Raw genomic sequence first — 114850 nt, 5'->3', positions numbered from 1 at the left:
CGCTACCTATCAGTTCCTGCTGAACGGGCAGCCCATCAGCGGTGCTACTTCGGAAACGTACACTACTACGGTATCTGCCAGTGGCTCTTACTCGGTGGTGGTTACCACGGGTAGCTGCTCGGCCACTTCCACGGCTGTGCAGGTGACGGTAAATCCGGCTACGTCGGCTACTTTCTCGTACGCCAACACCACCTTCTGCCAGAGCGGCAGCAACCCAACGCCTACCATTACCGGTACAGCCGGCGGTACGTTCAGCAGCACGGCGGGCCTGAGCCTGGATGCCGCTACCGGTGCTATTAACCTGGCCGCCAGCACGGCCGGTACTTACACTGTAACGTACAGCGTAAGCGGTACCTGCCCTTCATCGGCTACGGCCACGGTAACTATCAGCAGTGCCGTTACGGCGGGCTTCAGCTATGCTAATGCCAGCTACTGCACTTCAGCCACGGGTACGGCAACGCCGACCCTGGCTGCCGGTGCCGCCAGCGGCACGTTCAGCAGCACGACTGGCCTGACCATCAATGCTACCACCGGCGCCATTACGCCCGGCACTTCTACGCCCGGCACCTATACTGTGACCAACACGGTAGCGGCCTCGGGTGGCTGCGCAGCGGCCACGGCCACGACCACCGTAACCATTACGGCTCCGGCCACGGCGGGCTTCAGCTACGCCACTGCCTCGTACTGCACTTCGGCCACGGGTACGGTTGCCGCCACGCTGACCACCGGCGCTACGGCGGGCACGTTCAGCTCCACTTCGGGCCTGACGCTTAACGCAACGACGGGTGCTATTACGCCTAGCACTTCCACGCCCGGCACGTACACCGTAACGAATACCGTAGCGGCTTCAGGCGCCTGCTCGGCCGTAACGGCTACCACTACGGTGACGATTACAGCTCCGGCTACCGCCGGCTTCAGCTATGCCAACGCCAGCTACTGCACCTCAGCAACGGGCTCGGCAACGCCGACCCTGAGCAACGGCGCTACCGCCGGCACGTTCAGCAGCACGACGGGCCTGACCATCAATGCTACCACCGGCGCCATTACGCCCGGCACCTCTACGCCCGGCACCTACACCGTAACCAATACGGTAGCTGCCTCGGGTGGCTGCGCAGCTGTTTCGGCTACGTTCAGCGTGACCATTAACGCTACGCCTGCACAGCCTACGGTTGCGGTGCAATACAATGGCCCCGTGACCACGCTCACCAGCAGCGCGGCTACCGGCAACCAGTGGTACCTCAATAATGTGCTGATTCCCGGCGCGACGGGTCAGACCTACGTGGTGAACTCGGCCGCGCAATACGGTACCTACACGGTGGTGGTAACCAGCGCAGCTGGTTGCGCCTCGCTGCCTTCCGCTTCGCAGGTAATTACCTCGGCCATCAAGCCGCTGGCGGGCTCCTCGCTCACCCTCTACCCCAACCCCACCACCGATGGGCTGCTGACGGTGAAACTGGCCGGCTACAACAAAGCCGTGGAGCTGACGGTGTACAACGCCATTGGACAGCAGGTACGCACGGTAACCGTGCCCGCCGGCCGCCTCGAGCAGCCGCTGGACCTCACCCAGCTGCCTTCCGGTGTGTACATGCTGCGCGCCCGCACTGAGGGTGGCACGGATGTACGTCGTATTGTGAAGGAATAACGCCCATCGGGTTTTCTTCCCGAAAACTCCCTGTCGGCTGAGCCGGCAGGGAGTTTTTTTTATGCGCCAGGGTGGGCCGTTGCAGCGCCGGACTTGGTGCTGAATGATGAGAAATATGCCAGGATGCTGATATTTGAGGACTTGCCCCTTCCCATCAGCCACCTGCATGTCCGTTTTCAGCACCTACCTTCAGCTCGGATTTCACCACATCTTCAACCTGCGCGCCTATGATCATCTGGTGTTTCTGCTGGCGTTGTGCGCGCCCTACGTGTTGCAGGATTGGCGGCGGGTAGTGGCGCTGGTAACCAGCTTCACGGTGGGGCACTCCATTACCCTGGCGTTGGCTACCCTGAACGTGGTGCAGTACTCACCCAAGCTCATTGAAACCCTTATTCCGGTCACCATCATCCTGACCTGCCTGCTGAACCTGGCCCGGTCCGGCAACCCGGCGGGCCGCCTGGCTGACCGCCAGAATCCTCAGCCCATTGTGCTGGCCCTGCCCAACCTGCTGGCGGCCGTGTTCGGGCTGATTCATGGGCTGGGCTTTTCCAGCTACCTGCGCGAGCTGCTGGGCCGCCAGACTATCCCGGTGGTGGAGCTGCTGAGCTTTAATCTGGGCGTGGAGCTAGGCCAGCTGCTGATTGTGGGGCTGATTCTGCTGCTGGGTTTTGTGCTGCTGCGCGGCCTACGCGTGCACCGCCGCGACTGGCTGCTGGTGACCAGCGGAGCCGCGCTGGGTATTGCCATTATCCTGCTCCTGGGGCAGTTTATGGGCTGAGCCGGATACCGTATCTTTCAGCTCGGCAGGCCTGCAACCTGCATCGGTGGCGCGTGTCTTTCGCCGCATGCGGCGCTACTGGTCCGTGTCCTCAGTCTTTTACCTCGCTATAACGCCTTTTTCTCCCCTTCTTCCTGTATGTTGAAACAACCACTGCTGGCCGCCGGGCTGGTGGCGCTGCTGGCCCTACCGGCCGCGGCCCAGAACACCAACTCCGGCACCGACAAATTTGCGCAGCTCGAAACCCTGCTGCCCACCCCCAACTCCTACCGCACCGCCTCCGGGGCCCCCGGCACCGACTACTGGCAGCAACGCGCCGACTACAACATCCGGGTGAAGCTGGATGATGCCAAGCAGGCCATCAGTGGCGACGAGGACATTACCTACACCAACCTCTCGCCCGATGTGCTGACCTACCTGTGGGTGCAGCTCGACCAGAACATTCTGGACAAGAACTCCATTACCACGGCCACTGAGGTAGGCCAGATTCAGCAGCGTATGCCGTTTCAGGCCCTCGACTACCTGCAGAAAAGCGAGTTTGACGGCGGCTTCAAGATTGCAGAGGTGAAAATGAAGGGTGGCAAGGCGCTGCCCTACGTGATTAACCACACCATGATGCGCATTGACCTGCCCACGCCCCTGCGCCCCAAGCAGGCCGTGACGTTCAGCATCAAGTGGAGCTACAACATCAACGACCAGACCAAAATCAACCAACGCTCGGGCTACGAGTACTTCCCGGAGGATAAGAATTACCTCTACGAAATTGCGCAGTTCTACCCCCGCATGGCGGTGTACTCCGACAACCAGGGCTGGCAGCACAAGCAGTTTCTGGGCAACGGCGAGTTTGCCCTGCCCTTCGGCGACTACCGCGTGAGCATCACCGCCCCTGCCGACCACGTGGTGGGCGCTACCGGCACGCTGCAGAACGCCTCGGAAGTGCTGTCCTCGGCCCAGCGCCAGCGCCTGGAGCAGGCCAAATCGTCCAACAAGCCGGTGCTCATCGTGTCGCCGCTGGAAGCGGAGCGCGCCGAGCAGAACCGCGCCAAAGGCACCAAAACCTGGACTTTTGCCGCCAAAAACGTGCGCGACTTTGCCTGGGCTTCGTCGCGGAAGTTTATCTGGGATGCCATGGGCGTGAAGCAGAACGGCGTGCCGGTGATGTGCATGAGCTTCTACCCCAAGGAGGGCAACCCGCTGTGGGGTAAGTACTCGACGGAGGTTATTGCGCACACCATCAAAACCTACTCGAAGTTCACTATTCCCTACGCCTACCCGGTGGCCATTTCGGTGCACGGGCCGGTGGGCGGCATGGAGTACCCGATGCTGAGCTTCAACGGCGGCCGCCCCGAGAAGGACGGCACCTACTCGGCCGACCGGAAGTACGGTATGATTTCGGTGATTATTCACGAGGTGGGCCACAACTTCTTCCCGATGATTGTGAACTCCGACGAGCGGCAATGGACGTGGATGGACGAAGGACTGAACACCTTCGTGCAGTACCTCACCGAGCAGGAGTGGGAGCGTAACTACCCCTCGCGCCGCGGTGAGCCGGCCAACATTGTGGACTACATGCGCACCGATAAGAGCCTGCAGACCCCGATTATGACCAACTCGGAGTCGGTGCTGCAGTTCGGCAACAACGCCTACGGCAAGCCCGCCACCGGCCTGAACATTCTGCGCGAGACCATTATGGGCCGCCAGCTGTTCGACTACGCTTTCAAGGAGTACGCCACCCGCTGGGCTTACAAGCACCCTACCCCCGCCGACTTCTTCCGCACCATGGAAGACGCCTCGGGCGTGGACCTCGACTGGTTCTGGCGCGGCTGGTTTTACTCGGTGGATAAAACCGACCTCGCCATCGATGGCGTGAAGTGGTACACAGTGGACTCCAAGAACCCCGAAATTGAGAATGCCCGCAAGCGGGAGATGATCAACAAGGCCCCCCAGAGCATCTCGCAGCAACGCAACCTGCAGGACATCCAGAAAACCCTTGTGGATGAAAAGCCTGAGTTGAAGGATTTCTACAACCAGTACGACCCATTGGCTACCACTGACGCCGATAAGCAGCGCTATCAGCAGATGGTGAAGGCCATGAGCCCCGAGCAGCAGCAGCGCCTCAACAACGGTCTGAACTTCTATGAGGTGAGCCTGAAAAACAAGGGCGGCCTGACCATGCCGGTGATTGTGCAGATGACTTACGAAGACGGCAAGCAGGAAATCATGAACATTCCGGCCGAAATCTGGCGCAAGAACAACGCCGAGGTAACCAAGGTGTTCATCACCGAGAAACCCGTGGTGAGCTTTGTGCTGGACCCCTACCTGCAAACCGCCGATACCGACCTCTCGAACAACAGCTGGCCCCAGAAAGCCGCGCCCTCGCGCTTCGAGCTGTTCGAGTACCAGCAGCGGGCCCAGCCCAACCCCATGCAGCAGCAATCCGCGTTGCAGCAGAAGGAGCAGAAGCCGGTTAATTCTACGGGCGGCGGTACCAACTAGGCACTGCTATTTTTGGAGAACATTTCAGCAGCCGGCCCCGTTGGGGTCGGCTGTTTTTTTGTGTACCGCCCGGCGCAACCTTCTGTCCCAACCGAGTATCTTCTCAGCAACTTAACCAGCGGATGCTATGCTAATTCCTGTTACTTCCTGGCGCCGGGCCGGTCTGGTGGGGGCCCTACTCGCGCTGGGCGCGCTGCTGGTATTTGGCAACTGCACCCTGGAGCGCCCCGACCCGACGCCGCAGGCCTGCTACTCCGGTCAGGTGCTGGGCCACACCTGCAACACCACGCTGATTCAACTGGTCCCCGGCTCGGCGGCGCGCGGCATTGCCCTCACCTACCCCGCCACCCCCACTAGCCAGCGCTACGACAACGTGGTAGCCGTATTCCGCCTCGATACTGTGCAGTACGCGCGGGGCAGTACCGTATACATTTCGGCTTTCGTTACCGACGACGCGCAACCCGCCCCGGCCTGTCCGGCCCCGGCGCCAAGCTACCCCGCGCCGCTGCTGTCCGTGCTCAATGTAGCGCCAGGCAGCTGTCCGCAGTAGTCTCGCAATCCGGTATCTTGGCGGAGCACCACGGCGGGCCGGGCTACATTGGTAGACTGGCTACGGGCCCGTAAGTACTTGCTATCCGTTATGCCGCATTTTCGCTTCGGGCCGGGCTTCAATTTCTGGCCACTCTACACCACCATTCAACAGTATTATCCCCTGGGCCTGACATTGCCGGAGTACGACGATGAGTTTCGTCACCGCTACCCAGGCCACGAGCAGCTGTGGGACATCTGTACCGACTGTATCGAAAACTACCCGGCGTTCCGGCAGCGTTGGAAACCGTTTCAGGACCACTTGAAGGCCGCGTTTAAACGCACGGTGCACCATTCGCAGGGGCCCATACCATCCTATGCCGGCCACATTGTCGTACAGAAGCCCAAGGACCCCATTTGGGGGCACTGGAAGGAGCTGCATTTTGCCATCAGCCTGCTGGGGCCTTACTACACCATTTACGGCCTCGACACTTTCAAAATAGAGCTTCCTGAAACCCGGCATGCAATGGGTCACCAAGAGCCCATCACCAAGCCAATGGGACGCTCGGCCATTTATGCTCTTACGGTTTCGCCCTATGAGGAGTACGCCGACTTATTTGAGTGCTTGGAAGCAGCCATCCGGGAGTGGTTTCCGGAACATCGGCTGGTGCCTTTTGCGGTCGGCTGTCAGACGCTGGCGGGTCTGGTAGTGGATGGGTGCGCCGCGCAGCCCGCTTGCCTGCACGCGGCCCTATTTCACACCGACATACCTTGGCAAAGCCTGGAGTTCCACCACCACCGCGGCGACGAGCATTACGGCTACGATGCCTGGCGCACCACGCCTTCCGTATAAACTACGCGGAAGTAGTGTAGCTTCCACCACCTTTCTACCCCTAACCTCCTCTACTACGATGGGACTACTTGATGGCCTGCTGGGCAATGCCTCCGAAACCGATGCGCAGGAAGTACAGCTGGAGCTGCAGCAGGTGCTGGCCCCCGGCGAAACCGTGCGCGGCGCCTACGCCGTATTCCGCGACTTGCTTGTGTTCACCACCAAACGCCTGATCCTGGTGGATAAGCAGGGCGTAACGGGCAAAAAGCGTGAGTACCTGAGCTTACCCTACCGCAGCATTGAGCGATTCAGCATGGAAACCACCGGCCATTTCGACCTTGAGTCGGAGCTAAAAATCTGGGTACGCGGGCTGGCCGAGCCCATCAGCAAAACCTTCCGTAACAACAGCAGCATTCACGAAGTGGCCCGCGTCCTGGCCGAATACGCTCTGTAATTGTCAGTTGCTCGTGGTTCGTGGTCAGTTGTTCGGTGCGGATATTAAATCGTTTTTGCCGGTAAATCGTACGAACACCTGATAACTGACCACGAACAACGAGCAACAACTCCATGCCCCGCTTCACTGCCGCCCACGCCCTCGATCAGGCCCGCCAGCACCCGCTGATTCCGGTTTTCTACCACGCCGAGGAAGAATACGCCCGCCGGGTGCTGGCGGCATCCTACGAGGCCGGGGTACGCTTGTTTGAGTTTACGAACCGGGGCCCGCAGGCCCTGGAAATTTTCGAGCGGCTGCAGCGCTTCGTGGAGGCCGACTACCCCGATTTGCTGCTGGGCGCGGGCACTATTTTCACAGCCGAAGAAGCGGGCCGCTTCATTGAGGCCGGGGCCGATTTCGTGATTCAGCCCATTACCAGCCCCGACGTGGCGGCCGTGTGCCGGAGTTATAACCTGGCTTGGCTGCCCGGGGCTCAAACTCTGAACGAGGTGTACGAGGCCCACCGCTTGGGCGCTACCCTGGTGAAGCTGTTTCCCTCGGCCTACCTCTCGCCCGAATATCTGCGCATTTTGCGCGGGCCGCTGCCCCAGGTGCCCATTATGGTAACGGGCGGCATCAAGCCCACCACGGCCTGCATGCACGAGTGGCGGAGTGCCGGAGCCACCTGCGTGGGTATTGATGCCCGCCTGCTCGATACCACCGACGAAACTCTGCTCACAGCTCAGGTGCGGGAGCTGCTCAGTATGTTGCAGCCCGAACTGGCCCTGGCGCGGTAGCCACAATAGTAGCGGAGCATATCTAGAGCATAGTGGGACGTTATGGGAGCTTTTCCATGACGTCCCATTTGCATTTTTACAGCATTAAAGTAATTACCTCAGTAGTTTTAGGAGCTACTTACTTCTTCCCCCCTTTTCCTGCTATGTCCTGGGTTGCCCGCCTGAAAGCGTTGTTCCGCAAGCCGGATACGTCCCCCGCTGCCGCTTCCCGCAGCATCTACCTTAGCAACCCTGCTGAATTCAGGGAAGAGCACGCCCGGTATCTGGCACAGCATGCTGCAGAGCTGGCCAAACAGACTTCCGCCACCAAACAGGCACCACTTCAATTGGCAGAGCAGTATGGTGACTATTACCCATTCTTCTATCAGTTTGATTTAGCGACAATACTGCGCCACGAGGTGCTGCCGCAGTTGGCATCAACTGGTATATACCCTAACTGTATCCGCGGGAACTACTGGTCCGAGAAGCACCCGTTTAACTTTCCTGGGCCCTTTTACACGGACCATTCCGACACCTGCGGCACCGGCATTATTGAAGCACCGAATAACGTGGCCAATGATGCAGACGGTCGCGAGTTCGTGTTCCGGCAGCCGCACTCGTATCAGGACTTAGTGGATGTGCTGAGCGCCGCGGCGGTAGAAGTGCTTGACAGCTACGCGGCCAACGGCAACGAGTGCTGGACGTATGCCGCCTGCCGCGACTGGTGGCGAAACCGCTCTGAGCTACTGGCAGCCCTATCCGACCCGGCCACCATCCGCAGCAACAATGGTCAGGCCGAGGCTTACGCGGCTTACCTGGCCGGCGACGCCGAAACCGATTTGCGCCGGTATTGCTATTTTCTGGAAAACGGGCAGTATCCTGCAACCGCAAATACGGCCCTGCCTCCGCTGTAAGCCCCAGAACACCCCGAAGCAAGCCGTTTGCCAGCTATGTATGCCTGAAGAAACCACCTGGAGCGAAGTGGAAGTAACCGCCGTGCGCGGTCTGTCAGTTCTCACGCGTAGCCATAGCGTGCAGCCGCTAAAGCTGCTGAACCCGCGCACCCACGGAGCCGGCTGCCACGTGGTACTGTCCAGCTACGGGGGCGGTTTTCTGGCCGGCGACGTGGTGCGGCTGCGCCTGCACGTGCAGGCCGAGGCCCGGCTGCTGCTGAGCACCCAGGCCAACACCCGCGTGTACCGCGCCGACCACGAAGTCAGCGCCGAGCAATACCTGGAGGCGCACTTAGCCGCCGGCAGCCTCACGGCAGTACTCCCCGACCCGCTGGTGCTCCAGGCCCGGGCCCGTTTCCGCCAATACCAGCACTGGCACCTGCAGCCTGGCGCCGTGCTCTTGCTGGCTGACTGGCTCCACTCGGGCCGCATGGATAGTGGGGAGCAGTTCGAATTCAGCAGCTACGCGTCGGAAATCCGGCTCACGTACGGGGGCCGGCTGCTGGCTCTCGACCGGTTCGGGTTCCGCCCCCAGGAGCACATTGCCGCCTCGCCCGCCCACTTCGGCCCACACCAGACCACGCTGTCCATCTACCTGGCTGGGGAGCCCACCGATGCGCGGTTCCGCCAGCTTTCCGCCGTGCTGGCTGCCCAACAACCCTACACCCGTCACGAACTCCCGCCCGCCCTTTCCCGGCAGCCCGCCGTGGTAGCTTTCACCGAAGCCCGCCCCGGCCTACACCTGCTCCGCGCCGTGGGCCACGGCCGCGCCGCCCTGCAACCCATCTACGACGCGCTGTATGCCGCCCTGGCCGCCCCAGAGCTGCTGAGCTTCCACGTCGGCCAACGGAAGTATTAGATTGTCTGATTAACCATTAGAAGGTGGCTGAACGATGTAGAGACGCAATATTTTGCGTCTCGTCGTTGAACGATGCGGCAAGGCACAGCTCAAGCAACCTCAGCAACGATGAGACGCAAAATATTGCGTCTCTACATCGTTCAGCCATGCTGCTCCACTACCGCCGCTCCGGCCCGACGGCTTCAAACGCCCGGGCTTTGGCCTCGTGGATGTGCTGGATAATCTCCTCCAGCCCCAGGCCGTGCAGGGCGCGGGCGAACAGGAACGGGCCTTCCCCGCGCATGCGGCGGGCGTCCCGGTCCATCACGTCCAGGTCGGCGCGCACCAGCTCGGCCAGGTCGGTTTTGTTGATGACCAGCAGGTCCGACTGGGTGATGCCGGGGCCGCCTTTGCGGGGTACCTTGTCGCCGCCCGACACGTCGATGACGTAGATGGAGTAGTCCACCAGCTCGCGGCTGAAGTGAGCCGCCAGATTGTCGCCACCGCTTTCCACGAACAGGTAGTCGAGGCGGTTGTCGAAGCGCTTCATCAGGCCTTCCAGCGCGTCCATGTTAAGGGAAATATCCTCCCGGATGGCGGCGTGGGGGCAGCCGCCGGTTTCCACGCCCACAATCCGGTCCTCGCTCAGGGCGCTGTGGCGGATGAGGAACTCAGCGTCTTCGCTGGTGAAAATATCATTGGTGACCACGCCCAGCTCAAACTCGTGGCGCAGCCGCTCACACAAGGCCTTCAGCAGCGCCGTTTTGCCCGTGCCCACCGGCCCGCCGATGCCCACCGTGAAGGCCCGCTGCCGGAAGTTGCGGTGCGACGGCAGTCGCCGCGTTTCCCGCTGGGCAAAGTCGCCGGGCGACTCATAGTATTCGTGCGTATGGCCGTGGAGTAGCAGGGCAAGTTTATCAATGAAGGGCATGTTGGACAGTTGTTAGTTGCTGGTTGTCAGTTGTCAGAAGCACAGCCTACCTAGAACGTCATTCCGAGCTTGCCGAGGAATCTCGCGTGCTGACTTTGTTGGATAAAGAACGTCATGCTGAGCGAAGCCGAAGCATGACGCTCTGTTTGCTTATCGTTCTTTCTTCCGCTCATCGTTCTGCCTGCCAGCGTCAGTTCTGAAACAGGCGGGAATAGACCTGTTCGTGCAGCATCTGGGCGGCATCGAGCAGGACGGCGGAGCGGGTGGCGTGGCGGTGATCGAGGGCGTCGGCCCCGAGCAGCAGGTCGTCGAAGATGGCGTAGAACTCGTGCTGCAGGCGGTGGCCTTCCATGGGGCCCAGGCAGCCCAGCCGGATGGCCGCGCTAACCTGGTCGCGCAAAGTCAGGTGCAAGTAGAGCGTGTGGATTTCGGGCAGGGTGTATTCGAGGCGGCGCAGGCTCAGGGCCAGCAACGGCACGAAATGCAGCGGCAGCTCCTCGGCGGCCAGCCACGCGCCCAGCGCGGGCAGGCCAGCAGCCGGATAAAACGAGTGCAGCAGCCGCAGCCAGGTTTTGCCCTGCGTGAGGCTGCCGCGGTGCAAGGCCGACACCAGCAGCTGGGCATCGTACTCCTGCACAATGGTGCGCAGGGCTCCAGCCCCGGCGGGTAAAGCGGCCCGGTAGCAGGCGTTCAGGAACGGTACCTCCAGCCCCACCGCCTGCTGCAGAAACGAATACAGGTAATTCCGCAACCCGCTTTCCGACTGCACCAGTCCAAACGTGCGGCTACTCTCCAACCCATACGAGTACGCAAACCCACCTGTCGGCAGGGCCGAATCGGCCAAGTGAAGCAAACGGGCAAGACGCATCGTTAGTGCTTGGTTGTTAGTGCTTGGTGCCTTGGGATGTTCAACGCGAAGAACGGGAGAGGCACCAAAGAGAGAACGTAGAAATGAAAGTCTGCCAGGAGCTAGGCACTAAGCACTAGGCACTAATACCTAAAACAGATTATACAGCTGCGTCAGGGGCAATGTGTCCACCGGTTCGCAGGTGATGTGCACGCCGTCGAAGGTGACGCGGTAGGTTTCGGGGTCTACTTCGATGTTGGGCAAGTAGTCGTTGAGGGCCATGTCCTTTTTCTGCACCGTGCGGCAGCCCTGCACAGCTACTACCTGCTTTTTCAGGCCGTAGGAGGCGCGCACGTGTTCCACCGACGCGCCCGACACGAAGGCCAGCGCAATCGGGCCCACCGCCCCGCCGAAAGCCCCGAACATGGGCCGCGAAAACGAGGGCTGGGGCGTGGGAATGGAGGCGTTGGCGTCGCCCATCTGGCTGCGCACGATAACGCCGCCTTTTAGCACCATTTCGGGCCGGGAGCCGAAGAAAGCGGGTTTCCAGAGCACCAGGTCGGCCAGCTTACCGATTTCGACGGAGCCGATGTGCTGCGCGAAGCCGTGGGCGCGGGCGGGGTTGATGGTGTACTTGGCCACGTAGCGCCGGGCCCGGAAGTTGTCGCAGCCGCGGGCGGCATCCTCGGGCAGTAGGCCGCGCTGTTGACGCATCTTGTGAGCCGTTTGCCAGGTGCGCGTCACCACCTCGCCCACCCTGCCCATGGCCTGCGAGTCGGAGCTGATGATGCTGAGCGCGCCCAGATCGTGCAGCACGTCCTCGGCGGCAATGGTTTCGCCCCGGATGCGACTTTCGGCAAAGGCCACGTCCTCGGGGATGTTGCGGTCGAGGTGGTGGCAGACCATGAGCATGTCGAGGTGCTCGTCGATGGTGTTTTTGGTGAAGGGCCGGGTGGGGTTCGTGGACGAGGGAATGACGTTCGGCTCGCCGCAGATTTTGATTATGTCGGGGGCGTGGCCGCCGCCCGCGCCCTCGGTGTGGTAGCTGTGGATAGTGCGGCCCTTGAACGCGCCCACCGAGTTTTCCACGAAGCCACTCTCGTTGAGCGTATCGGTGTGGATGCACACCTGTACATCGTACTCCTCAGCCACCTGCAGGCAGGTATCGATGGTGGCGGGGGTGGTGCCCCAGTCCTCGTGCAGCTTGAAGCCCAGAGCCCCGGCCTCCAGCTGCTCGCGCAGGCCCTCGGGGCGGGAGGTGTTGCCCTTGCCCAGAAAGCCGAAGTTGAGCGGAAACGCATCGGTGGCCTTCAGCATCATCTCGATGTAGAACGCGCCCGGCGTGCAGGTAGTGGCGCTGGTGCCCGCTGATGGCCCCGTGCCGCCGCCCAGCATGGTGGTGAGCCCGGCGGCCAGGGCCTCGTCAATCTGCTGGGGGCAGATGAAGTGGATGTGGCAGTCGATGCCGCCGGCCGTGAGGATGAGCCCCTCCCCGGCCACCACTTCGGTGGTCACGCCCACCGTCATGCCCGGCGTCACGCCCGGCATAATGTGCGGGTTGCCGGCCTTCCCGATGCCCGCAATGCGCCCGTTCTTCACCCCGATATCGGCCTTGTATATGCCGGTGTAGTCGAGCACGAGGGCGTTGGTGATGAGCAGGTCCAGGGCCTCCGACTGGGAAACGCCGGCGGCCTGGCCCATGCCGTCGCGCAGCACCTTGCCGCCCCCGAACTTGCACTCCTCGCCGTACACGCAGAAGTCGTGCTCCACCTCAATCACGAGGTCGGTATCACCCAGCCGCACCCGGTCGCCGGTGGTAGGGCCGTACATATCGGCGTACGCGCGCCGTGAGATGGAAAGGGACATGGGAAAAGATAATTGGTAAAAGCAACAAAAATCACTATCAGCTTGATTTGACGTGGATTAATTTCCAGCGTTATTCCCGATTGAAGAAAATTGTCTCATTAATATCTACAGCTTCAGGTTCAACTTCTAGAGGAAATGTCAAGTAATGAAATGTCGTAGATGTGAGCATGTGGATAAAATAGCGTTTTCCCTTACTCGGATACAAAGACCCTCCACTGAAAATCACAATATGCGGTGATATTATTTGATAGTTAAATGAAATATTTCTGCCTTTATTAATTACCCGAGCAGTATGATTTGAATAGAATATTAAACTGACTTTTATTTTGTTATTACTTTCGTCTTTGTAGTATCCACCCCAGTTACCAGCTAGTAATCGATATGCTTCCATTACCAACTTCGTGGAATCTTTTTTATATACACTCTTACTCAAATCATGTTTATTCAACCTATTCTGATTCATTCTGTTTTTTTGACTATGAACCTTTGTAGTGCCCAATAGAAAAAACAGAATTATAGCAATACACTCACGAATAGGCATGACATGAATTATCTAGTAATTATCTATTGATTATCACCCCCTTTTGTTTCATGCAATCCACCTTCCCATTAATCCGCGCGTTGCCGCCGTACACGATTCTTTCCCCGGCCAACGCCACCAACGTTACGGTTTTCCGTTCGCCGGGCTCAAAGCGGACGGCGGTGCCGGCGGGAATGTTGAGGCGGAAGCCCCGGGCAGCGGCGCGGTCAAAGTCGAGGGCGGCGTTGGTTTCGAAGAACGGGTAGTGCGAGCCGACCTGGATGGGCCGGTCGCCGCGGTTGAGCACGTCGAGGGTCAGCGTTTCGCGGCCTTCGTTGAGCTGCACATCTTCGGTGGCCAGTTGGTACTCGCCGGGCGCGGGCGGAGTGGTTTCGGGCGGGGCGGCGGCCGGGCGCGGGGCGCGTACGAGGCCGGAGCCGTAGAGGGCCAGCTCGGCGGAGCCGGTTTCGCGGCAGATGGGGTGATGCACCGTCACGAGCTTGGTACCGTCGGGGAAAGTGCCTTCCACCTGCACCTCAGCCACCAGCGCGGCCACGCCCGGCAGCACGTCCTGCAGCCCCAGAATCTGCTTGCCCTTGTCCATCAGCGCCGCCACCGACTCCCCGTCGCGGATAAACTCCAGCAGTTGGGTAGCCAGCAGCGCCACCGCCTCGGGGTAGTTCAGGGCCAGACCACGGGCGTAGCGTTTCTGGGCCACCACGCCAGCCTGGTGCAGCACCAGCTTATCGAGGTCTTTGGGAGAGAGGTGCATCTGGGAAGGGATTGGTTAATTGATGTCGTCATTGCGAGCGGAGCGAAGCAATCCTTCCTTCACCTTGGCAGAAACTCAGGATGCTTCCCAACCAAAACTGCTATGGGCTCAGCGCAGACCAAGGTTTGGCGCTTCGAAAAGGAAGGATTGCTTCGCTCCGCTCGCAATGACTGGTGCTTACTTTTCACTATTTCCGCACTTCTAAACAGATTCCCATAAATCATCCACCCGCCGTACCCGATGCTGAGCAGGGCCGAGACGACGACCAGGCCGGCGCGTAGGTTGCGGCTGAAGCGCATGCGCTGGGTGAAGGGCACGCTCATCAGGCCGGTGGCGCCCAGCATGCCCACCACCGAGCCCAGTCCGAACAGTACTAAGTAGGCCACGCCCAGCCAGGCGGAGCGCAGGCTCCCCATCAGCAGCAGCACCAGGGCCCCGCTGCCGGCCAGCCCGTGCACGAGGCCCACGGCGTAGGCCGTGCCCCGGTGGTAGCGCGGCGGGGCAGTCTGGTAGTAGCTTTTATCGGTGAGGCGGCTCAGACCCAGCACCAGCAGCAGCGCGCCCACGGCGGCCTCGAAGTAGTTAGTGTGGGTGATGAGGGAGCGGCTCAGCAGCAGCGCGCCCCCAAATACCACCAGTGTAGTAGTGTGGCCCAGGCCCCAGAATAGCCCTTCCCGCACAGCGTCGCGGCGGTGGTCGTGGCGGGCTACCAGGGTGCTCACGGCAATGAGGTGGTCGGCCTCGAAGGCGTGTCCGGTGCCGGCCAGCAGAGCGAAGGAAAGTGGCAGGGCCTCTTGCATTAAGACGGGCGCATCAGGAATTTGAGTGTGGTAATCTAAGCGGAACGCCGGATACTCAACATACTTTTCTCGAATTACCCCTAAAAAAATAGCCCTGCTACCAGAGCAGGGCTATCTATTTTCCTAAAACTACCTTACAAATACTACCCGCCCACTACCGGGGCGTTGGGAGCCGGTACGGAAGGATTGTACTGAGGCGTGGCGGCGTTGTGGATGGCGGTGGCCAAGCCCTTGTCCGATTTGAAGTCGTTGCGCTTGTAGGGGCGGATGATGAGGCGCAGGGCCTTGTCGGAGCTAAAGTAGCTGATGGCCCAGCCCACCAGCGTGACCACCTTGTTACGGAAGCCCACCAGCGTCATCAGGTGCACAAACAGCCAGGTGAGCCACCCGAAGAAACCGCCGAAGTGCTTGTTGCCGGGCAAATCCACCACGGCGCGGTTGCGGCCCACAATGGCCATGCTGCCCTTGTTGGTGTACTTGAACGGCCGGAGGGTTTCGCCGCGCAGCAGCCGCTTGAAGTTTTCGGCTAGCTGCTCGGCTTGCTGAATGGCCACGGGGGCCAGCATGGGGTAGCCCCGCGGCATCTCGTCGGTGACCATGTTGGCAACGTCGCCGATGGCGTACACGTTCTGGAAGCCCACCACCCGGTTCACCGTGTCCACGTTCACGCGCTTGTTGCGGGCCACGGCGGCTTCGGGGAGCCCTTCCAGCGCCGCGCCGTTCACGCCGGCCGCCCAGATCAGGTTTTCGGTCCGGATAAACTCGGTGTCGGAGTAGTACAGCTTGCCGTCGTCGAAGTGTTTGGCCTGGGTGTTGAGGCGCACGTGGATGCCCATTTCCTCTAGGTAGCGCTTAGCCTGCACCTGCGAGTCCTTGCTCATGGGCCCCAGCACCTCCCCGCCCGATTCGACGAGGTAGATTTCCATCTGCTTGAGGTCGAGCTCGGGGTAGTCCTTGGGCAACACATCCTTGCGCATCTCGGCCAGGGAACCGCAGATTTCCACGCCGGTGGGGCCGCCGCCCACCACCACCACGTTCATCAGGGCCTGCCGACGGGCGGGGTCTTCGGTGAGAATGGCCTTCTCGAAGTTCTGGAACAGGTAGCTGCGCAGGTTCAGGGCGTTGGGCACGCTCTTGATCTGCATGGCATTCTGCTCGATGCTGGTGAGGCCGAAGAAGTTGGTGAGCGAGCCGGTAGCAATAACCAGGTGGTCGTAGCGGATGTCACCGATGTTGGTGGTGAGCGTGTTGGTAGCCGGATCTACCCGCTGCACATCGGCCATGCGGTAGAAGAAGTTGTGCTGGCCGGCAAAAATCTTGCGAATGGGGTAAGCAATGCTGTCGGCCTCCAAAGCCCCGGTGGCTACCTGGTACAGCAGGGGCTGAAAGTTGTGGTAGTTGTTGCGGTCAATCACCACCACCTGCACGGGGGCATCAGCCAGGTCTTTGGCCAGCCGCAGCCCGGCAAAGCCACAGCCGATAATTACGATACGAGGTTGGGAGGTGCGAGGCAGATTGGTATCCATAGCAAAGTCAGAGGTCAAACAGTAGCTGTACTGAATATAGGGCGGAATGGTTGAATGGCTGAATAGGCTGACGGTCATTGCGCGGCATGTGGCGCATCAAGCCAGTGTCCGAAGCAATCCATCCTTCATGCAGTCCAGAGCCTGAATAAACACGAAGCCCCTGACGTGCGGGCGCCAGGGGCTTTTAAAGTAGGTCGAAGAGGAAAGATGGGAAAAGACGGATTACTTCTGAAACTGGCTTGATGCGCCACACGCCGCGCAATGACCGTCCAGCCATCCAACAATTAAACTCAATAATCCACGCCTTCCTTCTTCTTGAATTCGCCGCTTTTGACCTGGTTGATGAGCTGCAGCCAGCTGAAGGGGTTGAGCAGCGGGTTGTTAGTAGCCGGGGTAGCCCCGAAACCCATGCGGCGCATCTGGTCGTTCTGCTGAGCCTGCATGGTTTGGCGGTAGTTACCCATGCTGGTAACGGGCAGCGTGTTGAACATGCGGCGCATGATCTGCTCGTTCAGCTTATCGGCCGGCGTACGGTCGTTTTCGGTTGGAGGCTTCATGGCCAGAAAGGCTTCCTTGAAGGCCTTTTCGGTAGCATATGGGAAGATGCGCACCTCTGGCAGTACCGTGGCATCTTCTTTCAGATTCACGATAACCGAATAGCTTTGGCGCGGATAATTTTCCGGGATAATTACGTACTGATTGCGGTAGCCCAGGCTCCGGATTACGATACTATCCCCGGCCAGCACGGGCAGCGAAAAATAGCCGTAGGGGTTGCTGGTGGTACCGCGCCCGGCTTTGGGCACGAAGATGGCCGCCCCGGGTACCCCCAGCAGGGAGTCGCCGGAGGCAACAATACCGGTGAACTGCACTACCTGGCGCTGCCCCTGGGCCCGCGCCCGCCCGGGGGCCAGCAGCAACACGGCCAGCAGCACGCCCACTACGGCAGGAAACAACAGGAAACGAAATCGGGCCACAACAGACATACAAGGTGTTACGAGTTACCAAAGATACGGCACTTTCGGGGGCCGCTGCTGGGTTTGTGTATAAATTCGGGCCCGGCTCCAGCACTGCCGGCCCTCTGCATTTCCCTAAAGATGCGTCTGAAACACTTTACCGTTGCATTCGGCCAGCAACTCTTCAAAGCTCTCGGCGACGATTCGCGGGTGCGTATCCTGCATTTGCTCTGGCGCAACCAGGAAATGTGCATTTCCGACCTGGAACAGGTACTGGACTTCAGCCAGACCAAAACTTCCCGCCAATTATCGTACCTGAAAAATGCAGGTTTGGTGAATTTCCGGCGCCTCGATAACTGGGTTTTCTATTTCATTAAGGACGAGGCCCAGGACTTTCTGCACCAGTTACTAAGCTACATGGAGCGGGACCCGCAGTTGCAGCACGACCAGAAGATTTACCAAACGCTCTGGTCGAACCGGGAGCTGGCCGCGTATAAGCTCCAGAACCGCCGCTGGACCGGCCACCCCTGAACCCTGTTTTTCTCGTTGTGAAGCCCGCTGATTCCGTCACCCGCCTGTTTGTATGCACCGCCCAGAAAGATGAGATAGGCAAGGAAGTAGCCCGGGCTCTGAAGATTGAACTGAAAAAGCAGGGCCTGAAAAAGCTGCTGCTGGGCGGCGAAAAGCGCAAAGTGCGGGTGCAGACCTGCAATTGCCTCGACCTGTGTAAACAGTGCAAAAAAGGTCCCGGTGCTGCCCTCATCGTGTACCCCGAAGGCACCACCTATGGCAATGTAAAGCCCAAGGACACCGCCGAAATTGTAGAATGCCTAGGCGAAGGCCGGGTTATTAAACGGCTGCTGATTGAATGAAGTCAGGCCAGCAGCAGACCGTCATGCTGAGCTTGCCGAAGCATCTCTACCGCTTCGTTGTAGTAATAAGTAGTCAGAGGTAGAGATGCTTCGGCAAGCTCAGCATGACGGTCTATCATCATTTCCCATTTACCTCATCACCCTCATCACGCGTACCCAAGTGAAATACCGCCATATTTTCTTTGACCTCGACCATACGCTGTGGGATTTTGAAGCCAACGCCGATGAAACGCTGCGCCACTTGTTCGCGGAGCACAACATCGGCCGGCACGGGGTGTCCGTTGATAAGTTCATTGCTGTGTACTCGGAGGTGAATCACGGGTTGTGGCGCTTGTACCAGAGCAATAAAATCAACCAGCAGCAGCTGCGCACGGTGCGGTTTCCGCGCACGTTTATGCAGCTGGGCCTGCGCGAGGAAGACTCGCCGGCGGGCATTTCGGAGCAATTCACCGACATCCTGCCCCGGAAGTCGGCCGTATTTCCCTATACCTACGAAGTGCTGGACTACCTGCGCGACAAAGGCTACCAGCTACACCTGATTACCAACGGTTTCCGCGACATTCAGCACGTCAAGCTGGCCTCGTCGCGGCTGACGGACTACTTCCAGGAGATGGTGACTTCTGAGTGCTGCGGCCACCTCAAGCCCGATACCCGCATTTTCCAGCACGCGTTGGAGCGCACCGGAGCCACCGCCCCGGAAAGCCTCATGATTGGCGACAACCTGGAGTGCGACGTGCTGGGTGCCTACAACGCCGGCCTCGACCAAGTGTACTTCAACCCCGACAAGCGCCGCCACTTCAACCAGATAACCTACGAAATCAGCTGCCTCAGCGAGTTGAAGGAGATTTTGTAAGTTCCTCCTAATGAGGTGAATGTAGCTGGCAAAAGAGGATAAAACGGTAACACATATACTAGCCCTTACCTTTGCCGCATGATTCGCTTACTTGGTTTTTCGGGCCGGCGCGGTAGTGGTAAGGACACCGTAGCCCGGCTTATTCAGCAGCTTCAGCCGCAGCAGCGCTGGCACATTCGCTCGGTGGGTGAGCCCATTAAAGCCGTATGCGCAGCCTTGGCGGGCGAAGGCACGGCTCCCTATTTCTCCCAGCAGGGCAAGGCCGAGAAACTGCCTGCTTTCGGGCGTACCCGGGGCGAGATGCTGCAACAGGTAGGCCTGGCCCTGCGCCAATGGGAGCCGGATATCTGGGTGCAGGCGTTTTTCTCCACACTGCCTACCGACAAGCACACCCTGATTCCGGACGTGCGCTTCCCCAACGAGGCCGACCTCATTCGCAGCCGCGGCGGCCTGATGGTGCGCGTGGAAGGCGACCCGCTCCACCAACGCGGCGACGGCACCCGCGACGACCAGCATCCCAGCGAAACCGCTCTCGACCACTACCCCAACTTCGACTTCACCATCCACAACTCCGGCTCCCTGGCCGATCTGGAATGGCAGGTGCGGGCACTGCTGGGGCGGTTGTAGGCGTAATCCATCGGTCTGATGGTAAAAGATCTAAAGCAGAAGATAGGTTGGCTACTCGCACTGGTGCTCATACTGCCAGTTAGCGGTGCGCTTCTGGCATCCTTTTTCACAGGAAATTACGCTACCTGGAAGGCGAGTCAGGGGCCGGAAACCACTGCCATTGTACTAAGTAAGTCGAAGGAAAAGCCTCCTAAGTCCGGAGTATATAGTTATCATGCTCAACTGGCTTTTGCCGTATCCACTACTGACTCGGTAACGGCCATAGCGGACGTGAGTCGCTCCCATTTTCAGGAGTTACGCCCGCATAGTCAGACACGGATCAGCTACGACCCACAAAATCCACAACGTGTTTTGTTGGCAGCCGAACACTGGTTTCAGTGGGAGTCATTGCCGATTCTTCTGCTCTCTATAAGTCTGTTGTGGGCTTGCAGACAGGCCTTGAGCAGAAAAACACCTGCTGGAGTATAACTCCTTCGGCAACTCTGGGTCCTTCTGATTTGGAACAGGAGCACGGAAGTTATCGGGAAAATTACAGCTTAGCCTACCGGCCCCGGCTGCTCCTGCCACGAGGGCGTTCCGCCCGACGCGACGCGGGGCCAGCCATCCACGTACTCCAGCCGGTCGAGTAGCAGCACCCGGCGCGAATGGCCCTGCTCGTCGTCGATGGCTTCGAAGGTAGGCTGACGCGGGTCGATGGCGTGGTAGGCCAGCCAGTCGTGGCCGGCGGCATCGGTTACCACGCAGTTGTGGCCGGGCGCGTGCCAGTGACGGTTGGCTTCGAGCAACGTGGCGTACGGGTTGCCGGTAGCTTCCGCCAGCGTTTCAAAGGGGCCGAGGGCATGGCGGGAGCGGGCCACCAGCACGGCGTAGTGGGCGGCGGGCCCGCAGCAATTATTCCCCGAATAGAACAGGTAATACCAGCCGTGGCGCAGTACTACCCAGCTGCCTTCCAGCAGTTGGTCGTAGCGGCGCGGGTCGTTGGTATCGGCCGGGTGCAGCAGCTTCCGGGTTTTGCTGTTGGGCTTGAAGGATATCCGGTCTTCGTCCAGCTCCCGCACCCGCAGCGGCCCGAAGCCCGAGCCCCAATACAGCAGCCGCTTACCGGTGGCCGGATCATCGAAGGCCATGGGGTCAATGTCCTGAAAGTCTTTGCCGCGCCGCAATGGGGCACCTACGTCCCGGAACGGACCGGCGGGCTCGGTGGCTGTAGCCACGGCCAGGCACAGCCCCGCGCCCCGGTCGGGCTTGGCGGAGTAATAGAGGTAAAACGTACCCGCGTGCTCACTCACGTGCGGGGCCCAGAATTTCTGGTGGCGGCGGGCCCAGGCGGGTTTTTCCGGCAGGCCTTCACCCAGATACGCCCACTGCACCAAGTCCGGGGAGCGGGCCACCTGCAGGTTGATAATGGCACCGCCGGGGCGCTTGGTTTGGGTTCCGTAGGCGTAATAGTAGCCGTCGGAAGCCCGGATAATGGTGGGGTCGGGAAAGTCAAAATCCCAGACCGGGTTTTGATAGGTGGAGGCCATGCAGTGTGCTTGGTTGGGGTATGGGCCGGTATACGCAGTTTTAGGACTGAACAGTCTGTGGCCGGCAGGACCGCCCGGAAACAAGCCCGTGCAGCTTCGCCCCATCATTCCCGGCAGCGCGCTACCTTTGCCTTCCCACCACCCATCACGCCAAACCAGCACTCCATTATGGCCAACGGCTTTTTCAACGTCCCCGTCCCCATCAACGAGCCTGTAAAAGGCTACGCCCCCAACTCGCCCGAGCGCACCGAGCTGCTCAAGACTCTGAAGGAACTCAAGCAGCAGGAGCGCGACATTCCGATGCACATCGGCGGTCAGGAAGTGCGCACCGGCAACACCCAGCGCATCTCCCCGCCCCACGACCACCAGCATACCCTCGGTTACTTCCACGATGGCGCTGCCGAGCATGTGCAGCAGGCCATTGACGCCGCCCTGGCCGCCCGCCCCCAGTGGGCCGAGCTGCCCTGGGAGCAGCGCGCCGCCATCTTCCTGAAAGCCGCCGACCTACTGGCCGGCCCCTACCGGGCGCGCATCAACGCGGCCACTATGCTGGGCCAGAGCAAAAACTGCTTCCAGGCCGAAATCGACGCCGCTTGCGAGTTGATCGACTTCTTCCGCTTCAACGTGCACTTCATGCAGGAGCTCTACCGGCAGCAGCCCCAGAGCCAGCCCGGCATGTGGAACCGCCTGGAGCACCGCCCGCTGGAAGGCTTCGTGTTTGCTCTCACCCCGTTCAACTTCACCTCCATTGCCGCCAACCTGCCGTCGTCGGCCGCTATGATGGGCAACGTGGTGGTGTGGAAGCCCGCCAACACCCAGATTTACTCGGCCCAGGTGCTGATGGAGCTGTTCAAGGAAGCCGGCGTACCCGACGGCGTAATTAACTTGGTGTACGTGGACGGCCCCACCGCCGGGGAGGTTATCTTCAACCACCCCGACTTTGCCGGCATCCACTTTACTGGCTCCACGGGCGTGTTCCAGAACATCTGGAAAACCATTGGCCAGAACATTCACAAGTACAAGAGCTACCCGCGCATTGTGGGCGAAACCGGCGGTAAAGACTTCATCGTGGCCCACCACACGGCCCATGCCAAAGCCGTAGCCGTGGGTATCAGCCGCGGTGCCTTTGAATATCAGGGTCAGAAGTGCTCGGCCGCCTCGCGCGTGTACCTGCCCTCCAACCTGGCCGACGAAATTCTGGGCTACGTGAAGGAGGACCTCAAGTCGTTCAAAATGGGCGACGTGGAGGACTTCTCAAACTTCATCAACGCCGTTATCGACGAGCGGAGCTTCGACAAGCTGGCCAAGTACATCGACGGTGCCAAGGCCGACCCGAACGCCGAAATTGTAGCGGGCGGCAACTACGATAAGTCAAAGGGCTACTTCATTGAGCCCACGGTTATCGTAACCAAAGACCCCAAGTACGTGACCATGTGCGAGGAGCTGTTCGGCCCCGTGGTAACGGTGCACGTGTACGACGCCGACAAGTTCGAGGAAACGCTGGAACTGGTAGATACTACCTCGCCCTACGCCCTCACCGGCGCCGTTTTCGCCCAGGACCGCTACGCCATCGACCTGGCCTCGAAGAAGCTGGTGCAGGCCGCCGGCAACTTCTACATCAACGACAAGCCCACCGGCGCAGTAGTGGGCCAGCAGCCCTTCGGTGGGGCCCGCGCCTCCGGCACCAACGACAAGGCCGGCTCCATCCTGAACCTGCTACGCTGGGTGTCGCCCCGCGCCATCAAGGAAACCTTCGTGCCTGTTACGGATTACCGTTACCCCTTCCTGGGTGCCGCTCCCGCCGAGGATTTGAACAAGGACAAAGGGCTGTAGCGCAAAGCTTCGCTTCACGGAACATTGAGCTACCAGCCAGACAAAACGCCGCCTCGGGAAATTGGGGCGGCGTTTTTGTCTATTACCTAACCTTATTCCAATCAGGGTTTATCCAGTTGCGGCTGAATATCCAGTTCCGTATACAGCTCAGCCAGTGGCAGTGTAATGCCCAGCTCCGGAATTGTCACCGCATCCTCCTGACCAGCCAACGGCGTGAACGACCACACGCCCGACGGCTCCCGCCGGTACCACTCCACCAGCCACTTGTCGGCCGATACCAGCAGATAGTGCTGCAACGAAGCCAGCTGCGTATAGCGGCTGAATTTCCAGATTCGGTCGTGGCTTTCCGTGCCCGGCGACAGCACCTCAATAATGAGCACCGGGTGGTGCATCATTATTTTATCGGGTGAGTCGTCGGGGTGGCAACTGACCATTACATCCGGATACGTGTATAATTCGCCTTCACGCACAGCCAAACGAACATTTTCGTCATATACCCGGCAGCCTTTCCCGCGGAGCGCGAGCCGCAGACTAATCACACAGTTTTGCTTCACGATGTTGTGAAACCCGAGACCACCCGACATAGCGAAGATTTCGCCTCGGTAATACAGGTGTCGTACCTCCGATACTTCCTCCAGGGCGAAGTATTCTTCTACCGTATAATGGTGTGGGGTAGCTAGGGCGGGTTCCACAGGCAATAGGGCTTGGTGTTCACCAAAGATAAGCCTTTCCTCTACAGGCTGATTTCGCGTTTGTTCCGCCCGCATTTCGTGGTACCTTTGCCTTCCATGCCGTATTTACACGGCTTTTACTTGTCGCAGCCTATGCTTCTCGCCGTTCCGACGAATTATCAACCCTCTGACTTTCTGCCAATTGTTGTGCAGTTTGTATTGGCTATTGCCTTCGTGGCCTTTGCTATGGTGGTTTCCCACCTGGTAGGTCCGCGCCGCAAGAGCGTGGTGAAGGATGAGGCCTTCGAGTGCGGTATCGAATCGGTGGGCAACGCCCGCACCCCGATTTCGGTGAAATACTTCCTCACGGCCATCCTGTTTGTGCTGTTTGATGTGGAGGTAATTTTCATGTACCCCTGGGCCGTAAACTTCCGCGCCCTTGGCAGCACCGGCTTCTATCAGATGATTGTGTTCCTGGCTTTGCTGATGGCAGGCTTCGCCTACGTCATCAAAAAAGGCGTTTTGCGCTGGAACGAAAGCCGTTAGCAGCAACCTTTGGGCCCGGCCCGGTGTTGCTCTCAAGTGGATTATCTCCGCTTCCTAACCTGACCTACTCGCATGGATACTAGAGTTCCTGAAATTAAAATGGTAGACGCCCCCGAGGGCATGGAAGGAGCTGGCTTCTTCGCTACCTCGCTGGAGAAAGTAGTGGGCATTGCCCGCGCCAACTCGCTCTGGCCTCTGCCCTTCGCCACCTCCTGCTGCGGCATCGAGTTCATGGCTACGATGGGCTCCCGCTACGATATTTCCCGTTTCGGCTCAGAGCGTCCGTCCTTCTCGCCCCGGCAGGCCGACCTGCTGATGGTGATGGGCACCATTGCCAAGAAGATGGCTCCTATTGTAAAGCAGGTATACGAGCAGATGGCCGAGCCCCGCTGGGTACTGGCCATGGGCGCCTGCGCCTGCTCGGGCGGCATTTTTGATACCTACTCCGTGCTCCAGGGCATCGACCGGATCATTCCGGTGGACGTGTACATTCCCGGTTGCCCGCCCCGCCCCGAGCAGGTGCTCGACGGCCTGATGCGCATTCAGGACCTGGCCAAAAACGAATCCCTCCGCCGCCGCAACTCGCCCGAGTACCAGGCCCTGCTGGCGTCTTATAACATCAAGTAAGTAGTGAGTATTGGGTATTGAGTAGGTAGACTTTTCATCGTCGGCAGCTCAATACTCAATACCAGATACTCAATACTAAGTACTCAGAAATGGCTGACCAGAACGAATCCATTCCGGCCCAGGAAGAAGCAGCTGCCAAAGATCCGGCCGCGCAGAAAAACGCGCAGCTGCTGGCGTTGCTGCACCGCCTGTTTGGGGCCGAAACCTTCACCGATGTGGAGGAGCCCTATGGCCTGCTCACCGCTACCACCACCCGGGAGCGGATTCACGACATCGTGGCTGGCTTGCAGCAGGACCAGGAGCTACAGCTCAATTTCCTGACTACCATGTGCGGCATGCACTTTCCCGAGCGGGAAGGTCAGGAGTTGGGTATGGTGTACCACCTGCACAGCCTTACCCAGAACATCCGGTTGCGGCTGAAGATCTTCTTCCCCATTGCCGACCCGGTAGTACCCACCATGACGGACCTCTACGCCACCGCCAACTGGATGGAGCGCGAGGCTTTCGACTTTTACGGTATTATCTTCCCCGGTCACCCCAACTTGATCCGCATTCTGAATGTGGAAGACATGGATTACCACCCCATGCGCAAAGAATACGCGCTGGAAGATGGCACCCGTGAAGACAAAACCGACCTGTTCTTTGGCCGCTAACCTGTTAGTACAGAGTAGAGAGTATTGAGTACGTAGTACTCCGAACTGTTTTTCACCTCTTCGTCCTTACTCACTACTCAATACTTCCTACTCATTACTAGAATGGCAGTAAACGACACGCTGGAAGGCACCCATAAGATTATTGAAGAAGCGCGTGAGCAGCAGGCCCGGATTAATCCGCTGGCGCCCACGGTAAACGACTTCAACCAGGAGCTGACTACGCTGAACCTGGGACCCACCCACCCCGCTACCCACGGCATCTTCCAGAACATTCTGCAGATGGATGGGGAGCGGATTATTTCGGGTGTGCCCACCATCGGCTACATCCACCGCGCATTCGAGAAGATTGCCGAGCGGCGGCCCTTCTATCAGATTACGCCCCTGACGGACCGGATGAACTACTGTTCGTCGCCCATCAATAATATGGGCTGGCACATGACGGTGGAGAAGTTGCTGGGCGTGGAAGTACCCAAGCGCGCTCAGTACATGCGCGTGATTCTGATGGAGCTGGCCCGCATTTCCGACCATCTGATTTGCAACGGCATTCTGGGGGTAGATACGGGAGCTTTCACCGGCTTCCTCTACCTGATGGATGAGCGGGAGAAGATCTACGAAATCTACGAGGAAGTAAGCGGTGCGCGCCTGACCACCAACATGGGTCGCGTGGGTGGCATGGAGCGGGATTTCACGCCCGTAGCCCTGCAAAAGCTGCGCGCTTGGCTGAAAAGCTTCCCGGCCGTGATGGCGGAGTTCGAGAAGATGTTCAACCGCAACCGCATCTTCATGGACCGCGTGGTGGACGTGGGCGGCATCTCGGCCGAACGCGCCCTCAACTACGGTTTCACCGGCCCCAACCTGCGCGCCGCCGGCGTCGATTATGACGTGCGGGTGATGAACCCCTACTCCAGCTACCAAGACTTCGAGTTTGAAATTCCGGTGGGCACCAAGGGCGACACCTACGACCGGTTCATGGTGCGCAACGAGGAAATCTGGCAGAGCCTGCGCATCATCAACCAGGCGCTGGAAAACCTGCCCGAAGGCCCGTACCATGCCGATGCGCCGCACTACTACCTGCCCCCCAAGCAGGCCGTATACAAGAACATGGAAGCCCTCATCTATCACTTCAAAATTGTGATGGGTGAGATTGAAGCTCCGGTTGGCGAGGTCTACCACTCGGTAGAAGGCGGCAATGGGGAACTGGGCTTCTACCTGGTTTCCGATGGTGGCCGCACGCCGTACCGCCTGCACTTCCGCCGCCCCTGCTTCATCTACTACCAGGCCTATACCGAAATGGTGGTGGGCCAAACCCTCTCCGACGCCATCGTGACGCTGTCGTCGATGAACGTAATTGCCGGGGAGCTCGACGCGTAGTTTTTTGCTGAATTTGACTGATATGGAGACGACTGCCGTCAAGCCGCAATTTTCCGAAGCCGCGCAGGCTGAAATCAAGCGTCTGCTGACCCACTACCCCGACGAACGCCGTAAATCGGCGCTGCTGCCGGTGCTGCACATTGCTCAGGCCGAATTTGGCGGCTGGGTAAGCCCTGTGGTACAGGACCTGGTAGCCGAAACGTTAGGCATCAAGCCGATTGAGGTGTACGAGGTTTCGTCCTTCTACACCATGTTCAACCTGAAGCCGGTCGGCAAGCACGTGCTGGAAATTTGCCGCACGGGTCCCTGCATGCTGCGCGGCTCCGACGAGCTGACGGCCCACCTAGAGCGCATCACGGGGGCCAAAGTAGGCGGTCCGGCTTCGGCTGATGGCCTGTTCACCCTGAAGGAAGTGGAGTGCCTGGCCGCCTGCGGCTTTGCTCCCATCGTGCAGGTGCGCGAGAAATACTACGAGCAGCTTGATACCCCGGAAGCCGTGGACGCTATGCTCACGGAGCTGCGCAACCAGGTGCACCGCCCGGCCCTGCCCTGGGAAGAAAACGGCCTCCCGAACGCGCTGGCCAACAACTAACGTCTTTCAGCTCTGAACCTATGGGACGCAAACTGCTGACCGAACATATTAACGTTGAAGGCATCGACACCCTGGAGGTGTACCGCAAGCATGGCGGCTACCGCTCGGTGGAGAAGGCCCTGAAAACGATGACCCCCGACGAGGTGGTGGAAGAAGTGAAGAAGTCGGGCCTGCGGGGCCGCGGCGGCGCGGGCTTCCCCACGGGCATGAAGTGGAGCTTCCTGGCCAAGCCCGAGGGCGTGCCGCGCTACCTCGTCTGCAACGCCGACGAATCGGAGCCGGGCACCTTCAAGGACCGCCAGCTGATGTCGAAGCTGCCCCACCTGCTCATCGAGGGGATGATTACGAGTTCGTACGCGCTGGGTGCCAACACTTCCTACATCTACATCCGTGGGGAGTTGTTGTACGTGCTGCGCATCCTGGAAAAAGCCATTGCCGAAGCATACGCGGCAGGTTTCCTGGGTAAGAATATCCTGGGCTCGGGCTACGACCTGGACCTGCACGTGCACCCCGGCGGCGGCGCTTACATCTGCGGTGAGGAAACTGCCCTGCTGGAATCGTTGGAAGGCAAGCGCGGCAACCCGCGCAACAAGCCGCCATTCCCGGCTGTGCAGGGCCTCTACGCCCGCCCTACGGTGGTGAACAATGTGGAATCCATTGCCGCGGTACCGGTGATTGTGAACGAGGGCGGCGACGAGTACGCCAAAATTGGGGTGGGCCGGAGCACTGGCACCAAGCTGATTTCAGCCTGCGGCCACCTCAACAAGCCCGGCATCTACGAAATTGAGCTGGGTTTGCCCGTTGAAGAGTTCATCTACTCCGATGAGTACTGCGGCGGCATCTGGAAAGGCCGCGACCTGAAGGCTGTGGTAGCCGGTGGTTCGTCCGTCCCGATTCTGCCTAAGGAGCTGATTCTGAAAACCGCTGCCGGCGAAAACCGCCTGATGACCTACGAGTCGCTCAGCGACGGGGGTTTTGTGACGGGCACCATGCTGGGCTCGGGTGGCTTCATTGCCATGGACGAGACGACCTGCATCGTGCGCAATACCTGGAACTTCAGCCGCTTCTACCACCACGAGTCGTGCGGGCAATGCTCGCCCTGCCGTGAGGGTACGGGCTGGATGGAGAAGGTGCTGCACCGCCTCGAGCACGGCCACGGCCACATGGAGGACATCGACCTGCTGGTAAGCGTGGCCAAGCAAATCGAGGGCAATACCATCTGCCCCCTCGGTGAAGCCGCCGCTTGGCCCGTAGCCGCCGCCGTGCGTCACTTCCGCCACGAGTTTGAGTGGCACGTGACCCACGCCAAGGAAGCCGCCCAGCCCGGCGCGGTGTACCGGCCAAGCGGTGTACTGGTGTAATAACAGAACGTCATGCTGAGGCGCAGCCGAAGCATCTCGCTCGTGTAGTAATCAATAGTACCACAACGTCAGCACGCGAGATGCTTTGCTCCGCTCTGCATGACAGACGATTTTCGATAATGGCTAAAATTACTTTCGACGGCATCGAGGTGGAAGTTCCGGACGGAACCACCATCCTGAATGCGGCCCGCCAGATTGGCGGCAGCATCGTGCCCCCGGCCATGTGCTACTACACCCCGCTGAAAGGCTCGGGCGGTAAGTGCCGCGCCTGCCTCGTGCGTGTGGCGGCCGGCTCGGCCAAGGACCCGCGCCCGATGCCCAAGCTGGTGGCCTCGTGCGTAACGCCGGTGCAGGATGGCATGGTGGTGGAAAACACCACCAACCCGCAGGTGCTGGACGTCCGCAAGGGCATCGTGGAGATGTTGCTCATCAACCACCCCCTGGATTGCCCTGTGTGCGACCAGGCGGGCGAGTGTGACCTGCAGAACTTCGCCTTCGAGCACGGCGTGAGTACTACCCGCTACCAGGAAGAGCGTCGCACCTTCGAGAAAATCGACATTGGCCCGCTGATTCAGCTGCACATGACGCGCTGCATCCTGTGCTACCGTTGCGTGTTCACCGCCGACCAGATTGCCAAAGGAGACCGGGTACACGGCGTACTGGGCCGCGGTGACGCTGCCGAAATCGGAACATACATCGAGAACATCATCGACAACGACTTCTCCGGCAACGTGATTGACGTGTGCCCGGTAGGCGCGCTGACCGATAAGACGTTCCGCTTCAAGTCGCGCGTGTGGTTCACCAAGCCCGTGAATGCCCACCGTGACTGCCCCAAGTGCTCCGGCAACGTGGTGCTCTGGTACAAAGGCAACGACGTGCTGCGCACCACGGCCCGCAAGGACCAGTACGGCGAAGTGAAGGAGTGGATCTGCAACGAGTGCCGCTTCGAGAAGAAGGAAACCGCCGACTGGACCATTGAGGGCCCCGCCCACATCGACCGGTCTTCGGTTATCTCAGCCAACCATTACGAGCTACCGGTCCTCAACCAATCGGTAGTAGCCGACCTGCCCGAAAGCACTACCCGCGACCTGCAGCAAAATCCGCCGCTGAAACTCGGCAACTGATTTTCAGCTGTTAGCTGATGGCTGCTGGCTGTTAGCTTTCTTTGCTACTTCCCCGAACATTAAGCTAATGGCTAACAGCTATTAGCCAACAGCTCAAAAACATGATTGAACTACCCGCACTAGGCTGGCAATCCATTGTCATCTTCGTCGTATTTGCGCTTTCGCTGCTGATTGCGACGTACTGCACCTACGCGGAACGCGTAATTGCCGCATTCCTGCAGGACCGCGTGGGCCCCGACCGCGCCGGCCCCTACGGCCTGCTGCAGCCGCTGGCTGATGCCGTGAAGATGTTCACAAAGGAAGAATTCTTCCCCGGCGGTGCCAACAAAGCACTGTTCGTGTTCGGCCCCTGCCTGGCCATGATTACGGCCCTGATGTCGTCGGCGGTAATACCGTTCGGCAACAACATGAGCTTTGGCAACAATGCCTTCTTCCTGCAGGGCATTGAGGTCAACATTGGCATGCTGTGGGTGTTCGGCGTAGTGTCGCTGGGGGTGTACGGCGTGATGATTGGTGGCTGGGCTTCCAACAACAAGTTCTCGCTGCTGGGTGCCATCCGCGCGGCTTCGCAGAACATCAGCTACGAGCTGGCCATGGGCATGGCCCTGATTGCCGTGCTGATGATTTCGGGTACTTTGAGCCTGCGCGAAATCACGTTGCAGCAGTCGGTGGCCGGTGAGTGGCACACTTGGAATATCGTGAAACAGCCGCTGGGCTTCATCATTTTCCTGGTGTGCGCCTTCGCTGAAACCAACCGCACGCCCTTTGACCTGCCCGAGTGCGAAACCGAGCTGGTGGGCGGCTACCACACCGAATACTCGTCGATGAAGCTGGGCTTGTACCTATTCTCGGAATACGTGAACATCTTCGTGGTGTCGGCCGTGATGAGCGTGCTGTACTTCGGCGGCTTCAACTTCCCCTTCCAGTACGAGCTGCGCGACTGGTTCGTGAACAGCCAGGGCTGGGAACTGGCTTCGGCTCAGAACCTGATTACCCTGCTGGGCACCGTGGGTCTGTTCCTGAAGATCTTCGCCTTCATCTTCTTCTTCATGTGGATTCGCTGGACCCTGCCGCGCTTCCGCTACGACCAGCTGATGCGCCTGGGCTGGACTATCCTCATCCCGCTGGCCGTGTTCAACATCGTCCTCACCGGTGGCCTGATTCTGGCCGGCGTGATTTAAGTAACAACTTCACTTACTTTGCTTTGCGGCGACTCCCGCTGCCCGGCAAACGGAACCATAGTATGCAACTCACCAACCGAGCCAAGAAACTAGAGAAGAAGCCGATGACGCTGGCTGAGCGGGCCTATCTGCCGGCCATCTTTCAGGGTCTGAGCATTACGATGCGCCACTTCTTCATGAAGAAGGCCACCGTGCGCTACCCCGAAGAGGTGCGTCCCTTCGCTCCCATTTTCCGTGGCCTGCACGTGCTCAAGCGCGACGAGCAGGGCCGGGAACGGTGCACGGCCTGTGGCCTGTGCGCCGTGGCCTGCCCCGCCGAAGCCATTACGATGGTGGCCGGCGAGCGGAAAAAAGGTGAAGAAGGCCTCTACCGCGAGGAGAAGTACGCCGTCAGCTACGAAATCAACATGCTGCGCTGCATTTTCTGCGGCCTGTGTGAGGAAGCCTGCCCTAAGGCGGCCGTGTATCTGCAGCCCGATAAAATTGCGCCCCCACGCTACGAGCGGGATGAGTTCATCTACGGCAAAGACCGTTTGGTAGAGCCCGTGTCGCCGGATGCGCGTTCCGTACGCGGTATCCAGCTCACGGCTGACCAGGCCGACACGCTGCGCGCCCGGATGGCTTAGTTGTTAGTTGCTGGTTGTCAGTTGTTCGCCACAACTGCTACCGGCCGCTGCCCTAACAACTGACAACTAACAACTGACAACTAACTCGATGTCTCCTCTTTTCCTCTTCCTGTCGTTTGTGGCGCTGCTGAGCGCACTGGGTGTAGTATTTGCCAAAAACCCGGTGCACAGCGTACTGTTCCTGATTCTGACCTTCTTTTCCTTATCAGGACATTACCTGTTGCTGAACGCGCAGTTTCTAGCGGCCGTGAACATCATTGTGTACGCCGGGGCCATTATGGTACTGTTTCTGTTCGTGATTATGTTCCTGAACCTGAACGTGGACACGGAGCCGCATAAGCCCGCGCTGGCCAAAATTGCAGCGGCCGTAGCCGGGGGCTCCCTCCTGCTGATTCTGGTGGCGGCCCTGAAGGATGTGCATCCAGTTGGAGTGACGGGTACCGCCTTCAACTCGCAAATTGGCATGGTGGACCAGTTGGGCCTCAAGCTCTATACCGATTACCTGCTGCCGTTTGAGCTGGCCTCTGTGCTGTTCCTGGTAGCCATGGTAGGCGCCGTAATGCTCGGCAAGCGCGAAGTAGGCGAGCGGAATTTCTAGCCTATTTTAAGGTGAAGCACCTAATCAATAGGCGGCTGTCTTTGAGATACCATTTGATGGTTCTTGGGATGGCCGCCTTTCTTTTGGGCAGTTGTCAGCACGCTGGAAAGGAGACAGGCTGGGATGCTAAGAAGCAGATGTATTTCGCCAAAACCGATGACCCGGAAATGGCTGAAGCAATTCGCCAAAGCCGTGAGACAGTAAACCAGTTTCTAACCGCTCTGGCCAGTGGAGATACCACTGCTTACAATTTTGGCGTTAAAGCAGCATTTCCGATTCCAGATGGCACAAATGAGCACATCTGGTTAACGGATATAAGAGCTAACGGCGACTCTATCATTGGAGTAATAGACAACCAACCCGATGTAATTACAGCCGTGAAATTCGGCCAGCAAGTAGCTATTCATAAAGATTCAATCACCGACTGGAACTACACGAAGAACGGCAAACTGATTGGCGGTTATTCTATTCGGCTTATGCGCAGGCGAATGAGTAAAGAGGAACAAGCGGAGTTTGACAAGCAAATGAGCTTTACTATCGAATGAAACTAGGCGCGGCGGCTGATGCATCAGCCGCCGCGCTTTTTTATGTTTGCTCATGACTATTGCTGAAATTAAAGAATACTGGTCGGCTCAAGGTCAGCCAACCTCTACATTCTCGTCTATCCAATTGCCGGATGCTGATCTAAGCAGTAGTACTCGTCAATTTTTGGAGGAAGCTGGCCTACCGACAGATGCAGCACCTTTTTTGTCGTTTGCAACCCAGGATAATCCGCCTTACCTAGTTTCAACTCAGTATGATTTCCTACCGGCCAGCTTTAAACGTTATGTATGTATCGGCTCAGACGGGGGAGGCAATCCAATTGTGATTGACAGCCTAACCCAACACATACTATTGTTGGATCATGAAAATGATTTTGTTGTTCAGTATATGAATTCAAGCATTTGGCAATTAGCCGAGGCGTTGATAGCATACTGCGAGTTTGGCAAGCAAACTGTGGCACTAAATGGCGAAGATGCTTTCCTAGATGCTAACTTTAGTGATGAGCTTTTCGCTGATTTACGCCTGAAACTGCTTACGATTGATTCAGCAGCATTTACCGAGAATACCTTCTGGGCAGGAGAGCTACAGAATCTGTTGGCCAACCGGGAATACTATCGAACCGAAAGCGGCACCTGATTCCTCAGGTGCCCCTTTTTGCTATAATTGAATTATGGAAATTCGGCTATACAAGTCGCCGTGGCGGGCGTTAAAGCTGTTGCTGGGTTGCGCGGCATTCGTGGCAATTGGGCTATGGATAATTCGTAAGCCCGATGCCCCTAAACTGGTTGGCTGGGCGAGTATCGTATTTTTTGGGGTGGGTGGTGTGGTTAGCCTGTTTCAGCTCCTGGACCGGCGGCCCCAGATTATTATTAACGAGCTGGGCATCTTTGACCGGGTAGCTCACCACGAGTTTATCAACTGGGAAATCATTCAGGATGCGTACCTGATGCAGGTACACAAGGAGAAACTGCTGTGCCTGATTGTGCCGGAAGCATTTGAGCCTTCTCAACGGAAAACCGGTATCGGGAAGGCGCTCAAGCGGCTCTCCAAAGAACTGGGCTTCCAAGAGCTGACGATTCCACTAGGGCTGATTCATATCGACGAAGTGCGCTTTACCCAGTTCGTCGTCGCCATGACGCAGGCGGAACAACCAGCCACCCGGACTCAGCTACTGCTGCAATACAACACCTGAAACCAACAGCGGCTCCTGAGTTTTCAGGAGCCGCTGTTGGTTTCGTTACAAAGATGCCGATTCAGAGTTACCGGCTTTATGTCGTCGCATCCAGGCGGGGCCGTTGCAGACACCTTCCATCTTCTGACGGAATTTTTCCTGTTCCTCGGGCGAGAGTCCGGCCATGCGGGACTCCATCTTCTGCTTCCACATCCGGCGCTTCTGGGCCCAGCCGGCCCGGTGGCCACGGCCGCCCCAGCCCCCGAACAGGATGCGGGACAGCACCAGCAAGCCCAACGCCTGCCAGATGCTGATGAGGGGCAGGTTGAACAGGTCGGGCAGCAGCCAGTTCCAGAGGCGCATGGTGACGTAGCCCGCTACGGCTACAAACAGAACAGCAAACAGTATGAATTTGAGGCCGCGTAGCAGCCAGAAGGACCGGTTCATAGAAGTGGGTGTTAGAAGAACGTCATGCAGAGCGCAGCGAAGCATCTCGCGTGTTGATGTATGACTAGCATTGCAACGTCAGCACGCGAGATACTTCGCTGCGCTCTGCATGACAGAGACTAATCAGTAAACAGCTCCGTGTAGAGCGTGCGGAGGCGTTTGCGCAGGTGTTGCACGGCGTAGTGCTTGCGCGAAATCAGGGTTTTCAGCGGGACGCCGGTTTCCTCCTCCATTTCGCGGAAGGTCTTGTCCTCCAGTTCGTGCCAGATGAATACCTGGCGCTGGGCGGCGGGCAGCTCAGCTAGTGCGTCGCTGAGGGCTTCCATGAGGGTTTCGCGCAGCAGGCGGTTTTCGGGCGCGTCATCTGCGGCCGGCAGAATGTCAGCCAGCAGCAACGAGTTTTCGTCGCCGTCAGCAGAGAAGGCCGCCATTTCGTTTTCCAGCGAAACGGGCTTTTTGCGGCGGTAGAGGTCGGTGATTTTGTTGCGGGCGACGCGGAACAGCCAGGCGGCGGCCTGCTCTACGGGTTTCATTACCCGGTAACTTTCCACCAGCTCGGCAAAGACGTCCTGCAGTACGTCTTCGGCCTCGGCTTCATCGGGAATACGGCGGCGGATGAACGCCAGCAGACGTTTCCGTTGAGTGCGCACGGCTTCCTGTATCTGCAGGTCCTGGTGGCCGGCCGTCATGCGTGTAGCGTCGAGTGGTAGAGCTAAGGTTTCCATTCTGCTGACACAGACGTGGAAGGCCGGAAGATACTTTACCGGGAAATGGAAATTTATTTGGGCTAACTGTTAGAACGTCATTACGAGCGGAGCCGAAGAATCTCGCGTGCTGATGTCAGGGTTACTATCACAACATCAGCACGCGAGATTCCTCGGCTCCGCTCGGAATGACGTTCTATGGCCAGAAATTCCTCCTACAAGAAGTGGTACAGGAACGTAATAACGCCGGTGTAAGCGGGCTTCTTCTGGCCTTCGATTTCCATTGTTACACCAATATTGGCTTTGGCAATGCCGCGCAGGTCTTTCACGGCCAGCAGCTTGGCGTGCAGGCGTACCGGAGTATTTACCAACACGGCCTGGTTGAAGCGAAACTCACTGATTTCGTAGTTCACCTGCATCTTCAGGTTTTCCACCTGCACTAGTTGGTTCCAGAAATAGGGCAGCAACGACAGCGTGAGGTAGCCGTGAGCAATAGTCCCGCCAAACGGCGATTCGGCGGCGGCGCGCTCGGGATCGGTGTGAATCCACTGGAAATCCAGGGTGGCGGCAGCGAATTGATTGATTTGTTCCTGGGTAATAATGTGCCAGGGCGTGATGCCGAGGTCCTGGCCTTCGTGCTGCTGCAGCTCAGCTAAGCTGCCAATGGTAATGCTCATAGAAAGAGAAGTTGCGGTGGCGGAAGTGCTAAAGTACGGTTTGCCGGGCGGGCCCCGCCGCACCTATTCACAAAAAGGTACAAATGCCGGTCCGTAGCCAACCTGCGCAGCGAATCTTCGCGCCCGCCTACGGCCATACAGGTCAATTTAAAGGGTGGCGTTTTCCAATTTTCAGGATACCTTTGCCGGCTAGTTGTCCTGACCTCATTCCTTGAAGTAAGGCATCCTTTTTCGCCGTCAGCCCTTCCGCATGAACCCGAACATACCCGAGGTTATCCAAACGGTTCCGCTTCAGTACTACGTCTTCTTTGCCGCCGCTTTGTTTTCCATCGGGGTGCTGGGCGTACTTACCCGGCGCAACGCCATCATCATTTTCATGTGCGTGGAGCTGATGCTCAACGCCGTGAACGTACTGCTGACGGCCTTCTCGGCCTACCGCGCCGACCCTAACGGGCAGATTTTCGTGTTCTTCATCATGGCCGTGGCCGCCGCCGAAGTGGCCGTGGGTCTGGCCATTATCGTGATGATCTACCGGAACCTGCAAAACACCGACGTTAATCTGCTCAACCGCCTGAAATTCTAGGTAAGGGCCTTAGGGACACAGGGACTTGAGGACTTGGCATTGACCAGTCCAAGTCTCTAAATCCCTGAGTCCCCAAGTCCCTGACTTATGCAAGAAACTGTAATCCCCGCTGCCGGCGCGCCGTACTCCACGTTTTTGTACGTGCTTATTCCGCTGCTGCCGTTTTTGGGCTTTCTGATTAACGGGCTACTTAACCGCAAGCTTTCGGGCACGGTGGCCGGTGCCATCAGCAGCCTGGCGGTGCTGGGCTCGTTCGCCATTTCGGTGTTCCTGTTCCTGAACTTCCAGTATCAGTACACCGTCACACTGTTCGACTGGATTTCGGTCGGCTCGATGCAGATTCCCTTCAGCTACCAGATCGACCAGCTCAGCCTGATTATGCTGCTGCTCGTGACGGGCGTGGGTTTCCTGATTCACGTATACAGCATCGGCTACATGCACCACGACGAGAACGTGGGCAAGTTTTTCAGCTTCCTAAACCTGTTCGTGTTCAGCATGCTGGTGCTGGTGCTGGGCGCCAACTTCGTGATTCTGTTCATCGGCTGGGAAGGCGTGGGGCTCTGCTCCTACCTGCTCATCGGCTTCTGGAACAAGAATACCGCCTACAACAACGCCGCCAAGAAAGCCTTCATCATCAACCGCGTCGGTGACCTGGGTTTCCTGCTCGGCATCTTCCTGATTTACCTGACCTTCGATTCGATACAGTACGCCGAGGTGTTCCAGAAGGCCAGCACGCTGCAGATTGGCACGGGCGTGGTAACGGCCATTACCCTGCTGCTGTTTGTGGGCGCTACCGGTAAATCGGCCCAGCTGCCGCTCTATACCTGGCTGCCCGACGCTATGGCCGGCCCCACCCCGGTTTCGGCCCTGATTCACGCCGCCACCATGGTAACGGCCGGTATCTACATGATTCTGCGCGCCAACGTACTGTTCACGCTGGCCCCCGATACCCTCGAAGTTATTGCCATCATTGGCGCGGCTACCGCGCTGTTTGCGGCCACTATCGGCCTGGCCCAAAACGACATCAAGAAGGTGCTGGCCTACTCCACCGTTTCGCAGCTGGGCTACATGTTCTTGGCTTTGGGCGTGATGGGCTACAGCACCTCCCTGTTCCACGTCCTCACCCACGCCTTCTTCAAAGCGCTGATGTTCCTGGGCGCGGGCTCCGTGATTCACGCTATGAGCAACGAGCAGGACATGCGCCGCATGGGCGGCCTGCGCAAGTCGCTGCCCATTACGTTCATCACCTTCTTCGTAGGCTGTCTGGCCATTGCCGGCATCCCGCCCTTCTCGGGCTTCTTCTCGAAAGACGAAATCCTGCTGCACGCCTTCGAGCACAGCAAGGTGCTGTACGCGGTAGGTTTGTTCACTGCCTTCCTGACGGCCTTCTACATGTTCCGTTTGCTGTTCCTCACCTTCTTCGGCGAGTTCCGAGGCACTGAGGAGCAGAAGCATCACCTGCACGAGTCGCCGGCTTCCATGACGCTGCCGCTCATCGTGCTGGCTATTCTGGCCGCCGTGGGTGGTTTCATGAACGCGCCCTTCTTCCTGGGTGAGGAAAACGCCTACCTGGCCAACTACCTCGCGCCGCTGTTCACTTACTCCAAGCAGCTGAACCCGGCTGCCTTCGGCGTACACGCCGACCACGCCACCGAGCTCATGCTCATCGGCCTCTCGGTGGGTGCGGGCGTACTGGGCATCATTCTGGCCTACGTGCAGTACGTGAGCCGCGGGGTGCGCCCGGTGGAAGACGGCGAGTCGCGCGGCCTCCTCGAAAACCTGATTTACCACAAGTATTACATCGACGAGCTGTACAACGCCCTGTTCGTGCGCCCCATCATGTGGCTCTCGCGCGGCCTGTTCCGCTACGTGGAAAACGGCATCATCGACCCCATCGTGAACGGCTTCGGCCGCCTGACTATGGGCGGGGGCCAGCTCCTGCGCTACGTGCAAACCGGCTCCGTGGAAACCTACCTCATTCTGATGGTGGTGGGCATCGTGCTGGTGATGGCGCTGAACTTCGGGAAATTCTAATTCTACTGACGGCCGGACCGGACTTTTTCACCGGCTTCATCCGCATCCAGATAACGCATGCTGACTGTCCTTCTTCTACTCTGGCCCGTGGCGGCCGCCCTGCTGCTGCACTTCTTCAAAGGCCGTGCGGCCCGGGTTCCGGCGCTGGGCGCGGCCCTGGTTGAATTTGCGCTGGCGGCCTACGCGGCCCTCACGTTCAACGCCAACAACTCCGGCCAATTCAGCTTCAACCTGAACTGGATTCCCTCGGCCGGTATTCACTTCGCGGTGGGCATGGACGGGCTGAGCCTCTTGCTGGTGCTGCTGACGGCCGTGCTGGTGCCGGTGATTCTGTTGAGCGCCTTCCGCCGCAACTTCGAGAATGAGTCGGTGTTCTACGCGCTGGTGCTGTTCATGCAAACCGGTCTGATTGGCGTGTTCACGGCTCAGGATGCCTTCCTGTTCTACTTCATGTGGGAAGTGGCCCTGATTCCGATTTACTTCTTGGCTGGTGTGTGGGGCGGTGTGAACCGGGCGCGCGTCACGTTCAAGTTCTTCCTGTACACCATCATCGGCTCGCTGTTCATGCTGGCCGGCTTCGTGTACCTCTACTTCCAGACCGGCCCCTCGGCCGACGGCCTCTCGGCCCACAACTCGGCCCTGGCTTCGTTCTACGCCCTCAACCTGACTGCCGACACGCAGATGTGGGTGTTCTGGCTGATTTTCGCGGCCTTCGCCGTGAAGATGCCTATCTTCCCCTTCCACACCTGGCAGCCCGACACCTACACCGAGGCCCCGGCCCCGGCCACCATGCTGCTCTCAGGCATCATGCTGAAAATGGGCATCTACGGCTGCATGCGCTGGCTGCTGCCGGTGGTACCGATGGGCGTGGACTACTGGCAAAACCTGGTACTGATTCTGGCTATCATCGGCATCATCTACGGCGCCATCATTGCCATCCGTCAGCAGGACGTGAAGCGCCTGATTGCTTACTCGTCTCTGTCGCACGTGGGGTTGATGATTGCCGGCGTGTTCTCGCTGACCCAGATGGGTCTGCAGGGCGCCAGCATTCAGATGCTGGCCCACGGTGTGAACGTGGTGGGTATGTTCTTCATTGCCGACGCCATTGAGCGCCGCACCGGCACCCGCAACATCGCCGACCTGGGCGGCCTCACCCGCAAAGCACCCGTGCTGACGGTGTGCTTTCTGGTGCTGCTGCTGGGCACGGTGGCGCTGCCCCTCACCAACGGCTTCGTAGGCGAGTTCCTGCTGCTGGCCGGCGTGTACCAGTTCAACCACTGGATGGGCGCCGTGGCCGGCGTGACCATCATCCTGGGCGCGGTGTACTTGCTGCGCATGTTCCAGCGCGTGATGCTCGGCCCCGATTCCTCGTTCACCGAAACCTTCACCGACCTCACCGGCTCGGAGCTGGCCCTGCTGGTGCCGCTCATCGTGCTGGTATTCTGGATTGGCCTGTTCCCCAACACGTTCCTGCACCTGTCGGAAGGCAGCGTGATGAACATTCTGAACGAGGTAGTTAAACGGTAACCCCTCCCCAACCCCTCCCCTCCGGGAGAGGGGCTCTAGCAGTAGCTTTTTAACTCCTAGTTTGTAGTCTAACAAGAGCCCGCTACATCTTCGTCTGGCTCCCCCTCTCCCGGAGGGGAGGGGGCCGGGGGGTGGGGTCCCGACCATATGAATTCCATCATTCTACTTTCCGTTCTGGGCCTGGGTAACCTGTTTCTCGGGTTCCGTCGCTCCAACCGGCTGCTGCTGCCCGTGATGATGCTCATCCTGGGTGGTATCCTGACGGTGAACTTCCTCGACTGGGGTAGCACGCAGTCGTTCTTCAACGGCATGCTCACCATCGACAACTTCTCGGTGGCCTTCACGGGCATCGTGCTGCTCACGGCGCTGGTGCTGATTCCCTTCTCCCAGAAGTACGTGCTCGACGGCGAGGCCAACCTAGCCGAGTACTACTCGCTGTTGCTGTTCTCGTTGGTGGGCGCTATCATGCTGGTGAGCTACAACCACCTGCTGATGCTGTTCCTGGGCATCGAAATCCTGAGCGTGGCCATGTACGTGCTGGCCGGCTCCGATAAGCGCAACCTGCGCTCCAACGAGGCCGCCCTCAAGTACTTCCTGATGGGTGCCTTCTTCACCGGCATCCTGCTGTTCGGCATGGCGCTGCTGTATGGCGCTACCGGCACGTTCGTGCTCAGCGAAATCAGCTTCGCGGTGCAGAACCCGGCTCCCGGTTTCGAGTCGCTGAAGCCCATGCTTTACATTGGCATGCTGCTGATGCTGATTGGTATTGGCTTCAAAGTGTCGGCCGCGCCGTTCCACTTCTGGACGCCCGACGTGTACGAGGGTACGCCCACGTTCTTCGCCGCTTTCATGAGCACCATTGTGAAGACGGCCGGTTTCGCCGCCTTCCTGAAGCTGCTGGTGCAGGCCTTCCCGGCCGCCAACGCCCAAGGCATCTGGCTGCCCACCCTGACGGCCATGTGCGTACTCACGCTGCTCATCGGCAACGTCGGCGCCGTGGCCCAAACCAGCATCAAGCGCATGCTGGCCTACTCCAGCATCTCCCACGCCGGCTACCTTTTGATTGCGCTGGTGGCGTATAACGGTCAGCTGGAAGGTGCTTCGGCCAACGGCATTCTGTTCTACTCTTTGGCTTACTCGGTAGCCACGGTAGCCGCCTTCGGGGTGGTGAAGCTGGTGGCTGATGCCCGGCAGCGCGAGGATTACAACGGACTGAACGGACTAGCCAAGACCAACCCGCTGCTGGCCTTCTCGCTCACGGTATCGATGCTGAGCTTAGCCGGCATTCCGCTCACGGGTGGCTTCTTCGGTAAGTTCTTCGTGTTTTCGGCCGCCGTGGAGAATGGCTACATTGGCCTCGTGGTGTTTGCCGTGGTGATGTCGATGGTGAGCATCTACTACTACCTGCGTCCTATCATTGCCATGTACATGCGCGACACCGACGCGACGACCAACGAAGTGGTGCCCGTTACCACCTTCCAGGCGGGCGCGCTGCTGCTGCTGGCCGCCCTCACGGTACTGCTGGGCGTGTTGCCCGGTCTGGTGGCCGGCGTGCTGTAAGCTCTATCTGCCTGAACCCTTCAAACGCCCCTGCCCTCCCCGGCCGGGGCGTTTTTTATGTTGGTTGTTTAGGGAAGTAGCACGTCATGCTTCGGCTGCGCCTCTGCATGACGTTTCAATTATTACATCTGTCCGCGGAAGGGCGGTACTATCATTGTGCGGCAAGATGACATCACATGTACTTCCACCGCCGCTATTCGTCCGCCCTCCTCTCCTCAAGGCTTCGCGCATCAAGCGAACCAGGGGCCGGGGGTGAGTCACCATTTCTATACATCAACTACCTCTACCCTCTATCCGTCTGGCCGAAAACGCCCTCCGTACACCCCACGGTCTGTACGTGCGGGCAGCGGACCACCTCTGGCACGTAGCCGACGATGGCACCATCACCAGCCGCTACAGCTTTCCGACCCAAAATCCGTTCACTTACGCCGGGCTGGCCCATTAGCAGGATGCCTTCTACACTTTCGGAACGCCGCTGTCCAGCCGGAGTGCGGCGTCCATTCTCACGCGCGTCCCGCTGGATGGCCGCCCGGCCGAGCAGTTTCCGCAGTTCCCGCTGCGCCGGCCCGCGGGGCTGGTGGCGGTAGGCCCTGAGTTGCTGCTGCTGGATGTGCTGGTACCGGAAACCACCATCAGCCGCTGGACGCCCACGGGCCCCAAACTCCTGCACACCGCCCGCAACCTCACCCACTGGCTGGCCTCCGATAATACCCTGTTATTCGCTGATGCCGCCGGTGTGCAGCACCTGCGCTGGGGCATAGTGGAGCTGCTACACCCGGCCGAACGGGTTTTGTGGTTCGACGATGCGCTTAATATTCTGCAGCAGCTGCCGCCTGAGGAACTGCTCACGCCCGCGGGAGCGGGTACGGCGCTGCTGCACCAGCCCGGCCCGCCGGCTACCAGCACCCGCCTTGCGGGCGTGTGGCCGCCGCTGCGGCTGGTGGCGGCCGGAGGGCAGCGTTTCGTGCGGCACCAGTCGGCGCTGCTGCCCCTTACCGACCTTAGCCATCGTCTTCCGTTGCCGGCCTCCGATGAGTACGGGCCGGTTGTACCGTTGGGCGCGGGACTGCTGTACCTGAGCGGTGAAGGGCAGCTGTTCACCTCCACCGATGGAAGCCACTGGGTGCCGCTGTTAGGCCGCTTCAGCCAGTTGGTACCGGCCGGGCCCACCGAGGTGCTGGCTACCGGCCGGCGGGGCACTGTGCTGTTGCGGGCCGGGTAGGCGCATTGCGGGTCGATGGCTATACTTGCGGCGGTTCTGCTCCGCTTCTTTACTACCCGCTATGAAATTCCGCTTCCTGCTTCCCGCGCTGCTGGCACTGGCCGGCCCCACTCAGGCGCAATCAGTAGCGCCGGCCGGGCAGCCGGCCGCTGCCGCCCTTAGCCTACCCGAGCAAAGCTTCGAGCAGTTCTGGCAGGGCTTCCGCGACCAGTACGCCTTTTTCCCGCTGAAACAAGTCGACTGGGACGCCATGTACCGCACCTACCGCCCACGCGTTTCGGCCCAAACCCCGCCCGACTCGCTGGTGCAGCTGCTGCGCCGCATGGTGGAGCCGCTGCACGACGGCCACATCACCATCAGCCGGGGCGAAACCATCCTGTTCAAGGGCGAGAGCCGCCGCAACGCGTTCAAGCAAACCTTCAAGGCCGTGCAGCTCGAGTTCTGGCGAGTAGCCACGCAGCAGCTACAGGCGGCCGGCTTCGGCCCACTGAAGGGGCTGGGGCCCGATTTCAAGGGTAAGCAGCCCATCTACTTCAGTCGGAGCGGCACGGTGGGCTACCTGCACCTTACCCGCTGCTTTGCCGACGTAACCGGGGCCCTCGGCACGGATGCGCAGGAACGCAAGGACCAGCAGCGGCTGGAAAAGCTGTTTTCGCAGGCGTTGCAGCAGCTTCAGGGCTGCCAGACGCTGATACTGGACGTGCGCGACAACGGCGGCGGCCACAGCGGCACCGCCCTGGCCGGGCACTTTGCCACGGCCCGCACCCTGGCCGGCTACAAAGCCGTGCGCCAGCCGGGCGGCTACGCGCAATTTACCGAGCCCCAACCCGTGTACGTGACGCCTGCCGCCGGCCCGCGCTTTACCGGCCCGGTACTGCTGCTCACCTCCGACCAAACCGCCAGCGCCGCCGAAGACCTCACCATGGCCCTGCGAAGTATGTCGCAGGTAACGCAAATAGGCACCGCCACCAAGGGCATGCTCTCCGACATGCACAGCCTGCGCCTGGCCAACGGGCTGGAAGTAACACTCTCCAACCAGCGCTACACCTCCCCCACCGGCCAGCCGCTGGAAGACACCGGCGTAGTCCCCACCGTATCCGTCGAAAACACCCTGTCCGACCTGCAACGCCAGCACGACCCGGTGCTGGAAAAGGCATTGGAGCTGGCACGATCAGAAGCCATTACGAAGTGAGCATGGATTACACAGGATTGATTATTATCTATTTAGCGAATCAAGAAATCTGTTCAGGAACCAAGTTGAACGTCATGCTTCGCTACGCCTCTGTATGACGTTCAACTTGGTCGGATAACTTCCTCAACAGCTTCAACGCCACCCCATGCTACTCACTTCTTAATTACCCGAATGCTGATGCGGCGGTTGAGGGCGCGGCCTTCGGGCGTGGTGTTGGGTGTGATGAAGTACTTACCGCCGTAGCCTTTGGCCTGCACCCGATTGATATCAACACCCATACCGGCAATGGCCAGCATGGCCGTTTTGGCCCGTTCCTCACTGAGCTGGAAGTTTTTGAGCGGGTTGCCGGTGCTATCAGTGTACCCTCCTATTTTCACTATCGAAGTCGGGAAGGTTTTGAGGATGCTGGCCACGTTACGCAGTTGCAGAAACGACTCATCAGTGAGGGTGGTGGCCCCAGGCTCAAAGTATACCCTATCAAAGTTGATCCAGCCCTTAGTCCGGTTCACGGAATCTACCTGTTGGGTAGGATCGGCCAGGAAGGTGTAGAGTCGGTTTTCGGTAGAAGTAGCCCCTACCTTCTGGGTAGTGCCGTCGGCCAGGTGCAGGATGAGTGGCTGGCCGGTGTCGTAGATGTAGTTGCCGCTGCTGGCATCGTAGCGGCCGGGCTGTCCGTCGGGGGCGGTAGTACCGTTGGCAGGCGTTGGCGTGACGGCCGTGGTAGCAGCCAACGAGTTTCTGTCTGCCCCAAAGCGTAGATCCTGCCAGTTACCAAATACGTAGCCCAGCACCACAGCGGCCAGCAGCAATGCCCCCCACTGCCACCGCACCGGCGTGCGCGCTGGTAGCGGAGGTGCCGGGGGCGTATACGTCTGCCCCCCTCCTGCCGGGGCCCATGTTCCCGCAGTGAGGCTTGTTGAAGCCGTTGCGGAATTCAGACCGGGTACAGCGGGCGTTGCGGACGTTTCCGGCAGCAGTGTCCCGGACAGGCTGCTGCCCTCCTGCACCAGCCAAGTGGCCAGTGCCTCGGGCGTGAGATTGTGCTCCTGACTATGCTCCCCGATGACGCCCAATGCCGCCACGGCCGCCGCGCTCAATACCCGCTCGGCGGCCGGCAGCCCAAAATTGGCCGCCGTAGCTATCCGCAGAGCGGTAAAGTGGTAGGTTTCGCCCAGCAAACCGCGCATCAACGATTCGCCCCGGGTAATCCAGCCCTGGTGGATTTCGGCGGCCATGGGCTCCAGCACACTGGCTCCGTAGGCTTCGCGGCCCAGCTTCCAGATGGTGGCCGGGCCATCGGGTCCGCTTACCCGACCGGCCAATGCCTGTACGGCAACCGGAACGGCCCGAGTGAGGGCGGCACGGAGTGTACTAACACTTTCCTGGGTTTCCTGCGCCAGCTGCTCCAGCAGGTCGTGGCTGAAAGAGAATTGCGTAACGCTTGTCAGAGTCTGTTCCATTCTTACCATCCCGTTAAATCCAACATAAATAAAACTACATTTTTTATTTAAATATTTATCATAAAGGACAAAAAAAGCGCCGCCTCTTTTACAGAGCCGGCAGCTGTGGGGCACAGAAAAAGGGTGCGTAGCGAGATATCAGGCGCGACGCAGCACCACGGTTTCTTCATTGGCATAGACCACGGCTTCGTCCGGGAAAGGCTCCTCACCCCGGAATTTCTGGAGCAGCCGGGCCGTGGTGATAATGTCCTTCTGGCAGTAGCGCGCAATACGCGGCAAGTCCTTTTCCTGATAATACACCCGCGCCACGTCCTTGCCCTGAATGTCGTCTTTGGGCGTGGGAATGCCGAACATGGCGGCCAGCAGACTCAGGGAGGTAAAGGACTTCCGGTCCCCGAACTTCCACAGCTCCATGGTATCCAGGTGGCTCACTTCCCAGGGCTTTTTCCCGGCCGTATCCAGGTGCGGGGGCAGTTCCAGGCCGTTAATGAGGATGCGGCGCGACAGGTAGGGTAAATCGAACTCTTTGGCGTTGTGGCCGCACAGCCGGAACTGGGGCCGCTGGCTGATAACGGCGCTGAACTCCCGCAGCAGTTGCCGCTCATCGTGCCCGTAAAACGACTTCACGCTGAAGCTCACTCGCCCATCGGCGGCCGTGCGGAACCGGCCCAGCGAAATGCACACCACCCGCCCGAACTCGGCGTAAATGCCGGCCTGCTCAAACAGGGCGGCGGCGTGCAAAGTATCGGGCAGAGGCGCAATATGGTCGTGGTGGGAAATCCAGCCTTTCTCGCGGCGCAGGGCGTGACACTTGTGCTCCCACAGTTCCTTCAGCATCTCGTGCAGGTCGTCGTGGTTGCCCACGCAAGGCACGGTTTCAATATCGAGCACGAATACTTCATCGAGCTTCAGGTCGCGGAGCAGGCGCATAGCAACGGAGCAATAAGGCGGAGCGAATAAGGAAATATAGGAGGTAACAATGGCAAAAGCAGCGTAGCACCGCATTCTGAGGCAAACGAGAAGATCTAAAAAGGCCCGCCCCACCCGGCAGATAGCGGGGTAAGGCGGGCCATAACAGATGCGGGCAGCGTACCTGTCAGATGCGCTGCAAGGAATAGGAGCCGGACGCAATGGATGGCATCAGGCCAACGCAGGGCGGTTGGTAAGCCAAAGACCCAGCAAAGTAATCAGCAGTTGACGGCGAGGTTTGCGCATGGCGTTGGGAGCAAGTAAGGCGGCCGCCCAGCCGGCCCCGGATGTCCCGCAACCAGAAGCTGCTTCGCCGGAGCCGTTGGGCACTAGCAATTTGCATAATCACCCTACCCGAATCAATAGCATAATGATGTGAATCGGTGAGCACGTGGGCCGTATCAGCGCCAGCACTACCTCCTGCCGACAGCTACGTGAGCCCCTGACGCAGGGCTTTGCTCACGGCCTCCGTCATGGAGCGTACGTGCAGTTTCTCGTAGATTTTTTTGATGTGAGAACGGACGGTGTCGATACTGATTCCCCGGTCGGCGGCAATCATCTTGTAGCTATAGCCTTCCACCAGCAGCCGCAGAATTTCCTGCTCCCGGGCACTCAAAACGCCGTTCTGCTCATCGGGTTGCTGCCGGGGCATAGGCCGCGGGAACAGCCGCAACACTTGGCGGGCAATGGCGGGCGTCATGGGCGCGCCCCCGGACCGGACTTCGCCAATGGCTTCCAGTATTTTGATTGGGGGCGTCTTTTTCAGCAGGTATCCATCGGCACCAGCGCACACGGCCTCAAACACCCGCTCATTCTCCTCGAATACCGTGAGCATCACCACCTGAATGTGGGGCGCTACCTGCTTAATGCGGCGCAGCCCTTCAATGCCCGTACAGCCGGGCATGTCGATATCCATCAGCACTACATCCGGCTGAAACTGCGCCACGTCCTCTTCGGCCCGGGTGCAGTTTCCCAACGCCGCGGCGAGTTCCAACTCCGGGGCACTGCTCAGCAGCTGGCTCAGGCTGGCCCGTAGGTCGGGATTATCTTCATAAATCAGAACGCGTGAGGCGGCTTGCATGATGACACGTGACAGGAGGGGGATTTTAGCTAAGATACTCAGCCCGCTTACGAGATGCTACTGCATGATGATGTGAGCGGAATGAGGCCTCATTCAGCCCATTGGTACGCTCAGGCGCAGGATAGTGCCTTTGCCGGGGGCCGATTGAATAGTCAGCTGGCCGTGCAGGGCTTCGGCGCGGGTGCGCATGTTGGTGAGGCCGTTGCCGCCACCCTGGGCCGGAGCAGCCAGATCGAACCCTACGCCATCATCCTGCACCATGAGCAGCAGCCGCCCCTGCCGGTATTCCAGCGTAATGGCCGCGTGGTGGCAGTGGGCATATTTGACCAGGTTGTTGAGAGCCTCCTTGAACAGCAGAAAAAACTCCCGCCGGGCCCGCATATCAAACCGCAGACTTTGCAGAGCAGCATCGGCCCGGAACGTAAAGTCAATACCCGCCGACTCCAGCACCTCCGAGGCCAGCCGGCGCATGCGGGCCGTCACGTCATCCAGCCCATCGTGGGCGGGGTTGATGGCCCACACGATATCGTCCATGGCGTCCAGCATACGGCGCGAGGAGTCGCCAATCTGCTCCAGCACGGCGGCAGCCTGCTCGGGCCGGTGCTGACGCTGGTGGTTGCGGGCAATCTGGCTGAGAATGGAGATGCTACTGAGCGTGGAGCCCATGTCATCGTGCAGGTCGCGGGCAATGCCGTGGCGCACCTGCTCCAGAGCCAGCAGCTGCCGCACCCGCAGCCGGTACAGCAGAAACAGCAGCGCAAACACTACCCAGCTCAGCCCAATCCGGAACCACCAGGTACGGTACCAGGGCGGGTCCACCACAATGCGCAGGGTAGTGCCTATCGGGTTCCACAGGCCGTCGTTGTTGGTAGCCCGCACCCGGAAGGTATAGGTACCGGGGTCCAGGTTGGAATACGTTGCCTCGTGCCGCACACCCGTGGATACCCAGTCCGGATCAAAGCCTTCCAGCAGATACGCGTAGCGGTTTTTCTCGGGCTGCCGGTAGTTGAGCGCCGCAAATTCCAGCGTAAACACGTAATCCTGGGGCGAGAGGCGCAGCACCCGCCGCTCCGTGATACTGGTATCGGGCAGGTCGAGGGGTTGGTTGAGGCGGCGCAGGCCCGTGAGTACCACCGGCGGCAGTACCGTGTTAGGCCGAACAGCAGCGGGCCGGAACACCACCAGTCCGTTCACGCCGCCGAAATACAGCAGGCCCGTGCGGCCCCGATGAGCGGCTCCGGCATTGTACTCATCCTGTAGTAGACCGGCTTGCTGATCAAAAGTGAGGATCTGTTTGGTGGCGGGGGTAAAGCGGGCCAGGCCTTTGTTGGTGGACAGCCACAGGTGCTTTTGTGCATCTTCCAGCAAGCCATACACCACATCATTGGGCAGGCCCTGTGGCTCCCGGTACGTAGTAAACCAGCCTTTTCGGGCATCATTCAGCCGGCACAGGCCACCACCTTCCGTACCTACCCAAATAGTTCCGTTGTGATCCTGCAGCAAGGAGCGCACAAAGTTGCTGCTGAGGCTGCGCGGGTTGCGGGCATTGGCGCGGTAGCTGCGGAACCGGCCCGTGCGCATATCCAGGCAGTTAAGGCCGCCCCCGCCCGTTCCAATCCAGAGCACGTCCCGCCGCCGGTCTTCCAGCATCACGCGCACAAAATTATTGCCAAGGCTAGCGGAGTCGCCGGGGGTGTTCCGGAACGTGCGGAACCGGCCGGTAGCAGGCGTGTATTGGCTCAGGCCGCCTTCCGTCCCAATCCAGATGCGGCCCCGACTATCTTCGTACAGCGCCCGGATGAAATTATCCCCCAGGGAAGCCGGATTGGTGGGCTGATGACGGAAATGGCGAAACCGGCTGCTGCCCGGCTCCAGGCAGTCGAGGCCCTGGTTCTGGGTGCCTATCCACAGCCTGCCGGCCCGGTCCAGGCACAGGGCACGCACGTAATCCTGACTGAGGCTGGCGGGGTTGCGGGCATCATACTGAAACATCTGCCGCTGGCCGGTACCTGCCTGGTAGCGCGCCAGCCCCTGGCTTTCCGTACCGACCCACACGGTGCCATCGGGGGCTTCCAGCACGGCCCATACGCCCATGGCAGCCCCAAGCGGCACGGCTCCGAACGCCGGAGGCCGGGAGTCGCAGCGGGCTATGCCCTTATCGGTTCCGACCCAGACCAGACCCAGCCGGTCGAGGGTGATGCTCTGAATGGCATCGGAAGGCAGACTCAGCGGCTGGCCTGGCTGCTGATGAACCGTGGTCAGTTGTTGCGTACCGGGGTTCAGGCAGCTTAATCCCGTGGCCGTACCAATCCACAGCCGCCCATCGGGCACGAAGCACAGCGCCCGGATGCTGTTGCCTGCCAGTCCACCGGGCGCGGCCTGGTAGCTCCGCAGCACTTTTCCTGCGCCACTGGTAGTCAACTGGTATAGGCCATTCGCTTCGGTGCCGACCCACAGAGTACCCGCTGGCCCCACGGCCAACGCCGTTATAGGACTGGCGGCATAAAAACTGATCAGCGGCCTCAGCTGCTGCCGGATGCTGTCGAACCACGCCACCTGCCCGGCTCCGGTACCCACCCATAGCTGCCCAGCAGGAGTAGCAGCCAGGGCCCGAATGGAGTTTCCACGCACCAGGGAAATACCTGCGGCCTGAATAGATCGGAAGCGTTGCGCTTTAGCATTCCAGCGGTGCAGCCCTCCTTCGGTACCCACCCACACACGGCCCTGTCGGTCGGTCAGCAATGCCCGAATAAAGTCGTCGGTGAGGCCGGTAGTGTCAGGCGTCGAGGTCTGGAATACCTGAAACCGACCGGTCAGCGGCGAGTAACGGCAGACCCCGCCCCCACCCGTGCCCACCCATAAGGTACCGGCGCGGTCCTCAGTGAGTGAGAGAATGAAGTTGCTGCTGAGGCTGCCGGGGCGCTGGGGGTCGTTGCGAAAGGTGCGGCACTGGCTGCCGTCGTAACGGGAAAGGCCATCCTGGGTGCCCAGCCACATGAAGCCCCGCTGGTCCTGCACGGCCGCCAGCACGCTGTTCTGGACCAGGCCATCCTGGGCTGTGAGGGTGCGAAACACGGGTGCCGGCTGGGCATGGAGCGGCCGGACCAGCAGGGCGGCTATCAGGCCGCACGCAAGTATCCGAACGACAGTGAAATAGTTCATAGCATAACAGCTGCCTGATCTGGTGGCTGAATCTATCGAATTACTGTCATTATGCGCCTCTGTCCTGCAGTTGTCTGTCCAGAGAGCACACTTGCTGTTTGCAATGCTGTACACCGGTTCTCCTCACAGCAAGTGTATATTGGCGGCCTCACACGAACTACAGGCCGCAACAGGTGGCGCATCCACTGTTTCAGAACCGCTATGGCATCATCTTACTCTATCAGCAACCCAGAGGAAACCGGCGAGCTGGGGGTGTTGTATCTGAAAAACTTCTGGTCCCGCAGTATGGCTAAGCGCCAGGGGGTATTCCAGGAGCCAACTCCCGACAGCTGGCGGCTGGACAATCTGCTGCTGAACGGTCTGGGCCTGCCCCTAGAAGAAACCCTGCAATACCTGGGGCAGCACGCCCCCAGCTTTTCGGAGTTTGAGCAGTGGATTCGGCAGAAGCACAATGGTCAGCCCGACCCGCTCCAGATTGCCCGGTTGAACAGTCTGTTTTCCGGCCAGTCATACCCTGAAGCGTTGCAGGAAAGTCTGCGCGAGTTGGAGCAGGATCCCGACGTCCTCAGCCCCGACGACCTGGCTTTCTGGGCAGAAAACGGCTATGTGATAGTCCGGGAGGCCATTTCTCAGGAGCAGGCTCGGGCCACGGAGCTGGCCGTGTGGGAAGCCTTGGGCATGAACCCGCACGAGCCGGCCACATGGTACCAGCGGCCTATTGGCAAGGGCATTATGATGGAGTTTTATCACCACCCTACGCTGCAGGCCAACCGGCAGTCCAGGCGCATCCACAAAGCCTTTGCCCAGCTCTGGAAAACGGCTGACCTCTGGAAAACCACCGACCGTACCAGCTTCAACCCGCCCGAAACCCCAAACTTACCCTTCCAGGGCCCGCACCTGCACTGGGATATGAGCCTGCAGCCTCCGTTCCGCTTCGGCACCCAGGGCCTGCTCTACCTCTGTGATACGCCCGCTGAACAGGGCGCCTTCTGCTGTGTGCCCGGCTTTCACCGTACGCTGGAAACGTGGCTGAACAGCCTGCCGCCCGGCACCGACCCGCGCTGCGTCAACCTGAATGCGCAGGCCGTACCCATTGCCGCCAATGCCGGGGATTTCGTCATCTGGCACCATTTCCTGCCCCACGGCAGCAGCCCCAACCGCGGCACGTATCCGCGTATCGTGCAGTATCTGAACATGTACCCGGTGGAGTTCAAGGAAAACATGGTGTGGCGGTAAAGACGCTAAATCATCCTGAAGCATCACGAGCAGTTCATAAGCTCAGATATTCGTTATGGGGTGCTTCGCCCAGGTAATAGATAAGCTCGCATTGTCCGAATATCAGTATGATACCTTCGGTATACGCTACAATTTCCGCCAGAGCATTTTTAACAGGCATCTGCCTGCCATCCAAAGCTGAATTGACGGAAATGATGTAACAGGAGGTGATTTGCCTGCCCTTTATTCATTTTCCTATTTCTATCTCATAATTACCCCCTACCGCCTCAAACCTACCTTTATCCAAGTCTCGACCATGATAAAGCATTTCAAGAAATGTCTTTCGCCGCTTCGGTAACGTAATAAAGCCTAAGTAGCGCTGGCGCTTATTCTTCACCACATATTCGTTGATGAAGGCGCTTTCCAAATCGATATTCATACACTGAAAATAATAAAAACAACAAGCGGCGTCTGATGTATCAGACGCCGCTTTTGTTACCTGATAAAGTGGTAGCAAAGTTAACCAGCAGTGTATTTCTTTAACCACACCTGCAAGGTTCGTTCGTCGACGTCTAGATCATCAACTAAAATGCGTTGCAGTACTAATTCGGCACTACTGCGCTGCATAATAGACAAATAGTTCGAAGCATTACCTTGGGTACCCACATGTACTTGAATCGCTGCAGTAACCTGATGCCAGGCTTTCATACCAAGCTTCTCAGTCCATATTCCGGCCCGGCCAAATTTTAGGGCCGGGCCAGAAACCCGTGCTCGTTTCACTGCACGGAATACAGTAAACAAAGCTATTCCACTGAAAAATAGAGCGCTCCAAAAGCTACCTATTACCGCAATCCAAATGGCTATTCCAAGGAAAAGTAAAGCCAAAAATCCATCAGCTACAATACTACTCTGTGAGTAGTGTATCTCGTGCTCGAAGGTCTGCGATTCGTCTTTCCCTGAATTTGAACTCATCAGCTTACTTGCCCGCTACCACATCGGTTTTTATGCTCAGCTCCTTCAGCTGCGCGTCCGAAATCTGGGAGGGCGAGTCAATCATCACGTCGCGGCCGGAGTTGTTTTTGGGGAAGGCAATGAAGTCGCGGATGCTGTCGGCGCCGCCGAAGAGGCTGCAGAGACGGTCGAAGCCGAAGGCAATGCCACCGTGGGGCGGCGCGCCGTACTCAAAGGCGTCGAGCAGGAAGCCGAACTGGGCCTGGGCCTCCTCGGGACTGAAGCCGAGCAGCCCGAACATCTGGGCCTGCACCGTGCGGTCGTGGATGCGGATGGAGCCGCCGCCTACTTCCACGCCGTTAATCACCATGTCGTAGGCATTGGCGCGCACTTCCCCAATCGTATCGGGCCAGGCCAGTAGAGCTACGTCTTCGGGTTTGGGCGAGGTGAAGGGGTGGTGCATGGCGAAGTAGCGGCCTTCCTCCTCGATGTACTCCAGCAGCGGGAAATCCACCACCCACAGGGCCGAGAAGGTATCTTTGTCGCGCAGGCCGAGGCGCTGGCCCATTTCCAGGCGCAGCTCCGAAAGCGCCTTGCGGGTTTTGTTCGGTTCGCCGGCCAGAATCAGCAGCAGGTCGCCGGGCTGGGCATTGAAGGCGGCTTTCCACTGCTGCAGCACCTCCTGCGAGTAAAACTTATCCACCGAAGACTTAACCTGACCATCGGCTTCCACGCGGGCGTACACCAGGCCGGTGGCACCAATCTGGGGGCGCTTCACGTACTCGGTCAGCTCGTCGAGCTGCTTGCGGGTGTAGCTGGCCGCGCCGGTGGCGCAGATGCCCACCACCAGACCGGCGGCCTCAAACACCGGGAAGCCGTGACCCTTGGCCACGTCGTTCAGCTCCACGAATTTCATCTCGAAGCGCGTGTCGGGCTTGTCGTTACCGTAATAGCGCATGGCGTCGGCGTAAGTCATGCGGGGCAGCTGGCCGATTTCCAGGTTCTTCACCTCGCGGAACAGGTACTGCACCAGCCCTTCGAAGGTGTTGAGGATGTCTTCCTGCTCCACAAACGACATTTCGCAGTCAATCTGCGTGAATTCGGGCTGACGGTCGGCCCGCAGGTCCTCGTCGCGGAAGCACTTCACAATCTGGAAATACCGGTCGAAGCCCGACACCATCAGCAGCTGCTTGAATGTTTGGGGGCTCTGGGGCAGGGCGTAGAACTCGCCGGGGTTCATGCGGGAAGGCACCACAAAGTCGCGGGCGCCTTCGGGCGTGCTCTTGATGAGCACCGGCGTTTCCACTTCAATGAACTCCTGGCCGTCGAGGTAGCGGCGGGTGGCCTGGGCCACGCGGTGGCGCAGCATCAGGTTCTGGCGCACGGGGGCGCGGCGCAGGTCCAGGTAGCGGTACTTCATCCGCAGGTCGTCGCCGCCGTCGGTGTCGTCCTCAATCAGGAAGGGCGGCAGCTTGGCGGGGTTGAGCACCTCCAGCTTCTCCACCCGAATTTCGATGCCGCCGGTGGGCATTTTGTCGTTTTTGGAGTGACGCTCGGCCACTTTGCCGGTCACGCACAGCACAAACTCGCGGCCCAGCTGCCGGGCCTGCTCGCGCACTTCGGCCGTTTCCACGCCTTCTTCCAGGGCCAGCTGCGTGAGGCCGTACCGGTCGCGCAGGTCCACCCACAGAATGCCGCCTTTGTCGCGGGTGCGCTGCACCCAGCCGCAGAGCGTAACGGTTTGACCAACGTGTTCGGGGCGCAATTCGCCGCAGGTATGAGTCCGGAGCATTTCGGTTGTAGAGTTTAGTGCCTGGTGCGTAGTGCTTATGCCACTGTTGGGCGGGCTCGAGCCCGAAGCCGGGCCTAAGCACTACGCGCCAAGCCCTAAGCACTACCAATAACGAAGGTAGGCAGGAAAAATAAGTAGGAATGCACGGCCTGCTGCCTTTTATTGGCTTCCGGCACCCGGCAAACAGCGTGTAAAGCCGGTTTTCGGCGCTTTGCGAAGGTTTTGCGTAAGCTTGCGCAAAAATTGGTACGGAGTATGCAAACAAGCCTCCCCGAACCAACTTCCCTTCGCTACACTCTTTTTTACCGCATATGAAACGCCCCGTTCTGCTCGCCCTGGCCGCCACGCTCCTCTCCTTCTCGGCCGTGCAGGCTCAGACCAAGGTGAAAACCAAAACCAAAGCTGCCGACGGCACTGAGGTCAAAACCAAGTCGGAAGCCGAGCCCGTAACGCTCAACGGTCCCATCAAGCGCGTGGAAACCCTCTCGGGCATCGACGTATTCCCGTCGTCGAGCGGGCAGAGTATTATGCTCAGCTTCACCCAGCAGTTCACCAAGCCCGGCACGCTGGTGATGACCAACTATAAGAAACAGCCCGTGTACACCACCGCCCTCGACCCGGCCAACAACACCGGTGAGCCCGTGGACTTGGGTCGTATCCCGGCCGGCACCTACCTCATCGAGGCCAAAACCGGCAACTATGTGTACTGGAAAAAAGTGAGCATCAAGTACCCATCGGTAGCCATCACCAAAAAGCGCCGCTAAGCCAAGCACAGTAGGGAGCGGAGCTTGCCCCCGCCCGCCATTGTTACAGCTGGTAAGCGGTTATCAGCCTCGGATGCACACAAACAACGACGGGCGGGGACAAGCCCTGCACCCTATGGCGGTTTCGCACTGATACAAGCTCCGGAGTCGTTACGGCTTCGGAGCTTTGCGTTTGAACGCGGCGGATTCTGGCCCGTGTTTTCTTCCTTCACCCTGCACCCGGCCCCTTGCGGCGGGTTGCGTTACTTTACGCCATGAAACTACTTCGTTTTGCCCCACTATTGCTGATGCTGGGGGCGCTGCTGGCCTTTGCCGGCCCTAAGCTGAAGAAAACTGCCGTGGGCAAAAACATCAGCCTCGGCGTGCCAGAGGGCTTTGCCGCCCTGCCCGATGATGGTATTGCCGCCAAGTATCCCTCGCCGCGCAAGCCGCTGGCTGTGTTCAGCAACCCCAGCGGCCGCGTGGACCTGAGCGTGCAGCAAAAGCCCAGTACGTTCACCAACAAGGACTATGCGCTACTGCTGAAAATCTATAAAGCCAGTGTGCAGAACCTGTACAGCAAGGTGCAGTTCCTGCGCGAGGATATCCAGACAGTAAATAAGCGTGACTTCGTGGTACTGGAGTTTGTATCGACGGTAACCGACAACCGCCGCGGCGGCAACCTCGCCCCCATCCGCAAGTACCAGTTCGTACAATACGCCATTGAAGGCGACCAGCTCTACGTATTCACCTTCGACGCCCCCGCCGACGAGCAGCCCCAGTGGCAGCCCATCGCCCAGGCTGTGATGCAGAGCATTGTGATGAAATAAGTGGTGAAGTTGTGAAAGGTGAAATTGTGAATTGCTTTTCCGTTTCATCAGCCCAATACATTCACAATTTCACCTTTCGCAACTTCACCAGCCCATGACCCTTTCCCTCCACTCCGACGAGCAATACATCCGGGAGGCACTAAAGCAGGCGCGGTACGCGTTTGAGGAAGACGAAATTCCGATTGGGGCCGTGGTGGTGCTGGACAAGCGCATCATTGCCCGCGCCTATAACCAAACCGAGAAGCTGCAGGACGTGACGGCCCACGCCGAAATGCTGGCTCTCACGGCCGCCGCCAACTACGTGGGCAACAAGTACCTGCAGGAATGCACCCTGTACGTGACGGTGGAGCCCTGCGTGATGTGCGCCGGGGCCACGGCCTGGGCCCAGGTGCGCCGGGTGGTGTACGGAGCGGCCGAGCCCAAATTCGGGTACCGTCGTCACGGCCAGCTGCTGCACCCCCGGGCCGAAGTGGTGAGCGGCGTGCTGGCCGATGAGTGCGAGGCCCTGATGCGGGAGTTCTTCGCCCGGAAGCGGAAATAGGCTACTTTTGGCCGACCTGCGTAACCCAAATCGGGTTCCGCAGGTTACTACAGCGTGCTGCGCCTGGAGCGTGGCAGCCTGTTGTTTCCTCTCCCTTTTCACCCTAAACACTTTCCATTATGGCTTTCGAACTGCCCAAACTGCCCTACGCCTACGATGCCCTGGAGCCGCACTTTGATGCGCAAACCATGGAAATCCACCACAGCAAGCACCATCAGGCCTACGTTACCAACCTCAATAACGCCATTGCCGGCACCGACCTGGAAGGCAAGAGCCTAGAGGACCTGCTGCAGAACATTGCTTCGGCCCCCGCGCCGGTACGCAATAACGGCGGCGGCCACTGGAACCACTCCTTCTTCTGGCAGATTCTGAGCCCCAACGGGGGCGGTGAGCCCACCGGTGCTGTTGGCGAAGCCATCAATAAGGCTTTCGGCAGCTATGAGAAGTTCAAGGAAGAATTCACTAAAGCCGCCGTGGGCCGCTTCGGCTCGGGCTGGGCGTGGCTGTGCAAGCAGGCCGATGGCTCGGTGCAAATCTGCTCCACCCCCAACCAGGACAACCCGCTGATGCCCGACACCGGCTGCAAAGGCACTCCGGTACTGGGCCTCGACGTGTGGGAGCACGCCTACTACCTCAAGTACCAAAACCGTCGCCCCGACTTCATTGCCGCCTTCTTCAACCTCATCAACTGGGACGAGGTGAACAAGCGCTTCACCGAAGCCGCCTAAGCGCGTTCCGCGTCGTTAGCATTCAGGAAGGCTGCCGCTCAGGCAGCCTTCTTTTTTTGTTCTGCTGACCGGAAACCGGAGCGGTTTTGGCTACACGCCAGCCGCCGCCCTTGGTGGGCAAATTTCTTTATCTTGCTTGTCTATGGATACACAACTGGTAGCCAAATCGGCCGGAGCATTAGCAGATAAGTATCGGCTCAATATTGTACTGGCGCTCAGCCAGCAAGACCAATTGGCTTTTGCTGAAGTACAGGAACTGACGGGCCTTTCCCAGCCCTGTGTGTCGCACCACCTCAAGATTCTGGCCGACAGCGGCCTGGTGCAGACCCAGAAGTGTGGCCGGTGCGTGAACATCACCCTGAACCGGGAGGCCCTGCGCGGGCTGGCCTCGTTTTTTGACACGCTGGGCTAGGCGCAAAAAATTTCTTTAAACCCATCGAAACATTTCGATTAGTTGATGCTTTATAGCCGCGTTATACCTCAGCATCAACTGCACATGACAACCAAGAAGCTTTTCTCGCCCGCCAAACTGGGCAACCTCACGCTCCAGAATCATATCGTAATGGCCCCCATGACGCGCAGCCGCGCCCTGGGCAACGTGCCCGGCCCTCTGGAGGCCGAATATTATGCCCAGCGCGCTACGGCCGGCCTCATCGTTACGGAAGGCACCTCGCCCTCGGCTAACGGCCTGGGCTACGCCCGCATTCCCGGTTTGTTCACGCCCGAGCAGGTGGCCGGCTGGAAGCTGGTAACCGATGCCGTGCACGCCAAGGGCGGCCATATCTTCGTGCAGCTGATGCATACGGGCCGCATTTCGCACCCGCTCAACATGGCCGCTGACGCCGAAATTGTAGCCCCTTCGGCTATTGCCGCCGCCGGTGATATGTGGACCGACCAGCAGCAGATGCAGCCCCAGCCCACCCCGCGCGAGCTGACCACCGCCGAGGTGAAGGAAGTGGTGCAGGAGTACATCAACTCGGCCAAACTGGCCGTGGAGGCTGGCTTTGATGGCGTAGAAATCCACGCCGCCAACGGCTACCTCATCGACCAGTTCCTGAACCCCAAGAGCAACCAGCGCACCGACGAATACGGCGGCTCCTTCGAGAACCGGGCCCGCTTCGTGCTGGAAATTGCCCAGGGGATGGTAGCCGCCATTGGGGCGGAGCGCGTGGGCATCCGCGTGTCGCCCTACGGGGCCTTCAACGACGTAGCTCCCACCTTCGACGACATCGACGCGCTGTACCTGCACCTGGCCGCCGAGCTGCAGAAGCTGAATCTGGTGTACCTGCACATTGTGAACCACGAGAGCATGGGCGCTCCGGCCGTGCCGGCCAGCATTATTGCCGGCCTGCGCGAGAAGTTCACCAACACGCTCATCCTGAGCGGCGGCTACGATGTAGACCGTGCCGAAGCCGACCTGCAGAGCGGCCGCGCCGACCTCGTAGCCTTCGGCCGCGCCTTCATTGCCAACCCCGATCTGGTAGCTCGTCTGGAGCAGGGTGCCGAGCTCACCCAGCCCGACCCCTCTACCTTCTACGCTCCCGGCCCCGAAGGCTTCCACCAGGGCTACACCGATTACCCCGCGCTGGCTACGGCTCAGGCGTAAGCACCACGCGCAACGACCCTTCTACCTGCCCTCCGGCCTGCTGGCCGGGGGGCAGTTTGCGTTCTGGCCGTGCCCACGGCCCAACCCAGGCGAATTTTCACCGCAGAGAATTCTTGTATCTTTAGGTTTCAAATTGTGTTCCCCCCACTTTCCTCACCAGTAGTTGCATGAGTACCAAGCTGCGTCTCACTATTCTGAGCTTTTTACAGTTTTTCATCTGGGGCTCGTGGCTGATAACCATCGGGGCGTACTGGTTTCAGACCAAGCAATGGTCGGGGGCGCAGTTTGGAGCCATCTTCTCCACGATGGGCATTGCCTCCATCTTCATGCCCTCCATCATGGGCATCATTGCCGATAAGTATGTGAATGCCGAGAAACTCTACGGCATCCTGCATATTCTGGGCGGGGTGGTGCTGTGCACGGTGCCTATGGTAACGGACCCCGGCACCTTCTTCTGGGTGATTCTGCTGAACATGATTTTCTACATGCCCACGCTGGCCCTCAGCATTGCCGTGTCGTACTCGGTGCTGAAGCGCCAGGGTCTGGACGTGGTGAAGGACTACCCGCCCATCCGGGTGTGGGGCACAATCGGCTTCATTGTGGCTATGTGGACGGTGAGCTTGCTGGGCTTCGAGAAATCGGCCAGCCAGTTCTACGTGGCCGCCGCCGCGGCTTTTGCGCTGGGCATCTACTCCTTCACGCTGCCCGCCTGCCCGCCCACGGCCAAAGACACGCCCAGCCGCTCACTTATTGATGTGCTGGGCCTGAAGTCGTTTGCCCTGCTGCGCGACCCCAAGATGCTCACCTTCTTCCTGTTCGCGCTGCTGCTGGGTGCCGCCCTGCAGCTCACCAACGCCTACGGCGACACCTTCCTGCACGATTTGGGCAGCACAATGGTGCCTTCAGCTTCCATTGTACCGGAAGGCACTACTGGCTGGGAGGCATTTAAACTGGTACTATCTGCTCTGCTGAATCATCCGGGTGATACTTTCAGCAGCCTAGCGGCGACTTATCCGGCCATCATCATGTCCATCTCGCAGATTTCGGAAACGCTATTTATCCTCGCTATTCCTTTCTTCCTGCGTCGTTTCGGTATTAAGCAAGTGATGCTGTTCAGCATGGTTGCGTGGGTACTCCGTTTCGGTCTGTTTGCTATTGGCGACCTGCAGTCGGGCCTTTGGATGATTATTCTGTCATGCATCATCTACGGCATGGCCTTCGACTTCTTCAATATCTCGGGCTCGTTGTTCGTGGAAACCCAGACGGCTTCCAGCATCCGGGCCAGCGCCCAGGGCCTGTTCATGATGATGACCAACGGCTTCGGGGCCGTGCTGGGCAGCTCGGTGAGCGGCATCGTCATCGAGAAATACTTCACCGCCGCCGACGGCGTAACCAAGGACTGGCACGGCATCTGGCTCACGTTTGCCGCCTACGCTCTGGTCATTGCCGTGCTGTTCGTGTTCCTGTTCAAGCACAAGCACACGCCCCAGGAAGCCACCGCCGACGCCGAGCACGTAGAGCCCATCCTGAGCGTAGAAAACGCCTAAATCACGGATTTTTCGGATTACATAGATTCTTACACCGTTGCATCTAACGATAATTTGATACAACAAAAAGCCCGCTTGCAGCAGCAAGCGGGCTTTTTGTTGGCCGGCTTTTCAGACAGACCGCGAAATCAGAACGAATTCGTGTAATCCGAGAAATCCGTCTAAATCCGTGATTTAGAATTGCTCGTCGGCGGTGAAGTAGAAGTCACCTTCGATTTTGGCGTTTTCGTCGGAGTCCGAGCCGTGTACGGCGTTGGCTTCGATGCTCTTGGCGTACTTCTTCCGGATGGTGCCTTCAGCGGCCTGGGCGGGGTTGGTAGCGCCAATCAGGGTACGGAAGTCAGCCACGGCGTTGTCTTTCTCGAGGATAGCCGCTACAATGGGGCCCGACGACATGTACTTCACCAGGTCGCCGTAGAAGGGACGCTCTTTGTGCACGGCGTAGAACTCACCGGCGCGCTCGGGGGTCAGCTGTACTTTTTTCAGAGCAACGATGCGGAAGCCACCTTCTTCAATCATGCTCAGGATGCCACCAATGTGGTTGTCCTGGGTAGCATCGGGCTTAATCATCGTGAACGTGCGGTTCGTGGCCATGGGCTTCGTATGGTTGGGGTTGAAATGAATGCTATTACGGTGCAGACTACTGGCGTTTGCGGCCGCAAAAGTACGGAATGAATTGATGGAATACGGTAGAGCTATTTTCACTAGCTACCTGACCTCCTACATTTTTTCATCTGTACCGGTGCGTTGAGTAGTACACTGCTCATATTCAACTCCACATTTCTCATATTTTTTCAGTTCCGGAACATTCCCATGGCCGGCAACCTTACAGTCGTCAACACGGCGGCTGCACCTTTCTGCAAGCCGTTTTGTTGAAAGCCAGAATATTTCCGACTTTTGCCGCCTTTGTACGCGGCCTAACCGACCGAAATTCAGTCACCTACCCCGTAGGCAATGTCCACAATATCTGAGCTGAAGGAGCTGCTGGCGCAACCCCGACAGATTTTCATCACTACCCACCACAAGCCCGACGCTGACGCCCTGGGCTCCTCGCTGGGCCTCGCCGGCTACCTCCGCAAGAAGGGCCACAGCGTAACGGTGGTTACCCCCTCCGACTATCCCAACTTCCTCGCCTGGATGCCCGGCAACGACGAAGTGGTAGTATACGAGCCCCGCCAGAACGATGCCCAGGTGCGCGACATTATTGCGCGGGCCGAGGTGCTGTTCTGCCTAGATTTTAGCTGTCTGGGCCGCATCAATGAGCTGGGCGAGTACGTGCGGGAAGCCAAGGGCACCAAGGTGCTCATCGACCACCACCAGGAGCCGGAGGATTTCGCGCAGCTGGACTATTCCAACCCTAAAGCGGCTGCTACGGCCGAGCTGGTGTTTGAAGTCATCCGCGACCTGGGCGACCAGGATCTGATTGACACTGGTATCGGAGAGTGTCTGTACGCGGGCATCATGACGGATACCGGTTCATTCCGCCACCCCAGCACCTCGCGCAACGTGCACCTCATAATTGCCGAGCTGCTCAACGCCGGCATCAACCTCTCCGACGTGCACCGCCGCATCTACGACTCGCACTCCGAGGAGCGGCTGCGCTTCTTGGGCTTCGTGCTGAAGGATAAGCTCACGGTACTGCGCGAGTATAACACGGCGTACATTGCCATTACGGCCGACGAGCTGCGCCAGTACAACTCCAAAACTGGTGACACGGAAGGCCTGGTAAACTTTGCGCTTAGCATTGAGGGCATTGTGTTTGCGGCTATTCTCATCGACCGAAACCAGGCAGTTAAGATTTCCTTCCGCTCAGTGGGCGACTTCTCGGTAAGTGAGTTTTCGCGGCGGCATTTCAGCGGTGGTGGGCACCATAACGCGGCCGGCGGCATCAGCTACGATTCTCTGGACTCCACCGTGGAGCGCTTTCTGGGGCTTCTGCCCGATTATCAGACCCAGCTGGTTACGGCCCCGCTGGCACCGGTAGCACCGTCGATTTAATTCGGTGTAACTTGGGCCCTCATTCTGTTTTAACTTCTCAACCCTTCATGTTCCTTAAACGCAACCTTCTGAGCCTGGCCCTCGCTGCCGGCGTTCTGGGCCTCGCCTCCTGCAACAAAGGCGGTGATTTCAGCAAGACCAAATCGGGAATCGAGTACAAAGTATTCAAGAGCAACGGCAAGAGCTACGATGCCCGCGAGGTAAGCGCTGACGGCGACGCCACGTACAAAGACCGCATCGGCAAGATTATGGCGCTGCACGTGGAGTACCGGACGGCCAAGGACTCGGTGCTCTTCAACTCGCGTAAGCAGCAGCTGGGCTTCCCGGTTCGGGTACCATTGGATACCGTGCGTAAGGCACAAAAAGGAGGTTTGGAAGAGGCCATCAGCCTGTTGCAGCCCGGCGACTCGGCCGTGTTCCGCTTCAATGTGGATACCATCTTCGCCAAGTCGTTCCGTCAGCCGGTGCCGCCTTTCATGCAGAAAGCTGGTAAAACCATGACCATGTATGTGAAGGTGGACAAGGTGCAGACCCGCGACGAAGCCATGGCCGACGTGCAGAAGATGCAGGTGGAGCAGCAGGCCAAAATGAAGGAGCACGCCGATAAGCAGCTGAAAGCTGACGACGTGAAGCTGCAGGAGTACATCAAGAAGAATAATCTCACGGCTCAGAAGGACCCCTCGGGCGTGTACTACGTGGTAACCTCGCCCGGCACCGGCCCCAAGCCTAAGGTTGGTCAGATTGTGGCCGTGAAATACACCGGCAAGCTGCTGGAAAACGGCAAAGTATTCGACACGTCAGAGAAAGCGCCTAACAACGGCAAGCCCATCGAATTCCCGATTGGCGTGGGCCAAGTAATTCCGGGCTGGGACAAAGCCATTCCGATGCTGAACAAAGGCTCGAAGGCGGTACTGCTGATTCCGTCGTCGCTGGCCTACGGGCAGCGCGGTGCCGGTGCCGATATTCCGGCCGATGCTATTCTGCGCTTCGACGTGGAACTGGTAGACGTGAAAAACGCTCCGCCCCAGCCCCAGGTAAGCCAGGAGGACATCCAGCGTCAGCTGGAAGCTCTGCAGCAGCAACAGCAGGGTAAGTAATTTCTGGTCTGACTCCGGTCTGTAATCAGCAAAAGCCCCCGACCCGGTGCAACCGAGCCGGGGGCTTTTGACTCTTCTACTCAGCACCTTTTTTGTTTAGTACCTCCTATGATGCGTACCCTTTTTCATCGTCCGGCCGCCTGGTGCGTGCTGTGCCTGCTGGTATTGGGCAGCCTGCTGACTGCCTGCCAGAAAAACGATACGGCTCTTGATACGACGGATTATTCTGCCCGGGATGAGAGCCTGATCAAAGATTATATCAAGGACAACAACCTTACTGGTTTTCAGCGCGATACACTGGGTCTGTACATTGCTGTTACCCAACCTGGCAACGGGGTAAAAATCACGAAGGGCCAGCAGGTATCGGCGCTGTACACCGGCATGACACTTGACAACCGCGTGTTTGACTCCACGGGCAGCCGCAACAACCAGCCGTTTACGTTCGGCATCGGGCTGAACCAGGTAATTCCGGGCTGGGATCTGGGCTTCGCCAAGCTCACGAAAGGTGCCAAAGCCACGCTGCTGATTCCTTCGGGCTTAGGCTACGGCCCATATGCTGTCGGCTCCATCCCCCCAAACTCGGTGCTGCGCTTTGATGTGGAAGTAACTGATGTTAAGTAACCTCTGCTCCGCTTCTTATTCTTCTCTCATGAAATTTCGTTTTTCGCTGTTCTCCGTATTGCTGCTGAGCCTAGTTGCGCTGCTGGCCGCGTGCAAGAAGGACGATAAGACCACGCCGGACTACACGGCTCAGGATGAGGCAACCATCCAGCAATACATTAAGGACAAAGGCCTCACCGGCTTCGTGCGCGACACTTCTGGTGTGTACGTGGGCATTACGCAGCCCGGCACCGGCCCCAATGCCAAGGACAAGCAGCGGCTGCAAGTGCTCTATACCGGCACGACCCTCGATGGAACGGTGTTCGACAGCAATACGACCACCGTGGGGTTGCCGTTCGTGCTGGGCCAGAGCCTGGTTATTCCAGGCTGGAACAAGGGGTTCCGGTATTTCAACAAAGGCGCAAAAGGCATTCTGCTGATTCCGTCAAGTCAGGCCTACGGCACTTCGGGCAGCGGCACCACTATTGGCGCCAACGCCGTGCTGCGCTTCGATGTGGAGGTAGTTGATATTAAGTAATTTTACCCGGCGGCTTTTTACAGCTACCGCTTCGGTCATGAAAAAAACTTCCCTGATTCTGTCTTTGCTGGCGTTTGCGCTGGCTGCTTCCCCGGCTCTGACCAGCTGCAAGTCCGATACCATTTACGAGCAGCAGGCCAAGCTGGTAGAAGCGCAGAAGAAAACGGACGACGCGACCATCCAGGCGTACCTTTCCCGGCACACCATCACCAACTACACGCGCCTGGAATCGGGCGTGTATCTGGTGCCCGTTACCGATGGCCCGGCCAGTAATCCGCTCATCAAGGCCGGCCAGAAGGTGACCACCAACTACGTAGGCAAGTTCATTGATGAAACCAACGACGGCGTGGTGTTTGATGCCTCCAGCAGCAACCGCACTGCCTGTGGCTGTTTCAGCTTTTACAATGGCAGCAACGGTGCCATCGAAGGCTGGACCAAAGCCACCTTGCAAATGCGCAAGGGCGACCGGAAACTGGTATTGATTCCGTCGTATCTGGCATACGGGACCAGCGGCTACGGCACTATCTCGGGCAATACCCCGCTGCTGTTTGATCTGGAAATTCTCAACGTAGAATAGCGTAGCCATGCCGAAAACGGTAGCACGATTCAGCCTGTTGTTGCTTGGTGTGCTGCCGCTGGCGGGCCGGGCGCAACAGACCCTCGCCACTACCAGCGTACCGGCCACTGCCGATAGTCTGCTGGCCCGTGCCTCTACTACTGCCTCCGGGTTGCGCTATGCGCTACGGCAAACCGGCACCGGGGTCCGCCCCCAGCCCGGCGACCGGGTAACGGTACACTACACGGGCTTTCTGGCCGCCGATGGGCGTATTTTTGATACCTCAGTACAGCAGGGCGGGCCGCTGAAAGTGAAAGCCGGCCGGGGCATTGTGATTAAAGGGTTCGACGAAGCGTTGCTCCTGCTGCCGGAAGGCAGCCGGGCGCGGGTCTGGATTCCGGCCGCGCTGGCGTACGGAGCCAAAGGCCGCCTCGACTTGGATGACGAAACCGGCAAGCGCTACCTTATTCCCCCCAACTCAGATTTGATATTCGAGTTGGAAGTGCTGAAAGTAAAGTAATCACCGGCCCGCCTACAGTTGTTGGCGGGCCGTTTTGCTGAAAGAACCCCTACTGCAGCTGGCAACTGAGTCGGATGTGCTAGGTTTGTCGGGCATCACTTCCATTTTTCTGCACCCATACTCTCCATTTCTTACGCCACCACCTAATGTCCTTCTTTGCCCGCCTGCGGTTTTCGGTTCCGGTTATCCTGGCAGCTGCCGGGCTGCTGTCGTTTCAGGGCGACCCGGCCCCGTTTAACCGGCTGGCTTCCGGCCTGGAGTACCGCATCTATCACCTGGAAAATGGCCGCTACGTGCTGCGGTCCGCACTACCGGCCGCCGGTGATGCCACGTACCCGGCCCGCATTGGCCGCATCATGAGTCTGCACCTGCAGTTCCGCACGGCCACCGACTCAGTACTGATGCACTCGCGCCGCCAGAACCGCAACCAGCCGGTGCGCGTGCCCCTGGATACGGTGCGCCGCCAGCAGCGGGGCGGCGTGGAAGAAGCCCTGGCGCTGCTGCAGCCCGGCGACTCCGGCGTATTCCGCTTGAACGTGGATACGGTCTTTCTGAAATCCTTCCGGCAACCCGTACCACCTTTCATCCGCAAGGCCGGCTCCACGCTGACGGTACTAGCCAAAGCCGAGAAGATTCAGACGCAGGAAGAGGCCATGCAGGAAATGCAGCAGCAGCAGCTGAAGGCCCAGGCCGAAGCGAAGAAGCAGGCCGCCCAGCTAGCTCTGAAAGAGGATGCCCGCATTCTGGCTTACCTCAAGCTGAACAAGCTGAAAGGCATCAAAACCCCTAGTGGGCTGTACTACGTCATTACGAAAGCCGGTACCGGCCCCAAACCCAAGACCGGCCAGACGGTGGGCGTGCTGTACACCGGGATGCTGCTAAACGGCAAAGTGTTCGACGCGTCCTCGCGCCACGGCAATACGCCCATTGAGTTTCCGCTGGGCCAGGGCCGCGTAATTCCGGGCTGGGACCAAGGCATTGCGCTGCTGCCCAAAGGCTCCAAAGCGGTGTTGCTGATTCCCTCGGCGTTGGGTTATGGTCCTCAGGGCGCCGGTGCCGATATTCCGGCCAACAGCATCCTGCGCTTTAATGTGGAGCTGGTCAGCGTGAAGTAGCTTTCAGTTGTTGGTTGACTGTTGTCAGATCGTAGAGGTACTGACGACAGTCAACCAACAACCAGCAACTGAAAAACCATTATAGCTCCGCCAGCACTTCCGATAGCACCGCCAGGGAACGGACGTCGCCGAGGTGCTCAACGTGCAGCTGATAGTAGCGAATAAGCACATCCAGCAGTTCGCGCCGTACCCGGCCGTTTGGAATGGCCGCGGCGGCGGGCTGGGTCAGCAAGTCATCGAAATACTGCTCAAATTCCTGGAAACGCATAGCGGCCGGGCCGTGGCCACTTACCGTCGTGGATGCTTCGGAGGCAAAGGCCACCTGAGACGTAATCTGCTCCCCGTTTTCGGGACCGAAACCCAGGTAGTGACTTAGCTGCAGCAGAAACTCCAGGGCAAAATTCTCAAAGCCTGCTTCCTGCTGGTCGAAAGCCTGTACAGCATCGTGCAGGAAGGCAAACAGCGGCTCGTTCTCCTCCTCTTCCAGCAGCACCCGGCTTACAATTTCTGACAGGAACAGAATGACGCTGCTCTTGCGGACATCATAGGGCAGCGTGCGGAACGGCTCGGAGCACCGGAACTCAGAAAGGCGGGTGAGGCCGCCGCTACGGGACGTGTAGGCCACTAGGTCCAGCAGGGTAAACGGCTGAAACAGCGCAATGCGGCCGGGCGGCTTGGCCTTGCGCACGCCATTCACCACGTAGCTCTGCAGGCCCAGCCGCTCAGTATAGATACGAGCAATAATGCTGGTTTCGCGGTAGCGCATGTAGCTGAGCACAATGCCCTGGGTTTTAATCAGCATGCAGGCAGGAATAAGCAGTGACAGGAAAGTATGTAAACAGTGCAGCAGCCGTTTTAATTTCCGGTCTTAGCGTTCCACCACGGCTATTTTGCTCACGCAGCCATTTTTGCCATCCGCATCCGACGACAGCACCAGGTACACGCCCGACTGCACCCGGCGGCCATTGTAGTCCTGCAGGTTCCAGGTAACGGCCCCGCCGTTGGCGCGGGTCTGGTACACCATTTTGCCGGTTACATCGGTGATTTTCACGAAGCCGTTGTTGGCTATGCTGGTAATACCCACCTGACCAGTAAAATCGGTGCGGACGGGATTGGGGAAGACCTTGGCGCAGCTGGGCTTGCCTTCTGTCACGGTAGCATCACCGCGGTAGGATACGGTGCCGGCATCCGTCACCACGAATACCTCCCCGGTTTTATCGTTCACCTCCACATCCACAATCTGGTTGGAGGGCAGGGGGCTGTTATCGGTGGTGAAGTGCAGCAGAGCTTCGGAAGCATCGGCGTTGAACAGCCACAGGCCCCGCTCGGTACCAAACCACTTACGGTTGCCGCCATCCACGGCAATAGCCCGAATCCGCTCGTTGAATAGGGCCGGAAAACCGGTGCCCGCTCCCCGGCGCACGTACGGCAACCCGAATTTCAGGTCGAGGCTGGTTTCAAAGGCGCTGGTAGCCTCAGCGAATACAACCGGGCCTTTATCCGTGGCCACCCAGATATTGCCGCTACGGTCCTTTACAATATCGTAGGATTCGCGAATATTGACCGTGGTATTATCAAAGCCGTAAGCATCTGTATAATACCGCACGCTTTTTGTGCCGGGCTGATACGCCACCACCCCAATACCGCTGCGGCGGCTACCTACGGCCCACAGGTCACCGGCGTCATCGAGTACCAGCCGTTCCAGGTTTTCACTGCCGCTGAAATAATCCACTATCTGCCAGCTGCTGGCAATTGGGTTAAATACAAACACACCCGACTGCCCAACAATCTGGTGGCGGTTGAGCACCCATACTTTGCTCTGAGCATCGGTGGCTACGTCAGGAACACGGGTGTATTTCGGATCGGGAATGGCGCTGCGCAGCGGGTTGGGCAGGTTGGTAGTCGGGTTGAACAGGCGAAACTCCCCGGGGCCTTTCCATTCCAGCAGCCCGTTGCCGTAGCTGCCCACGTACAGCGTACCATCGGGTGTGCGGGTGCCCCGGGTCAGGTCTTTAGGATTGGGGTACTGCGCCGGGTTGGGCTGCGTCTGGGGGGTGATATTGGTCCAGCGGCCATCGGCATACTCGAAAAAGCCCCGATAAAAGTCCCGCTGCTCGTATTTCTCGTCGTACCCCCCCGTGAAAATATCCACCTTACCGGAACTGCCCCCAGCCAGCACACTGAAGCCCTGGGCCGCAGCCGGAGCGTTGGTCAGGAACTGCTCGGCCTGCTGCCCGTTGCTGGTTTTCAGCAGTCCGTTGGCGTAATCGGCCAGGTAATACTGGCCACCTTTAACGCGCACAGCAGCCCGGGGGTCGGCCAGCTGACCGGGCCGCAGCGTGAGGGCCGTTACCCCGTTAGTCACATTCAGCACCGTCACCTTGCTGTTATCCGTTACCAGCAGTCCGGCCAGGGAAGGCGTCAGCTGCCGGTACTCTACCCCGGTTGGAGCACCGCTGAGGGTTTGCCAGCCGCTGCCGGCCACGTACGTTACCAGCCGGTCGCCGTTGATGCCGGCCACCACGCGGCCCGCCTGCACGGCCAGCGTACGGTAGGGGTCGCCAGCCCGGGCGGGCAGGTCGGTAGTCCAGTTGCGGTAATCGAGCGGGTTGGCGCTCAGGCTAGTGCGCATCAGGCCGTTGGAGGTAGCGGCGAAGAGCGTTCCGTTCGCTACGGCCGTGGCGTATATTTTCAGCACCGAGCCGCCGGGGCCAATGTTGGTGTATGAATCCCGGATTTCGAGCTTGGCCAGATCCACCACCACAATGCCAAAGCTGCACGCCAGGTAGGCGCGCCGGGCATTGATGTGGATGTGGTTGATGGTTTTCGCGCCACTGATTTCCTTGCGGGCAATATCATTGATATTGACAATGGCCCCGTCTTTGTCGCGCAGAATATCCACGTTGGCGCTGCGGTACGCCACCACCAGCTGCTGCCCCACCGAGTCGTAGGCCAGGGCACTCACGCCCACGTCGTTCAGCCCGTCGCGGCGGGAGAGCAGCTGCGTGGTGTTGAGGCTCTTGTCGAAATAGAAAAAGGCGTTTTCGGCGGCTACGTACACCCGGTTGCCGGCATCGGCCAGGGCGCGGGCCTGGTTGGTGGGCAGGTGCAGCTGCCAGTCGCCGTACCCCACCGGGGCCTGGGCCCGGGCACTGGCTGCAGTCAATAAAAAAGCGGCAAGGCAAGCCCCGCGCAGGTGGCGTAGCACTAAAGTCATCGGCAGGAAATGGCGGCGGACGGGATGAAGTGGCAAGATAACGCCGCCGACCGTGATTTAGTGCGAAGCACCGCTGTAACCGGATTTGTCGGATTTCACGGATGCAGAAACCACCTGCCCTGAATAGACATTGCCGGTTGTGCGCCGGCTACAGACTGCGGGCCGCCCGCTCCGTGAGCGACTCGGTGGTTTTCTCTTTCATGCCCTCCTGAAAGCACACCCGGCACCGGGCCTCATACGCATCGGTCTCGCCCAGCAGAATCTTATCTTCGGAAGCCGTAACGCGGAACGAATAGGAGGCCAGCTCGCCGCAGCACACGCAAATGGCGTGCACCTTGGTCACAAACTCGGCCACGGCCATCAGGGCGGGCATGGGGCCGAAGGGCTGCCCCAGAAAGTCCATATCCAGCCCGGCCACAATGACGCGGGTGCCCCGGTTAGCCAACTGCACGCACACCTCCACCAGCGACTCATCGAAGAACTGCGCTTCGTCTACGCCTACTACGTCGCAGCCGGCGGCCAGCAGCAGCATTTCCTGTGCTACTGGTACCGGGGTGGAGCGGATACTGTTCTGGTTGTGCGACACTACGTCCTCGGCATGGTAGCGAGTATCGAGGGCGGGCTTAAAGATTTCGACATGCTGGCGGGCAATTTTGGCCCGGTTGAGCCGCCGGATCAGCTCCTCTGTCTTACCCGAAAACATCGAGCCGCACACAACTTCAATCCAGCCCCGGCGTGCTACGCCGGAGCCCGTACCAACGCGGGGTTCAATGAACATAGGGAAATGAGTTGCGGCTGAGGAAATCGGGTTACTATACTTCAAAGTACGGGGTTCGGGGGCTTCGCTCCAACCCCAAAACAGGCATACCACTTCCGCTATTTTTTCAGCTACCTGATAGTGAACGGACTACTGCGGCAGCGCCCCGTAATTCAGAAGCAACGGGGCATGCAGCCGGCAACACCCCGGCTTGGTGTTTTGGGGTGAGCGTGCCACCTTACCGGTATTGCACGTGCGGCAGCTGCGTAGCCCGGGGCACTACGGCCGTAACGGAACCTTCCGGCAGCCGGGCCTGGCAGGTAAGGCGCTCATCGGGCAACAGGCGGCCGGCCTGGCGGTAGCGCAACTCAGCGGGGGTAAGGGGCGTTAGGAGGTCGAGCCCGCTGAGTACCTGCACCCGGCAGGTAGTACAGCGGCCCCGCGCCCCGCAGGCGTGCAGCCAATCGTGGCCCGCCGCCTGGATAGCGGCCAGTAAGGTGGCACCGGCTGGTACCGCAATAGCCCCGGAGGGCATATTTTCAATCAGGAGCGTGGGCATTTTCCCTAACTTGCCCGCCAGAAACAGGCTTTCAATGAAGACCCAATATAGCCACGCCAAGCGTGAACAATACGGCCGGCTGCTGGCCGCGCTGCTCTGCGACCAGTACTTCGGGGCCCGCCCCACTGCCACCCTCGATGGCCCGGCGGTGCTGCGGTTCACGCCCGTACGGCAGGTAAACCTGTTTGTGGTACAGCAGCTGCTGAATAAGTGGACGGCCGAAATGGCCCAGCTGCGCAGCCCGTACTTTGATTTTGAAGATGCCGACGTACGACAGGCCCTCACGCAGTTTATGAACGTACTGTCGCGGCGCATCAAAATCAGCCGGCCGGCTTTTGAGCCGCTGCTGGCCGAAGCCATTACCGACACGCTCACCGGCTGCCTCGACCCCACCGAGACGTTTGCCCGCAAGCTATTGGGGGAACCCGCCAGCTATGCCCCCGAAAACCTGCGGGAAGGCCTGCGCTACCTCGATACCAATAAAAGCCTGTTTGAGGATTTCCTGAACACCCTGCCCGCCGGCAAGGAACAGGACCGGGACTACCTGATAAGCAGCTTCCGGATGCACCAGGAAAGCAACCCGGAGCAGGTGCAGCCCATTCTGGCCGTGGTGGAGCAGTTCAACGTGCTGCTGCCCCTGATGGAAGCAGAGCTTTACGAGACAGAAGAAAATTCCGCTTCCCCGAAACAGGCCCAGCCCGAGCCCGCTGTGCCTACGGCTCCCAAACCTTCGGTTCCGGCACCTGCTCCACAGCCCGAACCGACCCCTGCGCCGCCAGCCTTTGCTGCGCCGGCTCCGGTGCCTGCCGAAAAGCCCGTTGCGGAGGTACCCGCGGAACCCGCAAAGGAACCGGCACCGGCCGTAGCGCCACAGCCGGCTCCGACAGCACCCGCGCCGCCAGTCCGGCAACCGGAGCCGGCCCCGGCTGGTGTTCCCCTGTACGAAAAGCTGAAGGCGGAGCAGTCCTCAGCCCCCACCCTGAGCGAAACGCTGCGCCAGGACCGTTCCGCTACGCTGGCTGACAAAGCCCCCAAGGTAGAATCGTTGCGGGAAGCCATTTCCATTAACCAGCGGTTTGGCTTCATCAATGAGCTGTTCAACGGGGAGAACATGGAGTACCATGCCGCTATTCAGCACCTGGATACGTTGCCTGGCGCCGAGCTGGCCAAACGCTACGTAACCGAGGAGCTGGCCGCCAAATACCAGTGGGTGCGCAAGGATGAGCACATTGCGAAGCTCCTCAAGCTCATCGACCGAAAATTTAACGGGTAAGCCTGCCGGTTTGCTCACGTTCCCGGCCGGCTGGTTTCACGTCAGTCGGCCGGACGAGTTTCAGGGGTTATGTTGCACCTTATGCCTACTGCTGTTTCGTTGCGCTGGCCCCGGTGGCTCCTGGTATATGTGCTGGCGCTGGGGCTGGTGGCCGGCCCGGCGTACACCATGTACGTACACTACGATTTCTCTCACTCCCTCGACACGCGCAGCTACCTCAGCATAGCCCGGGGCAAGTTTGAGGGCGTGAACATCACCCGACGCTACCGGGTACTGGTACCAATGGCAGCTGCAGCCCTGGCGTGGCCGCTGGAGCAGGTGTATGCACACATCTGGCCCCGGCGCGCCGCCAGTGAGTGGCCGCTCCGGCTGGCTTTCTACGTGGTGAACTCCCTGCTAATGGCGGCCGCGGGGCTGCTGCTCTTCCGAACGTGCCTGCTTTACGGCGCCAGTCCGCCTGCCGCCGCGCTAGCCGTGGCGGCCGTGCTGGTCAGCCGCTGGGCCGTGTATATGGCCGGTCTGCCACTGGTCGACAGCCTGTATCTGTTGGTATTTGCACTGGCGCTGTACGGGGCGCGTAGCAGTTCCGCGGTGGCCCTGATTGCCGTGTACTTACTGGCGCTGCAGGCAAAGGAGTCGGCCGTGTTTCTGGTGCCGTGGCTGCTGCTGTATGGCCGCAGGGCCCTAGGCTGGCCGGCCCAGCTGATCTGGCTGATGGTTGGCGGCGGTATTGCACTGGCTGTCCGCCTGTGGATTGATAGCCAGCTAGGAGCTCCTCCCACAGCAAGCGTCCACAATGCGCTGGCACACCTGGAAAACATTGTTTACTCGCTTCGGAGGCTGTTTTCACTGAAGGGTGCGGGTGAAATATTCAGCATCTTCGGATTCTTCAGCCTCCTGCTGGTGGCGGGCCTGCGTAGCCGGGCTAGCCGGCGGCAGTGGCTGCCCCACCTAGGGTGGCCGGAGGTAGGGTTGCTGCTTATCGTAGCGGTACACATGCTGCTTTCCGGTGACCTGGGCCGCATGGGGTACCTAGCTGCGCCCATCTTCGCCGTTGCCGCCGCCCGAATTCTCACGTACGACGCGTTATTCAGCTGGCTGACAAACCCGGCAGCGGCCTCCGCAGCACCGGCCGCTTCGCACTAAGTCCGGCACCAGCCGCCGCTAACAGCAAAGGAAGCACCGGCACGGTAAAGCGGGCGGCTCCCAGCGGCCCCGTCACCACAGCCACGTATAGCGGCAGCACCAGCACCAGCAACCGGGCCGGCCAGGGATAACCTGCACTCCCACCGAACCGGACCAGCAACAGCAGCCGGACCACATTAGCCAGTAATAGCAGCCCCAGACTAACTATCAACCCCAGAGGCAACTGCCCCAGATACTGCACGGCTGCTCCGTAGCTTCGCTGATTCAGCAGCTGCAGCAGGCCCGAGCTGGCCGTTTGGGGCAGCTGCAGAAAATGCACCAGATCAAACCGGCCGGGGTCCAGAAAAAACGTGAGCATTCCGCGCGGCTGCTGGACCAGATAGGTGCCGGGGTGCGCCAGCAGGGCTTCTATACTTTGTTGTTGAATGTAATGCTGCCGGTCCTCAAACCCAGGCTGTTGATTAGCGGCGGCCAACGTGGCACGAACAAACTGCTCTGCTTTCTGCGGCCCCTCAGCCGCCTGCAGTACGCCCCGTACATTGTAGCGCAGCAGGTTGATTTCGGCAATGCTGGAATAGTGAAAGTAGCCTGTACGGGCCTCATTACGCGCCATCCAGAGCAGGGCTACCAGCATTGGCATGGCCAGCAGGGCAACCCAGAGTGGCCGGCGCTGCCGCCAGCCTAGTATCACCCCGGCCAGCAGCAGCAGCCCCGCAAACGGATAAAACACGGGTTTGATGAGCAGGGCAACCGCCGTGGCTACAGCGGCTCCCACCAGCGGACCGGTTTTCCGGCCGGCGCGCCAGAACCGGTCCAGGCTCAGCCATAGCACTACTACTGCCGTCTGGAGCAGTATTTCGCTCATTAGCACGTTGGCGTACACAAACTGCCCCGCGCCGGCAGCGGCCAGCAGCAAGATCAACGCCCACTGCCCGGACCGCAGCGGGCCCGCCAGCCGAACCAGCCACCGCAGCGCCAGCCCCAGATTCAGCAAACTCAGCAGATTCTGCAGCAGCAGCGTCGGCCACGGAAAGCCCGGCCCCATACCTCCCGTAAGCAGCAGAAACACCGGGTAGCCGGGCGGCCGGATGCTGTATTCCTGCCACTCCAGCGGGGCCCATAGCGGCAGCGCGTACAGCACACCCGCCTCCCGCAGGTTGCGGGCGGCCTGTACGTACCGGTCCGAATCAGGGAACAGACAGGTACCGGAACGCAGCTGCCACCCCAGTGCCAGCAGGTGCAGCAGCACCAGCCCGGCCCATACCCAGCGCGGAATACCGGGGTTACTCTGCCATGCCGGATACCTGTCAGCTGTCATGCTGCAAAGAAATGCAGGAATGCAGGAACAGGCGGACTGTTGGCTGAAGAAATAGACCTGTTATCATTTCAGCTGTTCAACTATTCCCCCATTCCATCACTCACGCATTCTGCTTAATACCGCTCCAAGTCCTGCTTGCGGTAGGCATCAATGGCCAGCAGAATGAACAGCAAGGTGGTAAACGACCAGAGGGAGGAGCCGCCGTAGCTGAAGAACGGCAGCGGAATGCCTACCACCGGCGCCAGCCCAATGGTCATGCCGATATTCACGCAGAAGTGGAAGAAGATGATGCTGGCCACGCAGTACCCGTACGTTCGGCCGAACACCGATTTCTGCCGCTCTGCCACGTAGATAATGCGTCCCAGCAGCGTCATAAAGAGAATGATAGTGACCATGGTACCGGCCCAGCCCCACTCCTCCCCCACCGTGCAGAAAATAAAGTCGGTACTCTGCTCAGGCACGAAGTCGAACTTGGTTTGGGTGCCCTGCAGGAAGCCCTTACCGGCAAACCCACCCGAGCCGATGGCAATTTTCGACTGGGTCACGTTCCAGCCCACCCCCAGCGGGTCGGCCGAGGGGTTGATGAGAATTTCGATGCGCTTGCGCTGGTGCGCCTGCAGCACGTTGTTAAAGAAGAAATCCACCCCGAACACCATCCCAATGACCACCGCCCACACGCTCAGCGACAAAGGCAAATGATGACGCCAGAGCTTGGAGTTGAATCCGAAAGCTATTGCCAGAATGAGGGTAAATGCGCCCACCAGCCACAGCTTGGGCACCAGCAGCGCCAGAATGAGAATGGCCCCGGCCGCAGCCAGAATCAGCAGGATCAGCGGCGACATGCCCTCCCGGAAGTAGGCCAGCAGAAACGCTCCGAATACCAGCGCCTGCCCGGTTTCGTTGGCGGCAATGATGAGCAGCGGCGGCAGCAGCGTGAGGCCCGCTAGCACCAGTTGGTCGCGGAAGTTCTGTTGCCGCAGGTTGATGCCGGCCATGTAGCGCGACACGGCCAGCGCCGTGATGAACTTGGCAAACTCGGCGGGCTGCAGGCGCACCGGGCCCAGCTCCAGCCAGGAACGGGAGCCCGCAATGGGCCGGGCAATAAATGGCGTTACAATCAGCAGCAGAATCATGCCCCCGTAGAGCACAAACGCAAAGGTGTCGTAGGCTTTGGAGTCAATAACCAGCAGCACCACAATCAGCACCACGGCCGTACCAATCCACAGAATCTGCTTAAACCAGTTGAACGCCATCAACTCCTGAAAACCCAGACTGCTCAGCGGGTTGGCCGGGGCGTCGGGCGAGTAGCTGGCGGCGTACACATTGAGCCAGCCCACCCCCACCATTAGCAGGTAAATGAGCACCGTCACCCAATCGATGCTGCGGCTGTAACGGGCAGGGGAAGTTGACATACGGACTATTCACTGTCATCCTGAGCGGAGCGAAGGACCTTATCACGCTACCACGTTCTGTTCACACGTGATAAGGTCCTTCGCTCCGCTCAGGATGACATACAACTCAATGGTGTCTGACAAATCGTTCGGCGGGGCCGGGAAGCCATTCTTCCCAGCGGTGCCGCCAGGGGGCCACTTTGCCGCGCAGGTATTTTTCCATGACCAAGGAAGCCAGCGGAGCGGCCGAGCTACCGCCGAAACCGGCGTTTTCGATGAACACGACAATGGCAATCTTGGGTTCTTCGGCCGGGGCGAAGGCGGCGAAGGTGGCGTGGTCGTCGCCGTGAGGGTTTTGCACGGTGCCGGTTTTGCCGGCCACCGAAATGCCTACATCGAGCAGGCTAGCGTTACCGCCGGTGCCGCCGCGGCCGTCCACCACGCCCTGCATGCCCGGAATGATTTCGTCGAAGTGAATCGGGTCGATGCCTACGGTGTGCTTCTGCTGAAACTGCGGCAGCGGCCCGCCCTGCCCGATACCTTTCACAAAGTGAGGCGTGATGTACCAGCCCCGGTTGGCAATGGTGGCCATGATGTTGGCCATCTGTAAACCGGTAATGCCAATTTCACCCTGCCCGATGGCGAGGGAATATACCGTGCGAAAGTTCCAGTGGTGGTAGCCGTTGCGCTTGTCATAGAAGTCGGACGACGGAATCAGCCCCTTCTTTTCCTGGCCCATATCCACGCCCAACTTCTCACCCAGCCCGAACTTCATCACCTGCCGCCGCCACTCGGCCAAGCCCAGGCGGGCATCCTCGAAGCGGTTGGTGGAGCGGCCCCGCATCACGGCAGTGCGCATCACCTGATAGAAGTACGGGTTGCAGCTGTTCTTGATGGCAATGCCCACGTTGCTGGGGTACTCGTGGCGGTGGGTGCAGCGCACCAGCTTCCAGTTGCATGGAAAACCCGTTTGCGGCGACACCACGCCCATTTGCAACGCCACCAGCTCATTCACCAGCTTAAAGGTAGAGCCGGGCGGGTACGTGGCCATGAGGGGTCGGTTGAACAGCGGCTGCTCGGGGTTGCGCAGCAGTTCCATATACCGGTTACCCATGCCTTTCCCCGACAGCGTGGCAGGGTCGAACGACGGGGCAGACACGAACACCAGGATTTCGCCGGTTTTGGGGTCGAGGGCCACTACCGAGCCCCGCTTGCCGGCCATCAGCTTCTCAGCGTAGTCCTGCAGCTCCGAATCGAGGCTCAGGTGCAAATCCTGCCCGGCTACCGACAGCGTATCGAACTCGCCGCCCCGGAACGCGCCTTTCTCGATGCCGCGCACGTTCACCATGCGGTACTGCACGCCGCGCCGGCCCATCAACTGGTCTTCGTAATAGGATTCCAGTCCCGTAATGCCCAGAAACTCGCCGGGCTGGTACTTGGCAAACTTCGGCTTTTCCAGAAAGGCCGGCGTAATGGCCCCCACGTAGCCCAGAGCATGGGCCATGCTGTGGGTATTGTAGGAGCGCGCCATACGAGCCTTCACACTGAAGCCCGGAAAGTCAATAAGATTGTCCTGTATGGCGGCCAGCTCGGGGGTACTCAGGTTCTGGACCAGCGGCGAAGCCTTTACCCGACTAAAGGCCCGGGCGGCTTTCAGGCTCGCGCGCACTTCCTCCACGGGAAGCTGCAGCAGCTGGCAGAAGCGTGCGGTATCCAGCTGCTTCACCTCGCGGGGCACCACCATCAGGTCGTACACCGGCGTGTTCTGCACCAGAATCTGGCCCTTCCGGTCATAGATGAGGCCCCGGTAGGGCGTCTGCACAATGCGCTGGAGCGTGTTGCGGTCGGCGGCCAGCTTGTAGCTGCCATCCAGCACCTGGATATAAAAGAGGCGTGCCGCAAACACCAGCGCGACGGTCAGGAAGATTGCCTGAACTACGTACTTGCGGCCTTCAAGGTATTGCAAAGCGGAAAAGTCTGAAAAGAAATGAGTTCCGATGCTGTCATCGGAACTACAAAGATACTTCAGGAAGTGATGAGCACCTACCGGCTCCGCCGCCGTGTGGGGAAGAACACCAGCTGAATAATCAGCAGCGTGAGGCCGGTGTAGAGCGTACTCACCACGATTTTGGCCAGCGTGATGCCCGGCACGCGGATAGAACCCAACTCAAGCAGAAAAAATGCCACGTGATGGATACTTACCAGCATGGCCAGATACACCACCATCCACTGCCAGCCCATCTGGTGGATGTTCACCGAGTCCTGGGAGTCATATCCGTCGCGGGGGGTGAGCAGGCGCAACACCCAGGGTCGCAGGTACATGAGCAGCACGGCGGCAGCGGCGTGCACCCCGCCGGTATCAAACACGGTATCCAGGGTAATACCCGTGAGAAAACCTAGCAGCAGCTGCACCACAATGGGCGTGTTGATGGGCAGAAACAGCAAAAAGCCCAGGTAAATCAGGCACCAGCCCAGGTTGAACAGCACGAAATCGGTGCCGCTGATGAGCAGCACGTAGAGGGCCAGGTACAAGATGCCCCGGCCGGCCTGCCACAGTATTTCCAGTACGCCGCCTCTCATGGTCGTTCCTCTGCTTCGGGTTTGATACCGGCCCGGACTTCCACGGTATCCCGCTCGGCCTTGGGGCGGCTGGTTACCAGGTACACGTACGTCAGGCGCGAAAAATCCACGGCCAAGCGCACCTGCACCGTCCAGAAGTTCTTATCCGGCTCCTTCACAAACGACTCAATGGTGCCGATGCGTACGCCTTCCGGGAATACGGCGTTGTAGCCGGAGGTTACCACCGTGTCGCCGCGCACCAGCTTGTTTTGGCGGGGCACGTTGTCCAGCAGCACGTGCGTCGGGTCGTCGCCCAGCCAGCGGATGGTACCAATGGTGCCGTCGCGCTGAATCCGGGCCGAAATGGTGGATTTGGAGTGCAGCACCGAGGTAATGGTGGTGTAGTGCTCCGAGGCGACTTTCACGCGGCCCACCACGCCCTCCGCCGAGACTACGCCCATACCGGGCTTCACCCCGTTTGCGGTGCCCACGTTCAGGGTCAGGTAGTTATCCACGCGTCGCTGAGTGCTGCTCACCACCCGGGCCGGAATCAGCGGATAGTCGGGGTCGTGGGCGGCCAGCTGGCGCAGGCCCAGCAGCAGGGAGTCGGGCCGGCCCAGCAACGCTAGGCGGGCCTGCGTTACGCTGTCCTTACTCACCGGCAGCGAATCGGCCTGACGGCGGCTCAGGTCGGGTGGGTACAGCTGCTGGCGCAGGCGGGCGTTTTCGTGCATCAGCTCCCGGTTCACGTCAATCAGCCGGAAATAATCCTGCACCTGGTTGCGCCAGTCCAGCACCTGCCCTACGTAGGCGTTGGAGGAGTTGAAGAAAGCGGCCCGCTGGTAGGAGCTGTTGCGCACCAGCAGATACAGGCTCAATACTTCCAGCACCGCAAATACCAGGATGCCCCGGTAGCGAAACAGAAAGTTGAGCAGGTTATTCATGGAAGGAGCTAGAAGCTAGGAGGCAGGAGCCAGAAGCTACGAGTCGGCAATAGTATGATAACTACCCTCTCCTTAGCTCCTAGCTCCTACCTCCTAGCTCCTCTATACTACGTCAGCAGGACGCTGCGGAAGGCTTGGATATTTTTGATGGCGGCACCGGTGCCGCGCACTACGGCGCGCAACGGGTCCTCGGCAATGTGAATGGGCAGCTTGGTTTTGGCTGCTAGGCGCTTATCCAGCCCGCGCAGCAACGCGCCACCACCGGTCAGATGAATCCCGTTTTCGTAGATGTCAGCCGACAGCTCGGGCGGCGAAATCTCCAGGGCCTTCAGGACGGCCTCCTCAATTTTGGCCACCGACTTATCCAGGGCAATGGCAATTTCTGAGGACGTTACTTTGATAACCTTCGGAATACCGGTCATCAGGTCGCGGCCGCGCACCTCAAAGTCGGGCGGGGTTACTTCCAACTCGGTCAGGGCCGCGCCTACTTCAATTTTGATGCGCTCCGCGGAACGCTCCCCAATGAGCAGGTTGTGCTGGCGGCGCATGTAGTCCAGAATGTCCTGGTTGAATACGTCGCCGGCCGTTTTGATGCTCTGGTCGCACACGATACCCGACAGGGCAATTACCGCAATTTCGGTGGTACCGCCCCCGATGTCGATAATCATGGAGCCCACGGGCTGCTCCACATCGATGCCGATGCCGATGGCGGCGGCCATGGGCTCCTGAATCATCCACACCTCCTTGGCCCCGGCGTGCTCAGCAGAGTCGCGCACGGCACGCTTTTCCACCTCCGTAATACCGCTCGGAATACAGATAACCATGCGGTGGGAAGGCTGGAACAGGCGGGTGCGGGTATCAATCATCTTGATAAGCCCTTTTATCATCTCCTCCGCGGCGTGGAAGTCGGCAATTACGCCGTCCTTCAGTGGGCGGATGGTTTTGATGTTGTCGTGGGTTTTTTCGTGCATCTGCTGCGCCTGCCGACCCACGGCAATTACTTTATTGGTAGTGCGGTCTTTTGCAATGATGCTCGGCTCATCCACCACGATTTTATCGTTGTGAATGATGAGCGTGTTGGCCGTGCCCAGGTCAATGGCTATGTCGCTGGTCAGAAAATTGAAGAAACCCATCGAGTAACGGCAAGTGAATGAGAACGGGCTGGTTGCGCCCGTTAAAAGTGGGGGCAAAAGTAAGCAAGTTTCAGCGAAGCCCGGCATCCGGGCGTATCAATCTGAAACGGTTGGCAGCGGATGTTGTCCCACTGCGGGAGGAAGTCCGGCGTCCCCAACGAACAAAGCCGGCTTTGATTGCCCGCTCCGCTCCACAGAGCCGCTAACCCATTGTTTTTCAGACTCAAAATCTACTCAACGCATAAGCCCCGACCTGGCTGGCCGGGGCTTGTCGTAGTGCGAAGCAAAGGCTTCGTGTTACAGCCTGTTAGTGCTTGAAGTGCCGTACGCCGGTGAGCACCATAGCCATGCCCAGGCGGTTGCAGGCGACAATGCTGTCCTGGTCCTTGATGGAGCCGCCGGGCTGCACCACGGCGCGGATACCGGCTTCGCCGGCAATTTTCACGCAGTCGGGGAAAGGGAAGAAGGCATCGGAGGCCATAACGGCCCCTTGCAGGTCGAAGCCGAAGCTGCGGGCCTTCTCAATGGCTTGGCGCAGGGCATCCACGCGGGAAGTCTGACCCACACCCGAGGCCAGCAGCTGGCCAGCCCGGGCCAGCACAATGGTGTTGCTCTTGGTGTGCTTGCACACTTTGAGGGCAAACTCCAGGGCGGCCACTTCCTCGGTCGTAGGGGCCGATTCGGTAACGGTGCGGAAGTCGGCGGCTCCTTCCACCACTTTGTCGAAATCCTGCTCAATTACACCGTTCAGCAGGGTTTTCACTTGCTTGGTGGGGAACTGCACCGGCTTCTGGCGCAGCAGGATGCGGTTTTTCTTGCTTTGCAGCACCGTCATGGCGGCTTCATCGAACTCGGGGGCAATCAGCACCTCGAAGAACAGCTTGTTCAGCTCCTCGGCCGTGGCGGCATCCACGGGCTTGTTCACGATAATCACCCCGCCAAACGCCGATACCGGGTCGCAGCTGAGGGCGTTGAGGTAGGCTTGGTGCAGGGAATCGGCCTGGGCTACGCCGCAGGCGTTGGTGTGCTTGAGAATGGCGCAGGCGGCGGGGCCGGCCGCGTCAAACTCCTGCATCAGCAGCACGGCCGCGTCCACATCTACCAGGTTGTTGTAGCTGAGCTGCTTGCCGTGGAGCTGGTCGAACAGGGCCGACAGGTCGCCGTAGAAAGTGCCGGCCTGGTGGGGGTTTTCGCCGTAGCGCAGCGGGGTGGCGGGTTTTTCGGAAAGTTTCAGGGCCGCGCCGCTCAGCTCGGTGCCCTGGGCCATGTACCGGAAAATCTGGGTGTCGTAGTGCGAGGTGGCCTCGAAGGCGGCGGCGGCGTAGTGGCGGCGGTCCTCCAGGTCAGTAGCGCAGCCTTTGGCCTGCAGCAGTTCGGTTACGGCCGCGTACTGGTCACGGGAGCTTACCACCAGCACGTCGCGGAAGTTTTTGGCCGCGGCGCGCAGCAGCGAGATACCGCCGATGTCAATCTTCTCGATAACATCGGCCTCCGCCGCGCCCGAGGCCACGGTTTCCTCAAAGGGGTACAGGTCCACAATCACCAAATCGATGGGCGGAATCTGGTGCTGCTCGGCTTCCTGCAGGTCGCCGGCTTCGTGGCGGCGGTGCAGAATACCACCGAATACTTTGGGATGCAGGGTTTTGACGCGGCCGCCAAATACGGCCGGAAACCCGGTCAGGCTTTCTACGGCCGTTACGGGTGCGCCCTGCTCCTCAATGAACTGCTGGGTACCGCCGGTGGAGTAGATGGTTACGCCGTGCTCCTTCAGCAGCGCCACCAGTGGCTCCAGCCGGTCTTTATAATACACGGAAACGAGGGCGGAACGAATGGGCTGGGCCATAGCAGGAAGGGGCTTGGTGAAAGTGTGAAATGCTGCGCGAAGGTAGGCAGCCCCAGGCGGGCCGTTGTTACGGAATTATTAACTGCGTTTCGAAAGATGCCCCCGCAAATCCTGAGGGCAGGTCCGGCGTACTGGGCAGCAGCGCCGTATGCACAGGCTCCATCGTGTTGCTTTTTTATGCCTGAGCTACCTGCTGCCGCCTCATTTCCCGCCCTCCTAAACCAGACTACCGCCGAAGCCGCTGCCGCGGAGCTGGCCCCACGCCTGTTTGCGCAGGCCGCCGCCACCGATGTAGAAGGCAATTTCCCCACCCAGGAATTTAACTGGCTGCGGGAGGCGGGGCTGCTGGTCGCTCCGTTGCCCGCCCACCTGGGCGGTGCCGGCCTCGGTACTGCTGCCCAAACGACTGCGCTGTTGAGCACCCTGCGCCACATCGGGCGCGGTAACCTGGCCGTGGGCCGGCTATACGAAGGCCACGTAAACGCCCTGCAGCTGCTGGACCGGTTTGGAGAACCGGCCCAGGTAATGCGCTGGGCCGCTGAGGCCCGGACCGGACATTTGTTTGGGGTGTGGAACACGGAGGCGCAGCCGGGTCTGCAGTTGCTGCCGACCACAGACGGCCGGTACCGCCTGCAGGGTCGTAAAACCTTCGCCTCCGGGGCCGGCTCCGTTACCCGCCCGCTGTGCACGGCCGCGTTGCCCGATGGCGGCTGGCAAATGCTGATTATTCCGGTGGATGAGCTGATTCCCCGGTACAACGCGGAGTTCTGGCAGCCATTGGGTATGCGGGCGTCGGCCAGTTTTGAGGTTGATTTCACGGGCCTGGAACTGGACGCCACCCACCTGCTGGGCCAGCCCGGCGACTATTACCGGCAGCCCTGGTTCAGCGGCGGGGCTATCCGGTTTGCGGCGGGGCAGCTGGGCGGGGCAGAGGCGGTATTCGATGAAACCCGGCGCTTCCTGCAGAGGCTACACCGTACCGACGACCCCTACCAACGCCAACGCCTGGGCGAAATGGGCATATTGATAGCCAGTGGACAGCATTGGCTGCAGGCAGCCGCCACCGTAGCAGCTACTCCGGATACCTCCCCTGAAACGCTGGTAGCCCACGCCAACCTGGTGCGCTCCGCCATTGAGGCCATTTGTCTGCAGCTGCTGCCGCTGGCGGAGCGGTGCGTTGGTGCCCGGGGCCTGCTGCGGCCCGAGCCCTTTGAGCGCCTGCACCGCGACCTGACGCACTACCTCCGCCAGCCCGCGCCCGATGCCGCCCTGGCCGATGCCGGCCGCTACGCCCTGGAAAGCCAGGAACCAGCCTACCGGTTGTGGCCATCATAGCCACAGCGGCGGCGCTTCCGTAGTAAGCAGCCTACCATCCCCTATTGGCATGTCCGGATTTTCCACCGCTGCTTACCCGCTGTTGCCGCCCGCCGCCGCGGCCAGTCTGGGCCCGACCGTAGTCCTCGCGCCGCATCCTGATGATGAATCACTGGGCTGCGGGGGGCTGCTGGCGCTGTTGCGGCAGGCAGGCCTGCCCGTCTGGTGCGTACTCGTGACTGATGGCACCATGTCGCACCCCAACTCACGCAAGTTTCCGGCGGCAGCGCGGCAGGATTTACGGCAGGCCGAATTGCAGGAGGCGTTGGCGGAGCTGACCATTCCGGAGGAAGCCCTGCACTGCCTCAGCCTGCCCGACGGAGCCGTACCACCGCCGGATACCGCCGACGGGGCCACGGCTGTGCAGCAGCTGGCCGCTTTTCTAGACGCCACCCAACCGGCTACGGTGCTGGTACCCTGGCGGCGCGACCCTCACCCCGACCACCGCGCTACGTACCTCTTATTGCAGGCCGCCGTGCAACAGTTGCCGCAGCCCCCGCGGGTGCTGGAATACGTGGTGTGGGCCTGGGAGCGAGCCGCCCCCGATGACCTGCCCCAGCCCGGAGAAGCAGAGGGCTGGCAGCTGGATATTACGCCGGTGCTGGCCCAGAAGCAGCGGGCCATTGCCGCGCACCGTTCCCAGCTGCCCGGCTCCCCCATCGACGACGACCCGACAGGTTTCACGCTGGCCCCCTCCATGCTAGCGCACTTTGCCCAACCGCAGGAAGTATATCTGGAAGCTGTCCAGGCTTAACCTTTTTCTTTCGCTCCATGCAGCCGAATCCCAATCAACCGCATACGCTTCCGCCCACCTATTTCGATGAGGTATACCGGGCGAATGAAGACCCCTGGAACTTTGAAACCAGTGCGTACGAGCAGGAAAAGTACGCCGCTACCGTGGCCGCCTTACCGAAGCCGCACTATACATCAGCTTTCGAAATCGGGTGCTCACTGGGGGTGCTTACAGAGCAGTTGGCTATGCATTGCGGGCAGTTGCTGGCCGTGGATGTAGCCGCCGCCGCCCTGGCTAAAGCCCGCCAACGGTGCGCGCACCTGCCCCAGGTAGAATTTCAGCTGCTGCGGGTGCCCGAGGAGTTTCCGGTCCGGCAGTTTGACCTGATTATGGTATCGGAAGTGGGATACTACTGGAGCCCCGAGGACCTGCAGATGGCCCGCGAAAAGATACTGGGGGCAGTGCGCCCCGGCGGACACGTGGTGCTGGTGCACTGGACCCCGCCCGTGCACGATTATCCCCTGACCGGCGACGATGTGCACGATTTCTTTCTGAGCCAGGTAGAGCCCGCAGGCCTATTTCGCCATTTGAATAGCCAACGCGCCGCGACCTACCGGCTGGATGTACTGGAGCGCGTGTAGGCCATTTCCTACCGTTTAGCGCCGCAACGCCGCCAGTAGCAGCCGTAATTCGTGCGTGGCCTGGCTTAAAGGCAGCGCTTCGTACTCGGGGCTGCGTTGCTGCTGCCGGGCCCAGTTCCAGAACGCTCCAAATGTTGCGTAGTTTGTTGCTGCCTCACTTAAATGGAGCAGTTCCGTAAAAACTTCCTGCGAACTTAAAGTCAGGCCGTGCGCGTGTTGCCAGACGGCTCTTAGGTTTCGGCGCAGCTGTATCGTGGCGGCTATGCCAGCCGGGTGTGGTACTAAGGGTTCCTGTGGACCCAGCCGTTGCCATTCCTGCAATTGCCAGGAAAGCCCCACTGCTACCCGGCCCTGCTGCCGGGCCGAAGTATATACCCGCACGGCGGAGCTGTGGCGTACCTGCAAATCGTGCTGCAGCAAGCTCTGGTATAAGGCTTCATCTTCTAGATACGGAACGGCTGGTACCCCTCCTACCCGGCGGTAGGCAGCCGTGGTAACGGCCATACTGGCCCCAAAATGCTGGTGGTGCCGGGGCCAGGGGTCGTGGGGAACGGGGTCGAGGACTTCTTCCAGCTGAATTTGCAGCAGCTGGTACGCGGCATCCTGCAACTGCCGCCGACGCACCGGACAGCCGGGCACGGCATCACTCATCAGAATCCGACCACCTACGGCATCGGCACCGGCGACTAGTGCAGCCCTGTTGGCAATGAGCCAAGTAGAAGCTACCTGCGTGTCAGCATCGGTACTGGCAATGAAGCGCAGTGGCTGCCCAGCTTGCTCCAGCCGCCTACACGCCTCATCCATCAACAGTTGCCGGGCCCGCCCAATGTGGGCTTCCGCCTTAAGCAGAGTAGTTTCAGCAACGTGCAGCGCAAGGTGCGGGTGGCGGGTCCCAAACTCCCGGGCCAGTTGGGCAGTGGCATCCTGGCAGTTATTGGCTAGTACCAGCACCTCAAAACTACCCGGAGGCAAAGGGTGCCCCTCCTCATCAACCTGCGCAGCCAAAGCAGTCAAGGCGGCCACAATGGTGTCAGCCTCATCTTTGGCAGGCACAATGACGCTGGCATATAGCCCGGGAGCCGGCGGCGGAGCCAGTTGCCACAGCGAACTAACGGCGGAACCCGCCGACGCGGTGGAATGAAAACGGAGGGGAGTGGCGTGGGACATGCACAGCTTCCTACGCATAACCCGCCGGCATCAGCCAAGACGATACCAGAAAAAAGCTTCACTGTCGAGCTTAAAACGCACAATTCCCCGAAGCGGACCGCCTCGGGGAATTGCGTAAAAGGTACGGGTGAAAGTTGGCTAGAACGCCTCGCCCACAGCGAAGATGATGCCCGAGTTGCCACCCGAGCCCACCCCGTAATCGAGGCGGATATTGAGCCGGTCGCGGCGGTTGAAGCGGAACCGGGCCCCGGCCCCACCGGCAAATTTCAGCCCGTCGAAGGTATAGTCGCTAAGAGCCGGAGCCACTTCGCCCACGGCACCGAAAACGGCTCCATCGATGCGCCAGAACAATTTCTGCCGGATTTCAGCCTGCGCCGTGGTAAACTGACGGTCCCGGTAGCGGGCCTCGTAGATACCGCGCATCAGGTAGGCGTTGTTGTAGAGTGAGCCGCCCAGCGTGGCCCCCATGCCGCCCCACTCCCGGAACGGCACCGAGCCCGTGTGGTACTGGCCCAGAAACTGCAGCGCCAGAATGGTGTTGTTGGAGCCGAACAGCGGGTTAAAGTGGCGGGCATCCACCATGTAGCGGGTGAAGTTGTAGTCACTGCCCAGGCCTTTGCCCGCAAACAGCACGTGCGCATCCACAAAGTTACCCCGGTAAGTAGCCAGCACGTTGTCGCGGCCGTCGTAGAGCAGGGCCGGGCCCACGCCCGAGGTGGTATAGCCCGCGCGCTGGGCTTCCGGAATGGTGTAGTAAGAGTTGGTGTTGCCTTCCTGGTCCTTGAGCTTTACTTCGCCCAGGTCGGTGAGGCGGTAGCGCACCCCCACGAACAGGTTGGGCATCACCTTTTTCAGCACCTTCTCATCAAACACCCACAGCGGATACTGGATGTGCGACTCATCGGCCTTGCTGGTTTCATTGCCGCGGCCGTAGTAGTTGAACGCCAGATCATAGTAGCTCAACTCACCCGAGAAGTAGAATTTCTCCTCCTTGGTAAAGATGGTGTGCGTGAGCTGTACGGTCGTCTGCTTTTTCTGCGAAATCCAGGCGATAAGGCGGGCGTTAGACTTACGCACGGTGGTATCGGAGCCGAAGCGCCACACCGGCAAAATAGCCGCGCCCCCGGCAAACCCGGTTTCCTGCTGATAGAAGGCAATGGGTACCGGAATAAAGCTGGGCTTGTCCGGGTCGTCGGGGGTGAGCTTGAGCTTGGCGGTTTTGGGAGCCAAAGCCTTGGTGAGGCCAAGCGGCGCGCCAGCCGTGGGGGTTTCAGTGCTGGGAGTAGCAAGCGGAGCAGCCGAAGCGACTAACTCGGCGGGCTCCGGCGAGGTGGGAGCGGCAGACTGCGCCTGGGCAGCCGGAGCGGCCAGCGCACCTAGCGCCAGCAGCGGGTAGAAGAAGCGCATACGTTGATGGCTTGGGGACAGAATGGTGAATGGAGATGCCGGTGGCCGCGGCTATTGGCGTGAAGTGCTACTGCCTTCCGCGAAGCACGGCCCCGTAGCCCCCTAACGCAACAGTTGAGTCTACGGTTGTCGGCGGCTTCCACCAGTGGCTACAGCCACAGCATCGACAGTACCCCGGCCAGCATCACCCATTTGCACCAGGCACTGAGGCGGGCGAAATGTTTCCGCCGGTCGGCGCGGCGCAGGCGGTGGCCCAGCACCACCAGCGGCCCCAGCACTGCTACCAGCAGCCAGCTGGCGGGCAGCCAGCGGTGCTCCAGCACCAGCCGGTACACAGCCCCGGCAACCAGCAGCAGCAGGCACGCCAGAAAAAATCCGGCTACCCATTTGGTACGCGGCACGCCCCATACAATGGGCAGCGTGCGGCAGTCGTGCTGGGCATCCCCGCGCATATCCTCCACATCCTTCACAATCTCCCGCACCACAGTCAGCAGGAAGGCGGCCAGCGCATAGCCCCACACCGCCTGATGACCAGTGCGCATCTGCAATTCGGGCAGCAATACCAGTGCGGCCGTAAGAGTAGCAATGCTCAGGTTGCCGACCAGCGCCACCCGCTTAAACCGTACCGAATATCCCCACAGCAACACCGCCGACCCCAGATTCACGAGGCCCAGCAGCGGCGACAACATCCCGCTCACCCCCACCCCCACCCCCGACAGCACCAGATGTGCCAGCATGGCGTGGCGGCGGTTTACCACCCGGCCCACCACCAGTTTGCCCGGCCGGTTGATGGCATCAATCTTCACATCGTAATAATCGTTGATGACATAGCCGGCCGCCCCAATGCACAAAGCAGCCAGCACCATTGCCCCAAAGCCTGGTGTCAGCACTTGCTGCCACGGTGCCCCCGGCAGCAGCAGGCAGGCCCGCACCAGCAGCATGCACAGGCCCATGATGAGCAGGTTGGGCAGGCGCACCAACCGGGCCAGGCTTCGCCAGCTACCCGCCTCCGGCGCAGCCACTCCGGCTCCGGCAGCAGACGGGGTTTCAGCAGAAGAATCGGGCGGGCGGGACATGGCGGAGAAATCAAAAGGCAGCGGCAACTGCAAAGATGCATTACCTGGCCGCAGCCAGCACAAGAAAGCCTCCCCCGATACCGGAAGAGGCTTGCCTGTTGTGCTAAAAACCTACGTAAACCTATAGCTTACAGTTTCTTCACATTTACCGCGTTAACGCCTTTACGGCCTTCCTGAGTATCAAACTCCACGCGGTCATTCTGTTGGATCTGGCCCCCGTTAAGGCCGGTAATGTGGACGAAGAAATCTTCCTTCGTGCCGTCTTCCGTAATGAAGCCGTAGCCCTTCGACTCATTATAGAATTTTACGGTTCCTGTTTTCATGAAAAAGAAAAAAATTGGGTTGATGATGGTTGGGGTAAATATAGAGGGATTTTAGAAAAGCGCAACCCCGGCTGCGGGATGCGCAACTGGGGCTACAGGACAGCCCAAAACTATCAGGCTGCAAACATGGAGCGGGGGTTACCAGGTCTGCTGGTGCTTCATTACAGCCTCAATCAGCTCGCGTACGGCACCGTGGCCACCGGGCAGCGCGGCGGTGTAGTTGCTGATAGCGCGTACATCAGTGGCAGCATCGGCGGGGCAAGCGGCTATGGCGCAGCGGCGCATCACCTCAATATCGGGCATATCGTCGCCCATGTAGGCAATGGCAGCGGGCTCCAGGTGGTAGGTATTCAGGTAGTTATTGAAGATTTTCATCTTATCATCAACCCCCAGATAGATGTCGCGCACATCCAGCGACTCCAGCCGTTTGCGCACGCCTTCCTCCTCACGGCCCGAAATAACGGCAATCCGGTAGCCTTTGCGCAGTGCATGGCGCACGGCATACCCGTCGCGGATGTGGAAGGCCCGGGCCTGCTCGCCGGAGTTCAGGGCCAGCAGCGTGCCGTCCGTCAGTACCCCATCCACATCCAGAATGAATACTTTGATGGCCGATAGATCAGGAGTAGGAGAAGTAGTGCTCATACACAGTAAAAACACCGCTGAGTAACCGCACTGCCCCACCAGGAAGCGGCACCGTTACTCAGCCCGGTGAGTACACAAAAGGAAATTATTGGTTGTCGCGCCACTCGTACACCCACTTAGCCTGGATCTGCTCCAGATGGCCTTCGTTGGCCTGCTCGCGGGTGCCCTCAAAGTTGGGCAGGCTCAGTACCCACTCCAGCAGCTCCGTGAAGCGGATGCGGTAGATTTTCGCCTCGTTGAAGTCGTCGCCGAATTTTTCGTAGAGGGCCATGGCAATATCCTCATGGTCGCTCCACTTGATTGGGGGCTCGAAATGGTTCATTTTGATTGAGTTATGAATTATGAGTTATAAATTATGAGGTAGGAGTCAAGAGCAGCCCCATAGCCAACTCATCACTCAGCTTTCATAATTCATCTCTCTACTTAGTGGCCCAGGAACTCCTGGGGCGGAATCTGTACGACGATGTTCTGATTGCCCTGCACCACGCACTGGCAGCCCAGGCGGGAGTTGATGCGCGGGTTCACGGCCCGGTCGATGAAGTCTTCTTCCTTGTCCGAAATTTCGGGCAGGTCATCTTCGCCCTGCAGGATATACACGTGGCAGGTGCTGCAGCCGCATACGCCGCCGCAGTTGTGCTGCAGCTGAATATCGTTGTTGAGGGCCACATCCAGCACCGATTCGCCCTCAGCGGCCACGTGGGTCTGGTCGGGCTGTCCGTCCTGAAATTTGAAGGTAATATTTACGGCTTTCACGGCGGAATGCTAGGTGGATCGGGGGCAAAAATGCGGGTGCAAAGGTAGGCACGCGCCCCCCCGAATCAAAGTTACTTGCCAGGCGGTTTGTTTGCGGAGGTTTCGGCGGCCACTGCCTGAATGCTGGCCGTCAGCTGCCGGTACAGCAGCTGCCACGCGGGATGCCCGGCGAGAGCGGCTTCGTGGCGGGCCAGCGTACCGGCATCGTGGCGCACGGCCGGGCCGGTTTGGGCCGTAAAGGGCGGCTGACTCAGGGCTTTATCCACTGTTTCCCGGATAAGCGGCAGCAGCAGCTCCCAGGGCAGCCCTGCCCCGCTCAGCAGCGCATGACTGATGCCCAGCAGATGATTGGGAAAGTTGCTGGCCCATACGGCGGCCACGTGCAGCTGTAGCCGCTGCGCTGAGGTCAGTACCCGCACATCCTGACTGAGAGAATGGGCCACCTGTTGCAGCATAGCCAGTCCGGCCGCATCGGCGGCTTCCAAGCACAGCGGTACGGTCGGCCAGTTGATCTGGCGGCCCGGACTGAACGTCTGGAGCGGATAAAACACACCGCCCCGGATAGCCGGGTACGCATCAAAAACTGACAGCGGCAGCGCCCCGGCCGTGTGTACCACCAATGCCCCGGCCGGAAAACGTGCGGCCGCCAGCACTTCCGGCACCACCGCATCGGGCAGAGCCAGCAGGTATATATCGGCCGGAGGCAGCGCCATTAAGTCCGTCAGTACGGGAGTATCGGGCACGGCCGCCACAACGGCTGCCGCCGAGCTGCCATTACGGCTCCAGACTCCTGCTATATGATACTCTGCCTGGACTAGGGCTGGCAGCAGGTGGGTGGCCACTTTGCCAGCCCCAAGGAGCAGCACCCGAACCGGCTTTTCCAACATTAGCGACATACTATATTAAAGTGTGTAAAAACCATTCTCTTTATCTTTTTTTCAACCTTTTTCTGTCAATCCTCTCACAGTTTCAGGCAAAATTTAACATCTTGTCTCTGTTTACCCAGTTTCGGCTAAACGAAACTCAGCAGTACATCAGTCATTCTTTTCATTTTCACTTTTCCTTTCGTCGTTTTCTATGACACAACTTTACAAAGCGAACCGCACATCCGGCGCCTGGCGTAAGCTGGCACTGCTCGGGTTGCTGGGGCTAGCCTCCACGGCGGCACACGCGCAATTCAGCTATTCCACCACCTCGGCTCAGAATGTGGCGGGAACGTATGCTGACCTGGGTACAACCGGGACGGTTATTGCCACCACCAATACCGACGACGACAACTCGGCGGCTACGCCCATTGGCTTCACGTTTAACTTCAATGGTCAGGCATTTACTGACTTCGTGCTGAACACGAACGGCTTTATCAAGCTGGGTACCACTGCCCCGGCAGCGCCATATTACTATGCCGGTGCGCAGGACCCCACCGATGGTCCTCTGAACAACGCCACGCAAACCAACCTGATTCTGCCGTTTAACCTGGATCTGGTTTCGGGTACTACCGCAGCTGAATACCGCGTGGCTACCACGGGTACTGCTCCTAACCGGGTATGCACCATCCAGTGGAAAAACGTGAGCGATAAGACGCGTGATGGAGTTGGCAGCCAGTACGACAACTTCTCCTTCCAGGCCAAGCTGTACGAAACCACCAACCAGGTGGAGTTTGTATATAGCCTGCCTACCGCCGTAGCGGCCAGCGCCGATGCTTTCAAGCTGGCTGTGGTGGGACTTAAAGGCTCAGGCAACTCCACGACTCAAAGTCTGGTGATGCAGAAAGGCTCGGCCGGAGCCTGGTCGGCGGCGTTTGCCGTGGCCGGTAACTACCCCGCTCCTACTGCTACTTCCGTAGCGGCACACGGCATCCGCAAATCGGTACTGCCAGATGCCGGCCGTACTTACCGGTTCAAAACGGTTTTTGCCAACGACAACAAAGTACAGGTTGTGTACACGCTGGGCAAACTACCTATTCCGTATGGCGCACCGCACACCATTCAGGCAGTGGTAACCAACGTGGGTACTGCGGCCCAAACCAACGTATCGGTAACGGCTACGGTGAGTGGAGCGAATACCTTCACCAGCACCAAAACTATTGCCACGCTGGCTGCCGGCGCTTCTTCTACGGTAAGCTTCGACCCGTTCACGCCTACCGCTACCGGCTCGGAAACGGTGAGCGTGGCTGTGGCCAACGACGACGATAACACGAACAATACCTATACCCTGGCGCAGGAGGTTTCGGCTACTACTTTTGCGTATGCCCAGCCCGGCGTAGCTCCCGGCAGCAGCATCGGCTTCGGTACCAGCGGTTCTATTCTGGCCGTGAAATACACCACTACGGCTCCTCGCACGGTATCGGCCGTAACAGCCCGCATCGGCGACCCGAACTCGGTAGGTAAAACCATTTACGGAGTTGTAGCTGATAATTCCGGTGCCATTCTGGCCCGCTCGGCCAACTACACGGTAGTAGCTGCCGACATCAACACCGATAAGACCTTCACGCTCACTTCGCCGGCTTCCGTAACTACCGGCAACTTCTTTGCCGGTGTGGCGCAGGTAGCCAATGCTACGGCCTACTATCCAGTGGGAGTTCAGGCTTTTGAAGTTCCTACCCGTGCAGGTGCCTATTTCAGCATTCCGCTGGCGGGCGGCACGCCTTCTGACCAAAGCGCTGCCAACCTGGGCGCTATCATGATTGAAGCAGTAACGGGTGCTCCCGCTACCTGCCCTCCTCCTACGGCACTTGCTGTAAACGCTGTTACCACTACCGGTGCAACCGTAACCTTCACGGGTCCTTCCAATGGTACCGGCTACGTAATCATCTACGGCCCGGCTGGCTTCAACCCCGCTTCCGCTGGCACTTCGGTAACCACTACCGCCTCGCCTTACACGCTAACCGGCCTCACCTCCTCCACGCGCTATGATGTGTACGTGCGGGCCAACTGCGGCGCCACCGACCAAAGCACGCTCACTGGCCCTATTACTTTCTCTACGGCCTGCTCGCCTCCTATTATCGCCACGTTCCCTTACACGGAAGGCTTTGATGGGGTAGCAGCCGGGGCTCTGCCCTGCGGCATAACCGTAACTGACGCAAACAACGATGGTAAAACGTGGACTGTTGTAGCCTCTAACCCCGCATCGGCTCCTAACTCCATTCGCTACTCCTTCAACTCGGCTAGTGCTGCCGACGACTGGTTCTTTACCCCGGCTCTGTTCCTGCGTGCGGGCTCCAACTACCAGCTCTCGTTCAAGTACCGTGCAAGCGCGTCTTCTGGTGTAACCTTCCCCGAAAAGCTGGAGGTAAAATACGGCTCAACCGCTACGCCTACGGGCCAAACGAACACCCTGTTCCAGAATGCCAACGTCAACAACATCACCTACTCTACTACCGTTGCCGGTACTGCCGCAGGTCAGGTTTCGTTGATTACACCCGCCAGCAATGGCAACTACTACGTTGGTTTCCACGCCTATAGCGACGCCGATCAGTTTAACCTGTACGTGGACGATATCAGCATTTCGGCTGTTACCGGTACTTCACAGGCCATGATGCGTGCTATCAGCATGTACCCCAACCCTTCGGCCGGTAGCCTCAGCATTGAAGTGCGCGGTGCCAACGCCAAAGGCGGCCTGGAAGTAGAAGTAACCAACCTGCTGGGTCAGCGGGTACACACGGCCACCGTGCGCGACAACATGACCAACCAGGTAGACCTCTCCAAACTGGCCAACGGCATGTATACCGTGAAAGTGAAAAACGGCAACGAGTACATGCTCCGCAACATCACCATCCAGAAGTAATTCCTGCTTCCGGTACTCCGCAAAAAGGGCAGCCAGTCGGCTGCCCTTTTTTGTATCCGAATGCCAGTTTTAGGAGCTGATATCCTCGAAAGATGGTTTATCGGGCAAATTATAGAGCTTCGTTCCACTCGGCAGCGGGGCGCTATCGGGCGGGTCACCACGGCCGGCTCCCGCTCCCACGCAACCACAGCAGTACATGGCAACCGGCCCGACGGACTGTACTGGCTGGCCCAGAACACCGTTCACCAAACCACTGGTAATCAAACTAAAAAAAAGCGCCCCGGCAGTTACCGGGGCGCTTTTTTGATTATAAATAATATCGGTTATCTGGTGGCTAGGCTACCTGCTGGGGCTTGCGGCTCTTCTGGGGCTGGCGAGTGGCGGGTGGCGCTACGTCGGCGCCGTCGGTTTCGCGGCGGCGCTTATAAATGGCCATTCCGAAGCCCACCGCCATGAGCAGCGTACCGCTCCAGAGCAAGTTGATGAATGGTTTCTCCACCGCCTTCAGAATAATGTAATCCTTCTGGGTAGTGCTTACCCCGAAAGTAAACTTGCTTTTCTGAGGATCCACGTTCAGGAAACTCAGGCGCAGACCCAGGTCTTCTACCTCATCAGGCACGCGACCAATAAGGCGGTTGCGCACCACGAATACGGGGTGAACATGGTATTGCTTCTTCTCACCATACACTAAGAAGTCGCCCTGAATAGCCAGGTCACCTTTTTTCAGGCCCAGGCCAGCCGTCTGGTGGGCGGGCTCCACGGCCCGGAACACGGCAAAGTAGTCGTTGAGGAAGATGGTGTCGCCCACGCTCAGCACGTGCTCTTTCACCTCACTCCAGTCCTTCTCCTTATCCACGGGCGGCACGGCGCTGATGTGGGAATAGATATCGTGGTCGGCAAATTTCTGAATATCGGGGGAAGCCAGCAGGCCGCCCATTTCCTCATTCACCTGCGCCCGGGGGTACAACGTAAACGCGTCGCCGGACTTACGGTCCTTGTACTCGACGCGGTAGTAGGTGTTTTCGGGGTTGATTTCGACGGTGTCGCCAGCTTTGTAGTACACCTTGTCGCCACGCTTGATATCGGCGCGGGCCAGGGTTTTGTACTCGTCGGCGGTGCGGTAGAGCAGCTGCTTATCCACGTAGCCGGGCACACCGGGCACGTCCCAGAACTGACCGGTGTAGCGCACGTCGTACTTGCCCATGGGGGCGGGGTCGTTGCGCCACAGCAGCACGTTGTCTTGGTTGGTGGTCTGGTCGAACTCGCGGGAGTAAAGCAGGCCCGATACATTCTGGCTGATGATGTTGGAGTAGCCGGCCGAGGCCAGAATGCCCAGCAGCATCAGGGCAATGCCAATGTGCGCAATGCCGCCGCCCGAGAGGCTCACCTTGCGCTTCACTAGCGTGAGCACCATGCTCAGGTTGGCCAGCACCCCAAACAGGGCCGTAGTCAGCAGCACGATGTACACCAAGTCCATTTTATGGCCGTAATACTGCACCAGCAGAATAACCAGCGCGGCCACGAGCAGCGTCAGGATGCCGGGCACCGTGAGCGTATTGGTCAGGCTCGATTTGTCATTCTTCTGCCACCACATCACCTGCGCCAGCCCCGAGAAGAAGGCTACGCCCACACCCATCCAGAGCTGGAACTTGGTGTAGTGGGCAATCTGGTCGGCGGGCAGCGCCAGGTTCGATTTGATGCCGATAAAGCCCAGGAAGGCGTTGTACACCGGAATGCTGGTGGTAAACAGTACCTGAAACGCACCCAGGCATAGTACCGTGGCACCCACAAACACCCACAGCTCGGGGTTATAAGTGGTCAGCTCCTTTTCCGAAACCGGAATGTGCTTCCAGCGCCACACCAGCAGCCCAATGCTGAGCACCACGAAAGCCGCCAGATAAATAATCAACTGCCCGGAAAGGCCCAGGTCGGTGAAGGAGTGCACGGAAGCGTTGCCCAGCACCCCCGAGCGGGTGAGGAACGTAGCGTAGAGAATCAGCAGGAAGGTGGCAATAACCAGCACAAACGAGGTACGCAGCGCCGTGCGGCTGCGCTGCCACAACACCAAGCCGTGCAGCGAAGCCACCAGCACCAGCCACGGAATGTACACGGCATTTTCCACCGGGTCCCAGTTCCAGTAGCCCCCGAAGTTGAGGGTTTCATAGGCCCAGTAGGCACCCATCACAATACCCACGCCCAGAATCATTCCGCCCCAGAGCGTCCAGCGCATGGCCGGGCGTACCCATTTGGTGTACTCGCCTTTCCAAAGGCCGGCTACGGCGTAAGCAAACGGAACCAGCGTGAGAGCAAAGCCCAGGAACAGGGTAGGCGGGTGAATCACCATCCAGTAGTTCTGCAGCAGAGCATTCAGGCCGGTACCATCCTTCGGCACAAAACCGGGATTGGTTTTCCACACCGGCAGGTCGGGCATGAAGTCGCGCAGCAGGATGAAGGGGGAAGAGCCGATTTTGAGGTTGCCCAGCACCACTCCCAGAATCATGGAGGTGAGGAACAGCTGCACCCCGGCGAAGATGGCCATGACGGGGGCTTCCCAGCGGCGGCCGTAGCGCATCAGCACCAGCCCGATGCACACGTGCCAGAAAATCCAGAGCAGAAAGGAACCCTCCTGACCTTCCCAGAAACAGGAAATCATGTAGTACACCGGCAGGTGGTTGCTGCTGTGGCTCCAGGCGTAGTAGTACTCGTAGCGGTGGCCGTGAATGATGCCAAACAGGCACACAATTACAGCTACTACCGCTAGGCTGTGCACCAGAAAAGCGCCCCGGCCCAGCCGCAGCCAACCGGCATCCGTATCGCCGAGGCTGCGGCCCTGAGCGGCTTTGAAATAGGAGTATGCCGCTACGGTGGCCGCCACGAAGGCCACAATGACACTCAGGTGCCCTGCGTCGCCGATAAGGGTATTCAACATGTGCTGCTGCGTTGAAAGTAAATCAGGTTGCCAGATACTCTACCAAACTGATTATGAGTTGTTTTGTCTATCTGAGCAGAAATTCGGTGCCGGCGCATCCGGCTGGCTCGTCGTTCCCACTGTTTCTGTTGCTGTGTCGCCTGCTGGCGCGCATCTGTTGGCGGCTTCGGTGCCTGATGGCCCATCTGACTGTGGTTAAACCACTGCTGCTGCACCAGTACCGGGGCCACGTTGTCCTCTGATTCGGCAATTATCTGGTAAAGGTAGCGCCCCGGGGCGGTTACCGTATCTGTCCAGCTGTACGCCGAGGCGGCAGTACCGTAGGTGCTACGCGTCACCTCCACCACAGCTTGACTACTGGCCCGGAACGCGGCGGCTTCCCGCCGCCACACCCGAAACCGTGCTATGGAGTCTATCGAATCGGGCAACGTCCAGCGGAGTGTAACTAGGCGGCTGGCACTGGGAGCCGCCGGGGCGGGCGGTAAACTGGCAGCCGGCAGACCTTGGGCAATACTGCTTACTGCCAGGTTAAACCGGCAATAGTCGCGCAGATACCCATCCACATTCAGCAGATACACCTGACCGGCCTGCAGCCCCTCCAACGGCACAAACACATCATCCTGACTACCCAAGGAAGTACACGACAGGATGCGGTACGTGGCCGGTTCACAAGGAGTACCCGTGAGTACTACCAGCTGTACTCCGCGCGTATCCCGGCACTGCTGCCCACTGATATTCACAAAGTAGCGGCCCGAAACCGAGGGCGTGAACTCAAACCACTGGTCGTTGTGGTATTCGATGCATTTTCCAGTCAACCGCTCATCTACACATTGCCACTGTACCGTGCAATTGGTGGTAGAAGAGGCTATGGGCTTTTCGACCTGTAGCATTAGCCGCTGGGCAATGTCGTCGTTGGGAACCTGGCCGGTAGCGGGAGTAATCGTCAGCAACAGGAATGCGGTCAGCAAACCAACCAGAACCCGGAGCTCGGCTATTTTCGTGTTTACTGTTCGTTGCTGCCCCCCCACTACCCGTGCCGGCTTAGTTTACACTGGCAGTAGCGCCCTTGATATCCTTCTCCACATACTTGGAGGGGCACTTCAGCAGAATCTTGTCGGCCACGAACGTATCGTTGCGCATGGCCCCGGTAATCACCACCTGCTCCGATTTGTCGAAGTCCTGCGGTTTGGGGTTGAAGTAAATAACCCGCTGCGCAATGCGGTTGGTATCCACCAGCGTAAAGGCGAAGTAATTGGGGTCGACGGTAGGGTTGTACTCCAAGCCCAGAATATTCTTGGCTCCGTCGCGGGGCAGGCGGCCTACCACGTGCACTTTGGTGAGGTTGCCTTCAGCAGCCCGCTCCCGTGCTTCTTTAAATGAGACATACACGCTGGCATCACCGGCGGTGCTCATGATAATGCCAATAGCCACGGCAATAATGGCAATGACGAAAATATGGGTCTTTTTCATTTCAGCAATACAACAGGGCGCCCGCTTTTTCGGGCAACGGTCATTCGGAACAACGAAATGCGGGCGAAAGGTGCCAGTGCTTCAACGCGTAGCGTATCTCGGGAAGTTCAGGACCTGCAGGTTGTGCAGGCAATGATTTTCGGCAGTTTTCCGGTGAGCTTCACTGCTGCACCTTACTGGCTGCTACTTGCTTATTCCTGTATTTCCTTTTCCAGACGCGTCAGGCGGCGGTCCAGGGAAATCAGAAAGAACAGCAACCCGGCCAGTACCACGGTAATGACGGCTACTACCACGTAGATTTTCCCGCTTTGCCGTAGGGTATCGGCCATTTCGGGCTGGTTAGCGGGCTGGGCGGCGGCGTGCAGCACGGGCAGCAGGAAGGCCAGCAGCAGGGCCGCTACCGGACGCAGCTTACGCAAGCTGTTTTTCATATAGTTTGAGTTTGAGCAGGGAAACACGGCTGGCCAGCTGAGCCAGCCAGAATGCCAATAAGGTCCAGCCAATCACGGCCGGGTAAAACACGAGGCGCATGTTACTGTCGAGGTCATATTTGGCAAACGCCGGGTTGCCGCCCGCCCCGGGGTGGAGCGAATCGGTGAGGCGTGGCAGAATATAGAACAGCGGCATGGCCGTGGCAAAGGCGAAAATGTTGTAGATGGCCGATATGCGGGCCCGCTGCTGCTCATCGGTAAAGGAGGAACGCAGCACCAGATAGGCACCGTAAATGAGCATGGCAATGGCCGCACCGTTCAGCTTGGGGTCGTTGGTCCACCAGGCCCCCCAAGTGTATTTTGCCCAGATGCTGCCCGTGGCCAGCCCTACAAATCCCATCAGAATACCCGTTCGGGCCGATTCGTGGGCCTGGATATCCAGTTCCGGCGTGGGGTTGCGCAGGTAGCGCACCGAGTAGTACACCGATGCCAGCAGCACGAACGTCATACCGAACCACATGGGCACGTGGAAATACAGGTTCCGGATGGTTTCATTCAGAATAGCCAGCCGCGGTACCGGCATCAGCAGGCCTGCCACTGCCACGTACAGCAACAGCACAACACTCAACGCTTTCCACCAGTTTTTTTTCATACTATACATTGGCTATCAGTCTTTTCAGGACCGCCACAGAAAAGGAAACAGCAGGTACGAAACCGCGCCTACAATCATATTGAGGGCTACCAGCGTGAGCAGGGAGCTTTGGCTGGCTTCGAACTCCAGGCCATCCAGTGCGTTTTTGGATACTTTGATGAGCAGCAGTAGCATGGGAACCATCAGCGGAAACCCCAGCACGGCCATGAGCGTGCTGCTGTTGGTGGCTTTGGCGGCAATACCCGATACCAGCGTAAGCGTGCTGGCGAAGCCTACTGCTCCCAGCACCACGTTACCCACAAACAAGGGCACGTTCTGAACCGGGTTGCCCAGCACAACCGAGTACAGCAGCAGTGCCACCAGAGCTAGGCCGAGCAGCAACAGGGTGTTGTAGGCGATTTTGGCCAGAATTACGGCCTGCGGGCGTACCAGCGTGTAATAGTAAAGCATGCGCCCCCGGCTTTCCTGCAGGAAGCCCTTCGCCACGGCATTTACCGCCGAAAACAGCAGAACAATCCAGAACAATGCGTTCCAGGCTGGCGCGGGCAGTTGCCCACCTCTTGAGGAGAAACACAGGTAGCACACAAACACGGTGCTGCTCACGTACAGCAACATCCCGTTCAGGGCCGCACGCTGCCGCCATTCCAGGCGAAAGTCCTTCTGCATCAACACCCAAATTTCGCTCAGAAGCGTCACGGCAACACGGCTGGTAAACAGGACCGCAAAGATACAACCCAACTCCCGGATTAGCCCCTCCCCTCCCTGGATAATCCGTTGCCATGCAGGAAGCTGAGCAAACAGAGGCTTTTCAGACGCGTTCCGGTACCTGCTAAATGCCAAACGCCCGACAGATATCTGCCGGGCGTTTGGTGTTCGATCAGCCTTATGGGGCTGATGCGGCACTTATACTATTTAGAAGTCATATCCCAGCGTCACGTACAGCTTCGGGCCAGTGTTGTTGTACTGCTCCCGCCCCCAGGCCAGGTCTCCCTTCACGTAGAAGCCCAGCATGGTAGTGCGCATGCCTACTCCGTAGCCGTACAGCATGGGGTTGGTGAAATTGATGACGGATGCTTTAAAGGCGCCTTCCTCCTTGGTCTGGGTGTTGTTGGAGTTGTTTACGCTGAACGGGTTGGCACCGGAATACGTGGTACCCATATCCCCAAAAGCCGTGAGCTGCAGATTCCGGAAGAAGCCCGACTCGATGGGCCGGTGTGAGAGGTATTGCACAATGGGCAGGCGCAGCTCCGAATTGAACAACACGTATTTCTGCCCGATGCGCTTGCTGTAGTCAAACCCGCGCAGGTTGGTAACGAACTGCTGGTAGAACATCTGGGTGGGGTCCAGCTGAGTGGGGTCCAGGGCCTGGGTTTTGTCGGCCGTGATGAACTGGCTGTCGTTATAGTCGTAGTTCAGCCAGTTGTCCATGCCACCCAGCCGGAAGAACGGTTGCGCCGTACCTCCCCCGATGTATTGCCCGAAGCTGGCCCGGTTGGCCCAGATCAGCTGACGGTGCAGCTTCTGGTAGTGGCGCAGATCCACAAAAATCTTGGTGAAGCTGGTGCCGTGCCCGTCCAGGTCCGACAGGCGCGTTACGCCGGCTTTCATGCGGGTGCCCTGTAGCATATTCACGCCTGTGGCAATGGAGTTATCGAACACCAGTTCACCTTCACCACCCAGATAGTTATTGGTGCGGTCGGTGGAGTTGCTCAGATCAGCATAAATCTTGCGGCTTACGCTCACGAAGCGAGGCCCCAGGCGCACACTCAGATTGTGCGTGAGCGGATACGCCAGCGTAGGAGCAATTTCGTGCCGCCCATAGCGTACCCGGCCCAGCCCCTCCGGGTTGATGAAATACGCTTGCTTCTGATAACGCACACTCCAGTCGTAGCGGTGCTTGAGGTTGGTATATTCAGCGAAGATGTTGCTGGTCCGCAAGTCGGTCAGGGCGAAAATGCCCGCCTGAATCCGGTGATTTTCCATCAGGTCCGACATGTTCACCTGGCCCATCAGCCCCAGCCCCAGCAGCGGATCAGAGTACAGCGTGGATACCACGTTATCGATGCTGAACTGCGTGTCGTAGCGGAACGGGCCGGTGAGGGCCGTGGCCTCGGCCGGAGCTGCTTTGGGCAGAGCTACTACCGTGGCAGCCCGCCGCTTGGTTATCGTAGGAGAAGCCCGGGAGGCCGGAATATCCTCGTCAAACTCGTAGGCGTCGGTATTGACCTGGTTATCGGTCTTTTTAGCCGATTGTGGGACTGTTTCCTGCGTGGGAGCCGGCGTTTGAGGAGCAGCCGGCTGCTGCCCGCTATTCTGCTGGGTGGCGTTGGCGACGGTTGGACCGGGCCGGTTGGGCGCGGCAGCCTTGGCCGGCTTCGAGCGGTCCTCCAGCGTTTCCTGCCGGGCCGTTTTGAACAGCGTCAGGCCCGTAGGCAGCGTGTAGTTAGGGTACAAATAGATATTGTCGCGCCCATCCTCCGCCGCCACGAAGCTCAGCGTGCTGCTCGCGGCGCTGTAATCATAATCCTTGATGTTAGCCAGGAAGCTGGTTACGGGCTGGTATTGTTTGGTGGCCAGCGTGAGGCGGTAGAGGCTGCGCACCCCGCTTTCCTCACTCACAAACAGCACTTCCGAGTCGGATATGGCCCGGGGCCGGCTTTCGTTGGAAATGGTATTGACCAGCATTTCCACGGGCTGCGGCCGCCCATCCAAGTGATAGAGGTACAAGTCGTAGTTGTTCACCACGGCTCCGAAGCTGCCTTTGGCAGTACCCGCCGAGTCAAGCCACCGGTTGGAGCTGAACACAATACCGCCGCCGCCGGGCAGGAAAGTGGGCTCTACGTCATCAAACACGTCGTTGGTCAGCTTTTCGGGGGTACGGCTGCCGGCCCGCAGCAGATACAGGTCGTTTTGCCCGTTGCGTACGCCGCTAAACACCAACGACTTGCCATCGGGCGAGTAGCTCAGGTCGGTTACCTGCGAAAACTGGCTGAGCAGGGAAGCGCGGCGGCCAAAGCTGGGCAGCAGACTTTTCAGCCGGGCCACCACGTTGCGCACGCCACCATCAGCCTCCCGTAGCTGCAGGGCCAGCTGGCCTTTCTCTTCTTCCACCACTGCTACCTGGCCGTTGCCGCGCCAGGCCAGCACCGGTAGCCGGGTTTCCACCTGTTGGTCAGGGGTTTTGTAGCCGCTCCGGTGAATCTTGTCGCGGCCTTTGCCGTCCTTGCTCACCACCAGCACCCGGTAGCGGCCCTGGTCGTTTTGCACGTAGGCCAGGCGCTGGCCATTGGGGCTGATTACCGGCTGGCTGTACACCATGCTTTTGCGGTTGCGGCCCGCCAGACTGTTTTTCTCGTCGGCCTCCTGGTACGGTGTGCGCGGCTGCGCATTCAGCTGCCGGTAGTAGCCCAGCCAGTCTTTCAGGAACACCTTGTAGGGCACGTTCAGCGAGGAGCTGATGCCCACTTCCACGTCGCGGGTGATGCGCGTGAGATTCAGAATATTCTGGATGCTGGTGTAGCCATAGCGCTCCGCAATGTAGTTCCACACGCTCTGGCCGGCCAGCTCGGGGTTGCGCACGAAGAATGGAGCCGTGCGGTTGCCCTCGTGCTCCTTGGTCATGGTGCGCATGTAGTCGTCCATTTCCACGCTCCAGCCCTGGGCCGCGTAGGCCGAGGCCCCGCCGATAAACCAGTCTGGCAGTTGCAGCAGGTAGCTGCTCTGGATAACTTCCTTCAGCGAGCCGCCATACATCATATCATTGAGCAGCACCTGCGTGATGCGGTTGCTCAAATCCTGCTTGAAGCGCGTTTGCTGGCCCTGAAAGGCAATCTGCACTTTGGTCATGCGCAGCAGCGAGGTTTCGCCGCCGGTCTGGTACTTGTCACTGTTCAGGCCCACGTTGCTCTGCCGCAGGTCGCCGACGGAGTTGAAGAGCATGATGGTGGTTTTAGAGTACGGATAGTACCCAATCAGGCCCGTGATGCGCTGCAGCTCTTTTTCGGCGTATTCGGCCGCGTGGCGGGCGTTGGCCTCGCCGCCCGCGTAATAGTAGATGTTGAAATTCTGGGTACTGAACTGCTGCCAGTTAAACTCCTTGTATTGCAGCCGTACCCGGCCAAACGGTTCCTGGGCCGTTTGGGCCTGTACAGTTTCGCCGGAAAGCAGCAAGCCCAGCAGCAGGGCTGCCAGGCCGGCCGGCCCACTCACGCGGGGCCGGAATAGTAAGGACACGTGCTTCATATACTGAAAGCTAAAGGCGAGAGGCAGATGAGCGTGTGCCGGCAACTGCCGACGCGGAAGAATATAACGTAAAATACCGCCGGATATTGACTTCGGGCCAGGGCTCTACGTCATTTTCCAGCCAGTCGGCCATTACCTGGGCCAACCGGGGAGCCATCATCACTCCCTTCGAGCCGAACCCATTGAAAATGTGCACGCCCGGCGCATCCGGATGAGTACCCAACAGGGGTTTTCGGTCACGCACGGCTGGCCGTACGCTGGCCCGTTGTCCGGTTACCCGGAACGGTAGACTGGTAATACCGCGGAGCCGTTGGGTAAGTTCCTCAAGCGCCTCGGGGGTGGTGCCCTCGGCGAATGGGGGCCAGCGGTAGGTAGCGCCTACGCGCAGCTTTCCGCTGCCCAGCGGCAGCACGTAAGCTCCTTTGTTGAACACAACTCCCTCGGGTAGCTCCGGGCATTCTACATCCAGCACCTCACCCTGGTTAGGCGTCAGGGGCAGCCAGTGGAAATATGGATTATGCACGGCAGCCGCCCCTTCGCAACTGATGATGTGCCGGGCCTGCACCCGCTCATCATATACAAAGCCGCCATCCTCCGTGGCAACCAGACGGGTCCAATCGAATGCCTCGTGCCGCAGCCATCCTTCCCGCAAGCCCTGAGCCGTGAGCTGTGTCAGCAGTTCTTCTATCAATACGTAGCCGCCGCCCCGAATCAGGAGCCCGCCCAGTTCCTGCTCCACGCCGGGGAGTTTGGGCAGGGCTCCGGTAGGGTTTTCCACAAAATCCTGCCAGGGCTGGTCGGCGCTGCGCGCCAGCACCGTATTCTGTTCCTGCACCGAGGAAAACAGCTTGATGATGGGCATTTCGCGCAGAAACGGCAGCCCCAGTCGTTCTTCCTGAGCCCGATAAAAGGCAATGGCGGCGGTTAGCAGCTCCTCAGCCCGCCAGGCCAGCGCGAACCGCTTGCCCGCCACGGGATTCATCAGGCCGGCCGCCACCCGCGAGGCTGAATCGGGCTGCGGGGCATCCAGCACCAGCACCTGCCGGCCCCTGCTGCGCAGCTCCGCCGCCAGCGTGGCCCCGGCAATACCAAACCCCACCAGTACATACTCAACGCGTATCATAGGGGGCAAGGTAGGGAAAGAGTGATGAAGTGATAATGGAAAGCGGAATAAAGCAAGCGGCGAACAGGGCGCGTGGCCTGCCACTCCGGTACACTTGCGTAACTTACCCTCCCAAATGCGCCGGTGGCTCCGGCCACGTTTCATTTCCTGCTATGACTGTTTCCGGCTTCACGTTCAACGCCTTTTCCGAGAATACCTATCTGCTGCACGATGCCACCGGCCAGTGCGTCATCATCGACCCCGGCTGCTACGAGCCGGCCGAGCAACAGGTGCTGCGGAGCTTTATTGAAGCGCAGGGTTTGCAAGTAGTCCTGCTTCTGAATACGCACTGCCACATCGACCATGTATTTGGTAATCAGTTCGTACTCGACACCTACCAAGTGCCTTTCCTCATTCATGAGGCCGATTTGAGCACGCTCCGCTCGGTGCCGGCTTACGCACCCAGCTACGGCTTTCCGAAGTATAATCCCGCTGAGCCCACCGGTTTTCTGACACCCGGTGAACCGATTCGCTTCGGCGAAACGGAGTTGGAAGTGCGGTTTGCGCCGGGCCACGCACCGGGTCACGTTATCTTTTATCATGCCCCCACCAGTACTGTAATCGGGGGCGACGTGCTGTTCCAGGGCAGCATCGGCCGTACCGATTTGCCCGGCGGCGACTACGCCACGCTGATTGACAGCATTAAAACACAGCTGCTCACCCTCCCCGACGATACAGTGGTGTACCCCGGCCACGGCCCGGCCACTACTGTTAGCCAGGAGCGGCGCAGCAACCCATTTCTGAACTAAACGCCTGCCGTCTTTTGCCGGCATCCTGGAATTTTGGCACCTCACACCAGCTCTACGTCTTCAAGTTTTCCAATCCCTTGAAAAAACACCTTCCAAACGCCGTTACCTGCCTCAACCTCTTCTCCGGCTGCCTGGCGTTGTGCCACATTTTTGCCGGCGACCTGGAAACCGGTGCCTATTTCGTTGGCCTGTCCGCCGTGTTCGATTTTTTTGATGGTTTGCTGGCACGGGCCCTGCACGTTTCTTCCCCCATCGGCAAAGACCTGGACTCCTTGGCCGATGTCGTGTCGTTTGGGGTGGTACCAGGAGCATTCATGTTTGATTTGCTGCGCCAGAGCGGTGCCGGGCTGCCGGGTTGGCTACCGTATGCCGGTTTTATTATTACCGTGTTTTCGGCGTTGCGGCTGGCCAAGTTCAACAACGACACCCGCCAGTCCGATTCCTTCATCGGGCTGCCTACGCCGGCCTGCACGCTGGTAGTGGCCTCGCTGCCGCTGATTCTGGCCAACGACCGGTTCGCCCTCAGCCCCTTTGTTCTCAACCCGTGGGTGCTGCTGGGCCTTACGCTGCTGCTTTCGGGCCTGCTGGTGGCGGAGTTGCCCCTGTTTGCGCTCAAGTTCAAAACCTTCCGCTGGCAGGATAACCAGGTGCGGTTTGTGTTTCTGCTGCTGAGCGTGGGGCTGCTGGCATGGCTGTGGGCGGCTGCCATTCCGCTCATTATTTTGTTGTACGTACTGCTGTCGGTAGTCAGCCCGGCCAAGCCGGCGCATACCTGAGTCGCGCAATCCGGCAAGGGCCTGTGTGGCGTTTATCAGGTAACTGGATTTTTTGCGGCAGCGCTGCAATAATTCTGAGAGTGAGCAGTTAAATAGCCCCGGCTGAACTGTGTTGCGGCCCGGCCTGTTGCCCCTCCAAAGCTGTTGTCATTTAGTTGATTTTACGTTCTGCGTATGCGGTATTTTACGTTCCGGTGGTTTCTGACGCTGGTTCTGGGTGTGGCCGGGCAGGTAGCCTGGGCACAGTCGGAGCAAGTGGTGCGGGCCCGCATTACCTGGACGGGCACTGAGCCGGTAGCACTGAAAGGCCAGAAACGGCTGGTACCGTCCTTTCGGGGTGCTTCTTTTCGTCGCAATGAGCAGGTGGGTACCTTCCAGCTGCGCCTGACCGGCACCGTGGGCCAGGGCCAGTTGCGGGATGCCGTATATGAGGCCGTTTCGGCAGCCGATGCCCGGCAGCTGGATCTGGCAGCCCTGCCTGCCACGCCGGCGCTGGAGCTTATTCCGGGCACTGAGGTGAAGCAGCAGGTGACCTTACTGGCCGTGCGGCCCCTGCGGCGCAATCCGCAAACCGGCCAGGCCGAGAAGCTGGTGTCCTTCGCCTACGCCTACACAACGGCCGCGCAGCGCGGCACGGCCAGCCGTGTGTACACGCGTACATCCGTGCTCAACCAGGGCGACTGGTTCAAGATTGGCGTTGCGGGCAGCGGTATCTACAAGCTCGACAAAGCAACGCTCAGCGGCCTGGGCCTGAATGTGCAGAGCCTGGACCCTAGCCGCCTGCGCCTGTACGGCAATGCTATGGGCACTCTGCCACAGGCCAACAGCGCGTACCGCCCCGATGATCTGGCCGAAAACGCCCTGCAGTTTGTAGGCGACGGCAACCCGACTTTCGACGACAACGAGTACTTCCTGTTTTATGCGCGCGGTCCGCATACCTGGGTCCGCGACGGACAGACCACGCTATTCAAACATCAGCTCAACCCGTACACCGATACCGCTTACTACTTTCTGACGGTAGGCCCCACAGCCGGGCGGCGCGTGGCCGCAGCGCCAACCGTCAACGGCACTGCTACGGGCCGCGTTACTACCTTCAATGAGCGGCAGTTCTATGAGCGGGAGCTGCAGAACCTGGCAAAATCGGGCCGGGTGTGGGTAGGCGAAACGTTTTCGGCGGCAACGGGCCTGCAGCACGATGCCTCGTTCAGCGTAGCCGACCTGGTGCCGGGCTCCACGGTGCAGGTTACCTCTTCGGTGGTGGCTTCCTCTACGGCGGCCACCACTTTCCAAACCAGCATCAATGGCCAGAACTCTGCTACGCAAGTGGTACCGGGCTTCAACTGTACCGGCGGTTATGGCTGCTACCCCGAAGTAGCCAATACGGACCTGCGCCCTCTAAGCTACCTGGTGCCAGCTACGTCACCCTCCGAAATCAAGGTCAGCCTGACCTATAACGGCGGCACCGACCCGTCGGCCCGCGGTTTTCTGGACTACCTGGAGCTGAATGCCCAGCGGCAGCTTCGCTTCGGCGGCAGTGCCCTGGAGTTTCGCTCCCTCGCCAACATTGGACCTACGGCCATCAGCCAGTTTGAAGTGGCTAATGCCGCTGGTGTTACCATCTGGGATGTTACCAATCCGCGCCGCCCGGCGGCAGTTACGCACTCCGCCGGCACGTTCCTGGCCCGTACCGATTCGGTGCGGGAGTTTGTAGCGTTCAGCGGCAGCAGCTTTCCTACGCCCCGGGGCTTCGGCCGCGTCGGCAACCAGAACCTGCACGCCCTGAACCTCGACGGCAAGCTGGAGCTGGTGATTCTTACGCATCCGGCGTTTCTGACGGCCGCCAATAAGCTGGCGGCTCACCGCACCACCCACGATGGCCTCACCACGCAGGTAGTCACCACCTCGCAGGTATATAATGAGTTTGGTTCCGGCGGCCAGGATGTAACTGCCATTCGCGACTTTATGAAAATGGTGTATGACCGGAACACCACCGGCCGCCGCCAGTACCTGCTGCTTTTCGGCGACGCATCCTACGACTACAAAGCCGACCCCACCAACGACGTCAGCAAACTCCCCGACTGGTGGAAAGACCGGCTGCCGGCCAACAGCAATAAAATCAACCAGAACTTTGTACCGGTGTATGAATCGGTAGAAAGCTTTGACCTGGTAATGGGAGCCCGCCAGAATGCGCAGGGGCTCACCTATTCTTCCGATGACTACTACGGCCTGCTCGATGACAATGAAGGTGCCTGGCTACCGAATACCAGCAATGAGCTGATGGACATTGCCGTGGGTCGTCTGCCGGTACGCACGACCGACCAGGCAACGCTTGTCACCAATAAGCTTATCGGCTACGATTCGCCCGCCAGCTACGGCAAATGGCGCAACCGGCTTTCGTTCGTGACGGATGATGGCGACGGCAACCTGTTCAGCTACTACAGCGAGCAGCTAACCCGGCCCCTTGATACCGCCGCGACGGCACGCAGCTACAACGTCTACAAGCAGTACCTGGATATGTATCCGCAGGTAACGGTGGCGGCCGGCCAACGCTCTGCAGCGGCCGAAAAGGCGGTGGACGATGCTTTCGAGAAAGGCTCCTTGGTGATTAACTACATCGGCCACGGCAGCCCCCGCAGCTGGGCCGATGAGCAGATTCTGACCATCAGCTCGGTGCAGCGCCTGCAGAACTCCACCATGCTGCCGTTCCTGTTCACCGGCACCTGCGACTTCAGCACCTACGACAACCCGGAATTCACCTCCGCCGGCGAACAGTCTCTCACGGATATCAGCGGCGGCTCCATCGGTCTGCTCACCACCACACGAGTCGTGTACGCCGATAAAAACCAGGCGCTGGCCATTGAGTTCTTCAACGACCTGTTCAAGCCCCGCGCCGATGGAACCATGCCCCGCATCGGCGACATCTGTCGCATTGCCAAGAACATTGCCGTAGCCGGCGACAACAACCGCAACTACGCCCTGCTCGGCGACCCATCCATGCGCTTGGCCTACCCCGAGCAAATGGCGGTAGTCACCGCCATCAACGGTAAGCCCGCTACCCAGGCCGATACGCTCAAGGCGCTTCAGCAGGTTGAAATGAAAGGCGAAGTGCGGCAGAACGGCCGTCTGAACAGCAGCTTCACGGGTACCGCCAATGTGCAGGTATTCGAGAAAAAGATGCGCATAGTAACGCTGGGCAACGAATCCGATACCACGTCGATTCGTGTGCGTGAAAACATTATTTACGATGGTCCGGCTACGGTGCGCGGTGGTCAGTTCAAGCTGCAGTTTGTGGTTCCCAAAGACATCAACTACAGCGTAGGTCTGGGCAAAATCAGCCTATATGCCTCTGATGCGGCTAACCGCACCGATGCGCACGGCCAGCAACTGATTGGCGTAGGGGATGCCGCTGCCCTGGCCTACCGCGACACGATTCCGCCCCGCATCCGCCTGTTCATGGATAACGAGCAGTTTGTGTTTGGCGGCCTCACCGGGCTTACCACTACCCTGCTGGGTAACCTCCGCGACGAGAGTGGTATCAATACCGCCGGCACCGGCATCGGCCACGACCTGACGGCGACGCTGGATGGCGACGCCAGTAAGGTAACCATCCTGAATTCCTTCTACACCGCCAAAACCGACAGCTTTCAGGTGGGCCGCGTAGAGTATCGGTTCAAAGACCTGGCGGCCGGCCCCCACGAGCTGCGCGTAAAAGCCTGGGATACGTGGAATAACTCCGCCGAGCGGACCGTAGAGTTTGTGGCTGCGCCTACCGAGAAGTTGGCTCTCCAGCACGTGCTCAACTATCCCAACCCCTTCGCCCGCACTACTACGTTTCATTTCGACCACAACCGCCAGGGCGAGGACCTTGATATTCAGGTCCAGATTTTCACGGTATCGGGTAAGCTGGTGCGTACGCTGCAGGGCTCTGCATTCGGCAGCGGCTCCCACGTCTCATCCATCAGCTGGGACGGCCGCGACGACTACCAGGACCAATTGGCCCGTGGCGTGTACGTGTACCGCGTGAGCGTACGCACCCGGTCCGTAGATGGCAAGGATACCTTCACGGCCTCGAAATACGAAAAACTGGTTTTGCTTAACTAATCAACTGCGGCTTTTCGCCTACCTTCCGCCTCCATTCTTCACCCCCCTTTATGACACTGCCGAAACTGTCCCTGCGCTCTGTGTTGCTGCCCGGCCTGCTGGGTTTTGCCGCCACGGCGGCCCACGCCCAGAGCCGGGTCAATGCCATTACCACCGCTGTTCCCATCCTCACCATCAGCCCCGACGCCCGCTCGTCGGCTCTCGGTGAAGCCGGCGTAGCCATCAGCCCCGATGCCAATGCCGGTTACTACAATCCCGGCAAGCTGGGCTTCGTCCGGTATCAGTACAGCGCGGCAGCATCGTACACTCCCTGGCTGGCTAGTATTGCCAACGATATGGGCCTGGCTTACCTAAGCGGTACCAGCAAAATTGGTGACCGGTCGACCATTTCGGCCAATCTGATGTACTTTGACCTGGGTCAGATTGACTACCGCACTTCCACCAACCAGCCCAATGGCTCCTTCAACCCGAAGGAATACGCCTTTACCGTTGGCTACGGCCAGAAGCTAAGCGACAATTTCGGCGTGGGCCTGAATGCCCGCTACATTCGCTCCAACCTCACCGGCGGCACTGCCGATACCAAGCCCGGCAATGCCATTGCTGTTGACCTCGGTGCGTACTACACCACTGACCTCACTATTGGCGCCGGAGATTATAGCCTGGCTTTTGGCGCTGCTGTGTCCAACATTGGTAACAAAATAGCTTACACCGATGGTAACCAACCCGACTTCCTGCCGACCAATTTCAAGCTGGGCACCGCTATTACAAAGGAGTTAGATGCGTACAATAAAATTACGCTGACGGTTGATGCCAATAAGCTGTTGGTACCTACTCCGTACTACGACAAGAATGACCCCACTGATGACCGCACGGCTGCCCCGGTAGTCGCCGAAAACCTGAAACGCGCCAACTATGGCATCGTGCGCGGCATCACGAGTTCCTTCAGCGACGCTCCCGGTGGATTCAGCGAAGAAATGAAGGAAATCAATATTTCCGGCGGTCTGGAGTATACATACAACGATTTGCTGATGGCCCGCGTAGGCTATTTCTACGAAAACCCTATGAAGGGTGACCGTCAGTATCTCAGCTTCGGTGCCGGCGTGCGCTATCAGGTATTCGGTGTCGATGGTACTTACCTAGTGCCCAACTCCAAAGCCAACCCCCTTGCCCAGACGCTGCGCATCTCACTGCACTTTAACTTCAACGAACTCAGCGAAGCCTTCGGTGGCTCCGATAGCCCGACCAACTAATTCAACTTCTTGATGCTCGACCGCACAGTCGCTCCTCCCGTTCAGCCGCTGGCCAGTGTAAAGCTGCCCGCGGCTGACGTGTTTTCGCTCCCTAACGGAGCCCGTCTGCACATCATGCGCAACAGTGCCCAGCCCGTTGTGCGCCTACAGGTAGTGTTTAAAGCCGGAAAATTTACCGAGCCTGCTTTGGGAATTTCCCTGCTCACGGCCCGTATGCTGCTGGAAGGCACCCGCACCCGCACCGCCCGCCAGATTGCCGACGAAGTAGCCTTTTATGGTGCCTCTTTGGAATGTGAACAGGGCTTCGACCGGGCCACACTAACACTGTATTGCCTTAGCCGTCATCTTAGCAAACTGTTGCCACTGGTAGCTGACGTTCTAACCGAACCAACCTTTCCGGAAACAGAGGCAACGCTTCTCAAAACCCGCACTATCCAGAACGTGCAGGTTGAGCGACAAAAAACCAGCTACCTGGCGGCAGAACAGTTTTCAAACAACCTGTTTGGCGCCCATCACCCCTACGGCGTAAAGTTCAATGAGTCGGCCTTTCTACAGGTAACCACGGAGGATATGCGCCGTTTCCACCAGCAAGCGTACCGGTTCTCCGAAGCCGAAATATTCCTGTGTGGTGATGTTGATGCTACCCACGATACAGCAGTTAGCCAAGCGCTAGGCTCTCCCACCGATAGCAAATCTCCACAGTTGACGACTGCAGCTCCGCAGCCCGTAAGTGCTCCGATACAGGATGCTCTCACGGTACCCGGCAGTATGCAAGCCTCCCTCCGGATTGGACGCCTTTGGCCCAGCCTACACCATACACAGACGCATGAACTGCAGGTACTGGTAAAGGTATTAGGCGGCTATTTTGGCTCACGCCTGATGAAAAATATTCGGGAGGACAAAGGCTTTACTTATGGCATCTATGCCAGCGTCGGCCCCAGAGAGCATGCTACCAGCTTTGTCATCGGCTCCGATGTTAATGGTGCCAACGCTACAAATGCTATCCACGAAATCCATTTTGAACTACGCCGCTTGCAGGAAGAACTCATCCCCGACACCGAACTCCAGACTGTCAAGAATTACATGGCAGGCAAGTTTGCGAATGAGCTCAGCACCGTATTCGAGCAGTGTGACAAGTACAAGAATCTTGTTTTCTACAATCTACCCAATACCTACTACTCAGATTTCATCGGTCACATTCAAACAGTAAGAGCAGCCACACTCCAACAACTGGCCCAACAGTACCTTTCTCCAGAGGAGATGATTCAGGTAGTTGTAGGCCCATAAACAAGCACTGCCCACATAATAAGAAAGCCGACTAAATTAGTCGGCTTTCTTATTATGTGGGCAGTACAACTGCTATAAGACATCCTATCTATGATATCAAGAGTCAGACACGGTCATTAAAACGTGTAGTGATATTCAAACGATAACACATGCTGTGTAATCTATCAAAGCCCGCGTTCGAATACTTGCCGACCAATCTCCATACACAATGAGTACGAGACGAGTACTATAGAGTGTAATCTAAGGACTAATCACAGGCAAACTTCAAAGATCAATTCTAACCATTAAAGCCACAACGCATATCAAGTGGTCCCGTCTTAAAACAGTAGTCGCTGGATATGGAATATATGATCATACCCCGCACGCCCCCGAAAGCTACGCGGGTGGTCGTAGACAGCAAGCGGCCAGGCGCGCGGCGACCGTACCACCGGGGGGGTAAGGGAAGAGCCCCAAACGCAACACGCCCCGCGCATTCCCGGATGAGGGGAACGCCGCGGGGCG

At 59.3% G+C, this 114850-nt stretch carries 107 protein-coding genes (1 of these 107 cut by a window edge); 59 read left to right on the top strand and 48 right to left on the bottom strand.

The features are described from left to right. The 9 genes from EI291_RS15730 to EI291_RS15695 all read left to right on the top strand — a co-directional run. Positions 1-1642 carry the final stretch of a beta strand repeat-containing protein gene (locus tag EI291_RS15730; RefSeq protein WP_170172681.1) on the top strand. It extends 2822 nt beyond the left edge of the window, so 1642 of the gene's 4464 nt are visible here — the last part of the coding sequence; the start codon falls outside the window, past its left edge; its stop codon occupies positions 1640-1642. A gap of 166 nt (positions 1643-1808) precedes the next feature. Beyond that, the gene (locus tag EI291_RS15725; RefSeq protein ID WP_125421989.1) at positions 1809-2420 is read left to right on the top strand and encodes a HupE/UreJ family protein; all 612 of its coding nucleotides are present in this window, start codon (positions 1809-1811) and stop codon (positions 2418-2420) included. 138 nt (positions 2421-2558) lie between these two features. Next, positions 2559-4916 (top strand): M1 family metallopeptidase, encoded by a 2358-nt coding sequence (locus tag EI291_RS15720; protein WP_125421986.1) that lies wholly within the window; start codon positions 2559-2561, stop codon positions 4914-4916. Between the two features lie 127 nt (positions 4917-5043). Then, entirely contained in the window at positions 5044-5466 is a 423-nt protein-coding gene (locus EI291_RS15715) for a hypothetical protein (protein WP_125421983.1), read from the top strand. 90 nt (positions 5467-5556) lie between these two features. Further along, positions 5557-6297: a hypothetical protein gene (locus tag EI291_RS15710; protein ID WP_125421980.1), complete on the top strand. Its 741-nt coding sequence runs from the start codon at positions 5557-5559 to the stop codon at positions 6295-6297. Positions 6298-6355: 58 nt separating this feature from the next. Beyond that, positions 6356-6730: a PH domain-containing protein gene (locus EI291_RS15705; protein ID WP_125421977.1), complete on the top strand. Its 375-nt coding sequence runs from the start codon at positions 6356-6358 to the stop codon at positions 6728-6730. Positions 6731-6843: 113 nt separating this feature from the next. Then, entirely contained in the window at positions 6844-7506 is a 663-nt protein-coding gene (locus EI291_RS15700) for a bifunctional 4-hydroxy-2-oxoglutarate aldolase/2-dehydro-3-deoxy-phosphogluconate aldolase (RefSeq protein ID WP_125421974.1), read from the top strand. Positions 7507-7649: 143 nt separating this feature from the next. After that, on the top strand, positions 7650-8399 hold the full coding sequence (locus EI291_RS22920) for a hypothetical protein (RefSeq protein WP_170172680.1): 750 nt from the start codon (positions 7650-7652) through the stop codon (positions 8397-8399). Between the two features lie 40 nt (positions 8400-8439). Continuing rightward, entirely contained in the window at positions 8440-9297 is an 858-nt protein-coding gene (locus EI291_RS15695; RefSeq protein ID WP_170172679.1) for an urease accessory protein UreD, read from the top strand. 157 nt (positions 9298-9454) lie between these two features. On the opposite strand, the gene ureG is transcribed toward EI291_RS15695, so the two are convergent. The 8 genes from ureG to EI291_RS15660 all read right to left on the bottom strand — a co-directional run bounded on the left by ureG (position 9455) and on the right by EI291_RS15660 (position 17512). Further along, a complete protein-coding gene (gene ureG, locus EI291_RS15690) occupies positions 9455-10207 on the bottom strand; it encodes an urease accessory protein UreG (RefSeq protein WP_125421968.1) in 753 nt (250 codons plus the stop codon). 190 nt (positions 10208-10397) lie between these two features. Further along, positions 10398-11075 (bottom strand): urease accessory protein UreF, encoded by a 678-nt coding sequence (locus tag EI291_RS15685; RefSeq protein ID WP_125421965.1) that lies wholly within the window; start codon positions 11073-11075, stop codon positions 10398-10400. A 129-nt stretch (positions 11076-11204) separates the two neighbouring features. Next, complete coding sequence (gene ureC / locus EI291_RS15680) at positions 11205-12920, bottom strand: urease subunit alpha (RefSeq protein ID WP_125421962.1); 1716 nt, start codon at positions 12918-12920, stop codon at positions 11205-11207. A gap of 70 nt (positions 12921-12990) precedes the next feature. Further along, positions 12991-13461, bottom strand: coding sequence for a hypothetical protein (locus EI291_RS22915; protein WP_170172678.1), 471 nt, complete (start codon positions 13459-13461; stop codon positions 12991-12993). A gap of 19 nt (positions 13462-13480) precedes the next feature. Then, complete coding sequence (locus EI291_RS15675; protein WP_125421959.1) at positions 13481-14212, bottom strand: urease subunit beta; 732 nt, start codon at positions 14210-14212, stop codon at positions 13481-13483. Between the two features lie 59 nt (positions 14213-14271). Continuing rightward, positions 14272-15012: a sulfite exporter TauE/SafE family protein gene (locus EI291_RS15670; protein WP_125421957.1), complete on the bottom strand. Its 741-nt coding sequence runs from the start codon at positions 15010-15012 to the stop codon at positions 14272-14274. A 143-nt stretch (positions 15013-15155) separates the two neighbouring features. Next, on the bottom strand, positions 15156-16538 hold the full coding sequence (locus EI291_RS15665) for an NAD(P)/FAD-dependent oxidoreductase (protein WP_125421954.1): 1383 nt from the start codon (positions 16536-16538) through the stop codon (positions 15156-15158). Between the two features lie 290 nt (positions 16539-16828). After that, positions 16829-17512 carry a carboxypeptidase-like regulatory domain-containing protein gene (locus EI291_RS15660; protein WP_170172677.1) on the bottom strand — a complete coding sequence of 228 codons (684 nt, stop codon included), beginning with the start codon at positions 17510-17512 and terminating at the stop codon, positions 16829-16831. A gap of 120 nt (positions 17513-17632) precedes the next feature. Here EI291_RS15660 and EI291_RS15655 point away from each other — a divergent pair, with 120 nt between their 5' ends. The 4 genes from EI291_RS15655 (at position 17633) to EI291_RS15640 (ending at position 19843) form a co-directional block, all read left to right on the top strand. Beyond that, positions 17633-18022: an ArsR/SmtB family transcription factor gene (locus EI291_RS15655; RefSeq protein ID WP_125421948.1), complete on the top strand. Its 390-nt coding sequence runs from the start codon at positions 17633-17635 to the stop codon at positions 18020-18022. 17 nt (positions 18023-18039) lie between these two features. Beyond that, entirely contained in the window at positions 18040-18363 is a 324-nt protein-coding gene (locus EI291_RS15650; RefSeq protein WP_125421945.1) for a (2Fe-2S) ferredoxin domain-containing protein, read from the top strand. Between the two features lie 160 nt (positions 18364-18523). Further along, positions 18524-19216: a YjjG family noncanonical pyrimidine nucleotidase gene (locus tag EI291_RS15645; protein WP_125422162.1), complete on the top strand. Its 693-nt coding sequence runs from the start codon at positions 18524-18526 to the stop codon at positions 19214-19216. Between the two features lie 78 nt (positions 19217-19294). Next, positions 19295-19843: a hypothetical protein gene (locus EI291_RS15640; protein WP_125421942.1), complete on the top strand. Its 549-nt coding sequence runs from the start codon at positions 19295-19297 to the stop codon at positions 19841-19843. A 536-nt stretch (positions 19844-20379) separates the two neighbouring features. On the opposite strand, the gene EI291_RS15630 is transcribed toward EI291_RS15640, so the two are convergent. Continuing rightward, positions 20380-21369: a glycoside hydrolase family 43 protein gene (locus tag EI291_RS15630; RefSeq protein WP_125421936.1), complete on the bottom strand. Its 990-nt coding sequence runs from the start codon at positions 21367-21369 to the stop codon at positions 20380-20382. Between the two features lie 168 nt (positions 21370-21537). On the opposite strand from EI291_RS15630, the gene pruA reads away from it, so the two are divergent. Next, positions 21538-23202: an L-glutamate gamma-semialdehyde dehydrogenase gene (gene pruA / locus EI291_RS15625; protein ID WP_125421934.1), complete on the top strand. Its 1665-nt coding sequence runs from the start codon at positions 21538-21540 to the stop codon at positions 23200-23202. 101 nt (positions 23203-23303) lie between these two features. Here the strand turns inward: pruA and EI291_RS15620 are convergent, their stop codons facing one another. Beyond that, a complete protein-coding gene (locus EI291_RS15620; RefSeq protein WP_240635565.1) occupies positions 23304-23894 on the bottom strand; it encodes a Uma2 family endonuclease in 591 nt (196 codons plus the stop codon). Positions 23895-24026: 132 nt separating this feature from the next. Here EI291_RS15620 and EI291_RS15615 point away from each other — a divergent pair, with 132 nt between their 5' ends. The 13 genes from EI291_RS15615 (at position 24027) to EI291_RS15555 (ending at position 34287) form a co-directional block, all read left to right on the top strand. Continuing rightward, complete coding sequence (locus tag EI291_RS15615) at positions 24027-24419, top strand: NADH-quinone oxidoreductase subunit A (RefSeq protein WP_125421928.1); 393 nt, start codon at positions 24027-24029, stop codon at positions 24417-24419. A 72-nt stretch (positions 24420-24491) separates the two neighbouring features. Next, entirely contained in the window at positions 24492-25046 is a 555-nt protein-coding gene (locus tag EI291_RS15610; protein WP_315999915.1) for an NADH-quinone oxidoreductase subunit B, read from the top strand. A gap of 89 nt (positions 25047-25135) precedes the next feature. After that, positions 25136-25699 carry an NADH-quinone oxidoreductase subunit C gene (locus tag EI291_RS15605; protein ID WP_205701612.1) on the top strand — a complete coding sequence of 188 codons (564 nt, stop codon included), beginning with the start codon at positions 25136-25138 and terminating at the stop codon, positions 25697-25699. Between the two features lie 102 nt (positions 25700-25801). Next, positions 25802-27070: an NADH-quinone oxidoreductase subunit D gene (locus tag EI291_RS15600; protein WP_125421925.1), complete on the top strand. Its 1269-nt coding sequence runs from the start codon at positions 25802-25804 to the stop codon at positions 27068-27070. Positions 27071-27092: 22 nt separating this feature from the next. Beyond that, positions 27093-27662 carry an NADH-quinone oxidoreductase subunit NuoE family protein gene (locus EI291_RS15595; RefSeq protein ID WP_125421922.1) on the top strand — a complete coding sequence of 190 codons (570 nt, stop codon included), beginning with the start codon at positions 27093-27095 and terminating at the stop codon, positions 27660-27662. A gap of 20 nt (positions 27663-27682) precedes the next feature. Beyond that, positions 27683-29023: an NADH-quinone oxidoreductase subunit NuoF gene (nuoF, locus tag EI291_RS15590; protein WP_125421919.1), complete on the top strand. Its 1341-nt coding sequence runs from the start codon at positions 27683-27685 to the stop codon at positions 29021-29023. 119 nt (positions 29024-29142) lie between these two features. Beyond that, a complete protein-coding gene (locus EI291_RS15585) occupies positions 29143-30147 on the top strand; it encodes a 2Fe-2S iron-sulfur cluster-binding protein (RefSeq protein ID WP_205701611.1) in 1005 nt (334 codons plus the stop codon). Positions 30148-30251: 104 nt separating this feature from the next. Continuing rightward, complete coding sequence (nuoH, locus tag EI291_RS15580) at positions 30252-31328, top strand: NADH-quinone oxidoreductase subunit NuoH (protein ID WP_240635569.1); 1077 nt, start codon at positions 30252-30254, stop codon at positions 31326-31328. A gap of 62 nt (positions 31329-31390) precedes the next feature. Continuing rightward, positions 31391-31954 (top strand): NuoI/complex I 23 kDa subunit family protein, encoded by a 564-nt coding sequence (locus tag EI291_RS15575; protein ID WP_125421910.1) that lies wholly within the window; start codon positions 31391-31393, stop codon positions 31952-31954. 88 nt (positions 31955-32042) lie between these two features. Further along, positions 32043-32552, top strand: coding sequence for an NADH-quinone oxidoreductase subunit J family protein (locus tag EI291_RS15570; RefSeq protein ID WP_125421907.1), 510 nt, complete (start codon positions 32043-32045; stop codon positions 32550-32552). A 68-nt stretch (positions 32553-32620) separates the two neighbouring features. Continuing rightward, a complete protein-coding gene (locus EI291_RS15565) occupies positions 32621-33097 on the top strand; it encodes a YegJ family protein (protein ID WP_170172676.1) in 477 nt (158 codons plus the stop codon). A 52-nt stretch (positions 33098-33149) separates the two neighbouring features. Further along, complete coding sequence (locus EI291_RS15560) at positions 33150-33731, top strand: SUKH-4 family immunity protein (protein WP_125421901.1); 582 nt, start codon at positions 33150-33152, stop codon at positions 33729-33731. 34 nt (positions 33732-33765) lie between these two features. Next, complete coding sequence (locus EI291_RS15555; RefSeq protein ID WP_125421898.1) at positions 33766-34287, top strand: STM3941 family protein; 522 nt, start codon at positions 33766-33768, stop codon at positions 34285-34287. A gap of 45 nt (positions 34288-34332) precedes the next feature. Here EI291_RS15555 and EI291_RS15550 read toward each other — a convergent pair whose 3' ends face one another. The 3 genes from EI291_RS15550 to EI291_RS15540 form a co-directional block, all read right to left on the bottom strand. Next, positions 34333-34713, bottom strand: coding sequence for a hypothetical protein (locus EI291_RS15550; RefSeq protein ID WP_205701610.1), 381 nt, complete (start codon positions 34711-34713; stop codon positions 34333-34335). Between the two features lie 119 nt (positions 34714-34832). After that, complete coding sequence (locus EI291_RS15545) at positions 34833-35438, bottom strand: RNA polymerase sigma factor (RefSeq protein WP_240635564.1); 606 nt, start codon at positions 35436-35438, stop codon at positions 34833-34835. A gap of 194 nt (positions 35439-35632) precedes the next feature. Continuing rightward, complete coding sequence (locus tag EI291_RS15540; protein WP_125421895.1) at positions 35633-36094, bottom strand: MaoC family dehydratase; 462 nt, start codon at positions 36092-36094, stop codon at positions 35633-35635. 250 nt (positions 36095-36344) lie between these two features. On the opposite strand from EI291_RS15540, the gene nuoK reads away from it, so the two are divergent. From nuoK to EI291_RS15510, 6 genes are all read left to right on the top strand, one after another. Beyond that, positions 36345-36677, top strand: coding sequence for an NADH-quinone oxidoreductase subunit NuoK (gene nuoK, locus EI291_RS15535; protein ID WP_125421892.1), 333 nt, complete (start codon positions 36345-36347; stop codon positions 36675-36677). 87 nt (positions 36678-36764) lie between these two features. Further along, complete coding sequence (gene nuoL, locus EI291_RS15530) at positions 36765-38711, top strand: NADH-quinone oxidoreductase subunit L (protein WP_125421890.1); 1947 nt, start codon at positions 36765-36767, stop codon at positions 38709-38711. 57 nt (positions 38712-38768) lie between these two features. Continuing rightward, complete coding sequence (locus tag EI291_RS15525; RefSeq protein WP_125421887.1) at positions 38769-40238, top strand: complex I subunit 4 family protein; 1470 nt, start codon at positions 38769-38771, stop codon at positions 40236-40238. Positions 40239-40385: 147 nt separating this feature from the next. After that, on the top strand, positions 40386-41798 hold the full coding sequence (locus tag EI291_RS15520) for an NADH-quinone oxidoreductase subunit N (protein WP_125421884.1): 1413 nt from the start codon (positions 40386-40388) through the stop codon (positions 41796-41798). Between the two features lie 577 nt (positions 41799-42375). Next, positions 42376-43020, top strand: coding sequence for a hypothetical protein (locus tag EI291_RS15515; protein WP_125421882.1), 645 nt, complete (start codon positions 42376-42378; stop codon positions 43018-43020). A gap of 61 nt (positions 43021-43081) precedes the next feature. Next, a complete protein-coding gene (locus EI291_RS15510; protein WP_125421879.1) occupies positions 43082-44212 on the top strand; it encodes a S41 family peptidase in 1131 nt (376 codons plus the stop codon). 152 nt (positions 44213-44364) lie between these two features. Here the strand turns inward: EI291_RS15510 and EI291_RS15505 are convergent, their stop codons facing one another. The 4 genes from EI291_RS15505 to EI291_RS15490 form a co-directional block, all read right to left on the bottom strand. After that, positions 44365-45672 carry an OmpA family protein gene (locus EI291_RS15505; RefSeq protein WP_170172675.1) on the bottom strand — a complete coding sequence of 436 codons (1308 nt, stop codon included), beginning with the start codon at positions 45670-45672 and terminating at the stop codon, positions 44365-44367. Positions 45673-45810: 138 nt separating this feature from the next. After that, complete coding sequence (locus tag EI291_RS15500) at positions 45811-46602, bottom strand: 3'-5' exonuclease (RefSeq protein ID WP_125421874.1); 792 nt, start codon at positions 46600-46602, stop codon at positions 45811-45813. Positions 46603-47071: 469 nt separating this feature from the next. Beyond that, entirely contained in the window at positions 47072-47722 is a 651-nt protein-coding gene (locus tag EI291_RS15495; RefSeq protein WP_125421871.1) for a response regulator, read from the bottom strand. Positions 47723-47815: 93 nt separating this feature from the next. After that, a complete protein-coding gene (locus tag EI291_RS15490) occupies positions 47816-50884 on the bottom strand; it encodes a sensor histidine kinase (RefSeq protein ID WP_125421868.1) in 3069 nt (1022 codons plus the stop codon). A 201-nt stretch (positions 50885-51085) separates the two neighbouring features. Here EI291_RS15490 and EI291_RS15485 point away from each other — a divergent pair, with 201 nt between their 5' ends. Then, positions 51086-52120: a phytanoyl-CoA dioxygenase family protein gene (locus EI291_RS15485; protein WP_170172674.1), complete on the top strand. Its 1035-nt coding sequence runs from the start codon at positions 51086-51088 to the stop codon at positions 52118-52120. A gap of 226 nt (positions 52121-52346) precedes the next feature. Here the strand turns inward: EI291_RS15485 and EI291_RS15480 are convergent, their stop codons facing one another. From EI291_RS15480 to aspS, 3 genes are all read right to left on the bottom strand, one after another. Then, complete coding sequence (locus EI291_RS15480) at positions 52347-52538, bottom strand: hypothetical protein (protein ID WP_125421862.1); 192 nt, start codon at positions 52536-52538, stop codon at positions 52347-52349. A gap of 80 nt (positions 52539-52618) precedes the next feature. Next, complete coding sequence (locus EI291_RS15475; protein ID WP_125421859.1) at positions 52619-52984, bottom strand: hypothetical protein; 366 nt, start codon at positions 52982-52984, stop codon at positions 52619-52621. Positions 52985-53075: 91 nt separating this feature from the next. Continuing rightward, positions 53076-54842, bottom strand: a complete 1767-nt coding sequence (gene aspS, locus EI291_RS15470; RefSeq protein WP_125421856.1) for an aspartate--tRNA ligase — start codon at positions 54840-54842, stop codon at positions 53076-53078. 311 nt (positions 54843-55153) lie between these two features. Between aspS and EI291_RS15465 the strand changes: the two genes are divergently transcribed. The 7 genes from EI291_RS15465 to EI291_RS15435 all read left to right on the top strand — a co-directional run bounded on the left by EI291_RS15465 (position 55154) and on the right by EI291_RS15435 (position 60837). Then, positions 55154-55606, top strand: a complete 453-nt coding sequence (locus EI291_RS15465) for a hypothetical protein (RefSeq protein ID WP_125421853.1) — start codon at positions 55154-55156, stop codon at positions 55604-55606. A gap of 254 nt (positions 55607-55860) precedes the next feature. Next, complete coding sequence (locus EI291_RS15460) at positions 55861-56415, top strand: hypothetical protein (RefSeq protein WP_125421850.1); 555 nt, start codon at positions 55861-55863, stop codon at positions 56413-56415. Between the two features lie 94 nt (positions 56416-56509). Beyond that, positions 56510-56956 (top strand): nucleoside deaminase, encoded by a 447-nt coding sequence (locus EI291_RS15455; protein ID WP_125421847.1) that lies wholly within the window; start codon positions 56510-56512, stop codon positions 56954-56956. Between the two features lie 119 nt (positions 56957-57075). After that, positions 57076-57684 carry a superoxide dismutase gene (locus tag EI291_RS15450; RefSeq protein WP_125421844.1) on the top strand — a complete coding sequence of 203 codons (609 nt, stop codon included), beginning with the start codon at positions 57076-57078 and terminating at the stop codon, positions 57682-57684. Between the two features lie 142 nt (positions 57685-57826). Next, positions 57827-58096 carry an ArsR/SmtB family transcription factor gene (locus EI291_RS15445; RefSeq protein WP_125421841.1) on the top strand — a complete coding sequence of 90 codons (270 nt, stop codon included), beginning with the start codon at positions 57827-57829 and terminating at the stop codon, positions 58094-58096. Positions 58097-58180: 84 nt separating this feature from the next. Next, entirely contained in the window at positions 58181-59290 is a 1110-nt protein-coding gene (locus EI291_RS15440) for an alkene reductase (RefSeq protein ID WP_125421839.1), read from the top strand. 167 nt (positions 59291-59457) lie between these two features. Then, positions 59458-60837, top strand: a complete 1380-nt coding sequence (locus EI291_RS15435; RefSeq protein WP_125421836.1) for a nucleoside permease — start codon at positions 59458-59460, stop codon at positions 60835-60837. Between the two features lie 174 nt (positions 60838-61011). Here EI291_RS15435 and EI291_RS15430 read toward each other — a convergent pair whose 3' ends face one another. Further along, positions 61012-61431 (bottom strand): nucleoside-diphosphate kinase, encoded by a 420-nt coding sequence (locus tag EI291_RS15430; RefSeq protein WP_125421833.1) that lies wholly within the window; start codon positions 61429-61431, stop codon positions 61012-61014. 360 nt (positions 61432-61791) lie between these two features. Here EI291_RS15430 and EI291_RS15425 point away from each other — a divergent pair, with 360 nt between their 5' ends. The 7 genes from EI291_RS15425 to EI291_RS15395 all read left to right on the top strand — a co-directional run bounded on the left by EI291_RS15425 (position 61792) and on the right by EI291_RS15395 (position 67261). Next, the gene (locus tag EI291_RS15425; protein ID WP_125421830.1) at positions 61792-62835 is read left to right on the top strand and encodes a DHH family phosphoesterase; all 1044 of its coding nucleotides are present in this window, start codon (positions 61792-61794) and stop codon (positions 62833-62835) included. A gap of 47 nt (positions 62836-62882) precedes the next feature. Beyond that, positions 62883-63932 carry an FKBP-type peptidyl-prolyl cis-trans isomerase gene (locus tag EI291_RS15420; RefSeq protein WP_125421827.1) on the top strand — a complete coding sequence of 350 codons (1050 nt, stop codon included), beginning with the start codon at positions 62883-62885 and terminating at the stop codon, positions 63930-63932. 108 nt (positions 63933-64040) lie between these two features. Then, the gene (locus tag EI291_RS15415; RefSeq protein ID WP_125421824.1) at positions 64041-64553 is read left to right on the top strand and encodes an FKBP-type peptidyl-prolyl cis-trans isomerase; all 513 of its coding nucleotides are present in this window, start codon (positions 64041-64043) and stop codon (positions 64551-64553) included. 28 nt (positions 64554-64581) lie between these two features. Beyond that, positions 64582-65070: an FKBP-type peptidyl-prolyl cis-trans isomerase gene (locus tag EI291_RS15410; protein WP_170172673.1), complete on the top strand. Its 489-nt coding sequence runs from the start codon at positions 64582-64584 to the stop codon at positions 65068-65070. A 37-nt stretch (positions 65071-65107) separates the two neighbouring features. Beyond that, complete coding sequence (locus EI291_RS15405) at positions 65108-65647, top strand: FKBP-type peptidyl-prolyl cis-trans isomerase (protein WP_125421818.1); 540 nt, start codon at positions 65108-65110, stop codon at positions 65645-65647. 7 nt (positions 65648-65654) lie between these two features. Next, positions 65655-66146 carry an FKBP-type peptidyl-prolyl cis-trans isomerase gene (locus EI291_RS15400; protein ID WP_125421815.1) on the top strand — a complete coding sequence of 164 codons (492 nt, stop codon included), beginning with the start codon at positions 65655-65657 and terminating at the stop codon, positions 66144-66146. Between the two features lie 146 nt (positions 66147-66292). Continuing rightward, positions 66293-67261, top strand: a complete 969-nt coding sequence (locus EI291_RS15395) for an FKBP-type peptidyl-prolyl cis-trans isomerase (RefSeq protein WP_125421812.1) — start codon at positions 66293-66295, stop codon at positions 67259-67261. A gap of 79 nt (positions 67262-67340) precedes the next feature. On the opposite strand, the gene recO is transcribed toward EI291_RS15395, so the two are convergent. The 4 genes from recO to EI291_RS15375 all read right to left on the bottom strand — a co-directional run bounded on the left by recO (position 67341) and on the right by EI291_RS15375 (position 71794). Beyond that, a complete protein-coding gene (gene recO, locus EI291_RS15390) occupies positions 67341-68063 on the bottom strand; it encodes a DNA repair protein RecO (protein WP_125421809.1) in 723 nt (240 codons plus the stop codon). 66 nt (positions 68064-68129) lie between these two features. Continuing rightward, a complete protein-coding gene (gene porZ, locus EI291_RS15385; RefSeq protein ID WP_125421806.1) occupies positions 68130-70478 on the bottom strand; it encodes a type IX secretion system anionic LPS delivery protein PorZ in 2349 nt (782 codons plus the stop codon). A gap of 148 nt (positions 70479-70626) precedes the next feature. Then, positions 70627-71256: a thymidine kinase gene (locus EI291_RS15380; RefSeq protein ID WP_125421803.1), complete on the bottom strand. Its 630-nt coding sequence runs from the start codon at positions 71254-71256 to the stop codon at positions 70627-70629. 217 nt (positions 71257-71473) lie between these two features. After that, complete coding sequence (locus EI291_RS15375) at positions 71474-71794, bottom strand: 2Fe-2S iron-sulfur cluster-binding protein (RefSeq protein WP_125421800.1); 321 nt, start codon at positions 71792-71794, stop codon at positions 71474-71476. Between the two features lie 34 nt (positions 71795-71828). Here EI291_RS15375 and EI291_RS15370 point away from each other — a divergent pair, with 34 nt between their 5' ends. Both EI291_RS15370 and EI291_RS15365 read left to right on the top strand, forming a co-directional pair. Next, positions 71829-73067 carry a hypothetical protein gene (locus tag EI291_RS15370; RefSeq protein WP_125421797.1) on the top strand — a complete coding sequence of 413 codons (1239 nt, stop codon included), beginning with the start codon at positions 71829-71831 and terminating at the stop codon, positions 73065-73067. 81 nt (positions 73068-73148) lie between these two features. Beyond that, on the top strand, positions 73149-74213 hold the full coding sequence (locus EI291_RS15365; protein WP_125421794.1) for a hypothetical protein: 1065 nt from the start codon (positions 73149-73151) through the stop codon (positions 74211-74213). Here EI291_RS15365 and EI291_RS15360 read toward each other — a convergent pair. From EI291_RS15360 to purH, 7 genes are all read right to left on the bottom strand, one after another. Beyond that, on the bottom strand, positions 74158-75531 hold the full coding sequence (locus tag EI291_RS15360) for a hypothetical protein (protein WP_125421791.1): 1374 nt from the start codon (positions 75529-75531) through the stop codon (positions 74158-74160). The genes EI291_RS15365 and EI291_RS15360 overlap by 56 nt on opposite strands. A 113-nt stretch (positions 75532-75644) precedes the next feature. Then, positions 75645-76943, bottom strand: a complete 1299-nt coding sequence (rodA, locus tag EI291_RS15355) for a rod shape-determining protein RodA (RefSeq protein ID WP_125421788.1) — start codon at positions 76941-76943, stop codon at positions 75645-75647. Positions 76944-77049: 106 nt separating this feature from the next. After that, entirely contained in the window at positions 77050-78888 is a 1839-nt protein-coding gene (gene mrdA / locus EI291_RS15350; protein WP_125421784.1) for a penicillin-binding protein 2, read from the bottom strand. Between the two features lie 77 nt (positions 78889-78965). Continuing rightward, positions 78966-79502, bottom strand: coding sequence for a hypothetical protein (locus EI291_RS15345; RefSeq protein WP_125421781.1), 537 nt, complete (start codon positions 79500-79502; stop codon positions 78966-78968). After that, complete coding sequence (gene mreC, locus EI291_RS15340; RefSeq protein WP_125421779.1) at positions 79499-80425, bottom strand: rod shape-determining protein MreC; 927 nt, start codon at positions 80423-80425, stop codon at positions 79499-79501. Before mreC ends, EI291_RS15345 begins: the two co-directional genes overlap by 4 nt. Before the next feature lie 107 nt (positions 80426-80532). Next, a complete protein-coding gene (locus EI291_RS15335; RefSeq protein ID WP_125421775.1) occupies positions 80533-81558 on the bottom strand; it encodes a rod shape-determining protein in 1026 nt (341 codons plus the stop codon). Positions 81559-81865: 307 nt separating this feature from the next. Beyond that, entirely contained in the window at positions 81866-83401 is a 1536-nt protein-coding gene (gene purH, locus EI291_RS15330; protein WP_125421772.1) for a bifunctional phosphoribosylaminoimidazolecarboxamide formyltransferase/IMP cyclohydrolase, read from the bottom strand. Between the two features lie 177 nt (positions 83402-83578). On the opposite strand from purH, the gene EI291_RS15325 reads away from it, so the two are divergent. The 3 genes from EI291_RS15325 to EI291_RS15315 are packed head-to-tail and all read left to right on the top strand — an operon-like array spanning position 83579 to position 86149. After that, entirely contained in the window at positions 83579-84736 is a 1158-nt protein-coding gene (locus EI291_RS15325) for an acyl-CoA dehydrogenase family protein (protein ID WP_125421769.1), read from the top strand. 49 nt (positions 84737-84785) lie between these two features. After that, the gene (locus EI291_RS15320) at positions 84786-85529 is read left to right on the top strand and encodes a PIG-L deacetylase family protein (protein WP_125421766.1); all 744 of its coding nucleotides are present in this window, start codon (positions 84786-84788) and stop codon (positions 85527-85529) included. A gap of 17 nt (positions 85530-85546) precedes the next feature. Then, a complete protein-coding gene (locus EI291_RS15315) occupies positions 85547-86149 on the top strand; it encodes an SAM-dependent methyltransferase (RefSeq protein WP_125421763.1) in 603 nt (200 codons plus the stop codon). Between the two features lie 15 nt (positions 86150-86164). Here EI291_RS15315 and EI291_RS15310 read toward each other — a convergent pair whose 3' ends face one another. The 8 genes from EI291_RS15310 to EI291_RS15275 all read right to left on the bottom strand — a co-directional run bounded on the left by EI291_RS15310 (position 86165) and on the right by EI291_RS15275 (position 92413). Next, a complete protein-coding gene (locus tag EI291_RS15310) occupies positions 86165-87202 on the bottom strand; it encodes a glycosyltransferase (protein ID WP_170172672.1) in 1038 nt (345 codons plus the stop codon). 252 nt (positions 87203-87454) lie between these two features. Next, entirely contained in the window at positions 87455-88723 is a 1269-nt protein-coding gene (locus EI291_RS15305; RefSeq protein WP_125421757.1) for a BamA/TamA family outer membrane protein, read from the bottom strand. A gap of 149 nt (positions 88724-88872) precedes the next feature. Continuing rightward, complete coding sequence (locus EI291_RS15300) at positions 88873-89799, bottom strand: geranylgeranylglycerol-phosphate geranylgeranyltransferase (RefSeq protein ID WP_125421754.1); 927 nt, start codon at positions 89797-89799, stop codon at positions 88873-88875. Positions 89800-89927: 128 nt separating this feature from the next. After that, a complete protein-coding gene (locus EI291_RS15295) occupies positions 89928-90122 on the bottom strand; it encodes a cold-shock protein (protein ID WP_125421751.1) in 195 nt (64 codons plus the stop codon). A gap of 138 nt (positions 90123-90260) precedes the next feature. Further along, positions 90261-90764 (bottom strand): KdsC family phosphatase, encoded by a 504-nt coding sequence (locus EI291_RS15290; protein WP_125421748.1) that lies wholly within the window; start codon positions 90762-90764, stop codon positions 90261-90263. A gap of 85 nt (positions 90765-90849) precedes the next feature. Next, positions 90850-91086, bottom strand: coding sequence for a Fe-S cluster assembly protein IscX (gene iscX / locus EI291_RS15285; RefSeq protein WP_125421745.1), 237 nt, complete (start codon positions 91084-91086; stop codon positions 90850-90852). A gap of 101 nt (positions 91087-91187) precedes the next feature. Beyond that, positions 91188-91517 carry a 2Fe-2S iron-sulfur cluster-binding protein gene (locus EI291_RS15280; RefSeq protein ID WP_125421742.1) on the bottom strand — a complete coding sequence of 110 codons (330 nt, stop codon included), beginning with the start codon at positions 91515-91517 and terminating at the stop codon, positions 91188-91190. Between the two features lie 71 nt (positions 91518-91588). Continuing rightward, a complete protein-coding gene (locus EI291_RS15275; protein ID WP_125421739.1) occupies positions 91589-92413 on the bottom strand; it encodes a Rossmann-like and DUF2520 domain-containing protein in 825 nt (274 codons plus the stop codon). A 181-nt stretch (positions 92414-92594) separates the two neighbouring features. Here EI291_RS15275 and EI291_RS15270 point away from each other — a divergent pair, with 181 nt between their 5' ends. Continuing rightward, on the top strand, positions 92595-95300 hold the full coding sequence (locus EI291_RS15270) for a T9SS type A sorting domain-containing protein (protein WP_125421736.1): 2706 nt from the start codon (positions 92595-92597) through the stop codon (positions 95298-95300). Between the two features lie 334 nt (positions 95301-95634). Here EI291_RS15270 and ccsA read toward each other — a convergent pair whose 3' ends face one another. The 8 genes from ccsA to EI291_RS15230 form a co-directional block, all read right to left on the bottom strand. Then, positions 95635-98229, bottom strand: coding sequence for a cytochrome c biogenesis protein CcsA (gene ccsA, locus EI291_RS15265; RefSeq protein WP_125421734.1), 2595 nt, complete (start codon positions 98227-98229; stop codon positions 95635-95637). Further along, positions 98223-99179: a hypothetical protein gene (locus EI291_RS15260; RefSeq protein WP_170172671.1), complete on the bottom strand. Its 957-nt coding sequence runs from the start codon at positions 99177-99179 to the stop codon at positions 98223-98225. Before EI291_RS15260 ends, ccsA begins: the two co-directional genes overlap by 7 nt. A gap of 91 nt (positions 99180-99270) precedes the next feature. Next, positions 99271-99699, bottom strand: coding sequence for a cytochrome c maturation protein CcmE domain-containing protein (locus EI291_RS15255; protein ID WP_125421727.1), 429 nt, complete (start codon positions 99697-99699; stop codon positions 99271-99273). A gap of 191 nt (positions 99700-99890) precedes the next feature. Further along, positions 99891-100130 (bottom strand): CcmD family protein, encoded by a 240-nt coding sequence (locus EI291_RS15250; protein ID WP_125421724.1) that lies wholly within the window; start codon positions 100128-100130, stop codon positions 99891-99893. Further along, positions 100111-100782, bottom strand: coding sequence for a cytochrome c biogenesis protein (locus tag EI291_RS15245; protein ID WP_125421721.1), 672 nt, complete (start codon positions 100780-100782; stop codon positions 100111-100113). The genes EI291_RS15250 and EI291_RS15245 overlap by 20 nt, the downstream gene beginning before the upstream one ends. A gap of 24 nt (positions 100783-100806) precedes the next feature. Beyond that, positions 100807-101448, bottom strand: a complete 642-nt coding sequence (locus EI291_RS15240; protein WP_125421718.1) for a heme exporter protein CcmB — start codon at positions 101446-101448, stop codon at positions 100807-100809. 246 nt (positions 101449-101694) lie between these two features. Then, positions 101695-105024: a PD40 domain-containing protein gene (locus tag EI291_RS15235; RefSeq protein ID WP_125421715.1), complete on the bottom strand. Its 3330-nt coding sequence runs from the start codon at positions 105022-105024 to the stop codon at positions 101695-101697. A 10-nt stretch (positions 105025-105034) separates the two neighbouring features. Then, positions 105035-106147, bottom strand: a complete 1113-nt coding sequence (locus EI291_RS15230; RefSeq protein WP_170172670.1) for an NAD(P)/FAD-dependent oxidoreductase — start codon at positions 106145-106147, stop codon at positions 105035-105037. A 152-nt stretch (positions 106148-106299) separates the two neighbouring features. Between EI291_RS15230 and EI291_RS15225 the strand changes: the two genes are divergently transcribed. The 5 genes from EI291_RS15225 to EI291_RS15205 all read left to right on the top strand — a co-directional run bounded on the left by EI291_RS15225 (position 106300) and on the right by EI291_RS15205 (position 114349). Continuing rightward, positions 106300-106935, top strand: coding sequence for an MBL fold metallo-hydrolase (locus EI291_RS15225; protein WP_125421709.1), 636 nt, complete (start codon positions 106300-106302; stop codon positions 106933-106935). Between the two features lie 77 nt (positions 106936-107012). Continuing rightward, on the top strand, positions 107013-107711 hold the full coding sequence (locus EI291_RS15220; protein WP_125421706.1) for a CDP-alcohol phosphatidyltransferase family protein: 699 nt from the start codon (positions 107013-107015) through the stop codon (positions 107709-107711). Positions 107712-107885: 174 nt separating this feature from the next. After that, positions 107886-111812, top strand: coding sequence for a type IX secretion system sortase PorU (gene porU, locus EI291_RS15215; RefSeq protein WP_125421703.1), 3927 nt, complete (start codon positions 107886-107888; stop codon positions 111810-111812). Between the two features lie 50 nt (positions 111813-111862). Further along, the gene (gene porV / locus EI291_RS15210) at positions 111863-113062 is read left to right on the top strand and encodes a type IX secretion system outer membrane channel protein PorV (RefSeq protein WP_125421700.1); all 1200 of its coding nucleotides are present in this window, start codon (positions 111863-111865) and stop codon (positions 113060-113062) included. Between the two features lie 12 nt (positions 113063-113074). After that, positions 113075-114349: a M16 family metallopeptidase gene (locus EI291_RS15205; RefSeq protein WP_240635568.1), complete on the top strand. Its 1275-nt coding sequence runs from the start codon at positions 113075-113077 to the stop codon at positions 114347-114349. Positions 114350-114850: the final 501 nt, after the last annotated feature.

Source organism: Hymenobacter rigui (assembly GCF_003944715.1).
Lineage (GTDB): Bacteria > Bacteroidota > Bacteroidia > Cytophagales > Hymenobacteraceae > Hymenobacter > Hymenobacter rigui.
This window is presented reverse-complemented; position numbering and strand designations above follow the sequence as displayed.

What these genes read in the sequence shown, in the direction of transcription:
- EI291_RS15455 (WP_125421847.1), top strand. Translation starts at nt 56,510, where the DNA reads ATGACCCTTTCCCTCCACTCCGACGAGCAATACATCCGGGAGGCACTA.
- EI291_RS15300 (WP_125421754.1), bottom strand. Translation starts at nt 89,799, where the DNA reads ATGTCCCGCCCGCCCGATTCTTCTGCTGAAACCCCGTCTGCTGCCGGA.
- EI291_RS15550 (WP_205701610.1), bottom strand. Translation starts at nt 34,713, where the DNA reads ATGAACCGGTCCTTCTGGCTGCTACGCGGCCTCAAATTCATACTGTTT.
- EI291_RS15365 (WP_125421794.1), top strand. Translation starts at nt 73,149, where the DNA reads ATGCCTACTGCTGTTTCGTTGCGCTGGCCCCGGTGGCTCCTGGTATAT.
- recO (WP_125421809.1), bottom strand. Translation starts at nt 68,063, where the DNA reads ATGCTGATTAAAACCCAGGGCATTGTGCTCAGCTACATGCGCTACCGC.
- EI291_RS15250 (WP_125421724.1), bottom strand. Translation starts at nt 100,130, where the DNA reads ATGAAAAACAGCTTGCGTAAGCTGCGTCCGGTAGCGGCCCTGCTGCTG.
- EI291_RS15655 (WP_125421948.1), top strand. Translation starts at nt 17,633, where the DNA reads ATGCGTCTGAAACACTTTACCGTTGCATTCGGCCAGCAACTCTTCAAA.
- EI291_RS15500 (WP_125421874.1), bottom strand. Translation starts at nt 46,602, where the DNA reads ATGCGCCTGCTCCGCGACCTGAAGCTCGATGAAGTATTCGTGCTCGAT.
- EI291_RS15585 (WP_205701611.1), top strand. Translation starts at nt 29,143, where the DNA reads ATGGCTAAAATTACTTTCGACGGCATCGAGGTGGAAGTTCCGGACGGA.
- EI291_RS15405 (WP_125421818.1), top strand. Translation starts at nt 65,108, where the DNA reads ATGAAAAAAACTTCCCTGATTCTGTCTTTGCTGGCGTTTGCGCTGGCT.
- EI291_RS15275 (WP_125421739.1), bottom strand. Translation starts at nt 92,413, where the DNA reads ATGTCGCTAATGTTGGAAAAGCCGGTTCGGGTGCTGCTCCTTGGGGCT.
- EI291_RS15715 (WP_125421983.1), top strand. Translation starts at nt 5,044, where the DNA reads ATGCTAATTCCTGTTACTTCCTGGCGCCGGGCCGGTCTGGTGGGGGCC.
- EI291_RS15335 (WP_125421775.1), bottom strand. Translation starts at nt 81,558, where the DNA reads ATGGGTTTCTTCAATTTTCTGACCAGCGACATAGCCATTGACCTGGGC.
- EI291_RS15595 (WP_125421922.1), top strand. Translation starts at nt 27,093, where the DNA reads ATGGAGACGACTGCCGTCAAGCCGCAATTTTCCGAAGCCGCGCAGGCT.
- EI291_RS15600 (WP_125421925.1), top strand. Translation starts at nt 25,802, where the DNA reads ATGGCAGTAAACGACACGCTGGAAGGCACCCATAAGATTATTGAAGAA.
- EI291_RS15435 (WP_125421836.1), top strand. Translation starts at nt 59,458, where the DNA reads ATGAGTACCAAGCTGCGTCTCACTATTCTGAGCTTTTTACAGTTTTTC.
- EI291_RS15495 (WP_125421871.1), bottom strand. Translation starts at nt 47,722, where the DNA reads ATGCAAGCCGCCTCACGCGTTCTGATTTATGAAGATAATCCCGACCTA.
- EI291_RS15465 (WP_125421853.1), top strand. Translation starts at nt 55,154, where the DNA reads ATGAAACGCCCCGTTCTGCTCGCCCTGGCCGCCACGCTCCTCTCCTTC.
- EI291_RS15630 (WP_125421936.1), bottom strand. Translation starts at nt 21,369, where the DNA reads ATGGCCTCCACCTATCAAAACCCGGTCTGGGATTTTGACTTTCCCGAC.
- EI291_RS15360 (WP_125421791.1), bottom strand. Translation starts at nt 75,531, where the DNA reads ATGACAGCTGACAGGTATCCGGCATGGCAGAGTAACCCCGGTATTCCG.
- EI291_RS15380 (WP_125421803.1), bottom strand. Translation starts at nt 71,256, where the DNA reads ATGTTCATTGAACCCCGCGTTGGTACGGGCTCCGGCGTAGCACGCCGG.
- nuoK (WP_125421892.1), top strand. Translation starts at nt 36,345, where the DNA reads ATGAACCCGAACATACCCGAGGTTATCCAAACGGTTCCGCTTCAGTAC.
- EI291_RS15610 (WP_315999915.1), top strand. Translation starts at nt 24,492, where the DNA reads ATGGATACTAGAGTTCCTGAAATTAAAATGGTAGACGCCCCCGAGGGC.
- EI291_RS15520 (WP_125421884.1), top strand. Translation starts at nt 40,386, where the DNA reads ATGAATTCCATCATTCTACTTTCCGTTCTGGGCCTGGGTAACCTGTTT.
- EI291_RS15315 (WP_125421763.1), top strand. Translation starts at nt 85,547, where the DNA reads ATGCAGCCGAATCCCAATCAACCGCATACGCTTCCGCCCACCTATTTC.
- EI291_RS15575 (WP_125421910.1), top strand. Translation starts at nt 31,391, where the DNA reads ATGCAACTCACCAACCGAGCCAAGAAACTAGAGAAGAAGCCGATGACG.
- EI291_RS15570 (WP_125421907.1), top strand. Translation starts at nt 32,043, where the DNA reads ATGTCTCCTCTTTTCCTCTTCCTGTCGTTTGTGGCGCTGCTGAGCGCA.
- EI291_RS15545 (WP_240635564.1), bottom strand. Translation starts at nt 35,438, where the DNA reads ATGGAAACCTTAGCTCTACCACTCGACGCTACACGCATGACGGCCGGC.
- EI291_RS15555 (WP_125421898.1), top strand. Translation starts at nt 33,766, where the DNA reads ATGGAAATTCGGCTATACAAGTCGCCGTGGCGGGCGTTAAAGCTGTTG.
- EI291_RS22920 (WP_170172680.1), top strand. Translation starts at nt 7,650, where the DNA reads ATGTCCTGGGTTGCCCGCCTGAAAGCGTTGTTCCGCAAGCCGGATACG.
- EI291_RS15665 (WP_125421954.1), bottom strand. Translation starts at nt 16,538, where the DNA reads ATGGATACCAATCTGCCTCGCACCTCCCAACCTCGTATCGTAATTATC.
- EI291_RS15270 (WP_125421736.1), top strand. Translation starts at nt 92,595, where the DNA reads ATGACACAACTTTACAAAGCGAACCGCACATCCGGCGCCTGGCGTAAG.
- EI291_RS15225 (WP_125421709.1), top strand. Translation starts at nt 106,300, where the DNA reads ATGACTGTTTCCGGCTTCACGTTCAACGCCTTTTCCGAGAATACCTAT.
- EI291_RS15240 (WP_125421718.1), bottom strand. Translation starts at nt 101,448, where the DNA reads ATGCAGAAGGACTTTCGCCTGGAATGGCGGCAGCGTGCGGCCCTGAAC.
- EI291_RS15510 (WP_125421879.1), top strand. Translation starts at nt 43,082, where the DNA reads ATGAAATTCCGCTTCCTGCTTCCCGCGCTGCTGGCACTGGCCGGCCCC.
- EI291_RS15485 (WP_170172674.1), top strand. Translation starts at nt 51,086, where the DNA reads ATGGCATCATCTTACTCTATCAGCAACCCAGAGGAAACCGGCGAGCTG.
- EI291_RS15320 (WP_125421766.1), top strand. Translation starts at nt 84,786, where the DNA reads ATGTCCGGATTTTCCACCGCTGCTTACCCGCTGTTGCCGCCCGCCGCC.
- EI291_RS15375 (WP_125421800.1), bottom strand. Translation starts at nt 71,794, where the DNA reads ATGCCCACGCTCCTGATTGAAAATATGCCCTCCGGGGCTATTGCGGTA.
- EI291_RS15505 (WP_170172675.1), bottom strand. Translation starts at nt 45,672, where the DNA reads ATGGAACAGACTCTGACAAGCGTTACGCAATTCTCTTTCAGCCACGAC.
- iscX (WP_125421745.1), bottom strand. Translation starts at nt 91,086, where the DNA reads ATGAACCATTTCGAGCCCCCAATCAAGTGGAGCGACCATGAGGATATT.
- EI291_RS15440 (WP_125421839.1), top strand. Translation starts at nt 58,181, where the DNA reads ATGACAACCAAGAAGCTTTTCTCGCCCGCCAAACTGGGCAACCTCACG.
- EI291_RS15415 (WP_125421824.1), top strand. Translation starts at nt 64,041, where the DNA reads ATGATGCGTACCCTTTTTCATCGTCCGGCCGCCTGGTGCGTGCTGTGC.
- EI291_RS15670 (WP_125421957.1), bottom strand. Translation starts at nt 15,012, where the DNA reads ATGCAAGAGGCCCTGCCACTTTCCTTCGCTCTGCTGGCCGGCACCGGA.
- EI291_RS15540 (WP_125421895.1), bottom strand. Translation starts at nt 36,094, where the DNA reads ATGAGCATTACCATTGGCAGCTTAGCTGAGCTGCAGCAGCACGAAGGC.
- EI291_RS15305 (WP_125421757.1), bottom strand. Translation starts at nt 88,723, where the DNA reads ATGCGCTTCTTCTACCCGCTGCTGGCGCTAGGTGCGCTGGCCGCTCCG.
- EI291_RS15640 (WP_125421942.1), top strand. Translation starts at nt 19,295, where the DNA reads ATGATTCGCTTACTTGGTTTTTCGGGCCGGCGCGGTAGTGGTAAGGAC.
- EI291_RS15695 (WP_170172679.1), top strand. Translation starts at nt 8,440, where the DNA reads ATGCCTGAAGAAACCACCTGGAGCGAAGTGGAAGTAACCGCCGTGCGC.
- EI291_RS15460 (WP_125421850.1), top strand. Translation starts at nt 55,861, where the DNA reads ATGAAACTACTTCGTTTTGCCCCACTATTGCTGATGCTGGGGGCGCTG.
- EI291_RS15705 (WP_125421977.1), top strand. Translation starts at nt 6,356, where the DNA reads ATGGGACTACTTGATGGCCTGCTGGGCAATGCCTCCGAAACCGATGCG.
- EI291_RS15370 (WP_125421797.1), top strand. Translation starts at nt 71,829, where the DNA reads ATGAAGACCCAATATAGCCACGCCAAGCGTGAACAATACGGCCGGCTG.
- EI291_RS15450 (WP_125421844.1), top strand. Translation starts at nt 57,076, where the DNA reads ATGGCTTTCGAACTGCCCAAACTGCCCTACGCCTACGATGCCCTGGAG.
- EI291_RS15480 (WP_125421862.1), bottom strand. Translation starts at nt 52,538, where the DNA reads ATGAATATCGATTTGGAAAGCGCCTTCATCAACGAATATGTGGTGAAG.
- EI291_RS15710 (WP_125421980.1), top strand. Translation starts at nt 5,557, where the DNA reads ATGCCGCATTTTCGCTTCGGGCCGGGCTTCAATTTCTGGCCACTCTAC.
- EI291_RS15675 (WP_125421959.1), bottom strand. Translation starts at nt 14,212, where the DNA reads ATGCACCTCTCTCCCAAAGACCTCGATAAGCTGGTGCTGCACCAGGCT.
- EI291_RS15205 (WP_240635568.1), top strand. Translation starts at nt 113,075, where the DNA reads ATGCTCGACCGCACAGTCGCTCCTCCCGTTCAGCCGCTGGCCAGTGTA.
- ccsA (WP_125421734.1), bottom strand. Translation starts at nt 98,229, where the DNA reads ATGTTGAATACCCTTATCGGCGACGCAGGGCACCTGAGTGTCATTGTG.
- EI291_RS15410 (WP_170172673.1), top strand. Translation starts at nt 64,582, where the DNA reads ATGAAATTTCGTTTTTCGCTGTTCTCCGTATTGCTGCTGAGCCTAGTT.
- ureG (WP_125421968.1), bottom strand. Translation starts at nt 10,207, where the DNA reads ATGCCCTTCATTGATAAACTTGCCCTGCTACTCCACGGCCATACGCAC.
- porU (WP_125421703.1), top strand. Translation starts at nt 107,886, where the DNA reads ATGCGGTATTTTACGTTCCGGTGGTTTCTGACGCTGGTTCTGGGTGTG.
- EI291_RS15245 (WP_125421721.1), bottom strand. Translation starts at nt 100,782, where the DNA reads ATGAAAAAAAACTGGTGGAAAGCGTTGAGTGTTGTGCTGTTGCTGTAC.
- EI291_RS15295 (WP_125421751.1), bottom strand. Translation starts at nt 90,122, where the DNA reads ATGAAAACAGGAACCGTAAAATTCTATAATGAGTCGAAGGGCTACGGC.
- EI291_RS15235 (WP_125421715.1), bottom strand. Translation starts at nt 105,024, where the DNA reads ATGAAGCACGTGTCCTTACTATTCCGGCCCCGCGTGAGTGGGCCGGCC.
- porZ (WP_125421806.1), bottom strand. Translation starts at nt 70,478, where the DNA reads ATGACTTTAGTGCTACGCCACCTGCGCGGGGCTTGCCTTGCCGCTTTT.
- EI291_RS15615 (WP_125421928.1), top strand. Translation starts at nt 24,027, where the DNA reads ATGCTTCTCGCCGTTCCGACGAATTATCAACCCTCTGACTTTCTGCCA.
- EI291_RS15605 (WP_205701612.1), top strand. Translation starts at nt 25,136, where the DNA reads ATGGCTGACCAGAACGAATCCATTCCGGCCCAGGAAGAAGCAGCTGCC.
- EI291_RS15430 (WP_125421833.1), bottom strand. Translation starts at nt 61,431, where the DNA reads ATGGCCACGAACCGCACGTTCACGATGATTAAGCCCGATGCTACCCAG.
- EI291_RS15490 (WP_125421868.1), bottom strand. Translation starts at nt 50,884, where the DNA reads ATGAACTATTTCACTGTCGTTCGGATACTTGCGTGCGGCCTGATAGCC.
- EI291_RS15400 (WP_125421815.1), top strand. Translation starts at nt 65,655, where the DNA reads ATGCCGAAAACGGTAGCACGATTCAGCCTGTTGTTGCTTGGTGTGCTG.
- mreC (WP_125421779.1), bottom strand. Translation starts at nt 80,425, where the DNA reads ATGAATAACCTGCTCAACTTTCTGTTTCGCTACCGGGGCATCCTGGTA.
- aspS (WP_125421856.1), bottom strand. Translation starts at nt 54,842, where the DNA reads ATGCTCCGGACTCATACCTGCGGCGAATTGCGCCCCGAACACGTTGGT.
- EI291_RS15420 (WP_125421827.1), top strand. Translation starts at nt 62,883, where the DNA reads ATGTTCCTTAAACGCAACCTTCTGAGCCTGGCCCTCGCTGCCGGCGTT.
- pruA (WP_125421934.1), top strand. Translation starts at nt 21,538, where the DNA reads ATGGCCAACGGCTTTTTCAACGTCCCCGTCCCCATCAACGAGCCTGTA.
- EI291_RS15325 (WP_125421769.1), top strand. Translation starts at nt 83,579, where the DNA reads ATGCCTGAGCTACCTGCTGCCGCCTCATTTCCCGCCCTCCTAAACCAG.
- EI291_RS15345 (WP_125421781.1), bottom strand. Translation starts at nt 79,502, where the DNA reads ATGAGAGGCGGCGTACTGGAAATACTGTGGCAGGCCGGCCGGGGCATC.
- EI291_RS15700 (WP_125421974.1), top strand. Translation starts at nt 6,844, where the DNA reads ATGCCCCGCTTCACTGCCGCCCACGCCCTCGATCAGGCCCGCCAGCAC.
- ureC (WP_125421962.1), bottom strand. Translation starts at nt 12,920, where the DNA reads ATGTCCCTTTCCATCTCACGGCGCGCGTACGCCGATATGTACGGCCCT.
- rodA (WP_125421788.1), bottom strand. Translation starts at nt 76,943, where the DNA reads ATGTCAACTTCCCCTGCCCGTTACAGCCGCAGCATCGATTGGGTGACG.
- EI291_RS15560 (WP_125421901.1), top strand. Translation starts at nt 33,150, where the DNA reads ATGACTATTGCTGAAATTAAAGAATACTGGTCGGCTCAAGGTCAGCCA.
- EI291_RS15445 (WP_125421841.1), top strand. Translation starts at nt 57,827, where the DNA reads ATGGATACACAACTGGTAGCCAAATCGGCCGGAGCATTAGCAGATAAG.
- EI291_RS15525 (WP_125421887.1), top strand. Translation starts at nt 38,769, where the DNA reads ATGCTGACTGTCCTTCTTCTACTCTGGCCCGTGGCGGCCGCCCTGCTG.
- EI291_RS15290 (WP_125421748.1), bottom strand. Translation starts at nt 90,764, where the DNA reads ATGAGCACTACTTCTCCTACTCCTGATCTATCGGCCATCAAAGTATTC.
- EI291_RS15685 (WP_125421965.1), bottom strand. Translation starts at nt 11,075, where the DNA reads ATGCGTCTTGCCCGTTTGCTTCACTTGGCCGATTCGGCCCTGCCGACA.
- EI291_RS15565 (WP_170172676.1), top strand. Translation starts at nt 32,621, where the DNA reads ATGGCCGCCTTTCTTTTGGGCAGTTGTCAGCACGCTGGAAAGGAGACA.
- nuoF (WP_125421919.1), top strand. Translation starts at nt 27,683, where the DNA reads ATGGGACGCAAACTGCTGACCGAACATATTAACGTTGAAGGCATCGAC.
- EI291_RS15395 (WP_125421812.1), top strand. Translation starts at nt 66,293, where the DNA reads ATGTCCTTCTTTGCCCGCCTGCGGTTTTCGGTTCCGGTTATCCTGGCA.
- porV (WP_125421700.1), top strand. Translation starts at nt 111,863, where the DNA reads ATGACACTGCCGAAACTGTCCCTGCGCTCTGTGTTGCTGCCCGGCCTG.
- EI291_RS15725 (WP_125421989.1), top strand. Translation starts at nt 1,809, where the DNA reads ATGTCCGTTTTCAGCACCTACCTTCAGCTCGGATTTCACCACATCTTC.
- nuoL (WP_125421890.1), top strand. Translation starts at nt 36,765, where the DNA reads ATGCAAGAAACTGTAATCCCCGCTGCCGGCGCGCCGTACTCCACGTTT.
- purH (WP_125421772.1), bottom strand. Translation starts at nt 83,401, where the DNA reads ATGGCCCAGCCCATTCGTTCCGCCCTCGTTTCCGTGTATTATAAAGAC.
- EI291_RS15230 (WP_170172670.1), bottom strand. Translation starts at nt 106,147, where the DNA reads ATGATACGCGTTGAGTATGTACTGGTGGGGTTTGGTATTGCCGGGGCC.
- EI291_RS15425 (WP_125421830.1), top strand. Translation starts at nt 61,792, where the DNA reads ATGTCCACAATATCTGAGCTGAAGGAGCTGCTGGCGCAACCCCGACAG.
- EI291_RS15255 (WP_125421727.1), bottom strand. Translation starts at nt 99,699, where the DNA reads ATGAAAAAGACCCATATTTTCGTCATTGCCATTATTGCCGTGGCTATT.
- EI291_RS15720 (WP_125421986.1), top strand. Translation starts at nt 2,559, where the DNA reads ATGTTGAAACAACCACTGCTGGCCGCCGGGCTGGTGGCGCTGCTGGCC.
- EI291_RS22915 (WP_170172678.1), bottom strand. Translation starts at nt 13,461, where the DNA reads ATGCCTATTCGTGAGTGTATTGCTATAATTCTGTTTTTTCTATTGGGC.